This window comes from Citricoccus alkalitolerans (genome assembly GCF_039528175.1).
GTDB classification, from domain to species: domain Bacteria; phylum Actinomycetota; class Actinomycetes; order Actinomycetales; family Micrococcaceae; genus Citricoccus; species Citricoccus alkalitolerans.
Genome location: NZ_BAAALH010000001.1, coordinates 493,873 through 599,878, shown reverse-complemented (window position 1 = coordinate 599,878; position 106,006 = coordinate 493,873). Strand labels below are relative to the sequence as shown.

Below are 106,006 nucleotides of genomic sequence, written 5' to 3'. Positions count from 1 at the left end.
CCCCAGCGGGATTCGAACCCGCGTTACCGCCGTGAGAGGGCAGCGTACTAGGCCGCTATACGATGGGGCCGTCACCGTCGCTCAACCGTCCTGCCATGCGGCGTTTCCGATTGGGCAACCCCAGTAGTATTTCACACTCTGGGAGATTCCACCAAATCGATCGAAACCGAACCGATGGACTCCGCTGGGGTACCAGGACTCGAACCTAGAATGACGGTACCAGAAACCGTTGTGTTGCCGATTACACCATACCCCAATGGCTGTCAAGGAGAAGGTCCAGTGGCCCGAACCCCATCTTGCGCCATGCATGCCGGACTCACTCCGGCACGGGTGTTTACTATACCGACGTTCCGCCCCAATGACAAAACGGGCGCCACACAGACTCCTCCATGCCTACAGTGTGTCCATGACAGCATCCTCTGGTCAGCCTGTTTCCCTGCGCCGCACGGTCACCACCGCTGGGCTCTTCTTCTTCATCCTCGGTGATGTCCTCGGCGCGGGCGTCTACGTCCTGGCCGGCGAGATCGCCGCCACTGCGGGCGGAGCCGTCTGGGTCCCCCTCGTGGTGGCCTTGGTCCTGGCCCTGCTGACGGCCGGTTCCTACGCCGAGCTGGCCACCAAGTATCCGCGCGCCGGAGGCTCCGCCCACTACACCATGCGCGCCTTCGGCCCCTTCATCGGCTTCCTGGTGGGATTCTGCATGCTCGCGGCCGGCATCGTGTCCGTGGGCACCCTGGCGCTCGGCTTCGCCGGCGACTACCTCACCGAGTTCGTCACGCTGCCCACGGCCCTCGTCGTGGTGGTCTTCCTGGGGCTGCTGGCCGCCCTGAACGCACGGGGCATCTCCGAGTCGCTGGGTGCCAACCGCGTGGCCACCATCATCGAGGTCTCGGGGCTCATCCTGGTCGTCGTCCTCGGCATCATCGTCGTGGCCCGCGGCGACGGGGATCTCGGCCGGCTGACAGAGCTGGGCACGGAGGACCATGGTCCACTGCCCGCCGTCCTGGCCGGCACCGTCCTCGCCTTCTACTCCTACGTGGGCTTCGAGACGAGCGTGAACATCGCCGAGGAGACCAGGGACCCGGCCCGGTCCTACCCCCGGGCACTCTTCGGCGCCCTGGTCGTGGCGGGAGTCGTCTACGCACTTGTCGGAGCTGCTGCCGCGGCCGTCATCCCCACGGCGGAACTGGCCGAGAGTTCTGCTCCCCTGCTCCAGGTGGTCACGGCCGCCGGATTCATCCCGCCAGTCCTCTTCAGTGTGATCGCCCTCGTAGCGGTGGCCAACGGAGCCCTGCTGACCGGCATCATGTCCTCACGCCTGGCCTACGGCATGGCCCGGGATGGGCTCCTGCCGGCCGTGCTGACCCGTCTGCTGCCGCAACGGCGGACTCCCTGGGTGGCCATCATCGCCACCACCGGCCTCTCCCTGGCACTCGCGCTGACCGGCACGCTGGAGATCCTGGCGGGCACCATGGTGCTCTTGCTGCTCGTGGTGTTCACCGCGGTCAACGCCGCCGTGCTCGTGCTGCGGCGGGACCCGGTGGACCGGCGCCACTTCCGGGTCCCAGCGTTCCTACCCGTGGCCGGGATCGTCACCTGCATCGGCCTGACCACCCAGGTCGAGGGCGAGGTCTGGCGACTCGGTCTGCCGTTCCTCGCCCTGGCTGCGGTGCTCGCCGGCCTGGCCGCCTGGCGCCGACAGGCACACGGCGAGCACTCCACCGACAAGGACTCTGAGGAGGGCTCAGCAGATGGATCCCGCCGGGCGCCCTAGGTGTCCGGCGTGGCCGCCGCCCGCTGCTCAGCCTGTTCAGCCGCAAACCGGTCCAGGCGCGTCAGGGTCGAGTCCTTGCCCAGGATCTCCAGGGACTCGAACAGCGGCGGCGAGACCTTCTTGCCGGACACTGCGGTCCGCACGGGACCGAAGGCCTGCCGCGGCTTGAGTCCCAGGCCGCCGATCAATGTGGCACGCAGGGCGGCCTCGATGGCCTCAACGGTCCACGAGCCGGCGTCGATCCCGTCCAGGCCGGCCCGGGCCGCGGCCAGGGCCGCCGGGAGATCGGCGGGCATGCCCTTCAGGGCCCCGTCCACCGTCCTGATGTCCGTATCCGGCCGGAAGAGGAAGGCGAGCATGTCCACGGCCTCCCCCAGCAGGGCGATGCGTTCCTGGACGAGGGGGGCACCGGCGTCGAGGATCTCGTTCTCCCGGTCGGTCAGGGACTCTCCCACCAGCCCCGCAGCCTGCAGGTGCGGCACCAGCCGGCCACGGAAGTCGGCGGCGTCCAGCATCCGGATGTGGGTGCCGTTGATCGCCGTGGCCTTCTTCTCGTCGAAGCGGGCGGGATTGGCCAGCACCTGGTGGATGTCGAAGGCCTCGATGAACTGCTCGCGGGTGAAGATGTCCTCATCCGCGGAGAGGGACCAGCCCAGCAGGGCCAGGTAGTTGATGAGCCCCTCGGGGATGAAGCCGCGCTCACGGTGCAGGAAGAGGTTCGACTGCGGATCACGCTTGGACAATTTCTTGTTGCCCTCGCCCATGACGTAGGGCAGGTGCCCGAACTCCGGCATGTACCGGGCCACGCCCACCGCGTAGAGGGCACGGTAGAGGGCGATCTGGCGTGGCGTGGAGGAGAGCAGGTCCTCACCGCGCAGCACGTGCGTGATCTCCATCAGTGCGTCGTCCACGGGGTTCACCAGGGTGTACAGCGGGTTCCCGTCGGCACGGACCACCACGAAGTCCGGGACGGAGCCCGCCCGGAAGGTGATCTCACCGCGGACGGTGTCCGTGAAGGTGATGTCCGTGTCCGGCATGCGCAGGCGCAGCACCGGCTCCCGGCCCTCCGCCCGGAAAGCCTGCTTCTGCTCCTCCGACAGCTCGCGGTCGAAATTGTCGTAGCCCAGCTTCGGGTCCCGGCCGGCGGCCCGGTGCCGGGCCTCGACCTCGTCAGCCGTGGAGAAGGCCTCGTAGATGTACCCGGCGTCCCGGAGCTTGGTGATGACCTCCTGGTAGAGGTCGGCCCGCTGTGACTGCCGGTAGGGGCCGTGCGGTCCACCGACCTCCACGCCCTCGTCCCAGTCGATGCCGAGCCAGTCCATGGCCTCCAGCAACTGCTGGTAGCTCTCCTCCGAATCGCGCTTGGCGTCGGTGTCCTCGATGCGGAACACCATCTTGCCGCCGGTGTGGCGCGCCCAGCCCCAGTTGAACAGGGCCGTGCGGATCAACCCGACGTGTGGGGTTCCGGTGGGTGAGGGACAGAAGCGGACACGGACGGGCGTCTCGGCGGGGACAGCGGGAACATCGGCAGGGGCCGGTCGGGTTTCAGGGCTCATGATGGCCACCATTCTAGTGTGGCCCCCGCCGCCTTCTCGTCACGGGCGGTCCGGCTGCCACTGCGGGGCCCACCGCCGGTTCCCTCCCCGGGGCAGACCGAGGTGCTGGGACGGCGTCAGCGGCGGAACACCGTGGTGAGGGTACCGATGCCCTCCACGGTCGCCTCGGTCCGCTGCCCGCCTTCCACGAGACCGACGCCGGCCGGCGTCCCGGTGAGGATGACGTCACCGGGGAGCAGGGTGAAGGCCTGGGAGACGGCGGAGACGATCTCCTTCACGCCGAAGACCATGCCCGAGGTGCGGCCGTCCTGGACAACGGCGCCGTCCAGTTCCATCCGGATGCCCAGGTCCTCGGTGTCCGCACTGGACAGGCCGGTCTCGATCCATGGCCCGAGGGGGCAGGCACCGTCGAAGCCTTTGGCGCGGGCCCACTGCAGGTCGGACTTCTGCGCGTCCCGGGCGGTGAGATCGTTGCCGACCGTGTAGCCGAAGACCACATCGTCCACGCGTTCGGCGGGGACGTCCTTGCAGATGGTGCCGATGACCACGGCCAACTCGGCCTCATAGGAGATCTGATCGCTCCAGCTCGGCAGGGTGACTGGCTCTCCCGGTCCCACCACGGACGTGTTGGGCTTGAGGAAGAACTGTGGGCTGTCCGGGACGGCGTTGCCGAGTTCGGAGGCGTGGTCCGCCCAATTGCGCCCCACACCCACGATCTTGGACCGGGGGATGATGGGGGCCACGAGGCGCACGTCCGCCAGACGGTGGCGCGTGGCGGTGGGCTGGATGCCCTGGAAGAACGGGTCCCCGTGGAGGACCACGACCTCGAGGTCCTCCGAGTCGGCCTGGGGGTTATCCGCCTCCCCCTCGACGAGTCCGTACTGAGGTTCGGCGTCTACAACAAATCGGGCAATGCGCATGCCACCAGACTAGGGCAGCGGAACGGCCCGCCGGATCACGCCAGCCGGTACAGCCAGCCATGCCGGTCGTCACCACGGCCGGTCTGCAGGTCCAGCAGCTCCCGGCGGATGTCCAGCGCCACCGACGTGGCTGGATCGACCTCCGGCGATGTGAACGAGTCCTCGCCGTCCACGAGAGTGCCGATCGGCGTGATGACCGCAGCCGTGCCGCAGGCGAAGACCTCGGTGATCTCGCCGCTGGCCACACCCGCACGCCATTCCTCGACGGTGATGGTGCGCTCGGCCACGTCCATGCCACGATCACGGCCCAACTGGATCACCGAGGAGCGCGTCACGCCCTCGAGGATGGTGCCGGTCAGCTCGGGGGTGACCAGACTGCCGTCCGCGAAGACGAAGAAGACGTTCATGCCGCCGAGCTCCTCGACAGCGTTGTCCCGGACAGGATCCAGGAACAGGACCTGGTCGCAGCCGTGGGCCGAGGCCTCGAGCTGGGCCGCCAGCGAAGCGGCGTAGTTGCCCCCGAACTTGGCGGCACCCGTTCCGCCGTGGCCGGCACGGGCCAGCTCTCGCGACACCCAGATGGACACGGGCTTGAGCTCACCACCGAAGTAGTTGCCGGCCGGGGAGGCGATGACCTTGAAGCCCACCTCGTTGGCCGGCCGCACGCCGAGGAACTCCTCGGTGGCGATCATGAAGGGGCGCAGGTAGAGCGATTGGCCGTCACCGTCGGGGACCCAGGACTGGTCCGTGGAGACCAGCACGCGCAACGCCTCCAGGAAGACCTCCTCCGGCAGCTCCGGCAGCGCCAGGCGGCGGGCGGACCGGTTGAGCCGTGCGGCGTTGGCCTGCGGGCGGAAGGTCCACACGCTGCCGTCGTCATGCCGGTAGGCCTTGAGGCCCTCGAAGATCTCCTGCGCATAGTGGAATACGGCGGCTGCCGGAGAGAGTGACAGTGGGCCGAACGGTTCGAGGCGAGCGTCATGCCACTCTCCCCCGCTGTGGGGAGCAGCGGACACCGCTGCGGCCTCCCCGGACGCCCGGGTCCAGTCAATGGAGACCATGTGGTCGGTGAAGTGTTCCCCGAAGCCGGGGCTGACCAGGATCTCCCGGCGCCGCTCCTCGGCGATCGGCGAGGGATGGGGATGGCGGGCGAATTCCATGGTCACGGCAACTTCTTTCTCATCGGGTGCATCCATCATAGAACCCGCCGGCTCCCGGGGTGGTGACGGCCGGCGGTCGGGTGCCGGCAGCCGGCCGGGTGCTGACTGGCGCCGCCACCCCTCAGACGGAGCGGGCGATGTCGTCACCGATCTCGGCGGTGCTCCGAGCCGTCGCGCCATCCGCTCTGCCGCGCGAGGCGATGTCCGCGTACACGGCCTCGTTGATGCGGCGGGCGGCCTCGGGGTGGCCCGCGTGCTCGAGCAGCAGGGCGCCGGACAGGATGGCCGCCGTCGGATCGGCCTTCTGCTGGCCGGCGATGTCCGGGGCAGACCCGTGGACCGGCTCGAACATGGATGGCGCGGTGCCGGAGATGTTGACGTTGCCGGAGGCGGCCAGGCCGATGCCCCCCGTGACGGCCGCAGCGAGGTCCGTGAGGATGTCACCGAACAGGTTGTCCGTCACGATGACGTCGAAGCGGGCCGGATCCGTGGTCAGGAAGATCGTGGCGGCATCGACGTGCATGTAGTCGTGGGTGACATCCGGATGCTCGGCGGCCACGGCCTCCACGGTGCGGCGCCACAGGTGGCCGGCGTGGACCAGGACGTTGTGCTTGTGCACCAGGGTGACGTGGCGGCGATCCCGGGTGGCGGCCAGGGCGAAGGCATGGCGGACCACGCGCTCCACGCCGAAGGCGGTGTTGATGGAGACCTCCGTGGCGATCTCCTGGGGGGTGCCGGTCCGGATGGCACCGCCGTTGCCCACATAGGGGCCCTCGGTGCCCTCACGGACCACCACGAAGTCGATGTCCCCGGGATGGGCCAACGGGCTCGGGACGCCAGGGTAGAGGCGGGAGGGACGCAGGTTCACTCCGTGGTCGAGCGAGAACCGGAGCTTGAGCAGCAGCTCGCGTTCAATCAGCCCGGAGGGGATCCGGGTGTCGTTGGGGGCCGCACCGACGGCACCGAACAGGATGGCGTCATGGCCGCGCAACTGCTCCAGCGACTCATCGGTGAGGGTCTCCCCCGTCGTGAGCCAATGGGCGGCCCCGAGGGTGTACTCCGTGGCCGTGATCTCGGCATCGCCGGCGACAGCGGTGGCCGCGCGCATGACCTTGAGGGCCTCGGCGGTGACCTCCGGGCCGATCCCGTCGCCGCCGATGACGGCGAGGTCCAGCGCGGCGGCAGTTCCGGCTGGTGCGGCACCGGACGTGGTAGCGGACGGAGCGGAGGCGGAGGTGGTGTGGTCCATGGCGACAGGCTAGGCCGACACGCTCCCAAGCGTCCACCATGTGGTCTGGCCGTCCACATGGTGGACAACTGCCTTAGTCGGCGGCGGGCTCCTCATGCCGCGGGAAGACCGGCTGGGGCGCGGGCAGGGAGCTGCCCGGGACCAGGGCTTCGTCCCAGCCTGCGAAGGAGCGCGGGCCGGCGCCCGAGGCGCCGGTGCGGCCGGCGTCGCCGCTGGGCGCGATGCCCAGGAGATCCAGCAGCTTCGTGGCGGATCCCGGCATGACCGGCTGCACGAGCAGGGCCACGCGGCGCACGGTCTCCAGGGTCACGTAGAGCACCGTAGCCATCCGGGCGGGGTCGGTCTTGCGCAGCACCCAGGGCTGCTGCTCGGCGAAGTAGGCATTGGCGTCCCCCAGCAGCCCCCAGGTGACCTCGAGGGCGTGATGGTAGTCCTGAACGCCGTAGTCCGCGCGAGCCGTGTCCAACAGACCGGCGGCTGCGTCCAACAGCGCGCGGTCCGCCGATGTGTACTCCCCCGGCTGGGGCACCGCAGCGTCCAGGTTCTTGGCCACCATGGACAGGGACCGCTGGGCGAGGTTCCCCAGGTTGTTCGCCAGGTCCGCGTTCTTGCGACCGACGACGGTCTCGTGGCTGTACGAGCCATCGGCGCCGAAGGGGAACTCGCGCAGCAGGAAGAACCGCACGGCGTCCAGGCCGTAGTGTTCGACCCACTCCGCGGGACCGACGACGTTGCCCAGCGACTTGGACATCTTCTCGCCGTTGTTGTTGAGGAACCCGTGGATCATGACTCGCCGGGGCAGCTCGAGCCCGGCGCTCATCAGGAAGGCCGGCCAGAAGATGCAATGGAACCGAGAGATGTCCTTGCCGATCACGTGCAGGTCCGCGGGCCAGAAGCGGAACTGCTCCGAGTCCTCCGCCGGGAAGCCGGCACCGGTGAGGTAGTTCGTCAGGGCGTCCACCCACACGTACATGACGTGGTCCTGCGTGGGCCGATTGCCGGAGCCCTCAGCGGGTGCCGGGACTTCGATCCCCCAATCGAAGGAGGTCCGGGAGATGGACAGGTCCTCCAGGCCTGACTCGACGAAGCGGATGACCTCGTTGAACCGGGACTGCGGCGCGGCGAAGTCCGGGCTGGTGCGGTACAGCTCGAGCAGCCGGTCCTGGTACTGGGACAGCCGGAAGAAGTAGCTCTCCTCCTCCGTCCACGTCACCTCGGTGCCGGTCTCGGTGGCATAGCGCTTCCCGTCTGGGCGGACCTCGGTCTCGTCCTCCCCGAAGAAGCGCTCGTCCCGGACGGAGTACCAGCCGGCGTACTGGTCCAGATAGATGTCCCCGGAGGCCTCCATGCGGCGCCAGATCTCCTGGACAGCCACGGTGTGGTCAGCGTCCGTGGTGCGGATGAACCGGTCGTAGGAGATGTCCAGCACCTCGTCATCGACCGCCTTGAACGCCGCGGAGTTCCGGGTGGCGAGCTCCAGGGCCGTGATGCCCTCGGCCTGTGCCGTCTGCTGCATCTTCTGACCGTGCTCGTCTGTGCCGGTGAGGAAGTACACGTCCTTGCCGTCCAGCCGCTGGAACCGGGCCATCACGTCCGTGCCCACGAACTCGTAGGCGTGCCCGATGTGCGGCTCACCGTTCGGGTACGAGATGGCGGTCGTCAGATAGTACGGCTCCCGCTCGGGGGTCTGGTTCTGGGGCTCGGCATCCGGAGAAGTCACCTGTCGAATCTACCGCATCGCCGACGCCGGCCGGGTCGGTTCGCTACCCCGCCTCCGGCCGGCGTGCCACGTCAGTTCCAGCCCGCTGGAGGGTCCGCTGGTCTGCGCATCGGCCTTCGCGCCGGAGGCCAGCCGGAAGGACGCCAGTGGCGCGACGACCAACAGGGCAGAGCCGGTGAACTCGAGCAGTTCCTCCACGTGGTAGCTCGCCACGTAGGCCCAAGAGTCCAGCGGCACCCCGGCCGCCACCACCACGGCCTCGGCACCGAGCGCCCCGAGGAAGAACACCACGATGCCCAGCACATACAACGCCATGGACGGGGCCGGCAGCACGCGGGCACACAGCCACAGGAAGACGACGACGGCGCCGGCCACCGGTACGCCCAGCATCAGCCACTCGAAGGCCGGCAGCGGGTTGTCCCCCACGAGACGCCGCCACAGCCCGTCCAGCCGCTCGTGGATGCCGGTGAACTCGTCCAGGGACATCAGGGCCAGCAGGGCGCCCAACCCGGACCACGCGGCCCAACCACCGCGGCCGTCCAGGCGCGTGGGGCGGCGCAGCAGTCCGACACTGAGGCTGAGGGCGCCGGCCACCAACAGCAGGCCCGCGTTCCACCAGGTCGGCAGGTTGCGCTCCCCTGCCACGTCGAAGAACACCCGCACCGGGGAGGTGCGGTCCACAGCGCCAGCCCCCAGGACGAGGGGCATCACTGCGGAGAGGATGACCAGCACCAGCCCGGCGGCGAGCAGGCACCACAGGGCGGGCCGCCACCACGGTCTACTGTCCCCGCCCCGTGCGCCAGAGTGGGCCTCGGGCATCCCGTGGGCCTCCGGGGCCTCGGGATGTCCTGGGGCTCGAGTCTTCTGCATGGCAGAAGTCAAGCATCCGCGGATGAGAGCGTGATGAAGGACACGCTGGGAGGGTCAGTCCTCCAGGTCGATGCCGGCCACCTTCGAGGCACCGATGGCGTTGCCGAGCTCCTCGGCCACGCCGGACGGCAGAGTGGCGTCCAGGGTCAGCAGCGCCAAGGCCTCTCCACCCTCCTCCTGGCGGGACACATCCATGCCGGCGATGTTGACGCCGGCGTCGCCGAGGACCTGGCCGATGGTGCCGATGACGCCCGGACGGTCGGTGTAGCGGAACACGAGCAGGTGCTCCGCCATGGGGACCTCGAGCTCGTAGCCGTCGACGCCGACGACCTTCTGTACCTGCTTCGGCCCGGTCAGTGTGCCGGCCACGGAGATCTGCGTGCCGTTGGAGGTGGCACCCTTGACGGTGACGGTGTTCCGGTAGGCCGGGGACTCGGCGGTGGTGGTCAACCGGGACTCGACGCCGCGCTGCTCGGCCAGGACCGGGGCGTTGACGTAGGAGACCTGGTCGGAGACGACGTCCGTGAACACGCCCTTGAGGGCGGCCAGCTGCAGGGACTTCACGTCCTTGTCCGCGATCTCACCGGCGACCTCGAGCTCCACCACGGTGAGCGAGTCCCCCGTGGACAGGGCCGTGAGGATGCGGCCGAGCTTCTCCGCCAGCGGGATGCCGGGACGGACGTCCTCGTGGATGACCCCGCCGGCCACGTTGACGGCGTCCGGGACGAGCTCGCCGGCCAGCGCCAGGCGCACGGACTTGGCCACGGACACACCGGCCTTCTCCTGGGCCTCCTCGGTGGAGGCACCCAGGTGCGGGGTGACGACGGCGTTGTCATGGGCGAAGAACGGCAGGTCCACGGCGGGTTCGGAAGAGAAGACATCGATGGCCGCGCCGCCGATGATGTCCGCCTCGAGGGCGCGGTGCAGGGCGTCCTCGTCGATCAGGCCGCCGCGGGCGACGTTCACCACGAAGGAGGTGTCCTTCATGATGCGGAACTGCTCGTCCGAGATCATGCCGAGGGTCTCCGGGGTCCGCGGCATGTGGATGGTGATGAAGTCCGACTCGGCCAGCAACTCGTCGAGGGACAGCAGCCGGGCACCGATCTGCTGAGCGCGGGCGGAGGTGACGTACGGGTCGTAGGCCAGGATCTCCATGCCGAAGGAGCGCATGCGCTCGGCCACCAGTGAGCCGATCCGGCCCAGTCCGATGATGCCGAGCTTCTTCTCGTAGAGCTCGACTCCCGAGTACTTGGACCGCTTCCACTCGCCACCTTTGAGCGCACGGTTGGCCGGGGCGATGTTGCGGGCCACCCCGAGGATGTGGCCGCAGGTCAGTTCCGCGGCCGAGAGGATGTTGGAGGTCGGGGCGTTGACGACCATGACGCCGGCCTGGGTGGCGGACTTCGTGTCCACGTTGTCCAGCCCGACTCCGGCCCGGGCGATGACCTTCAGGTTCGGTGCGGCCGCGATGGCCTCAGCGTCCATCTTCGTGGCCGAGCGGACCAGAACCGCGTTGGCCTCCTGCAGGGCGGCCAGCAGTTGAGCGCGGTCCGCACCGTCCGTGGTCCTGACCTCGAAGTCCGGACCGAGCGCGTCCACCGTGGCCGGGGAGAGTTCTTCAGCAATGAGGACAACGGGCTTGGTCTCAGACACGGGTCGATCACCTTCGGGTAGTCAGGGATGCCGACCGCGCTGGCTCGGGTCGGCCGTTTCGATTCTAGGGGTAGGCAGGGGTGGTCGGCGGCAGACCGCATCGCGGCCCGCTGACCGGCCAGAGGGACGACGACGGCCCCTCACCAACGCTTTCAGTCGACTTCGCGTGGGTTCTGGGCTTGATGACCCACGCGAAGTCGACTGAGAGTGTTCAGTGGTGCGCGCTCGATCAGCGGGCCGCGGTGCCCTCGGTGTAGTCGTCGTCGGAGTCCTTCAGCCAGGAGAACATCTGGCGCAGATCGCGGCCGGTCTTCTCGATCGGGTGCGCCTCCCCGGCGGCACGCAGTTTCTTGAACTCGGGGCCACCGGCGGCCTGGTCGTCCATGAAGCGCTTCGCGAAGGTGCCGTCCTGGATGTCGGCCAGCACGGCCTTCATGTTCTCCTTGACGGACGGGTCGATCACGCGCGGGCCGGAGACGTAGTCGCCGTACTCAGCGGTGTCGGAGACGGACCAGCGCTGCTTGGCGATGCCGCCCTCGACCATGAGGTCCACGATGAGCTTGAGCTCGTGCAGGACCTCGAAGTAGGCGATCTCCGGCTGGTAGCCGGCCTCGGTCAGGGTCTCGAACCCGTACTGGACCAGCTGGGAGGCGCCACCGCAGAGCACGGCCTGCTCACCGAAGAGGTCGGACTCGGTCTCCTCGGTGAAGGTGGTCTCGATGACGCCGGCGCGGGTGCCGCCGATGCCCTTGGCGTAGGCCAGGGCCAGGTTCTTGGCGTTGCCGGTGGCATCCTGCTCCACGGCGACCAGCGCCGGCACGCCGCGGCCTGCCTCGAATTCGCGGCGGACCACGTGGCCCGGGCCCTTCGGGGCGACCAGAGCGACGTCCACTCCGGCCGGGGGCTGGATGTAGCCGAAGCGGATGTTGAAGCCGTGGGCGAAGAACAGGGCGTCGCCGTCCTGCAGGTTCGGGGCGATGTGCTCGCTGTAGACCGCGCCCTGGACCTGGTCCGGGGTCAGGATCATGATGAGGTCCGCTTCAGCAGCGGCCTCGGCCACGGAGACGACGCGCAGGCCCTCGGCCTCGGCCTTGGCACGGGACTTCGAGCCCTCGGCCAGGCCGATGCGGACGTCGACGCCGGAATCGCGCAGGCTCAGGGAGTGCGCATGACCCTGGGAGCCGTAGCCGATGACGGCGACGGTGCGGCCCTGGATGATCGACAGGTCGGCGTCGTCTTCGTAGTACTTGGTGGTCGTCACAGGAAATCTCCTCGTTGTGGATGTCTGTTGGATGAGATGGTTTGGGGTGGTTCTGGGTTCAGCTCTTGGGGAGGGCGCGGTCGGTCATCGACTTGCCCCCACGCCCGACGGCGATAGTGCCGGAGCGAACGAGCTCACGGATCCCGAAAGGCTCCAGGACCTCGAGCAGGGCGGACAGCTTGTCGGCCGCGCCCGTCGCCTCGATGGTCACCGAATCCGTGGAGACGTCCACCACGGAGGCGCGGAAGAGCTCGACGGCCTGGACCACCTGGGACCGGGACGCTGCATCGGAGCGGACCTTGACCAGCAGGTGGTCGCGCTGGACTGAGCCACCGGACGAGAGCTCGACGACCTTGATGACGTTGACAAGCTTGTTCAGCTGTTTGGTCACCTGCTCCAGCAGGTCGCCCTCGGCGTCCACCACCACGGTGATGCGGGACAGCCCCTCAAGTTCCGAGGTGCCCACGGCCAGGGAATGGATGTTGAAGGCCCGGCGGGCGAAGAGGCTGGCGACGCGCGTCAGCACGCCCGGCACATCCTCCACCAATACGGACAGCGTGTGTCGTGCCATGGGTCAGTCCTCCTCGTCCCAGTCCGGGGTCATGTCCTTGGCCACTTGGATCTCGCTGTTGCCCACGCCGGAGGGGACCATCGGCCACACCATGGAGTCACGGGAGACCACGAAGTCGACGATCACCGGGCGGTCGTTGATCGCCAGGGCCTGTTCGATCGTGGCGTCCAGGTCTGCCTCGTTCTCGCACCGCAGGCCGACGCAGCCGTACGCCTCGGCGAGCTTCACGAAGTCGGGCACCCGAATGGTGTCGTGCCCTGTGTTGAGATCCGTGTTCGAGTAGCGCGACTCGTAGAACAGGGTCTGCCACTGGCGCACCATGCCCAACGAGGAGTTGTTGATGATCGCCACCTTGATCGGGATCTTGTTGATCAGGCACGTGGCCAGCTCCTGGTTGGTCATCTGGAAGCAGCCGTCCCCGTCGATGGCCCAGACGACGCGGTCCGGGTTGCCGACCTGGGCTCCCATGGCTGCGGGCACCGCGAAGCCCATGGTCCCGAGGCCGGCGGAATTCAACCACTGGTGGGGGCGCTCGTACTGGACGAACTGACTGGCCCACATCTGGTGCTGGCCTACCCCGGCCACGTACACGGCCTCGGACCCGGAGTGCTCCGAGAGCCGCTCGATGACCTTCTGAGGGCTCATCAGGCCGTCCTCGGTGGGCGTGTAGCCCATCGGGTAGGTCTCGCGGAGTCGGTTCAGCACAGTCCACCACTCGGCCAGGTCCGGCTTCCCGGCCTCGGCATGGGTGTCCCGCACGGCATCGCTGAGTTCGGGGATGATCTCCTTGACGGAGCCCACGATCGGCACGTCCGCCGTGCGGTTCTTGGAGATCTCGGCCGGGTCGATGTCGGCGTGGATGACCTTGGCCTTCGGCGCGAAGGAGTCCAGCTGGCCCGTGACGCGGTCGTCGAAGCGGGCCCCGAGCGTGATCAGCAGGTCGGACATCTGCAGTGCCGAGACGGCGGCCACGGAACCGTGCATGCCCGGCATGCCCAGGTGCTGCTCATGGGAGTCCGGGAAGACGCCGCGCGCCGTCAGGGTGGTCACGACCGGCGCGCCCGTGAGTTCGGCGAGCTCGGCCAGCTCGACGCTGGCGTGGCCGCGGGAGACGCCGCCGCCCACATAGAGCACCGGACGCTCGGCCCGCTGGATGAGCCGGGCCGCCTCCCGCACCTGCTTGGAGTGACCGCGGACCACCGGCCGGTAGCCCGGCAGGTCGAGCTTCGGGGGCCAGGAGAACTCCATCATCGCCTGCTGGGCGTCCTTGGCCACGTCCACCAGGACGGGGCCGGGACGGCCGGTGGTGGCGATGTGGAAGGCCTCGGCCATGGCCTGGGGGATGTCGGCAGCCTTCGTGATCAGCCGGGAGTGCTTGGTGATCGGCATGGTGATGCCGACGATGTCCGCCTCCTGGAAAGCATCGGAGCCGATGGCCGTCGAGGCGACCTGACCCGTGATGAACACGCAGGCCTGGGAGTCCATGTGGGCATCCGCAATGGCCGTCACGAGGTTGGTGGCACCGGGACCCGAGGTCGCAATCGCCACGCCGGGCCGGCCCGACGCCAGGTAGTAGCCCTGTGCGGCGTGACCCGCGCCCTGCTCGTGGCGCACCAAGATGTGGCGGATGGTGGTGGAGTCCATCAACGGGTCGTAGGTCGGCAGGATGGCTCCGCCCGGAAGCCCGAAGACATCCGTCACGCCCAATTCCTCCAGCGCCCGCACGATCGCCTCTGATCCGGTCATCTGCACCGGCTCGACGACCCGGTTGGGGCCGGGGACCAGACTGTCGGCCGGCGACTCGTTCCTGTCCCGCTTGTCACGGGCCGTGTGGGACGGCATCACCGACGGGGTGATGCGAGATCCGTTGCTCATTGCTGTGCCTTCTTCGTCACTGCTAGTCCGATGGCTACTCAAAGCCCCTTGGGTGCCCGGCCCGGGTGTCCCCCGGGTCGTCCGCCTGCTGGCGGAGAAACCAGTGAAGCCGATGTGATGGCCGGCTTCGTTCCGCTTCCCCAACAAAAAAACCCCGACGGCGGCCGGTTGGCCTACTCGGGGTTTCGCGCCTGGCAGCGGGCGAACCCGCCGTACCGAACCGTGGTTCAGGCCAGGCGCTGGATAACGACGACTAGTCGTGTGTTGGACATGCGACCAGTATCCCCGAGTGGGTGCTTACGGTGTCAATCTACCGGACACCCATCTCACATCGTGAGACGGGTGTCCGGTCCTTGGACAGTCAGCCGAGATAGGCGCCCTCCGCGGCGGAGTGCACGAGCTTGGCGTACTTGCCGAGCACCCCGGTGGTGAACTTCGGCGGGATCGGCTCCCAGCCGTCCTTGCGAGCCTTCAGCTCCTCCTCTGAGACAAGGAGGTCCAGCGTTCGGGCGGCGATGTCCACGCGGATCCGATCACCGTCGCGCACGAACGCGATGGGGCCGGCGTCGGACGCCTCCGGGGCCACGTGGCCGATGCACAGGCCGGTGGTACCGCCGGAAAAGCGACCGTCCGTCAGCAACAGGACGTCCTTGCCGAGGCCGGCACCCTTGATGGCACCGGTGATGGCCAGCATCTCGCGCATGCCGGGGCCCCCCTTGGGGCCCTCGTAGCGGATGACGACGACGTCGCCCGCCTGCAGCTCGTTTGCCTCGAGTGCGTCCATGGCCTGGCGTTCGCGCTCGAAGACGCGGGCGTTGCCCTCAAAGACGTCGGCGTCGAAACCAGCAGATTTCACCACCGCGCCCTCGGGGGCCAGGGACCCCTTGAGGACGGCGAGGCCACCGTTGTGGTGCAGCGGGTTGTTCAGGGCGCGCAGGACCGTGCCGTCCAGGTCTGGAGGAGTGATGTCCGCCAGGTTCTCGGCCACAGTCCTGCCGGTGACGGTCAGGGCGTCGCCATGGATGAGTCCGGCGTCCAGCAGGGCCTTCATGACCACGGGAACACCGCCGACCTTGTCCACGTCCGTCATGACGTACTGACCGAACGGCTTCAGGTCGCCCAAGTGCGGGACCTTGTCACCGATGCGGTTGAAATCGTCGAGGGTGAGGTCGACGCCGGCCTCACGGGCGATCGCGAGCAGGTGCAGCACCGCATTGGAGGAACCGCCGAAGGCCATGGTCACGGCGATGGCGTTCTCGAAGGCCTTCATGGTCATGATGTCCCGCGAGGTGATGCCCAGGCGCAACAGGTTGACGACGGCCTCGCCGGACTTGCGGGAGAAGGCGTCGCGGCGCCGGTCGGCCGAGGGCGGGGCGGCGGAGCCGGGCAGGGACATGCCGAGTGCCTCCCCGATGCAAGCCATGGTGTTGGCCGTGTACATGCCACCACAGGCGCCCTCGCCCGGGCAGATGGCGCGCTCGATGGTGTCCAGGTCCTTCTCGCTCATCAATCCGCGGGCGCACGCACCCACAGCCTCGAAGGCGTCGATCAGGGTGACCTGCTTCTCCGTGCCATCCTCCAGGGTCGCGTACCCGGGCATGGTGGAACCGGCATAGATGAACACGCTGGAGACGTCCAGGCGGGCGGCGGCCATCAGCATGCCCGGCAGCGACTTGTCACAGCCGGCCAGCAGCACGGAGCCGTCCAGGGCTTCGGCCTGCATCACGGTCTCCACGGAGTCGGCGATGACCTCACGGGACACGAGCGAGTAGTGCATGCCGTCGTGGCCCATGGAGATGCCGTCGGACACCGAGATGGTGCCGAACTCGAGCGGGTAGCCGCCACCGGCGTGGACACCCTCCTTCGAGGCCCGTGCGAGGCGGTCCAGGGAGAGGTTGCACGGGGTGATCTCATTCCAGGAGCTGGCGATGCCGATCTGGGGCTTGGCGAAGTCCTCGTCGCCCATGCCGACCGCACGGAGCATTCCGCGTGCGGGGGCGCGCTCCATTCCGTCGGTGACCGCGCGGGAGCGGGGCTTGATGTCCGGGGTGGAGGCGCCGGAGTTGCCTCCGCCCTCCGAACCGCCGGGAAGGGTGGTGTCTGCGGTGGGGGTGGTCATGGGCAACATCCTAGGACCGCCCGCCACCGTCGGTCCCCACGTGACACCGCATACGGCACCCCACGCGCATGTTTGCTCCCCGATCCACGGCTGTCCGTAGACTGAGCCCATGGACGGCGAAGACCTGAAGCACCTGCTCCGCGGGGTCTTCGATACCCGTGTGTTCAACCACGGCGACTTCAATCTGGTCTACGCGCAACCCTCCGGCGCCGGCAATCCCTGGACGATCGGCTACCGCCGGCAGCCCCTCGAGTTGCTGCTGTGCCCCGTTGACCTGGACGCACTGCCGGAGGTGCCGGCCGAAACGTCCATCGCGACGGTGGCCCTGGGCAATGTGGCCACCCTGGCGGACACGGGCACCGGCTACCAGGTCGAGACCGTGACCGGCTTCCGGACCTGGTTCGATGTCTCCGGGGCGCCCCGGGTGCCGCTACCGGAGAACCTGCGGGCCCACCTCGCCGCGCTCAGGCCCGGTCCGGGGCAGGAGGACAACGACGACGGCACCCTGATCCTGGAGCAGGAGGAGGACGCCGAGGACTTCCACCAGTTCATGTCCCACTTCATGGACACCCTGGAGTCCTACTACGCCGAGACGGGTGAGACCGCCGGCAACGGGAAGGCCGGCGATGAGACCGGCGGAGCCCCTGAACCGACCGCGTCCGGAGACCACCGCCCGTAGTGGCGAAGGCCACGCCTCTGCCAATTTCGCGTCCACCACGGTTCTCTGCTAAAGTTTTTCCTCGTTGCACGGACCGTTTATCGGTCCAAAACAACTGGCACCTCTAGCTCAACTGGCAGAGCAATTGACTCTTAATCAATGGGTTCCGGGTTCGAGTCCCGGGGGGTGCACCCACAAGAAGGGCCCCGGTCACAGGACCGGGGCCCTTCTGCATTCCGGCTGGATCCCGGCCTCTCTGTCACCGGCACGAGCGCTCCCACCAAGGCGCCGCCGGCATCATTGTGAGAACCGACACGCCCGGAGCACTGTCCGTTCACCTTCAGGTCTACCTCCCGTGTCCAAAGCGTGCCACGCTATCGGCTATCGACAGTCGCTGCGATGAGGGAAGATCGAGGTACACCGGATCGTGAAGCATGGATGGGCACCTGCTGGTGCTGCAACAACGGCACTGGTTCTGCTGGCGGTCTCCGGAGGGGTGGGCACGTCAATGGCACTTCCGTCACTGGGGACGGAGCTTCCCTCCACCGCATCGGCGGCCGCGACGGACCCCACCCAAGGCCAGGATGCGCAACGAGCATCGACCTTCCTCCTTCCCAGTTCGCTCGCCCCCGCCACGGCAGGCCCTTCCGACGGCGGCTCCCCCGGGGGTCTCGCTCCAGCGGTGAACGGTTCCTTTGCCACCGCCCAGAGCGCCTACCCCGGATCCTTCGTCGTCCTCTCGGCCACACAGCAGCAGACGTTGCAGGAACGGACCGGGTCCGCTGACGCCACCTCCGGCCACGTCCCGGCTTCGGCTCATCGAGGCGCGGTCCCCGGTATCAAGGTGGTGATGGACCATCCCGTGTCCGGGCCCATCTCACTCAGCTCAGCCTTCGGCTGGCGCGTCAACCCGACCAACGTCGGTCCAGCCATGCAGTTCCACATCGGTCAGGACTACCCGGTGGCCTGTGGCACTCCGGTCCGCGCCTCCGCGGATGGCACCGTGCGCTTCGCCGCAGACCGGGGAACGTCCGGACTGCGGATCGACCTCGACCACGGAGACGGCCTGGCCAGCGCCTATCATCACAACTCGGTGCTCCTGGTCTCCGCCGGCGACCGAGTGACCCGAGGTGACGTGATCGCCCTGGCCGGGACGACCGGCAACTCCACCGGTTGCCATGTCCACTTCGGCATCACCCTGGACGGCCGGTATCTGGATCCGTCCCTCGTGCTGCCGGCCGTGGCGGGCCAGCCGGCCGCCCTCACCCCGGCGGATCTGAATCGCATCCGCAACGCGTCCCACGGCAATCCGACGACGGCCCCGCCGACCAGTATCGCGTCCGGCACGAGGGACTCCACCTCTGAGGCCGGCCGTTCCGACCAGCAGAAGCAGGAAGGGCAGAAGCAGAGCACTCAGGAGAGCGGCAGAAACGGGTCCAGGACGCCTCGGCCCGACGCCCCGCCGGCGAAGGCACCCGAACGGCCCGCGACTCCGCCTGCCGCTGCACAGCCCGAGCCGACCAAGCCGTCCAAGCCGTCCAAGCCGACGGCTCCGCAGCCGAGTATCACCGCCAAGCCCTCGACGCCTGCCCCCACTCGCACTCCCCCGACTACTCCAACACCCACACCAACAGCGGAACCCACGCCCACACCGTCTCCGACCGTGCCGGAGCCCACGCCGTCGCCGTCTACCCCGGCACCCGCTCCGACGCAGCCGCCGAAGCCATCGGCAACCCCGTCGCCCGAGCCGCCAGTGACGGCGCCCAGCGACCCAGCGCCCGCCCCTGAGGCTCCGGCCCTTCCGGAATCCCTGGACGAGTCTGAGGCGGCCCGTTGGTGCGTGGACCTGAATGAGGACGAATTCGACGGCGGCGTGGACATCACCATCGACACTGTGCTGACGGAGGTCATCGCCGTACTGAGCGCGGCTGGCGAGCCCGAGCACGTGGATGCACGCCGCCTGGCGGAGGTGGACCCCAGCACCGCCTGGCTGGAATCCCTCCCCGCATGTTCGGATGAGGACTTCCTCACAGCGGCTATGCCGGCCACCTCAGCGCCAGCGACTTCCTGAGCACCGACGTCGGGGTGGGAACCTGGACCGACGGCTTTCCGCCGGCTCGCCCGGAGACGGCGCACGTCGGCAGAAGCCCTACAGTGGTGCGCATGACTGATCAGCAGCGACTCGCCCCGGGCGACACGGCCCCCGCCTTCAGCCTCACCGACCAGGAAGGCAACACCGTCTCCCTCGCCGACTACGCCGGCCAGCGCGTCATCGTGTACTTCTACCCCGCCGCTGCCACGCCAGGCTGCACCACCCAGGCCTGCGATTTCCGCGACAACCTCGCGGCATTCACGGCAGAGGGCTTCGCAGTGGTGGGCATCTCGCCCGATGGGCCGGCCAAATTGACGAAATTCGCCGAGGCCGAGTCACTGGCCTTCCCGCTACTCTCCGATGAGGACCACGCCGTGGCTGCGGCCTACGGCGCCTGGGGAGAGAAGAAGAACTACGGGCGGACCTACGAAGGCCTGATCCGCTCCACTGTGGTGGTCGGAGCCGACGGCACCGTGGAACTGGCCCAGTACAACGTCCGGGCGACGGGACATGTGGCCAAGCTCCGCCGGGATCTCAACCTCACCTGAGTCCCACAGGACGCCCCCGGGGCGCGTCACGGAGGCGTCAGCGCTGCCGGCCCTTCCTGTCCGCGCCACCTCAGGCACACGACGGTTCCGCGTCCACCCCAGCGGGTATGATGGTCCGTTGTTCCCGTCAGCGGGAACCTGCGGGCGTGGCGGAATTGGCAGACGCGCTGGATTTAGGTTCCAGTGTCTTCGGACGTGGGGGTTCAAGTCCCCCCGCCCGCACCAGAAGTACCAGACCCTTTCACCTCAGTTTCAGGGAGGCCCGGACGCGTGGAGATCTCGCGCCGCACCGTCATCACGTCCCTGGCGGCGGCGTTCGTCTTGCCGATGACCGGGTGCGCGGCCCAGATCCGCAGCGAATCCGCACCGGCGAGCTCCAGTCTGCCGCCGTCAACGCCCCCCGCTCCGGCCACGGTGCCCGTGACCATCGGCGTTCCGGCCCGGCCCCAATCGCTGGACCCGTCCCTCACCGTGGACGCCGAGTCCCATCGCAGCACGCGCCAGGTCCTGGAGACGCTCCTCGGGGTCGACCACAACACAGGTGCCCCGATTCCCCACCTGGCCAGTGACTGGACCGTCACCGATGACGGTCTGCGCTACACCTTCTCCCTTACCCCGGATGTCGAATTCCATGACGGCACCGCGTTGACCGCCGAAGTTGTCGCAGCCAATTTCGAACGGTGGGCCCGGCTGCCCGGACTCCTGGGGCAGGACCGACTGGACCGGCTGCCCCGTCTGGCCTTCGCCTCCGTCTTCGGGGGCTATGCCGGAGACGAGCAGTGCCGCTACGTCGAGTGCCAGACCGTCGGTGAACGGACGGTGTCCCTCGTCCTGTCCGAACCGATCGTCTTCCTCGCCGCAGCGCTCACCTCCCCGCCGTTCGGCCTCAGCTCGCCCGGTTCATGGGTCGAGTTCGACCGTGCCCTGGCCGAGACTGAGCCCGGCGAGCTCCCGGAGGCCCGACCGGCAGGGACCGGCCCGTTCCGCTGGGGCGCTGCACCGGCAGACGGGGCCGGCCAGACCGATGGTGCCGACGAGCCCACCGGGGAGCACCTGCTGGTGCTGGAAGCCGACCCGGACTACCGTGACGGTCCCTCCGCCGTCGGGCCGGTGACCCTGTCGATGATCACCGGTGCCCAGCAACGGCTCCGGGAGTTGCGCCGCGGGCGCCTCGATGCCTTCGACTACGTCTCCCCGTCCACCCTGCGCCCCCTGGTGCAGGGCGGTGCGCAGGTGCTCCAACGGGATCCCTTCTCCGTCCTGTACCTGGGGATGAACACCCAGCATCCGATCCTGGGCCAGCTGTATGTCCGCCAGGCCGTGGCGCATGCCCTCGATCGAAGGGCTCTGGCTGAGAACTATTTCCTGGCGGGGTCTTCACGGGCCGACGAGTTCGTCCCGCCATCCCTGGGGGTGACCCACCCGGAATTGACGACCTACGGTTATGACGTCTCAAAGGCCCGGGAGCTGCTGGAATTGGCCGGGTACCGCGGTGAACCGTTGGAATTCCTGTACCCCGTGGAAACGTCACGGCCCTACCTACCCTCCCCGGAACCCGTGTATGCCCGGATCGCCGAGGACCTGGCGAACGTTGGTCTTGTCCTGGAACCGGTTCCCGTCCGGTGGGAGGACGGCTATCTTGACCGGCTCAACTCGGACACCGGCCGGGCCTTCCACCTGTCCGGCCGAACCGGCGAGTACCGCGATCCCCACCATTTCCTCGAGCCGCTCTTCGGCAGTCACTCCGCCGAATTCGGCTACTCGAACCCGTTCGTGGTCGAGACTCTGGCCGAGGCCGTGTCCAGCAGGAATGCCGAGACCCGCACAACCCTGTACCGGCGCAGTGCGGAATCGCTGGCACTGGACCTGCCCGCCCTGCCCCTGGTGTATCCGATCTCCGCGGTCGCCTCGGGACACACGCTGGTCTCCTACCCGACTTCTCCAGTCTTGGACGAGCGTTTCGACCGGATCGTCCCTGTGGATCGGAGCGGTCCGCGCCGGTAGTAAAGTCAAGGGCAGACCCCTATCTGACACCCATCCGTAACCCTGGGAGAGAATCGTGAGCCAGCAGTCTGCCGCAACCACCTACGACGTTGTCCTGGTGGGGGGTGGCATCATGAGCGCCACCCTGGGGACCTTCCTGCAGCAGTTGCAGCCGGACTGGTCGATCGGCCTGTTCGAGAATCTCAACCAGGCCGGGCTCGAGTCCTCCGATCCGTGGAACAACGCCGGCACCGGCCACGCTGCCCTGTGTGAGCTGAACTACTCCCCCCTGGGTGCCGACGGTACGGTCGATCCGACCAAAGCACTGGCCATCAATGAGCAGTTCCAGGTCAGCCGCCAGTTCTGGTCCTACCTGGTCAACGAGGGCAAGCTCGGCGAACCGAAGACCTTCATCAATCCCCTGCCGCACATGAGCTTTGTCTGGGGAAACGACCACGCCGACTACCTCAAGACTCGCCACGAGTCCCTCAGCGCCCATCCGCTGTTCGAGACCATGGAGTACACGGAGGACCCGGACACCATCCGGGACTGGGCCCCCCTGCTCATCGACGGCCGCAAAGATGGCCAGCGGCTGGCCGCCTCCCGCCAGAGCAATGGCACGGACGTTGACTTCGGCTCGCTGACCCGGCAGTTGACCACCAACCTGGCCAATTCAGGAGTGGACGTGCGCTTCGGCCACAAGGTCACCTCCGTAGACCGCGGCACCGACGGCCGATGGGAACTCAAGGTCAAGAACAAGGCTGCCGGCGAGTCCTTCACCGCCCGGGCCCGCTTCGTCTTCCTGGGGGCCGGAGGCGGCGCCCTGCACCTGCTGCAATCATCCGGCATCCCCGAGGGCAAGGGTTTCGGCGGCTTCCCCGTCTCCGGCAAGTTCCTCAAGTGCACCGACGAGTCGATCGTCAACCAGCATATGGCGAAGGTCTACGGCCAGGCCTCAGTCGGCGCTCCGCCGATGTCCGTTCCGCATCTGGACACCCGCTTCGTGGACGGACGCCGTTCACTGCTGTTCGGCCCCTACGGCGGATTCTCATCGAACTTCCTGAAGTCCGGCTCCTACCTTGACCTGCCGCTCTCGGTCCGGGCGCACAACCTGTTGCCAATGCTCAATGTCGCCAAGGACAACGTCGACCTGGTGAAGTATCTCGTCACCGAGGTCACCAAGAGCCAGGTCAAGAAGGTTGACGCCCTCCGGGACTTCTACCCGCTTGCCAACGGCGGCGACTGGGAGATGATCACCGCAGGCCAGCGTGTGCAGGTCATGAAGAAGGACCCGAAGAAGGGGGGCGTCCTGCAGTTCGGCACCGAGGTCGTCACGGCGGGCGACGGCTCCATCGGCGCCCTGTTGGGAGCCTCCCCGGGCGCTTCACAGGCGGCTCCGATCATGGTCGGACTGCTGGAGAAGTGCTTCCCCGCCATGATGGAGGCGTGGAAGCCCAAGTTGCGGGAGATGATCCCTTCCAGCGGTCACCGGCTCAACGAGAACAGGTCTCTGATGGAAGAGGTCGAGCAGGCCACCAACGCCGCGCTCAAGCTCGCCTGACCGGCCCCGCCCGGTCGGGTACACAGACCTGAAGGTGTGAACCCTGCTGGGTCTTCTGCACCTCGATCCGGTAGCCGATGTCCTGCTTCATCCGGTCGACATGGCTGACGATGCCGATAGTCCGGCCACCGGCCTGCAATCCGTCCAGCACGTCCATGACGTCGGCCAGGGTGGCGGTGTCCAGGGATCCGAAGCCCTCGTCCACGAACAGGGTGTCCATGTCCACACCCCCGGCCTCGGCCTGCACGGTGTCCGCCAGCCCCAAGGCCAGGGCCAGCGAGGCCATGAATGTCTCCCCGCCGGACAGGGTCGATGCGGCCCGCTCGTCCTCGGTGTACCGATCGAACACCGTGATATCGAGCCCTCGGATGCCACGGCCCCGGGCCGAGTCGTCGTGGCGTAGCTCGTACCGGCCCTGGGTCATGCCCAGGAGCCGTTCCGTGGCGGCTGCCACCACCTCCTCCAGGCGACCGGCCAGCACATAACTGCCGAGAGTCATCTTGTAGGAGTTCTCCCCGGCGCCACGGACGAGCCTGAGCAGCCCCTCCGTCTCTTCGAGATCCGCCACCTGTCCGGCGGAGCGCCCGGCGACCTCTGTCAGCACGCCGGCCTGCCGGACCGTCTGCCGGTGCAGTGACTCCAGCACACCGACCCGTTCACCCGCGGCATCGCGATGCTGCGTGGCGGCGTCAAGGGCAGCCTCGTGCTGCACCACCTCCTGCTCCGACGGCGGTTCGACGCCGGCCCGGAGAAGCTCACGTCCGCGCTGCACCGATTCACTGGCGGCTAGCTCCGCCAAGCGTGCCTCCTCATGGTCCCAGTCCCGGACGAAGGCCGCGAGCCGGGTCTCGTCCTCGGCCGGCAGCACGGCGGCGTGAACATCCTCGACTGTGGCGAACGGACTCGCCACGAGTTCAGCGGTGAGGTGTTCGGCGGCCTGGAGGGCCAGCGACCGGTGGGTGGTTTCGGCGGCCGCAGCCACGACCACGGCGTCCACGAGTTGCTTGGCGGCCTCCAGCTCCCGACGCACCTCAGCCAGGTCGGTCCGGCCGTCCAAGGCTTCTGCCACGACCCGACGGAGGCGGTCGATCTCCTCGTCCGCCGCCGTCAGCCGGGTCTGCGCCGCTGCGAGGTCTCCGCGGGCCGTCTCGGCCACCTTGGCCTGGACCAGCTGGTCTTCTTCGTTCTGCTGCACAGCGGTACGGGTCGACTCGAGGTCCCGGGCGGCTTGCTGTGCGGCTGACACGGCGTCCCGGGCCTGGCTCAGGGCCACCTCGGCGTCCTGCGGTGACAGGCCGGCCGAGGCCAGTCGGCTGGATTCCGCTGTGCGGCGCGCCTCGTCCACGGCAGCCTCAGCTCTCCGCCGAGCCGCTGTGAGTCCGTCCATGTCCTGACGCGCCCGGTCCTGGGCTTCGGCGGAGATCTCAGCGCCGCCCGGGGCTGCCGGGAACGGGTGATCCACCGACCCGCAGACCTGGCACGCCTCACCGTCCTGCAAGGCAGCCGCCAGCAGTGACGCGGCTCCGGCCAGCCGACGTTCGACGACGTCCTGCCAGGCGTCCACGGCCGCCTGGGCTCGGTCGGTGGCAGTACGCAGAGAGTCCTCGGCGGCCACCCTGGCGTGGTGGTCCCGCTCATGGGCCAGTGCTGCTTCCTTCCTGGCGGTGGCTTGTTCGAGCAGCGACTTGGCAGGGCCCAGGCCCGCAGCCGGACTGGCCAGGTCCTCGAGGCGTTGGTGCAGGCTTCGCTGCGCTGCCACCAGCACGTCCCGCTCGGCCTCGGCCGCGGTGGCCGTGCGGGTCGAGACCTCGATGGAGTCGACCAGCCGGGCACGTTCTGCCTCGGCCCGGGTCAGGGCTGCGGCGTCCCGCTCGCGATCGGCCAGTCGGTCGAGGTCCCGTTCGGCTCGTTGACGCAGGTCGTCGAAGCGGGGGGCCAGGCCGGTCGATGTCTCGTCCCCCTCCCTGTCACGGTCCCATGCCAAGCACCAGTCATCGGCCCACGCCCTGTCCAGGGCACGGTCCAGAGCCGCACGATGCTCCCGGTGAGCGTCCTCAGCCGCTCGGGCCTCCGCGGCCCTGCGGTTCACGGGCACTGCCGCCCGGTGCCGTTCGACGGCAGAACGGGCAGAAACCGTGGGGCCCCGTTGCCCCTCGTGGCGGCTGGTCCGGTCCGCCCAGGCCTGAGCGGCCTGCACGTCCTGCCGGGTCCGGCGCACCGCGTCCACGGCCCGTTGAGCGCGGGATGTCTCCTCAACGGCGTCGTGGCGTGCGACCCGGGAGGATTCGAGGGCGGCGGCCACGGCAGCGGTCGACTGGGACACCAGCTCGGTGTCCGGCCACCCCTCCGGCTCGCCTTCGGAGTCCCACCAGCCCTTCCCCAGTCCGTCCTGCAGCGAGAACAGGAGGTCCTGGCGAGCCGTGGCCACGAGATCCCGGTCCCGCCGCGCAGCGTGTTCCAGGGACTGCTGCCGTGCGGCCAGGGACGTCGCGACCCCGTCATACCGGCCCGTGCCGAAGAGTTTCCGGAGCAGCGTCTCCTTGTCCTGGGATCCGGCCCTCAGGAACGCGGCGAATTCCCCCTGGGGCAGCAGGACGACGCGCATGAACTGATCCGCGTCCAGGTACAACTCCTGGCGCAGCAGCTGGCCGATCTCATCCGCCCGCACGGAGACCTCGACCCACTCACCGTCCCGGAATTCACGGAGCACCGCGCCGGCCTTTTCCTCCGTCAGGCTGATGCCTGCCTCACCCTGGCGTTGCCGCTTTGCCGGACGCCGGTACTTCGGCCATCGCAGGACCTCGAAGTTCCGGGCTCCAATGGTGAAGTCCAGCAGGACCTCGGGACGCGTCCCGATCGGGGACTGGGTACTCGCCAGTCCCTCGGCGCTCCGGCCACCGGGGACCGTTCCGTAGAGCGCGAAGCAGATCCCGGCCAGCACGGTTGATTTTCCGGCCCCGGTGGGGCCGTCGAGCAGGAACAGTCCGGCCTCGTTGAGTTCGGTGAAGTCGATGTCCTCCCGACCGGCGAAGGGCCCGAAGGCCTGCAGCTCGAGTCGATGGATCCTCATGCGGCACTTCCCTCGTCCCCGAGTCCGGCCCGGCTCTCATCCAACGCGCTCGTCAACAGTGCTGTCTCGGACGCTGTCGCCGGGCGCCGCCGCACATGCTCCACGAATCCGGTACACACCTCGAGGTCCGAACTGGCGGCGGCCAGCCGGGCGGCGTAGGTCGACTTCGTGGCCGCGGCACCGACGTCGGGATCGAGGACGAAGTTCAACAAGCCGTCGAAGCGCTCCTTGAGCCGGCGGTACGCCTGCGGGGGTCTCACCGGGTCCGTGACGGTGATCTGGCACCAGCGGTCCTCCGCCCACGCGTAGTCCGGGCTGTCCATCAGGTCCTCGATCCGTCCACGAAGGACGGCCAGCTTCCTCCCGGCAGACCAGTCCACGGTCTCGATGCCCGTCACCGCGCCCCCAGTTGTTCTCACGAGCAGCCCGCCCTTGGTGTGGTTGGCCTCGGAGAAGGAATACGGTAGCGGCGATCCCGAGTACCGCACCGTCTCCGCCATCCGCTGCCGGCCATGCAGGTGGCCCAGCGCCACGTAGTCGATGCCCTCGAAGACCGAGACCGGTACCTGTCCGAGGGTGCCCACGAGCAGCTCCTCCGGCGGACAGTCCGCCCGTCCCTCCTGGTTCCCGGTCGCCGGCCCCTGAGGGACATCCGCGCCGATGTCCCGCTCACTGTCCGACCCGGCACCGCCGGCGGCGAAGAGATGCGCCATGGCGATCACGGCGGATTCCTGCTCCTGGCCGCCGAACCGCCGCTCGGCGTCCTCACGGATCCTTCGCACGGCCTCGGCCGTCACCGCCGTGTGGTTCGGATCCACGTCCCACACCTGGCCGGTGTGCCGGGGTTCGAGGTAGGGCACACCGTAGACGGCGACCAGGCCGCCGTCCGGATCGTCCAGCACCACCGGGGCGGTGACCTGGTCCGTCCGGGTCCGGAAGTGCACCCCGGAGGCCCCCATGAGGTGGCCCCCGAAGCCCAGCCGGATGGCGGAATCATGGTTCCCGCTGGTCAGCACCACGGCCGCCCCGGCGCTCACCAGCTCCGCAAGGGCCCGGTCGAGGACCTCCACCGCATCAGCGGCGGGAAGAGCACGGTCATACACGTCACCGGCCACGAGGACCAGGTCCACGCCCCGTTCCCGGACCGTGGCAGCCATCTGGTCGAGGACTTCTCGCTGCGCCCGGAGCAGGCCGGTTCCGTGGAACGACCGGCCCAGATGCCAGTCAGAGGTGTGCAGGATCAACATGGACACCACGCTATCCGCCACACGGGACGCGTTTGGCACTTCTCCACAGCCGTGGTCCTGCCGATGTGGTCCTGCGATGCCTTCGGCAGTCCCTACGATGGAGGTCATGAGCGAATCCGACGCCCCACCCTCCCCCGCCTATCCCTCACGGGTGCTGGGCCTGCTGGCCGGCGGTGCCGCCGGGGACGCCCTGGGCTACACCGTCGAGTTCTCCTCACTGACGCAGATCCGTGCCGAGCACGGTGACAGCGGGCTGACACACCCCCTTCAGGTCCCCGCCATCCGTGCCGGCGGGACGGTCCCGATCAGCGACGACACGCAGATGACGCTCTTCGTCCTCGACGGTCTGCTCGACTGGATCGAGTGGGCCAACGAAGGCTCCATGGCCGATCCCACCGCCTGCGTGTGGCTCTCCTGCCTTCGCTGGTACCGCACCCAGACCGGCACCCTCCCTGAGGGAGCCCCCGAGCCTCCCACGCGCTGGCTCGAGGAACACCCGGAGATGCACGTGCGCCGGGCCCCCGGCAACGCCTGCCTGTCCGGCCTATCCTCGCGTGACATGGGCCTCCCCCACCAGCCGCAGAACCCAGAGTCGAAGGGGTGTGGGACCGTCATGCGCTCGGCCCCCTACGGCATGGTCCCCGGCCTCGAGGACGCCATGGTCGTGTCCCTCGCCCGCCGGGGCGCCGTCCTGACCCACGGGCACCCGGCAGCCTGGACCGCGGCCGCCGCCTTCAGCCTGATGATCTCCCGGCTCATGGCCGGGCACGGGTTTGACGCGTCCGTCACCGCCGCGCTGGAGTGGCTGGACACCGTGCCCGACGACGGCGGCACGGCCGCGGCGGTCCGTGCGGCTGTCGCTCTGGCCGGGCCCGGCGGATCTGCCGCCGAGGCCGGTGCTGTCCCCGCCGCACTGGGCGAGGGCTGGGTGGCCGAGGAGGCCTTGGCCATCGCGGTCTACGCCGTGCTGGTGACCGGCGGTGCCGTGGATCCCGCACGGGCTGCGGCACCCGACGGTGGCCTCGCAGCGGCAGACCCGGACGTCGAGTCGCTGGCGCCCGTCGATTTCGGCGCAGCGCTGCATTTCCGCGTTGCCCTGCACCTGGCCGTCAACCACGACGGCGATTCCGATTCGACCGCCTCCCTGGCCGGTCAGCTCCTGGGCGCCCGCTACGGGATGAGCATCTTTCCCGAGGCAGCTGTCCCGGCATGGATCGGCGAGCGGGAGATCGTGGCCGAGGCCGCGGAGCGCTGGATCGCCGCGACCAGCTGAGCCCGGGCGCGATCTGGGGCCGATCCCTTCCAGACCGACCTCAGAGGCCGACGCTGATGTACTTCGTCTCCAGGAACTCGTCGATGCCGCTGAACCCGCCCTCGCGGCCCACACCGGACTCCTTGACACCGCCGAAGGGTGCAGCCGGGTTGGAGACGACCCCGCGGTTGATGCCGACCATGCCCGTCTCCAGTGCGTGGCTGACGCGGAAGCCCCGTGCCAGGTCGGTGGTGTAGAGGTACGAGACCAGACCGTAGGGGGTGTCGTTGGCGATCGCCACGGCCTCCTCCTCGGTGTCGAACTCGGAGAGCGCGGCCACGGGCCCGAAGATCTCGGCGCTGCACATCTCGGCGTCGGCCGGCACCCCGGTGAGCACCGTCGCCGGATAGTAGTGACCCGCCCGGTCCACAGCCTGCCCGCCCAGCCGCACCTCCGCCCCGCGTCCCACGGCGTCGCGCACGAGTTCGGTGACCTTGTCCACGGCTTCTGCATTGATGAGAGGCCCCACGACCACACCGTCCTCGACGCCGCGTCCCAACGGTAGCTCGGCCATGCGCCGAGTGAGCCGATCGGCGAAGTCCGCGGCCACCGAGCGCTGGACCAGGATGCGGTTGGCGGCGGTGCAGGCCTGACCGATGTTGCGCATCTTGGCCTGCATCGCCCCCTCCACGGCGGCGTCCAGGTCGGCGTCCTCGAAGACCAGGAACGGAGCGTTGCCGCCCAGTTCCATCGAGGTGCGCATGACGGTCTTCGCGGCGAGCTCGAGCAGTCCTTTGCCCACCTCAGTGGAGCCGGTGAAGGAAAGCTTGCGGGACCGCGGGTCGAGGATCAGGGGGGTCATCACGTCGTTGCTGCGCTTCGTGGTGACCACGTTGACCACCCCATCCGGCACCCCGGCGCGGACGAGGATCTCGGCCAGGGCCAGGATGGACAGCGGCGTGTGGGAGGCGGGCTTGATGACGCAGGTGCATCCGACGGCCAGAGCCGGGCCGATCTTGCGGGTCCCCATGGCCAGGGGGAAATTCCACGGTGTGATGAGGATGCAGGGCCCCACGGGCTCGCGGGCGACCAGGAAGCGGGAATCGCCGGCGGGGGCGGTCATGTAGCCGCCGTCAATCCGCACGGCCTCCTCGGCGAACCAGCGGAAGAACTCGGCCGCGTAGGCCACCTCACCGCGAGCCTCGGCCAGGGGCTTGCCCATCTCCAGGGTCATGATCAGCGCCAACCGGTCGGTCTCCTCGACCATGAGCCGGTGGGCCCGGCTCAGGATCTCGCTGCGCTGCCGTGGCGGGGTCGCCGCCCAGTCGGCTTGGGCCGTGGCAGCGGCGTCGAGGGCGGCTGCGGCCTCCTCCGGGCTGGCATCGGCCACCTCGGTCAGGACCGCTCCCGTGGACGGATCCTCCACGGACATGGTCCGGGCGGTGGTCCGCCACCGGCCGCCGGTGAAAAGGCCGGTCGGGACGGAGGCGATGGCCTCGGCCTCGGCCTCTGAAGAGGTGGCTGAAGAGGGGGTTGACTGGCGCATGGGCTGCCTCCGCGTCGTGGATCCTTGCCGGTCAGCCCATCGTAGAAGTACTGTCAACACCCAACCGTAGCCACCGACTCAGCACCCACTCCTCGACCGGAGGCTCATCTATGACGGCGTTGTCACCCCACCTCAAGCAGGCCAGTCCCGTGATCGTGGACCATGCCCGCGGAAGTTGCCTCTACGACCAGGACGGGCGACGCTTCCTCGACTTCACCGCCGGCATCGGAGTGGTCAGCACGGGCCACTGCCATCCGCGTGTGGTGGCGGCTGCCCAGGGGCAGGTGGCCTCGCTCATCCACGGCCAGTACACGACCGTCATGCACAGGCCCCTCATCGAGCTGACGGAGAAGCTGGCCGAGGTGCTGCCGGACCACCTGGACTCACTGTTCTTCGCGAACTCCGGCAGCGAGGCCGTGGAGGCGGCCCTGCGCCTGGTCCGGCAGGCGACCGCCCGGCCGAACGTCATCGTGTTCCACGGCGGGTTCCACGGCCGCACCGTGGCCGCCTCGACCATGACCACGTCCGGCACCCGGTTCTCGGCTGGATTCAGTCCACTGATGTCCGGCGTCCACATTGCCCCGTTCCCCGCCGCCTACCGCTACGGCTGGAGCGAGGAGGAGGCCACGGCTTTCGCCCTGCGGGAGCTGGACTACCTCTTCGCCACCGTGACGTCCCCGCAGGAGACGGCGGCGTTCATCGTGGAGCCAGTCCTCGGCGAGGGGGGCTACATCCCTGGGAACACCGCCTTCTTCGCCGGGCTGCGCGAGCGGGCGGACCGGCACGGCATCCTGTTGGTCATGGACGAGATCCAGACCGGGTTCGGCCGCACGGGACGGTACTTCGGGCACCAACACTTCGACGTCTCCCCGGATATCATCACCTTCGCCAAGGGCATCGCCTCCGGTTTCCCGCTGTCCGGGATCGCCGCCACCGAGGAGGTGATGGCCCGGGCCTGGCCGGGATCCCAGGGGGGCACCTATGGTGCCAACGCCGTGTCCTGTGCGGCCGCCGTCGCGACCCTGCAGGTGATCGAGGACGAGGGGCTCGTGGGTAACGCCGCCGAACGCGGCACCCAATTGCTCGACGGCGCCCGGTCGGCGGCCGCGGCCGGCTCCCCCGGCGCTGCCGGGATCGGAGATGTCCGCGGACTCGGGCTGATGGTGGGCAGCGAGTTCACCACCGCGGACGGCACCCCCGATCCGGACCGGGCCAAGGCCGCCCTGACCGCGGCGGCGGACAGGGGCCTGCTGATGCTGACCTGTGGCGCCTACATGAACGTGGTCCGGATGATCCCGCCGCTCGTGGTCACCGCCGAGGAGATCGACGAGGGGCTGGACCTGTGGTCTGAGGTCCTCGCGGAAATCTAGAGGGAACCACGGGGACCCGATGCCACGCCACCTCATCATCACGCTCGCCACCCGCCGGGTCTCCTGCCGCGTCCGCTTGCTCGACGACCTCGCCCCGGCCACGTGTGCGGCCGTCTGGGACGCCCTCCCGTTGGCCGGGGACGCCTATCACGCCAAGTTCGCCCGGAACGAGGTGTACACCCTGCTGCCCCGCATCACGGCGGCACCCAGGCGCGAGAACCCCACGGTCACGCCGATCCCCGGAGACGTGTGCCTGTTCGACTTCGAGCCCTGGGAGATCGGCAACCCGTCCTACGGCTATGCGCCCGGCACCACCGCCCATGAGGCCCAGGGTGCCACGGACCTGGCCCTGTTCTACGACCGGAACAACCTGCTCCTCAACGGCGACGTCGGATGGGTCCCGGGCAACGTGTTCGGCACGGTCGTGGCCGGACCAGATGGCCCGGACGGCTCAACGGCCTCCACCGGGCTCGAGGCCATGGCCGCGGCCTGCAATGATCTGTGGCGGAACGGATTCGCCGGCGAGCGGCTGGTGTTCGAGCGCGAATAGGGTCTACTGCTCCAGCAGCCACTCAACGAACCGCGCGACGGCCAGCACGAGGTCATCGGAGTGCCGCGGACCCACGATCTGCAGCCCGACGGGCAACCCGGCGGCGGTGGTGCCCACAGGGATGCTGATGGCCGGTTGCTGGGTGAGGTTGAACGGAAAGCTGAACGTGGCCCACTGCGGCCACCGTTCCAGCCCGCTGCCGGGCGGGACCTCGTACCCGGCCTCGAACGCCGGGATCCCCACGGCGGGGGTGAGCAGCACATTGTGCTCCTCGTGGAAGGAGCCCATCAAGATCCCGGCCTGCGCGGCGACGTCCCGGGCCCGGAGGTACTCGACCGCGCTGATCCGCTCCCCCCGGTCCCACACCCGGCCCAGGCCCGGGTCGACCTTCTCCCGCATGCCGGGCGAGGTCGCGGCCATCGTGTCCAGCAGGGTGGCCGCCCCGCTGGCCCACAACACCTCGAAGGCCTCGATCGGATCGGTGAAGCCAGGATCGGCCTCGGTGACGGGCAGCCCTGCCTCGTCGATCCGCCTCACCACCGTGTCCACGACGGCCGCGACCTCCCGGTCCACGTTCGCGTAGCCGAGGTCACGCGAGTAGGCCACATGGAGTCCGGCCACCTCACGGTTGAATTCGCCGCGGAAGGTCCGTTGCGGTGGCGCCAGGGAGGTCGGATCCCGGGGATCCGGCAGCGCAAGGATGTCCATCATCAGGGCCGCGTCCTCCACCGTGCGCGTCATCGGCCCGGCATGGGCCAGCGGACCGAACGGGCTGGCCGGATACAGCGGGATCCGCCCATGGGTGGGCTTGAAGCCCACGATTCCGCAGAAGGAGGCCGGGATGCGGACGCTGCCGCCGCCGTCGGTCCCCACGGAGCACGGCCCCAGGCCGGCCGCCACCGCGGCCGCAGAACCGCCGGAGGAGCCGCCGGCGGTCAACCGCGGGTCGGCGGGGTTGCGGGTGATGCCCGTCAGCGGACTGTCCGTGACCGCCTTCCAGGCGAGCTCCGGCGTCGTGGTCTTGCCGAGGAAGACCATGCCGTCCGCGCGGAGCCGGGCCGCTACGGGCGAGTCCACCGTCCACGGCTGGTCCGGGTCGATCGACCGGGAACCTCGCAGGGTGGGCCAGCCGTCCGTGAGGAAGATGTCCTTGATGGAGACGGGCACGCCGTCCAGAAGCCCCTGGGGATGGCCACTGAGCCACCGGGCCTCGGACGCGCGGGCCTGCTCCAGAGCGCGGTCACCGTCCACGAGGCAGTAGGCCCCGAGGTCGCCGTCCGCCGTCCCGATGCGGTCCAGGATCGCGGTGGTGGCCTCGACGGGTGAGAGTGCCCGGCTGCTGTAGGAGGCCACGAGCTCGACGGCGGTCATCTGGGTGGGGTCCATCTGCAGCTCCCGGTAGGCGACATGGTGTTCGGTGACATCGTGCGAACGGCTTCGCGGACGCTCCGGCCCGCGGCCCTCGTCCCCGCATTATGCGGGTTTGATCTGCGCGGATGGAAGGGCCCACACGTCGTGACCGGCCCATGGTCGCCACGACGGTGGCACCCCTATGATTCAGCCCATCACCAACTCGGCAGATCGACGTAGTAGAGGGCGAGGGGCGGCAGTGGACCTGTCAGACATCGATTTCGACGGTCCCGTGACGCAGCGTGGCATCGGCGTGATCGCGCCCTTTGACCTGGCCCTGGAGCGGGAGCTGTGGCGGTGGACGCCCTTGGACGTCAGCCTCCACCTCGCCCGGACGCCCTTCGAGCCGGTCCCCGTCAGCCTGAAGATGGCCGAACTCGTCTCCGAGAAGCGGCACGTGCAGTCAGCCACCCGGGACGTGCTCGGTGTGGATCCGGAGGTCGTGGCCTACCTGTGCACCTCCGGCAGCTTCATCCACGGGCTCGGGTACGAAAGCGAACTCCGCCGGTCCATCCTGGAGTCCGGAGCTCCCCACGCCGTCACCACCTCCGGCGCACTGGCGGAGGCCGTGCGGGCGCTGGGGCTACGGCGGGTCTCGGTGATCACCCCGTATGACGCCGACCTGACGGACCGGCTGGTCGCCTTCCTTTGCGAATTGGGGGTGAGCGTTCCGCAGTGCCACTACCTCGGTCTGGGCGGCGGGATCTGGCGGGTCAATTACCGTACCGTGGCCGAGCTCATTCTCGCGGCCGACACCCCCGATTCCGAGGCCGTCTTCGTCTCCTGCACCAACCTGCCCACCTACGACATCATCGAACCGCTGGAACGCCGGCTCGGCAAGCCCGTCCTGACCGCGAATCAGCTGACCGTCTGGGCCTGCCTCGGCCGCATGGGCCTGCCGATGGTCGGCCCGGGCCGCTGGTTGGCCGACGTCTTCCGAGAGGAGTCACCTTCATGACCACCATCGGCATCATCTACCCGGACCACGCGGCCGAGGACGAATACCCGACGGCGGCGAACCGGCTCGGCGTGCGCCTGCCGGTCGTGCACATCTACGGCACGGATCTCCACGCGGTCCCCGAACTCCTCGATCTGGGCAGCCCGGAGAAGCTCGCGAAGGGTGTTTCGCAGCTGCTCGCGGCCGTGGAGGCGGAGGCGGTGGGACCGGTGGACGCGGTGATGTGGGCCTGCACGTCCGGCAGCTTCGTCTACGGTCACGAGGGCGTCCTTCGGCAGGCCGACCAGCTGGCCGAGGTGGCCGGGGTGCCGGCCGCGAGCACGTCACAGTCGTTCGTGGCAGCCGTGACCGCGCTCGACCTGAAGCGAGTAGCCGTGGCAGCGAGCTATCCGGAGGCGGTAGCGGCGCTCTTCACCGACTTCCTGACGGCCTCGGGGATCGAGGTGGTGGCCCGGGGCAGCGCCGGGATCAACACGGCGGCGGAAGTGGGCTCCCTGGAGGGCGCCCAGGTCCTGGAACTGGCCCTGCGGAACGACCATCCGGCCGCCGAGGCCTTGCTCATCCCGGACACGGCCATGCACACGTTGGACGTGCTGACGGCGATCGAGGACCGGTTGGGCAAGCCCGTCCTCACGGCCAACCAGGTCACGATCTGGCACGGTCTCCGGCTGGTTGGCTCGTCAGTGACCTCTGAACGGCTGGGCGAGCTGTTCACCCGGGTGTAGTGGCGCCCGGCACGGCTAGGGAATAGTGATTTCGCGACCAGCGAGCGCCTCCACGTTGGCGCTGGCGAATCCCCAGGCACTGCGCCGAGGGCTCACCCTGGCGTCGCTCCATTCCGCGAGCATGTACGCCACCTTGCCCTGCATCTCCTGCCGCAGGCGGCGGAACGAGTCCTCGAAATCCGTGCCCACCTGCCCCTGCAGCAACCACCAGGCCCAAGCCGCCGCACCGGCGTTGGCCACGAAGTCCGGGATCACCGGGATCCCGCGCACGGCCAGGCGTTCCTCCGCGTCCGGCGTCGTGGGTGAGTTCGCCGCCTCGACCACGGCCCGGGCCGCGACGTCCGCCACGGACCCGACTCCCAGCGCGTAGGAGACAGCCGCCGGGACGAGGATGTCCGCGGGCGCCGCGAGCACGGCATCGCGCGGCAGGAGTTCGACGCCGGACGGTACCGTCGCCCGATCGATCTCACCGTAATGGTCGCGGGCGGCCAGCAGGGCCGGAATGTCCAGGCCGCGGGGGCAGAACAGGGTGCCGGCGGCGTCAGCGATCGCGGTCACGGGGACACCTGCCTCGTGCAGGTACCACGCGGCTCCGCCGCCCATGGTGCCGATGCCCTGGATGGCCACTGTGGTCCGCGTGGGTTCCCAGCCGAGGGCGGCCGCCGTCCCCAGGCAGGCCTGAGCCACCCCGTAGCCACCGATCACGTCCCCCAGCGGCAGGCCGTCCCGGTCCACGGTGTCGAGTCCTGCCCGAACACGGTCCAGGGTGGTGGCCGGGTCCGGCGAGCGCCGGATGGCGGCGTGGAAGGACTGGTCCAATCCCAGCCGGGTGAAGACGGCGTCGAGGTCCGACTGGGAGACGCCGAGGTCCTCGGCGGTGACCCAGGAGTTCTCGAGCCATGGCCGCATGTGCGCGAAAAACCGCTCCAGGACCCCTAGCGCGGCCGGATCCCGCGGATCGCAGTCGATTCCTGCCTTGGCCCCGCCGACGGGCAGACCGAATGCCGCGGTCTTGGTGGCCATGCAGCGTGCCAGGTCGGCGACTTCGTCCCGGGTGCAGCCGGCTCGCATGCGGGTGCCTCCTGTGGCCATGCCCCCGACCAAGGTGTGCACCATGAGCCATCCACGGGAGCCGGTGACCGGATCGGTCCATGCGATCTCCCGCTCCGGTGGACGGTCGAAGGGGTCTGGACGCGTGAACGGCTCCCCCGGCGGGTTCCCAGGCAGGGCCTCTGGCCTGATGCCGGGCAGGGTTCCCGGCCGGGTACTGCGTGCCGATCCACTCGTGCCGTAGTGCGTGCGGTTGCCATCAGGGTTCTGGATCAGGGTCATGCCCGCCACCTCCATCGAGTTCACGGTCGGTCCCGCAGCGGTTCGCCCCCGGCGTGTGCTCCGGTGCGTGCTTCGGTGAATATTCGGTTCCAGCCGGATCGGCTCCGGCTCGTACTCCCAGCGTGGAGGGGGTTGCCGTTGGCGTCTATCGCCGGTTCCTGCACGATGCCGTGTACTGGGACTACAAGGTATCCCCCGCGATAGAGGCCCACCCCTATGCTGACGCGCATGGAGTTGTCGTTGCGTCGGCTGAGGATGCTGCGGGAGTTGCATCTTCGCGGCACCGTGACCGCCGTGGCGGCCGCCCTGCACTACAGCCCTTCCGGCGTCTCCCAGCAGTTGGCCCAGCTGGAGCGCGACGTCGGCGCCCGGCTCGTGGAGCGGCACGGTCGCCGGCTGCTGCTCACCAATCTGGGGCTCGTCCTCGCCGAGCATGCCGAGCAGATCCTCGGCTCAGTGGACCGGGCGACAATGGCCCTGGAGCAGGCTCAGAACGGGGTGACGGCGCGCCTCACCGCGGGAGTCTGGGCGTCCGTGGCGTCCAGTCTCGTGCCGCAGGCCTTGTCCAGTCTGGCGGTGCGGTATCCCGGAATCGAGGTCCGCACCGTGGAGTTGGATCCCGAGCAGACGGCGGGAGCGGTCAAGGACGGCACCTTGGATTTCTCCTTCGTCATCGACTACTCGGTGACGCCGGTGGCCTGGGAACCCAACCTGACCCGGACGATCATCGCCGTGGAGCGGCTCCACGCCGCCGTGCCCGCCGGGATGATCCCCTCCGGGACGGTGCGGCTGGCGCAGCTGGCCGACTATCCGTGGATTCTGGCCCGGGAGAGCGACCACTTCGGCCTTGCGGTCCGCATCGCCTGCCGTCAGAAGGGCTTCGACCCGAGGATCGTCCACACGGTCGCCGAACAGCCGACAGCCCTGGCCATGGCCGCAGGCGGGCTCGGGGTGACACTGGTGTCCGATCTCGCGCTGGAGCTGATCCCAGACGGAGTGGACATCATCGCCTTGGAGGAACCGGTGATGAGGACGGTCTCCATCGCCTATCGGGCCTCCCCCACACGCCGTCCATCGCTTGAACTCGTCATCAACGCGATCCGCACGGCCGCGGCCGAGAAGGGACTGGCGATGGGTTCAGCCCCGGTCTCATCCGAGCCCGCTGCGGAGTCCTGAGCCGCTGCGGGGTCCTGAGTCCTGATTTCACTGTTCTCACTATCATCACCACCCACTGCGTCCGCTTCGTCTGCTTCGTCCGACGCAGTACTTCACACCATGGGTTTTTCCCTCAGCCGTCCACATTCCGGTGGAGAGTGCTTATCTCGTCCCTTGCCCGTGATCGAATATATGTACTAGCACGAAGGGTCGGAGGCTCGAAGGTGGCGTTCACATCGGACAGGCCAATAGGACCGCCAGGGTCCCCAGGGCCGCCAAGGCTGCGCTAGGGCGACGACAGACGGAAGGAGGGCGCAGTCATGACAGCTGAAGAGAAGGCGCCCGCGCATGGCCTGGACGAATTGGCCGAGTGGGCCACTCCGGAGGTCCTTGATGTCGCTCGCCACGCCTTGGAGCTACTGGCCGAGCGGCTCTCCGGCCCCACCACGGTCGATGCCTTCGACCGCGTGGTCCCTCCACCTCCTGACCAAGACTGGTCGGGGCTGATCTCGCTCACACCGATTGTCCCGGGAGAGTCCCCCCACGGACGCGACTTCGTGGCAGCACCAGAGACCTTCGCGTCCGGTTCGTTACCCGTCATCCACCGTAGGGTTGAAGATCTGGGCCGTCTTCTGACTGCTGTACATACGTCATTGGCCGGTCATGCCGCCCAGGCCATGGATGAGGGCTCCCTCCGGGAGCCGATGCTCGGCATTCCCGGTGGGGCCAAGCCGTTTCGGGATGCCCCGGACTGGATGGTGAAGACCTTGCGGATCTCCCGGCCGGAGGCACGCAAACGCATCCATCGTGCCCAGCGGGTCCAGCCGCCAGTACCTGAGATCAGCGGCCACCAGCGCAGTGCCGCCTACCCCGTCCTGGCAGAGGCCTTCCTGCGAGGGCATCTCGACCCGTGCACTCTCGACCTGATCTCCACGACCCTGGACCAGACGAGAAGGGATGCAGAGGCGGCCAGCGCGGACCCCTCCTTGGCAGCGGATTGGCTGTCCCGGGGCGAGGAGACCCTGACGGCCCAGGCCACCGTCCTGGACCCGGAGTTGATGCGCCACGCCTGCGCCCGCTGGCGTCAGTGGGCGCAACACGCGCTCAACCCGGATGGGGCAGAACCTTCCGACGCCGTCCCCTCCGTCCAGCAGGGGCTTTCCTACCGAGGCAGACGACGGGGCTTCCACCTGTGGAAGATCGCCGCGAACGACCTCCAGCACGAGGTCCTCAGCACCATCGCCGGAGCCGCGACCAATCCGCGCGCTCAGATAGAAGGTATGTACGACGAAAGAGTCCAGGCTGGCGCGCAGAACACTGGTGCTCAGGGCGGTGGCGAGGCCACCCACAGCTCGACGTCGCCCACGCAGGAACCTGTCCCGGATTTCTCGATTGGAACAGGGCTCTGGCCAGATGCTGGCGTCGTGTCCGTCGACCGCCGCTCCCGTCACCAGCGCCAATTGGACGGCCTGACTTCTGCCCTCATGGGCGCATTGGCATTGGTCGAAGACAACGGCCTGCCGTCGTCCGGCGGGAACCGTCCTCTGGTCATGGTGACCATCGACTACGAGACACTCATCGGTCAGGTCGTACGCGGCCAGGCTTCCCCGGACAGAACCTCGACGGCGTCCACGTCTACAGGACCTCCACGCCCACCGAGTTTCGAAACCGACAAGGCTGATGTCCTTCCCGTCACCGCTCTCGACGTGGGCACCTTCAGATCGGAGGCGGCGTTCACCGGCCCCATCAGTCCCAGCACCATCCGCACCCTCGCCTGTGACGCAGACATCTTGCCCGTAGTCATGGGCGGCGCTGGGCAGGTCCTGGACGTGGGGCGCACACAACGGCTCTTTCCCCATCGGCTCCGCCGGGCCATCACGGCCCGCGACGGCGGATGCGCGTCACCAGGCTGCACGATGCCCGCGCCGTGGTGCGAGGTTCACCACATTCAGTGGTGGACCCACGGCGGCGCGACGAGCGTGGACAACGGGGTGTTGCTCTGCAGCCGGCATCATCACGCGGTCCACAGCGGTTCTTGGAGCATCAGCATCGAAGACGACGGCGCCCCCTGGTTCGTCCCTGCACTCTATCTGGACCCGTTCAGGACGCCCCAGCGCAACCGGTACTGGCGGGCCTAGATGGATCGGTCCGAAGCGATGAGTCAGGGCGCGTGACCGGCGCTGAGCAGCCGCAGGACTCCGGGGCTGGTGACAACGGGGCTGGTGGCAACGGGGCTGGTGGCAACGGGGCTGCATGGCCGGCAGATTGCCTATACTGCGGCGTCGGGCCAGTTGCCGTCCAGCATCTGCAGGAACTCCGGTTCAGAGACGAGTTCCACCTGTTGGCCCTGCTGACGGCGGGCCAGTGCGTCCCGCGTCTTGCGGTGCCCGATCGCCCCGCCGCGCGTTGCCGTGCCGAGGTCCTCAACCCGGAAGCCATCTCCGACGACCAATATGGTGGTCTGCGCATTGACCCGACTGCCCGTCCGCGCGCCCCACGCGGCCGCCCTGGTCTTGGCCTCCTGCCGAGGCATGCCCAGATTGCCCGTGAACACCACGGTGTGTCCGTACAGCGGATGAGCAGGATCTGCGTCAGCGGCAGGCTCGGGGTTGATCCCCTCATCCGGCCAGTGCATCAAGTCAGGCATCCGTTCAGCGTGCGGCAGCACCACTGTGGAATCGAAGACGGGCCCGAGCCCGCGCGCCTGCCGGGTGGCACGTGACTCCGGCTTGGTTCCGGCCCTGCGGGCCTCCAGCTGTCGCAATCGCACTCCATCGAGGGCCAGGATCTCGGCCAGTCCCGCTTCGAGCAGCCCGGTGGACGCCCCGGTGGACGATTGGACAGCTCGATTCGTGCCAGTCGTACCCAGTGGACGGGACTCTCCACCGCCGGCGATTCGCTCGGCAACAACCGGATCCGGTGACGAGACGTGCCTCTCCACCAGCAGTCCGCCAACCCTCTGCTGTCCGGCCTGCTGTCCAGGCCGCTGCCGGTCTGCCGTCCGCCGCTCGAGCACGTCGATCATGATCCAGGCGCAGGCCTCAGCATCGGCGAGGGCATCGTGGTGGTTCGCGAGTGGATGCCCAGCCTCCACGGCGGCCACGGGTAGTGCGTAGGATGGCAGCTCATAGGTGCGCCGCGCCATCACCAGGGAGCAAGCATAGTCAAAACGCGGGATGTCACGGCCGGAGACCTCCAGAGCTGATTCGATGACTCCGAGGTCGAATCCCGCGTTGTGGGCCACAAGAGGATCGGACCCGATGAAGTCCGCCATGTCCCCGAACACCTCGGCGAATCGCGGGGCGCTGGCCACGTGCGCCGCCGTGATGCCATGGATCCCCACGTTCCGGGCATCGAACCGGTCGAAGCCTGCCGGCGGCCTCATCAACCAATACGCCCGTTCCACCGGCTGGCCGTTGCGGACCCGCACGAGTCCCACGGAACATGGCGAACCGCGGAAGCCGTTGGCCGTCTCGAAGTCCAGCGCCGTGAAGTCGAGCGCCATCAGCGCCCTCCGCCGGACACGTCATCATCTAGCCCTGCCAGCATCCGCACCAGTTCGGGGAGCAGCTGCCGGAAGGCCGTGCCACGGTGGCTGATGGAGTTCTTCACCTCAGGATCAAGTTCCGCCACGGAGACGTGCATGCCGTGCGGCTGCAGGATCGGGTCATATCCGAATCCACCAGCGCCCCGCGGCGCCGTCAGCAGGGTACCGGCCAGGAAGCCGAGTTCGACATGCTCCTCGCCGGCCGGCGCGGCCACTGCGGCAGCACAGACGAACGCAGCGTTACGGTGTTCGGGCTTCACGTCGGACATCTGGTCCAGGAGCAACTGCAGGTTGGCGGCATCATCCCCGTGGCGTCCGGCCCATCGGGCGGAGAAGATCCCGGGGGCGCCCCCGAGGACCTCCACGGACAGGCCGGAGTCGTCGGCCACAGCCACCAGCCCGGTGTGCCGGGCGACGGCATGGGCTTTCTTGAGGGAATTCTCCTCGAAAGTGACACCGTCCTCCACCACATCGGGGGCGCCCTGGGATGCAGCGTCGACGACCTGGGTGTCGACGTCCAGTCCGGGCACCTGTCCACGGAGCAGTTCACGCAGTTCGCGCAGTTTGCCATGGTTGCGCGTGGCCAGCACCAGCCGGGGCTCGGATGCGACGCTTGCCCGGCCGCTCACCGCTCGCCGGCCAGGGTCTCGCGCTGGATGATGGCCAGCTCGGCGGACCCGGCCACGGCCAGGTCGAGCAGGGAGTCGAGTTCGGAACGGTTGAACGGGGCTCCTTCGGCGGTGCCCTGAACCTCCACGAAATCACCCGATCCGGTGACCACCACATTCATGTCCGTCTCGGCGCGGACATCCTCGACGTACGGCAGATCCAACATGGGGACACCGTCGATGATGCCGACGGACACGGCGGCGACGGAGTCCTTCAGCGGCTGGACCGACGCCGGGATGACTCCCTGTCCCTTGGCCCAGGCGATCGCCTCGGCGAGCGCGACGTAGGCGCCGGTGACCGAGGCTGTGCGGGTGCCGCCGTCGGCCTCCAGGACGTCACAATCCAACACGATGGTGTTCTCGCCCAAGGCCTTGAGATCGATGATGGCACGCAGCGAGCGGCCGATGAGGCGAGAGATCTCATGGGTCCGGCCACCGATCTTGCCCTTGACGGATTCACGCTGGGAGCGGGTGTTCGTGGCGCGCGGCAGCATGGCGTACTCCGCAGTGACCCAGCCGGTTCCCTCGCCTTTGAGCCAGCGTGGGACGCCCTGGGTGAAAGAGGCGGTGCACAGCACGCGCGTGTTGCCGAATTCGATCAGTGCAGAGCCCTCGGCTTGGCGGGACCAGCCGCGGGTGATGCTGATGGGACGCAGTTCGTTGACGGCACGCCCGTCCTGGCGGACCGCCGTGGGTGAGGCGCCGGTGGTGCTGTTTTCGGGCAGGGCGGAAGCTCCGGAAGTCGATGAGGTCATGACCGCCATCCTACCGAGGGCCCGGACGAGTTAATCGGGGCTTCGGCACTTCGGAGGTTCCGGCCGCCGCGGACACTGCAGGTATGCCGGAGACGCCGACGCGGCCTAGACCCGGTAGGTGACCCCGGAGACCGCGACGGCGAGGTCGCCCGCATAGGTCTCCCTTGCCTCAATGGACGCGGCCAGCGGATCGGTCCACACCGGAAGGTGGGTCAGCAGCAGTCGGCGGGCGCCGGCGTCGGTGGCCATCTGCCCGGCACGCCGGCCGGTGAGGTGTACGCCGTCGATGCCGTCGTCGCGGCCCTCCTGGAAAGCGGCCTCGCAGAGGAACAGGTCGGCGTCGCGGGCAGCCTCGACCAGGCCGTCGCAGGTGTCCGTGTCCCCGGAGTAGGTCAGCACCCGGTGTACCGGCTCCCCGTCCGGGCCGGGTTCGGTGGTCTCCAGGCGCAGCGCGTACGCCTCGTCGATGGGGTGGCGCACCGGAACCGGCGTGATGGTGAAGGGCCCGACGGTCACAGGGACATTCGCCTGCCAGTGGTGGAAGTCGAAATCGGGGTGCATGCCCGGGTCCGGATCGAGTCCGTAGGCCGTCGCCATGCGATCCGCGGTGGCTTCAGGACCGTACACGGGAACGTGGATGCCCTTCCAGCCGTACGGATTCCAACGGATGGCCACGTGCAGTCCGCAGAGGTCCATGCAGTGGTCCGGGTGCAGGTGCGTGAGCAGCACCGCGTCGATGTCGTCCAAGGCCATGTAGCGCTGCAACGTGCCCAGGGCGCCGTTGCCGAGGTCCATCAGGATCCGCCAGGTCTTCCGACTGCCGGGGGCGCCATCCGGATCCGGACCGTCAGCCGTCACGAGGTAACACGAGGCCGGCGAGCCCGGACCGGGAAACGATCCTGAGGCCCCGATGATCGTGAGCTTCACCCTGCGTCCGGCCTTTCGTCCGTGGCGATCCCCCAGTGACCCGAGCTCAACAGGCTCGAGGCCGGCAAGGGGGATCCTGCGTTGGGACCACTGTACTGTCCGTCTACGCCATGGCCGTTCGCGCCCTGTCTGGTTGCGTCCTGGCCGTTCGCGCCCTGGGCCGCCGAGAGCATCTCCGGGGTGATCCGGGCCAGCACTCCGGTCGGATAGCGCTCGGAGATGTGGTCGACCTGCTGCACGACGCCGACCTCGGGCCCGAGGAAGCGACGGGCCAGCGTCTCGAAGTACTGCGGATCGCCGGTCGCCATGAACCGATGACCGGGTTGTTCCACTGCGCGGCCCACTGCACCGTCCGCCGGATCACCCGCTGGACTCTCCAGACCGTGCCGGACCAGCGCCCGGTACACGTCCTTGGCCGTCTCCTCCGCAGAGGAGACCAGCGTGACGGACTCCCCCATCACCAGCGAGATCACGCCCGTCAGCAGCGGATAATGGGTGCACCCCAGCACCAAGGTGTCCACGCCTGCCTCCTGGAGCGGGGCCAGGTACCGCTCCGCGGTGGCCAGCAGCTCCGGCCCGGTGGTGATGCCAGCCTCCACGAATTCGACGAACCGCGGGCAGGCCACCGAGGTGATCTCCAGCTGCGGCGCGGCGGCGAAGGTGTCCTCGTAGGCCCGCGAGCTCACCGTGGCCTCGGTCCCGATGACCCCGATCCGCCCGCTGCGCGTAGCGGCGACCGCACGGCGCACGGCTGGCTGGATGACCTCCACCACGGGAATCCCGTACCGGGCGGTGTACCGTTCCCGGGCATCGCGCAGCACGGCGGCCGAAGCGGAATTACAGGCGATGACCAGGACTTTCACGCCGGCGTCGACCAACTCATCCATGATGCCGAGCGCGAAGGCGCGCACCTGGGCGATGGCCCTCGGCCCGTAGGGGCCCTTGGCGGTATCCCCCACGTAAGCGATCTGTTCGCCGGGCAGCTGATCGATGATGGCGCGGGCGACCGTCAACCCGCCGACCCCGGAGTCGAAGACGCCGATGGGGGCCGTCGGCACGGGCATGTTGGTCATGGTCGAGTCGGTCCTTCGGTCAGCAGGTGTCGTGCCAGCAGATGTAGATCCACCAGGTGTAGATCCTCCAGTCTGCAGTCAAGCACGATTCAGTCGGGAAGCCGGGTGGACAGGGCCAGCATCAAGGTCTCGAGCAGCCACGTGGTGAAGTTGTACAACAACGCCATGTAGGACTCGACGTCTCTGGCGGCGGACCAGTCGTCCACTGCGTGCACCCGTTCGGCGTCCTCGTCCGAGTCGATGCCCAGCCGGGCCGAGAGCACCAGCCGCACGTCATTGAGGGCGCGGCTGAAGGAGATGGCGTGCTCTTCGTCCAGGACCACGGGATTGACTTGCAGGGCCGCCACCGCCCGTTGGAGATCGGCCGTCTTGGACCGGCGGACGCCATCCTCGGTCAGGGCCCGGAACTCGTCGGCGGCGGCCTGCTCTGCAGGGGTGTCTCCGTGCACCCCGGGCGGCAGCAGCCGCGCGAGCGCCTCGTCCCGGGGTGCCTCCCGCACCGGAGTGCTCTCGCCAGCACCCACCGGATTCCCGACGCCGGCTGACTCGCCGCCCCCGGCATCGTCCGCTCCCAGAGGCCCCAATTCCGAGACGATGTCCCAGAACGGGTCGGAGGAGGATGTGGAAGTGGAAGCGGTCTCGGTTGGCGCTGAGGCGGAAGTGGCCGCGGAACCGGGGGGCGCCGAGTGCAAGGAGTCCCGCTCCACGTCCAGCAGTTGGATCACGTCCTTGAACAGGGTCCGCAGCAGGCGCCGCTCGGCCTTCTCCAGGTCGGCGACGAACCCCTTCGGCGTGCTCTTGAAGGCACGGGCCATCAGGCTCCCTCGCCCGGCTCGTGCTGGAGGGTGGCCCACAACCCATAACCGTGCATGGCCTGGACATGGCGCTCGGATTCCTCCCGGCCGCCGGCGGAGACGATCGCCCTGCCCTCCTGATGGACCTGGAGCATGAGGGTGTCAGCCTTGGCGCGGCTGAAGCCGAAATAGGTACGGAACACGTACGAGACGTAGCTCATGAGGTTGACGGGGTCATTCCACACGACCACCTGCCAGGGCCGGTCAGCGGCGGTGCGCTCAACGGTCCCGGCCGAGGTCTCCTCCCGCTCCAAGACGTCTGTTCCGGTCCCGGGCCGTCCGCCCGGGAGATCACGGGGACGGTCCTGGTGAGAACCGCGGGGAGAGCCATCCCGGGTGCCTGGGGAACTGCCAGGAGAACTGAGGGTCAAGAACATGGCAGCCATTCTACGGCGGACGGCACCCGGCGTCCGGCGTCCCACATCCGGCGTCCAAGCAGAGTCAAGAGTTGTAGGGTGTCAGTCGTGACCGACCAGATTTCCACCGGCCCTGCCGGTTGGCTGCTCCCGACGTCCCTGTTCACGGACCATTATGAACTCACCATGCTGGAGGCTGCCCTCCAGTCAGGGGCAGCTCACCGCCGCAGCCTGTTCGAGGTCTTCTCCCGCCGTCTGGCCGAGGGTCGCCGCTACGGCGTGGTGGCGGGGACCGGGCGCCTACTCGAGGGACTGGCCACCTTTCGCTTCGGCGCCGAGGAACTCGATTTCCTCTCCGACCACCGGGTGGTCAATGACACCACCCTGCAGTGGCTGGCCGATTTCCGGTTCTCCGGCAGCATCTACGGCTACGCCGAAGGCGAGGCGTACTTCCCCTATTCACCGCTCCTCCAGGTCGAGTCGACCTTCGCCGAGGCCTGCATCCTCGAGACCTACCTGCTCTCCGTGCTCAACTACGACTCCGCGGTGGCGTCGGCTGCCTCGCGCATGACCTCCGCCGCCTACGGTCGCCCCTGCATCGAGATGGGCTCGCGGCGGATCAATGAGGAGTCCGCCGTCGCCGCGGCCCGGGCCGCCGTCATCGCCGGCTTCGCCTCCACCTCCAACCTCGCCGCCGGTATCCGCTACGGCCTGGAGACGGTCGGCACCGCTGCCCACTCCTTCACCCTGTTGCACGATTCCGAACGCGAGGCGTTCGAGGCCCAAGTGGCCTCGCTGGGCAAGGACACCACCCTGCTCGTGGACACCTTCGACGTGGAGTCCGGCGTCCGCACGGCCGTCGAGGTGGCCGGGCGGGAATTGCGCAATGTGAGGCTGGATTCAGGCGATCTGGTGGAGCAGGCGCATTGGGTGCGCTCCCTGCTCAATGACCTCGGCAACCACGAGACCGGCATCATGGTGACCTCGGACCTGGACGAGTACGCCATCGCCCACCTGCAGTCGGCGCCGGTGGACTCCTACGGCGTAGGCACTCGGCTGGTCACCGGCTCGGGCGCCCCCACGGCGTCCATGGTCTACAAGTTGGTCAGCCGTCAGGACGGCGACGGCGAATGGATCGATGTGGCCAAGGCCTCCTCCGGCAAGGGCTCGCTGGGCGGCCGCAAGCACGCGGTCCGCCGGCTCGACGAGTCGGGGCGTGCCACCGCCGAACTGCTCGGGGTCAACCAGCGGGCCGAGGCGCAGGCCGACGACCGCCCGCTACAGCATGCCTTCGTCCGCGATGGCGAACTCCAACCCGGCTGGACCGGACCGGCCGCCGTCACGCGGGCCGCAGACCGGCACCGGGCCTCCCGTGCGGAATTGCCCGCCGCTGTGCGTAGACTGCAGCCCGGCGAACCGGTCATCCCGACCGTGTTCAACGAGGCCTGAGGGCCTCTCCCACCACCGCTTCACCCCCGCGTCAGAACAGGAAAGAACTTCACCATGCGCGCCTTGGTCATCGTGGATGTGCAAAACGACTTCTGTGAGGGCGGCAGCCTCGGCGTCGACGGCGGCGCCCAGGTGGCCGGCCGGATCACGGCCTTCCTGGACGAGCACGCCCAAGATTACGCCGCGGTGGTCGCCACCCGCGACTGGCACGTGGATCCGGGTCCCCACTTCGCCGACGAGGGCACAGAGCCGGACTACACCGAGACCTGGCCCGTGCACTGCGTCGCCGGAACCGGCGGCGCTGAACTGCATCCCGAGCTGGACACCGAGTTCATCGACGCCCAGTTCCTCAAGGGCCGCTTCGATGCCTCGTACTCCGGCTTCGACGGGCAGCTCGGCGTTCCGGATATGGTGCGCTCCGGTGCCCCCGAGGGCACGTCCGGTCCCTTCGGCGCCACCGCGGCAGCTGCCACGGCCGTCGAGGAGGACGCCCCGGGTCTGGACGACTGGCTGCGGGCCGAGGGCATCAACTCCGTCACCGTGGTCGGCATCGCCACCGACCACTGCGTCCGCGCCACCGTGCTGGACGCCATCGACGCCGGCTATGACACCTCCGTGTTCACCGACCTCGTGACGGGCGTAGACCCGGAACGGTCCGAGGAGGCCCTGGAACTCATGGAGGAGAACGGCGCAGTGCTGCAGACGTGGGGCGGCACGGCAGACTAGCCCTGCGTCCTCGCTCCGGGGTCACTTCCGTCCGACGAACCAGCCCTGGAGGGTCTTCAGCCGGGTCTCCAGCTGGTCGGCCGTTGCCTGGGGCACAGCCGGCCCACCGCTGATCTCGCGGAGACGGTTGTGGATCATCCCGTGCGGGGTCCCGGACCGTGCGGACCAGGCCGAGACGCTCTTGGACAGCTCCGACCTCATCTGCTTGAGACGGCGGTGGTCCACCACCTGATCGGCCCCCGGACCAGCGCCGTGGTGAGCCTGGCCCGATCCCGCGTTCCCGCTGGTCTGGGGCCGGCGCTTGAGTTGATCGGCCTGGCGCTGGCGCAACAGCTCTCCCACCTGTTCGGCGTCCAGGAGTCCCGGGATGCCGAGGAAGTCCAGCTCGTCCTCGGAACCGACCGCCCCTCCGGTGCCGAACTCGGAGCCGTCGAACAGGACCTTGTCGAAGGACGCCTGGGATTCCAAGGCCTTGAATTCGGACTTCGTCAGGGAGTCCGAGGCCCGCTCCTGCCGGTTGGCCGCCGCCAGAAGGTCCTCTTCCGGAGACAGGGACAGATCCTCAAGCCCGTCCACCCCGGCCGCGGACTCGGGCCGGTCCAGGGCGTGGTCCCGCTCGGCCTCCATCTCGTTGGCCAGCAGCATCAGCTGCGGCACCGAAGGCAGGAAGACACTGGCGGTCTCCCCGCGCTTGCGGGAACGCACGAAGCGGCCGACGGCCTGGGCGAAGAACAGCGGAGTGGACGTGGACGTGGCATATACGCCCACGCAGAGCCGCGGCACGTCGACGCCTTCGGACACCATGCGCACGGCGACCATCCACCGCTGGGTCCCAGCCGAGAACTCCTCGATCTTGTCCGAGGCCCCCTTGTCGTCCGAGAGCACCACGGTGATCTCCTCACCGGTGATCCGCCGGAGTTGCTCGGCGTACGCCCGCGCATCCTCGTGGTCGGTCGCGATGACGAGCGCGCCGGCGTCGGGCACATTGCGCCGCACCTCCGTGAGGCGGCGATCCGCGGCCGCCAGGACCGAGGGAATCCACTCCCCCTCCGGGTTGAGCGCCGTCCGCCAGGCCTGGGCCGTGATGTCCTTGGTGGCGGCCTCGCCGAGCTGAGCCTCCATGATGTCGCCCGTGCTGGTCTTCCAGCGCATCTGGCCGGAGTACGCCATGAAGATCACCGGGCGCACCACGTGGTCGCGCAGGGCCGGACCATAGCCGTAGGTGTAGTCGGACTTCGAGCGGCGGATGCCGTCGTCGTATTCCACGTACTCGACGAACGGGATGGTCGCCGTGTCGGAACGGAACGGGGTACCGGTCAGGGACAGGCGCCGCGTGGCGGGCTCGAAGGCCTCACGGATGCCGTCACCCCAGCTCAGAGCGTCGCCACCATGGTGGATCTCGTCCAGGATCACCAGGGTTCGGGCGTTCTCCGTACGGTTGCGGTGCAGGATGGGTTTCGATGCGACCTGGGCGTACGTCAGCGCTACGCCGATGTACTCGTCTCCGTGCCGTCCGTCCGAATTCTTGAAATGGGGATCGATCGCGACGCCGATGCGGGCCGCCGAATCCGCCCACTGGCGCTTGAGGTGCTCCGTCGGCGCGACGACGGCGATGCGCGTGACGGTCCCGGCCTCCAGCAGCATCTTGGCCACGCGCAGGGCGAACGTGGTCTTGCCGGCGCCGGGGGTGGCGACCGCCATGAAGTCCTGCGGCTGCTTGGAGAAGTACAGTTCCAGGGCCTCCTGCTGCCATTGGCGGAGCTTCTGGGCGGTACCCCAGGCAGCCCGCTCCGGCAGGGCCGGCGGGAGGTCGTCGCCGATGTGGAACAGGGCGCCGGGCGCGGCATCAGTCACAGGATCAGACACGGATCTTCGGAGGCCTCCTTGCGGGCGTGGGCGTGCACATCGTCATGCGTGGAACGATCCGGGACCGCGTGATCAGGGAACCATCGGCACGACGCCGGCCGGCCGGGTCTGGCGCGGTCCGTCACGTGAGCGCGGTCAGGAAAGTCGGGTGTCAAAAGGTGTCAAACGGCTTCAAAGGTTGCGGAAGGCAACGGAGGTCACGGCGGAACAGTCAAGCGGTCAGGCCAGGAGAGACCGCGGCTCAGCCGCGGCCACCGAACCAGCCGCGCCGTCCCCCACCGGATCCTCCCATGCCGGATTCCCCGCCGGAGTTGCCGTCCTTGGGGGCCTTCAGGCCGTCGTAGATCTCTTTGCACTCCGGGCAGACGGGGAACCGCTCCGGGTCCCGGCCCGGGGTCCACACCTTGCCACACAGGGCTACCACGGGATCGCCGGTGACGGCGGACTCCATGATCTTCTCCTTGCGGACATAGTGGGCGAAGCGCTCGTGATCGCCCGGCTCGGCCTCCTGCAGCTGCTCCTGGCGGTCGAGGACCGCGGCTCCGCCGCTGCTGGGACCGCCGGGAGCCCCCGGGGCGCCAGGCTGATGGGGGTCAGGATCGGCAGGCAAACTCATGTCCACCAGTCTACCGCCCCGGCACCCGGGTGGAGGCAAGTCCGCGGGCAGGGGACTCAGCCGGTGGCGGCCAGCACTGACTGGTAGGTCTCTGCCTGTGAGCGGTCGAACCACTTCGCGCCGAGCCGGATGCCCAGCCACAACAGGAACACACCCAACCCGAGGCCCACCACGAGGGTGATCCACATCAGCAGCATGGTGCCGGTCGCCAGGGCTACAACGTAGAGGATCAGGCCGGGCAGGCAGAGCCCACCGACCACGACCATGGCGCCGAGGGAGATGAGCATCATGCGCATGCCACCGCCTTCAGGCGTGGCGAACGGACTGGCGCCTGGTGGCGGCACCGGGTAGATGAACCGGGCTGAGACCAGGGCGGAGACGCCGGCCCCGGTCAACAGGGCGCCGATCCCGACGCCGATCAGCCCGGGCAACAGCCACCATTGGCCGGCCATCCACACGGTGGCGACGGTGAACAGCAGCGTCACGGGAATCCCCCACGCCAGCAGGGAGCCGATCCGGCCGACGCGATCGTCCCGGCCGGAGACACCGGCGGTCACGTGCTGGGCGAAGGCCGAACCGTCGTAGCTGATGTCCGCGGAGATGGAGTAGCCGAGCATGAAGCCGGTGATGGGGCCCATCAACAGGATCATGACGTACTCACCGGACTGGTAGCCGAGGAACCAGAAGAGCACCAGCAGCAGCGGCAGCACCACGAGGGAGGCCGAGTAGCGGGGGTCCTTGAGCCAATAGATCAGCGAGCGGGCGGCGATGGCTCCGGCCGGCGTCCCCGGGAACACACCCAGCAGGCCCAGTCCGGTCTTGGTCTTCGAGCTCGCGGGACCAGACCCGCGCACTTGCGCATAACTGCGGTTCACGGCCAGTTGCCAGAGCCACAGGGCACCGGCCACCCACATCAGGCACAGCATGGCCTGGGCCAGGGCCTCGAGTGGGCGTCCTTCGGCCAGCGCCCAGGGGGCGCCGGTGAAGGAGCCGAGTGGGGTCCAGGCGATGATGGCTGCCAGGCCGGGCAGCTGCTCCAGGGCAGCCTCGACGGACTCGACGATGCCGGTGAGGATCACACCGGCCAGCATCAGGGGGATGAACGCGACGATGGACATGATCTCGCGGATACGCCGCTGTCCGGTGATCCCGGCCAGCAGCCCGGTCACCGCGTAGGAGATGCAGATGCAGAAGATGGCACCGAGGATGGTGGTCGGCACCGCCAACAGCATCGCGCCGGCCTGATCCCGCCACGCGAGCGTTGACAGCAGGAAGCCGATGAGGGTGGCCGCGCCGGGGATCGTGGCGAGTCCGGCCATGGCCAGCCCCAGGACCAGCTGACGGGACGGGATCCCGAAGGTCGCGAAGTTCGCCGGGTCCAGGGTCAGGTCGACACCGGTGAAGAACACGGGGATGATGATCCAGCCAACCACGGCGACGGCTCCCACCAGCGTGAGGATGGCGCCCCGGGCATCCGTCTCGAGTTCGGGCATGAACGAGGCCCCGACGCCCAACATCACCAGGACGAAGGCGAGGTACGCCATCAGCAGGATGGCCAGCACCAGCTGTCCGGTGCTCTTCTTCCACCCGTTGACCGTGATGGCCAACTTCATGCGGATCAGGTGCGCAACCATGACAACCCCTCACCGGTCGAGCGGCCGCCCACGAGATCAACGAATCGATCTTCGAGGCTCTGTCCGTCCCGGACCTCGTCCACGGTCCCGGCCGCCAGCAGATTGCCCTGGGCGATGATGGCCACGTGGTCACACATTCGCTGGACGAGGTCCATGACGTGACTGGAGACGATCACCGTTCCGCCCGACTGTACGAACTGCGCCAGGATGTCACGGATGTTGGCGGCGGAGACCGGGTCCACCGCCTCGAAGGGCTCGTCCAGGACCAGGACCTTCGGGGCATGGATCATGGCCGAGGCCAGCGCGACCTTCTTGGTCATGCCGGCCGAGTAGTCCACCACGAGCTTGCCGGCGTCCCCCGTAAGGTCCATGACCCTCAGGAGATCGGCGGTGCGCTCGGCCACCGTGTCCCGGTCCAGCCCGCGCAGGAGACCCGAGTAGGTGACGAGCTGTTCGCCGGTGAGCCGGTCGAAGAGGCGCACACCGTCAGCGAGCACGCCCATGCGCCGTTTGGCGGTCAGGGGATCGGCCCAGACATCCGTGCCGTGGATCCAGACCTGTCCGTGGTCCGGACGCAGCAGTCCGGTGGCCATGGACATGGCGGTGGTCTTGCCGGCGCCGTTCGGTCCGACCAGTCCGTAGAACGAGCCCGCGGGGACATCCAGGGAAATGCCGTTGACGGCGATCTTCTCCCCGAAGCGCTTGGCCAGGCCACGGATGGCCAGCGCCGTGTCCGGATCCGGCACGGCACCGGGCTGTTGTGGCGGGAACGGCGCGGACAGGGAGCTCTCAGGATTGCTCATACCCCTGACGCTAGCAAGGGCAGGGCGCTGACCACGACAGCGCCATGGCCTGGACGGCCATGACTTAAGTCAGGAGAGAGGCCCCGTGCGGCCGGTGTCTTGAAAGGAGTGCCTAGAACAGCGCCATGGCCAGCGCCTTGCGGGACGCGGACGTGCGCGGGTCCTGATCACCGACCACGGTGTAGAGGTCCACGAGGTGCTCGCGGACGGTGTTCCGTTCCTGTCCAGGGTGTCCGGCGATGAAGCGGACCAGCCGGTTGAAGGCGTCCTCCACGTGACCGCCGAGCACGTCGAGGTCGGCCACGTCGATCTGGGCCTGGGCCTCGTCCGGCTCGGTGGCACCGCGTTCCCGCACGGCGTTCGCGTCCATGGCCGCCGTCCGCGCGAACAGGCCCGCGCGGGACAGCCCTACCTTGGCCTCGGTATCGGCAGGATTCTCGGCCAGGGCCCTGCGGTAGGCCTCCTCGGCAGCCTCGTACCGACCGGCTTCGAGCGCGTCCTGAGCTTCCTGATGTAGCGGCGGCAGCGGCGGAGCGGCCGGAGCATCGTTGCCGGCGGTCCCACCGGCACCCTGGCCGTACTCGCGAGCCGGGGCCAGCGGAGGCACGGTGCCGGAGACACCGTTCTGGGCCGCGGCGGCGAGCAGCTCGTCCAGGAGCTGCTCGAGCTGGTCGGCGGGAACCGCCTGGTTCAAGACGGGGATCGGCTGACCGGCCAGGACGGCGACGACGGCTGGCCCGGCGGCCAGCCCGAAGACCTGTAGGACCTGCGGATCGGCCTCGGCATCCACTCTGGCCAGGATCAGCTGACCACCCCGTGCGTCCACGGCCGGGGCCACGAGATCATCGATCTGCTGGCTCGCGGCGTTCGAGGGCGCTGCCAGGTGGACGAGGACCGGCACGCGGGAGGAGAGCTGGATCAACTGCTGCAGGTCACCCTGGGTGGCGTTGTCCAGGACCCAGCTTCCTGCCGGCGCTCCCTCGGGTGCTGGCTGGCCAGCTTGTCCGGGTCGCACTGGCTGTACGGGTTGCCCGGGTTGGCCCGCCGGCCGCTTGAGCGCGGACAGATCGAGGGCCCCGCGCAGGTGGGTCGGCATGGCTGGGGGCTGCTGGGACATTCCGGGCACTCCTTGAATGGATCGAGAGCTAGATCAGGAACTTGAGCGTGTGCCGGGTCGACGACGATCCGGCCCACACTGTGCGGTCCGGCCGTCCGTCACTCGTAAGTGACGGACTGCAACTCGTCCGTCAGAGCCGCCATGGAGACCTTGGCCTCGTCTCCGGTGGCACCCTCGGCCGGGATGCGCAGGGCCACCACCTCACGGTACGTCATCTCCACCGGCGAGTCGCTTTCAGTGCTGTCCTCGCCCGCCAGGGCGGCAGCCACCTCGTCCACCATCACCGTGGCTCCCTCCTCACGCGGGGCAATGGTCATCCGGGCATCCAGGAGGCCGATCACCAGGGCGGAGCCATCAGTCAAACGCATCGTGGTCGTCGTCCCCGGAATGGATTCACGGAGGAGGGACAGGCGGGCATCGGGGGCCTCCTCCTCGATGCTGGCCTGGTAGTTGTGGATGCCGTCCACCATGCTGTTGTGCGCGAACTGGTCGCCGAAGGAGTGGTCCGGCACATTCAGGTACCGGGCCAGCCCGTCCACGGCAGTGGCGGGCGACATGACCAGGCCACTGCCGTCGTCCTCCGCGACCATCTCGACCTCGGTGTTGGACAGGTCGCTGGCCGGCAGCCTGGCCGCCGGGATCATGGACGCTGCGGTCACCAGCCGGTACTGCGTCCTCGCGGAATCCTGCCGCAGCATCAGCAGCTGCGGGGTGGCGTTGGCCTCGCCCTGGGTCACCGCGGTGACAGTACGAGGGAACGCGGGGTCGGCCGGTGCCAGCACGGACCGAAGGGGTGCAGCCGCCACCGGCTCCGCCGCCCGTACATCGTCCGAGACCTGGACATTGGCGTAATTGGCGCGCCGCATGGACAGCTGGGGGTCGGCCACGCGGGACTTGAGGACCTCGGAATCCTGCCCCTCATCACCCTCGGCCACAACCGACTCGATTTCGCCGAGGATGCGCTCCAACTGGCTGTCGGTCAGGATCGGGTACTCGTCGCCCTCGTCAGCCGACGTCTGGTCCGGGGCCTGCGGCGCGTCGCTGGCCGGAGCACTCTGAGTGCCCTGCGCGCTCGCCGGGCCCGCTCCCAGGACCCCCGCCAGCGCCAGAGATCCGGCCAGGAGGCCGGCGAACCGCGCCCGGGGAGTCTGGATTCGGGCAGTCTGGGTTCGGGCAGTCTGGGTTCGGGCAGTCTGGTTTCGAGGCGCCTGCGTGCGGGAGACCTGGCCCCTGCCGTCGGTGTGCGGCGTGGTCGAGGAAGACTCCTCTCGCACGTTCGGGGAGCCAGCACTGGCGCCACCGGCGCCGCCGTCGTGATTGTTTCCAGTGTTGTCCGGAGCCGAGCGGCGACGGATCACGAACGCCCACACCAGCAGAGCCAGTCCGGCGAGGACCAGCAGGCCGCCGATGATGGCCAGCGGGATGATCCACGGGCTGTCACCGAGGGTGTTGGTCCAGCTCACCGTCATCTCGGCCGGTGCGGGTTCGGTGCCGTCGGCGGCGACCAACAGGGACCAGTCCCCCTCGGACGGCACGGACCACCGCTGGTCGATCGTGCCGCTGGCCTCCTGGGTGTCCACCCACAGATCGGAACCGGCGGGGTCGGGAACCGTGGCCTCGCCCTCGGTGTGCTCCACCACCACGCGCGGGTCCTGGCCGTTCGGGACCTCGGTCTCGACCCCGGTGACGGTGTTGTGGGCGGCATCGCCGATCCACGCCTCGATGTCCCGGGTCTGGCCGAGCATGACCGTGTAGTCACCGTCACCGGTGAGCGTGTAGTCCACCGGGTCCTCCGCGACCTCATTGATTCCACCGGTGATGACCGTCAGGGGAGCCTCCGGCGCGGCATCGACGGAGGACTGGTCCGTCGTGGCCGTGAGCGTCGCCGGAGGGGCCCAGATCGTCTGCAGGCCGGCGGCGCCGAAGATGGCGGCAAGGCCCAATATCAGGGCTACTATTCCGGAAACAACTCGCACGCGGTCAACCTGTCTGTGATTCGGGGGGTGTGTGTGGCGGTGCCATTGGTGCTCATGGTGTGGGGCAGGACCCTGCCGCACCTCGGCACCCTAGTATACCGAGAAGGTCACCAAATGATAACGACGCAGGTCGTCCCGCGACTCCTGCCGGTGACGTAACCTGTGGCTTGTGCAGGACCACGACTCCCCCCAAGCGGCTTCCGATTCCGTCCCCGAGGCCGCCTCCGGCAGCCCGGCCGGGACCGTCTCCGGTACCCCCGCAGCCGCCGACGCCTCGGCTGCGACGCCGCACTCCGGCCTCCTCCGACGGTGGTGGGCCAGGCGCCGGCTTCCCGGTGCACGGCCCCGTCCCCGATTCGAGCTCCGTCCGGTAGCCACCTCACCTCCTGCCGCGGAGAGCGAGGCGGATACGGGGCCCGCTGTTCGTGCCGCCGACGCCGCCGGCCCGTCCCACGGCGTCCGACTGGTCCAATGGGCCCATCCGGTCCAGACCGGCTTCCTGTTCACGTTCGGCGTGGGCCTCGCCTTCCTGCTGTATGGGATCATCTCCGCCAACACCCAGTTGCTCGTGTGGATCGGCGCGGCTCTGTTCATCTCCCTCGGGCTGGACCCCGTGGTGCGGCGCATCGAGTCGTGGGGTGCTCCCCGAGGGGTGGGCGTGGCTGCGGCCGTGCTGCTGCTGGCCGCGATCCTGACGCTCTTCTTCTCCCTGCTCATCCCCACGGTGGTCGAGCAGACCACGGGTTTCGTCAACGGCCTGCCGGCCACGGTCTCCGACTTCCTGGAATCACAGTTCTTCCACGACCTGGACAACGAGTTCGGCATCCGGGACATCGCCGTGACGGAACTGGAGAAGTTCATCGGCGACTCGTCCAACGTCACAGCCGTCTTCGGCGGACTCTTCGGGGTGGGCACTGCCATCGTCAACACCGGGTTCTCCGTGCTGATCGTGCTGGTGCTGACCCTGTACTTCCTCGCCACCCTGCCGGCCATGAAGTTCTGGGCCTACCGGTTGGCCCCGAGCACCCGGCGCCCCCGGGTGGAGTACCTCGGCGAGGAGATCACCTCCTCCGTGGGCCACTACGTCATCGGCCAGTCGGTCGTGGCGGGGCTCAACGGTCTGGTCGCCTTCATCGCCATCTCCATCGCGGGGATCCCGTTCGGGGCGCTCCTGGCCTTCTTCGCCGGACTGATGGCCTTCGTTCCCCTCGTGGGCGCCATGACGGGCGGCATCATCCTGACCCTCGTGGCCCTGACCGGCGGGTGGCAGCAGGCGCTGATCTTCGCCGCGATCTACTTCATCTACCTCCAGGTCGAGGCCTACTTCGTCTCCCCACGCGTGATGAGCAAGGCCGTGGCTGTACCGGGTTCCGTCGCCGTGATCGCCGTGATAGCCGGGGCCGCCCTCCTCGGAGTGCTGGGCGCCCTCATGGCCATCCCGCTCGCGGCGGCCGTCATGCTGGTGGTCAAGGAAGTGCTGATCCCCCGGCAGGACCGGATCTAGCCAGCCTGTCAGTACGGCATCCGTCGGTAGACAGCCCGTCAGTAGAGTCCGTCCTGCCGGCGATTAGACCAGCAGGGCTGGTGCCAATGACGACGGTCCGCGCCGGCCGCCTCGTCACCGAAGATCGAGTCGCTACGCCAGGCCACCAGGTGCGCCAACCCAGGCGGGATGGTCCGGCCACAACCGGGGCAGGTGTAGTCCTTCACCGCCCGCCAGGCGGCGATCTGACGGACGTGCCAGCCGCCGTCGTGCCCCTGTTCCTGCCGGTACCCGGGATCCAGGCCCAGGAGGGCATCCAAGCGGTCCTGACGGCCAGGGGCCGGCGCCTGGCCCCGGGAGGGCCGGGAGCGGCGGGGGCGGTTCGAACGTGGCACGTCACCATCCTTCCACAGCCCCTCCTTCAGAGCCCGGCCTTTCACGGCCCCGTCCCCCGGACCGCTAGACTCCCCTATGTGCGTTTGGTAATAGCCCGGTGTTCCGTCAACTACGAGGGGCGTTTGCGCGCCCACCTGCCCCAGGCGACCCGCCTCCTCCTGGTCAAGGCCGACGGCTCCGTGCTGGTGCATTCGGACGGCGGCTCCTACAAGCCGCTGAACTGGATGAGCCCGCCGGCGACCCTGCGCACTGCCGAACCCACCGAGGAGCTGGCCGCCGAGGGTGTGGTCCAGGTCTGGACGGTGCAGGCCATGAAGTCGGACGACCGTCTGATCGTGCACCTCTTCGAGATCATGCATGACTCGTCCCACGAGCTCGGTGTGGATCCAGGACTGGTCAAGGACGGCGTCGAGTCCGACCTGCAACGGCTGTTGGCCGAGCAGATCGAGTTGCTCGGCGACGGTCACACGCTGGTACGCCGCGAGTACATGACCGCCATCGGGCCCGTGGACATCCTCGCCCGGGATGCCACCGGCGGATCGGTGGCCGTGGAGCTCAAGCGCCGCGGGGACATCGACGGCGTGGAGCAGCTCACCCGCTACCTCGAGCTGATGAACCGCGATCCGCTGCTGGCTCCGGTCCAGGGCGTCTACGCGGCACAACAGATCAAGCCGCAGGCCCGCACCCTCGCCGAGGACCGGGGCATCCGCTGCCTCACCCTGGACTATGACGCCATGCGTGGCGTGGACGATGCCGAGTCCCGGCTCTTCTGACCCGGCGCCTGACCCGGCTGTCCAACACAGCCCGGCCTCCGGACGGCGTACCGGCCGACTCATCACGCCCGGGCTCGTCGACCAGCACTGCCATGGACTGGCCGGCGCGGACTTCGCCACGGCGCCCGTGCGCGACGTCCGAGACGCACTCCGAGAGCTGTCCCGGCGGGGCGTAACCCGCGTTGTGGCCTCACTCCCCACCCTGCCCGCCCTGGATCTGCTGGCCGCCGTCCGCCGACTCGCCCCGCTGGTCTGCGAGGGCACCCTGGCGGGCCTCCACCTGGAGGGGCCGTTCCTCTCCCCCCACCGCTGCGGGGCCCAATCCGCCGAGGACGTCCTGGAGCCGGGCTCGGACCGGTCACGCCGACTGTTGGAATCCCTGGTGCAGGCCGGACGACGCAACCACGCCGGCCCGGACGCCCAAGCGATCGTGGCCATGACCTATGCACCCGAACTCGATGGCGCGGAGTGGGTGGAGCGCACCCTGTTCGCCGCAGGCATCCTGCCATCCCCCGGCCACACCGACGCCACGGAGGCCGAGTTCACGACCGCATTGCAGCGGTGGGCCGAGATGCCGACGCCGGGTTTCGGCGGCACAGGCCAGCGCGGGCACCCGGCCGTCACCCACCTGTTCAACGCCATGCCCGGATTCCATCACCGCGCCCCGGGGCCGGTGCCGGCGGCCCTACGTGCCGCGGCCCGCGGAGACCTCCGGCTCGAGCTGGTGGCTGACGGCCTGCATGTGGACCCCGGCGTCGTCCTGGACGTTTTGCGGCTCGCTCCGGGTGCGGTCTGCGTGGTCTCGGACGCCTCCGCGGCCACCGAGGCACCCGCGGGTGCCCACACGCTGGGCGCGGTCGCCATCCAGACCACCGGGAACGGGAGCGCCACCGCACCCCGAGTGGTGGGTCAGACGACCATGGCCTCGGGTGCCGTGGCGCTGGACGGTGCGCTGCGGCACCTGCTGGCGTGGGGCGTTCCGCCGGAGCTCGCGGTCCCGGCCGTGAGCACGACGCCGGCCCTCACCCTGCCGCCCGCACGCCGCGCCTCGGGATGGGTGGAGTGGGAATGGGACGCCGAGACCGGCACGATCGCCCCCGGCCCGCCGGCCGTCGTCGTCCCTCCGGGCACGCCAGGCCCTTGAGCCGCACTGACGGCACTCTTTAAAGCAGCAGGCACCCCGGGACGTGCCGGGGTGCCTGCTGAGATGCTGTTGTCATCTGATGGATGGCGTGACGTGTCCTAATGGGCCCGGCCCCGGTAGCCCCGCGGCGGGAGCTCCCGCCAGGTGCCGAAGCCCACCGCCGGACCGGACTCGATCCAGGCCGAGAGGCCAGCGCAGGCGTCGGCCTGGATGAGCAGGTCGACCGGGGCCGGTCCGCCATCCACGCGCACCACCACGGAGCCGTCCTGGCGGACCGTCCCCTCGCGGTGCAGGCGCAACACGTGCCGGGCCGCTGACCAACGGGGCCGCGGATCCACCGACGCCACCGTCATGAGGTCGAGACCCGATTCATCGTACCGTCCGATGACGCGGACGCCCCCGGTGCCCTCACCTGCCGCGCGGATGCGAGCGGTGAAGGTCCCGGGGGTGCGAACCAGGGTGCGCCAACGCCAGTAGACCATGAAGGCGATGACCAGGACGGCCGCCACCAGGGCAGCCAGCACCGCTGCGATCAGTGCGGACCACCCAGGCGTCACCTCAGGCTGCGCCCTGCTCGGCGGAGTCGCCGTCGAGGGACGCTGCCCCGGCCACGATCACGACGCGGTCGTTGTCCACAGAGAAGAACCCGCCCTCGGCATGTGCTGTGAGGGTCTGACCGTTGGTCTGCTGGACCACGACGTCGCCGTCGCCCAGCACGGCCAGCAGCGGGGTGTGACCCGGCAGGATGCCGATCTCGCCCTCTGCGGTCCGGGCGCTGACCGCCTGCGCCGGCCCGGACCACACGAAGCGGTCCTCGGCGACGATCTCAACTTCGAGTTCGTACTCAGCCATGCGGATCAGTTCTCCGACTGGATCTTGGCCCAGTTGCGCTCGACGTCATCCAGCCCGCCGACGTTGTAGAACGCCTGCTCGGAGATGTGGTCAAGGTCGCCGTTGGCGATGGCGGTGAAGCCCTCGACGGTGTCCTTGATCGGCACGGTCGAACCCTCGACACCGGTGAACTGCTTGGCGGTGTAGGTGTTCTGGGACAGGAACTGCTCGATGCGGCGGGCGCGCGAGACGACGATCTTGTCCTCTTCGGAGAGCTCGTCCACGCCGAGGATCGCGATGATGTCCTGCAGTTCCTTGTTCTTCTGCAGGATCTGCTTGACGCGGGTGGCGGCATCGTAGTGATCCTGGCCCACGTACTGCGGGTCGAGGATGCGGGAGGTCGATGCCAGCGGATCCACGGCCGGGTACAGGCCACGGGAGGCCAGGGTACGAGTCAGGTTCGTGGTGGCGTCCAGGTGCGCGAACACGTTGGCCGGCGCCGGGTCGGTGTAGTCGTCCGCGGGCACGTAGACGGCCTGCATCGAGGTGATGGAGTGACCGCGGGTGGAGGTGATCCGCTCCTGCAGCACGCCCATCTCGTCAGCGAGGTTCGGCTGGTAGCCCACCGCCGAGGGCATGCGGCCCAGCAGCGTGGAGACCTCTGAACCTGCCTGGGAGAACCGGAAGATGTTGTCGATGAACAACAGCACGTCCTGGTTCATCTCGTCACGGAAGTACTCCGCCATCGTCAGGGCCGAGAGGGCGACGCGCAGACGCGTTCCCGGCGGCTCGTCCATCTGGCCGAACACCAGGGCGGTGTCCTTGAGGACGTTGGCCTCTTCCATCTCAACCCAGAGGTCGTTGCCCTCACGGGTGCGCTCACCGACGCCGGCGAACACCGAGGTGCCGCCGAAGTTGCGGGCCACACGCGTGATCATCTCCTGGATGAGCACGGTCTTGCCCACGCCGGCGCCGCCGAACAGGCCGATCTTGCCGCCCTTGATGTACGGGGTCAGCAGGTCGATGACCTTGATGCCGGTCTCGAGCATCTCCGTGGAGCCCTCGAGGGAGGCGAAGTTCGGCGCCGGACGGTGGATGGGCCAGCGCTCGGTGACCTCGAGCTGCGAGGTCGGCACGTCGAGGGACTCGCCGAGGACGTTGAAGATGTGTCCCTTGACGACCTCACCGACGGGCACGGAGATCGGGGCACCCGAGTCGACCACGGACGCGCCGCGGACCAGGCCGTCCGTGGCCTGCAGGGAGATGGCGCGGACCAGGTTGTCACCCAGGTGCTGCGCGGTCTCGAAGGTGATGGTGTGGGTCTCGCCGTTGACGGTGAGCTCGGCGGTCAGGGCGTTGTACAGCGCCGGCATGGCATCGGCGGGGAACTCAGCGTCGATCACCGGCCCGATCACACGGGCGATGCGGCCAGTGGCGCCACCGGTGGCGGTACCGGTGCCCTGTTCGTTCGTGGTGGCAGTCATCTCTCTCACTTCTTTGGTGTGGCTGGAGGTTGACAGTCAGTTGACGGTCAGTTGGCAGTCAGATGGCTCGTCAGGAGAAGAGCCGGTGCCCGGTCAGGATGCGCTGAGCGCGTCCGCACCGGCGATCAACTCGGTCAGTTCCTGGGTGATCTCGGCCTGGCGGGCGTTGTTCATCTTCAGGGTGTACTCGGTGACCAGGTCCTTGGCGTTGTCCCCGGCCGACTTCATCGCGCGCTGGCGGTTGGCCAGTTCGGATGCGGAGGCCTGGAGCATCGCCGAGAAGATCCGTGACTCGATGTACTTCGGCAGCAGGGCGTCCAGGACGTCCTCCGGGGCCGGCTCGTACTCGTAGAGCGGGTACAGGTCCGTGGAGTCCGTGACCTCTTCCTCCACCACCTCGAGGGGCAGCAGACGGACGACGGTCGGGACCTGGGTGACCAGTGAGTGGAAGGCGGTGTAGACGACATGGATCTCGTCCACGCCACCGGCCTCCGTCTCCTCCAGGAACGAGTCGACGAGGCGCTCTCCTATCTCACGGGCCCGCAGGAACTCCGGAGCATCGGTGTTGCCCGTCCAGACCTCCTGGTACTCGCGGTTGCGGAAATCGAAGTACCCCTGCGCCTTGCGGCCCACGAGGTAGATGTCCGTCTCCTTGCCCTCGGCGTGCAGCGACTCGAGCAGTTCCTCCGCATGGCGCAGGATGTTCGCCGAGTAGGCGCCGGCCATGCCACGGTCCGAGGAGAGGACCAGCACGGCGGCGCGCTTCGGGTTCTCGACCTCGGACGTCAGCACGTGCTCGATGTCCTGCTGCGATGACACGGCGGACACGGCGCGGGTGATCGCGTTGGCGTACGGCAGCGACGCGGACACGCGTTCACGTGCCTTGCCGATGCGGGACGTGGCGATCAGCTCCATCGCCTTGAAGATCTTCTGCATCGACTGGGTCGAGGCGATCTTCTGGCGGTAGACCCGGATCTGGGCTCCCATGGTGGTCCTTTCCTTACGTGTCCGCCTCCGGCGCCCGTCCGGTCATTCCTCATGGAACGATCGGACGGGACTGCCGTCGGCACAACGGGTCAGCGCTTCTGCTTGACGATCTTTTCCTGGGTGACCTGATCGGCCGCCAGCGGCTCGTGCTCCTCGTGGCCGGCGGCGACGAGCTTGCTGTCGCCCTCCCCGAAGAAGCCCTTCTTGAACGCCTCGACCTCGGTCTTGAGCGCCTCGAGGGTGGAGTCCTCCAGCTTGCCGGACTCGCGGATCGGGCCGAGCACGACCTCCTTGCGACGCAAGTGGTCCAGGAAGTCACGCTCGAAGCGCAACACATCCTCGACCGGAACCTCGTCCAGGTGGCCGTTGGAGCCGGTCCAGATGGACACGACCTGCTCCTCGACCGGGTACGGGGAGTACTGCGGCTGCTTCAGCAGCTCGGTCAGACGCTCACCACGGGCCAGCTGACGGCGCGTTGCCGGATCCAGGTCCGAGGCGAACATGGCGAAGGCCTGCTGGTCGCGGTACTGGGCCAGGTCCAGCTTCAAGGTGCCGGAGACCTTCTTCATGGCCTTGACCTGAGCCGCACCACCCACGCGGGACACCGAGATGCCCACGTCGACGGCCGGACGCTGGTTGGCATTGAAGAGGTCCGACTGCAGGAAGATCTGTCCGTCGGTGATGGAGATGACGTTGGTCGGGATGTAGGCCGAGACGTCGTTGGCCTTGGTCTCCACGATCGGCAGGCCGGTCATGGAACCGCCGCCCAGCTCGTCGGACAGCTTGGCACACCTCTCCAGCAGGCGGGAGTGCAGGTAGAACACATCGCCGGGGTAGGCCTCACGGCCCGGCGGGCGGCGCAGCAGCAGCGAGACCGCACGGTAGGCCTCGGCCTGCTTGGAGAGGTCATCGAAGATGATGAGGACATGCTTGCCGCCATACATCCAGTGCTGGCCGATGGCCGAACCGGCGTAGGGTGCCAGGTACTTGAAGCCGGCCGGGTCGGAGGCCGGGGACGCCACGATGGTGGTGTACTCCAAGGCACCGTGCTCCTCGAGCGTCTGGCGCACGGAGGCGATCGTCGAGGCCTTCTGGCCGACGGCGACGTAGATGCAGCGCACCTGCTTCGTCGGATCGCCTGACTCCCAGTTGTCCTTCTGGTTCAGGATGGTGTCGATGCCGATCGCGGTCTTGCCGGTCTGGCGGTCACCGATGATCAACTGGCGCTGTCCGCGGCCGATCGGGATCATGGCGTCGATGGACTTCATGCCGGTCTGCAGCGGTTCCTCAACGGACTTGCGCTGCGTGACGCCCGGAGCCTGGAGCTCCATGGCGCGGCGGGCCTCGGCCTCGATCGGACCCATGTCGTCCAGGGGTGCACCCAACGGGTCCACCACGCGGCCGAGGAAGGCGTCGCCCACGGGCACGGAGAGGACCTCACCGGTGCGCTGGACTTCCTGGCCCTCTTCGACGCCCTGGAAGTCGCCGAGAACGACGACGCCAATCTCACGGGTGTCGAGGTTCTGGGCCAGGCCCAGGGTCCCGTCCTCAAAGCGCAGCAGCTCGTTGGCCATGACGGAGGGCAGACCCTCCACACGGGCAATGCCGTCTGCGGCGGAGACGACGTGGCCGACCTCCACACGTTCGGTGCCGGCCGGTTCGTAGGATGCCGCGAACTCATTCAGGGCATTGCGAACATCGTCAGCGTTGATGGTCAAGTCGGCCATCTGCGTTCCCTGCTCTCTGGGGTTGGTGATCATCGACATGCCGATGACCGAAGGTGTCTTGTGGGTTCGTCAGACCGGCCTCAGCCGGCCATCTTCCGCTGGAGGTCATGCAGTCGGGACTGCAGGGAGGAGTCGACGACGTCGTCTCCCACCTGGACCCGGATGCCACCCACCAGCTCGGGGTCGACGGCCACGTCCAACTTCAGGTCGCGGCCAAAGAGGCGCTTCAATGCGGCGGCGAGCCGCTCCTGCTGAGCCGGGGCCAGCGCGCGAGCCACGGTGACTTCGGCGATCCACAGACGCTGACGCTCTGCCACGGTGTCCACGAAGCCGCGGATGAGGTCCACGGGCTTGTGGCCCCTCGGTGCTTCCACGGCCTGGCGGACCAGGAGCTTGGCCTCGGCGGAACCGTTGCCCAGGATCCGCTCAGCCAGGTTGCCCTTGGCCGAAGCGGGAGCCTGCGGATCCGTCAGTGCACGCTGGAGTTCGTGGGACTCCTGGACCGCACGGTTGAAGGACAACAGCTCATCGGACAGTCGACTGAGTCCGTCCAGCCCGTCGCGCTCGGCGGAGGCCGCCACGGAGGTGGTGGCCAATTGCTCGAGTGCGTCCCCGAAGTCCCGGGTGCGGGACCACTTGAGGCCGGCCAGGGTGGTGAGGACCCGCAGGGCATCCTCGGACACCTTGGACCCGAACAGCGAACCGACGACTCCGGTTCGACGCTCCACCGACCACGAGGGGTCGGTCAGGGCACGGCGCAGCGGGGCGCTCGAGTCCACCGCCGCCAGGGCGGTGAACAGCTCGGAAGCCAGCTGGGTGCCGCCGGAGACCAGGACGGGGTCCAGTTCCTGCCGGGCGGTGGCCAGCGAATCGCTCGATGCACCTGCCATTACTCAGCCACGCCTGCCGTGCCGGTCGCAGTGCCGGCGGTCGAGTTCCGCTCGAGGTCCTCGAGGAACCGGTCCACCACGCGCTGCGAGCGGGCGTCGTCCTCGAGGGATTCTCCGACGATGCGGCTCGCCAGGGTGGTGGCCAGGGCGCCGACGTCGGTGCGGAGCGAGGTCTCGGCCTGCAGACGCTCAGCGGCGATCTGGACCTGGGCCTGCTCGACCAGTCGGGCAGCCTCGGCGGCAGCCTTCTCCCTGGCCTCGGCCAGGATCTGGGCGCCTTCGGTACGGGCCTCCTCGCGGACGCGGTTGGCCTCGGCGTAGCCCTCCTGCTGCTGCTGCTCGTAGTCAGCCTTGAGGGCGTTGGCCTCGGCCTGGGCCTTCTCGGCCTTCTCGAGTCCACCCTCGATGGCGTCGACGCGGTTCTGGTAGGAGTTCTCCAGAGCCGGGGCGATGTACTTCACCACGAGGAACATCAACACGGCAAAGCCAACGGCGGTAACGAGCACCTCCCACCAGTTGGGAACGAGCGGGTTGGCGCCCTCGGCTGCAGCGAGAATCGCTTCAGACCTGATCATGTTTCAACCATCCTTTGGTGAAGTTTCCTGCTCTGTGGATGGCCGGCGAACCGGCCGGGAAGGGCAGGAATCAGAGGACGAAGGCGAAGACCAGGCCCAGGATGGCCAGGGCCTCGGCGAGGGCGAAGCCCAGCAGGGCGATGGGCTGCAGGATGCGCTGGGCTTCCGGCTGACGAGCGACGCCGTTGATGTAGGCGGCGAAGATCAGGCCCACGCCGATGGCGGAGCCGATGGAGGCCAGGCCGTAGCCGATCAGATTCAGGTTGCCTTCGATATCCATGGTGTTCCTTTCAAGATGCCTGACGGCAGGTTGTGCGGGGATTCCCGGCGGTGTCCGACGGTTGCCGGTACCGGGAGGTGCTGCGGTGGCGGATGACTCCGCCGAACCGTGCCCACCTTCAGCCAATGACGGCGGGCCCGGAAAGTCAGTGGTCGTTGGCGGCCAGCGCCCCTTGGATGTAGATCGCGGTGAGCAGGGTGAAGACGAAGGCCTGCAGGTACATGATCAGCAGTTCCAGGAAGTACATGGCCACGGAACCGAGGACCACGAGCACACCGGTGGCCTGGAGGGCGACGTTGCCCGTCTCCATGATCAGGAACTGGGCACCCGCGCCGGCCAGCATGATGATCATGTGCCCGGAGAGCATCGTGGCCATCAGACGCAGGGAGTGGGTCAGCGGCCGGACGAGGAAAGTGGAGATGATCTCCAGCGGCACGAGCAGCGGGAGGATCCAGCCGGGGACGCCACTGGGGACCACTGCCAGCTTGAAGTACTTGAGGCCGTTGCGCTTGATGCCCAGGCCGATCCAGATGATGTAGACGATCAGTGCCAGTGCATAGGCCGAGCCGGCGTGCGAGAAGCTCGGCAGCTGCAGGAAGGGAACGGCGCCGAACAGGTTGTTCACGATCACGAAGAAGAACAGGCCGAACAGCAACGGGACGAAGGGCTTGAACTCCTTCTCGCCGATGATGTCCCGGCCCATGCCGTTGCGCACGAAGGCGTAGCCTGACTCAGCGAGCCACTGCACCTTGCCCGGGACGAGCCCTGGCTTGCGCATGGCGAGCATGAAGAAGGCGGAGATGAGGATCACCGAGAGGATGATCATCAGCATCTGCTTGCCGAAACCGGTGCCATACTCGGCCACCCAGGGCAGGATGTCCGGCAGGTGGGTCTGGTCGATCGTGGGAGGAGCGAATCCACCCTCATCGGTGGAGCTGGCGAGCACGATCGGTAGCACGCTGATCCTCTCTGCAGTGTCGGTCAACGGAACGCGTACGGCGCGTCCCCACCCCGCGGTCAAGCGGGCGGCACAACGCAGCCCCGACCGTCGTTATTGATCGTTGATGAGCCTATCAAACCGGGCGTGGTGCTGATGACCAAAAAGCCCACTTCGACGCGGTTTTCGCGCCATCGGACGATTTATTTCTACGTTGCGTCGAAGTCACACCGTCATCGGCCCGACATCCGCCCGTGACCAGACCGTGACCCAAGGCCGTCAGGCGCCCCGTGTGGTCCGTTGAGACCCCCAGACGTCAGTCGTCGTAGATCTGCTGCCGCGTCCGGGCGAAGACGAAGACCTCGGTCACCTGCCAGGCCACGATCGCCACGAGCGCGCCGAGCCCGGCTGCCATGGTGTCCAACCAGACCGGCGGTGGAACCACGGTCAGCAGCACCGCCATCAGGATGATTTTCAGGACGAAGCCGAACAGGGCGATGAACACCGCCTGCTCCCGCCAGCGGTCCCAGGACCAGGCCGTCACCAGCAGGGTGAGTCCGGAGAGGACCACGACGGCGGCGCCGGCCAGTCCCAACGACGCGGCGGCGGTTCCGCCGGCCGTTCTCCCGACCACCAGCCAGGCGATGACCACGGCCACGGCCAGTGCGGCGACGGAGCCGATGAGGCAGGCGACGAGGATCCCCCACCAGCCGCGGGTGTTGACGCGCTTCGCGGATGTCTTCATGGGCGGGACTCCCTCAGTGATTCCCTCGAACGACGCACCCAGGGGTGCAGGGTCAAGTATCCGGCGCCCAGCAGCAGGATGCCGACGACCGGCAGGACGATCAGCCAGTCGAAGAAGTTCAGAGAGACCACCCCGTAAGCGATCAGGAAAGTCCACAGGTAGAGCAGCAGCACGGCCTGGCGATGCGTCCACCCGCCGTCCACGAGTTTGTGGTGCAGGTGTCCGCGGTCGGCCGAGAAGGGGCTGGACCCGCGGACCGTCCTGCGCACCACGGCCAGGGCCAGGTCCAGCAGCGGCAGGGCCATGACGGCGATCGGCAGCAGGATCGGCATGTAGGCCGGGACGTTGCGGAAGCGGAAACCCTCCATCGCCGCCACGTCGGCGGTCACGGCCACGGCGGCGGTGGCCAGGAGCAGACCGATGAGCATCGCGCCCACCTCGCCCATGAAGATCTTCGCCGGGTTGAAGTTGTGTGGAAGGAAGCCGAGGCAGGACCCGACGAGGACGGCCATGAGCAAGGTGGCCAGGTTCGAGTAGTCGAACTGGTTGATGGTCCGGGTCAGCAGGTAGGTGTAGATGAAGAAGGCGGAGCCTCCGATGACGGCCATCCCGGCGGCCAGCCCGTCGAGGCCGTCCACGAAGTTGATGGCATTCATGGTCAGCACGAGGATGAAGATCGTCAGACCGATCTGGATCGATTCGTTGCCCACCGGGATCCACCCCACCGGCATGGCCTCGACTCGGATTCCGTGGAAGGCCACCAGTGCGGCCGCCGTCATCTGGGCGGCGAGTTTGAGCGTCCAGTGCAGGTCCCACAGATCGTCCGCCACACCCATCGCCAGGACCACGGCGAGGGCGAACAGCAGCCCACGGATCGGATCGGGGTCGGAGAAGATGCCGTCCAGGAACGGGATCATGGCGCCGATTCCCAGCGCCACCAGCACGCCGGCTATCATGGCCACCCCACCGAGCTTGGGCACCGGCTCGCGGTGCACGTCCCGTTGGCGTTGTGGGGTGTAGACGCCCCCGGCCAGGGCGAGCCTGCGCACTGCCGGTGTCAACACGAAGCTGATGACGGCGGAGAGCCCCAGCAGCAGCAGGTAGACCTTCATTCCACCAGGTCCGGAACCACCGCGGCCAGCTCGCCGTAGGACAGGGCGCCGTGACGTACCACGCGGAAGGGCGAGACGGTGCAGTCGATGATGGTGGAAGGCTCGGAGACGGTGCGTTCGCCGTCGTCGAGGTAGACGGACACCGTGTCGCCGAGCATCTCGCGCGCGGCCCCGGCCGTCGTCGCCGCCGGAAGGGACGTGCGGTTGGCGCTGGAGACAGCCAGCGGGCCGAACTCCTGGAGCAGCTCACGCGCCACCTGGTCGTCGGGCACGCGCAGGGCGACGGTCCCCCGGGTCTCCCCCAGGTCCCACGTCAGCGAGGGCTGCGCCTGGAGGATCAGGGTGAGGGCACCGGGCCAGAACTGCTCGGCCAGGTCCCGGGCGCCTTGCGGGACATCGACGGCCAGGCCGTCCATCACCCGGGCGCTGCCGATCAGCACCGGCGGCGGCATGGCCCGTCCCCTGCCCTTGGCGGCCAGGAGCACCGCCACGGCCTGCGGGGAGAAGGCGTCGGCGCCGATCCCGTAGACCGTGTCCGTCGGCAGGACCACGCATTCGCGGTTGGCCAGTGCCGTCCGGGCGGCCTCGATGGCCTCGTCCAGTCCGGATTCCGTGGTGCAGTCAATCAGCAGGCTCACCGTGCCATTGTCCCATCCGTGCGCGCGGCGATCGTATAACGCGGCCGCCCGTTGAGGTCCTCCTGCGTCCGAATTCCCCTGAACAGCCCGTCGCGCCGCAGCAGGGCGGCCACCAGCTCACCCTGGGTGTCGTCGTGTTCCATCACGAGGGTTCCGCCCGGACGCAGCAGCCGGGCAGCCGTGGCGGCCACCACGGTCGGCACGCGCATGCCGTCCGCTCCCCCGCCGTAGAGGGCCAGGCCCGGATCGCGCCGCGCCTCGGCCTGGGCCGGGATGCGGCCGTCCGGCACGTACGGAGGATTGGACACCACGACGTCGGCGCGGCCGTCCAGGTCCGGTAATGCCGTCGCGGCGTCCGCGACGTGCAACGCGACACCGCGCGGGGCCAGGTTGGCGGCCGCCCACCAGGCGGCTTCGGGGTCCGCCTCCACCGCGTGGACGGTGGCACCGGGGACCTCGGTGGCCACCGCCGCGGCGATGGCCCCGGAGCCGGTGCACAGGTCGACCACCAGCGGGTTCGCAGTGGTTCTGTCCCCGGCGGCCCGTGCGGCGTCGATGGCCGCTCCGGCGACGAGCTCGGTCTCGGGGCGGGGCAGGAAAACGCCGTGGCCGACCTTCAGCTCGACGGATCGGAACGTCGTGGTGCCGGTCAGGTACTGCAACGGCGTGCGGGTGGCACGGGAGATGGACAGCCGTCGCAGGTCGACTGACTGGAGCGGATCCAGCCGCCGTCCGGCGATGGCCCAGGCTGCCACCTCGCCACGGCTGGCCCCGAGGACATGGGCGGCCAGCAACTCGGCGTCCGCGCGGGGCGAGTCTACGCCGGCCGCGGCCAGCAGCTCCGTCGAGGACCGCAGCAGGGACTCGAGCTCCACGGTGTCAGCCTGCCGGTCAGTCACAGGGTCAGTCTGAAGGTCGGTCACAGTGTCAGCCATGCTGTCCCAACGCCTCCAATCGGTGCGCCTCATCCATCTCGATGCAGGACTGCAGAACGGGTTCGAGGTCACCGTCCAGGACGGCGTCGAGATTATAGGCCTTGTATCCAGTGCGGTGGTCCGCTACCCGGTTCTCCGGGTAGTTGTAGGTCCGGATACGCTCAGAGCGGTCCATCGTCCGGACCTGCGAATGCCGGGTGGCGGCATTCTCGGCGTCGAGCTTCTCCTGCCGATGCGCCAACAGCCGGGAGCGGAGCACGCGCATACCGGCCTCGCGATTCTGGATCTGCGACTTCTCGTTCTGCATGGACACCACGATCCCGGTGGGCAGGTGGGTGATGCGCACGGCGGAGTCGGTGGTGTTCACGGACTGGCCACCGGGTCCGGAGGACCGGAACACGTCGATCTTCAGGTCATTGCCGGAGATGGCGACCTCCTCCGGCGCGTCCACCTCGGGGAACACCAGCACGCCGGCTGCGGAGGTGTGGATGCGACCCTGGGATTCGGTGACGGGGACGCGCTGCACGCGGTGCACGCCGCCCTCGAACTTCAGGTGCGCGAAGACGCCCTGGGACGGGTCGGTCGAGTTGCCCTTGATGGCCACCTGTACATCCTTGTAGCCACCGAGGTCAGACTCCGTGGTGGAGAGGATCTCGGTCTTCCAGCCTTTGGTCTCGGCGAAGCGCACGTACATCCGCAGCAGATCCGCGGCGAAGAGGGCCGCCTCCTCGCCGCCCTCGCCGCCCTTGATCTCCAGGATGGCGTCCCGCGCATCGGCCGGGTCCCGGGGAATGAGCAACCGTCGCAGTTTCTCCGTCGCCTGCTCCGCCGTGGTCTCGAGCTCTGGCACCTCGGCGGCGAACTCCTCGTCGTCCTCGGCGAGTTCGCGGGCATCCGCCAGGTCGGCCTCGGCCTGGGTCCATGCCCGGTGCGCCGCGACGATGGCACCGAGTTCGGCGAAGCGACGGCCCAGCTTCCGGGACAGGGCCTGGTCTTGGTGCACGGCCGGGTCCGCGAGTCTCTCGGTGAGCTCGTGGTGCTCGTCCAGCAGGTCCTGCACGGATTCGAACATGGGTGTCTTCCTTCAGTCAGGGGCGGTTCCCGCGGTGGGGCGAACGACTCAGCCCCCGCCCTCCCGCCGTCCAGCGCCCGATGGATACCGGGAGTCTGAGGACGACGGAGGGACGGGGGCCAGGGTGTGTCGCTACTTCTCGCCCTTGGAACCCAACGTGGTCTTGGAGACCAGCATGAGGAACTCGGCGTTCGACTGGGTCTCCTTGATCTTGTTCGTCAGGATCTCCAGTGCCTGCTGCGTGTCCAGACCGGACAGGACCCGGCGCAGCTTCCACATGATCTTGATCTCGTCGGAGGTCAACAGGTTCTCCTCACGGCGGGTGCCGGAGGCATTGACATCGACGGCCGGGAAGATGCGCTTGTCTGCCAGCTGACGGGACAGCCGCAGTTCCATGTTGCCGGTGCCCTTGAACTCCTCGAAGATGACCTCGTCCATCTTGGAACCGGTCTCCACCAGGGCGGTGGCGAGGATCGTCAGGGAGCCACCGTTCTCGATGTTGCGCGCGGCACCGAAGAACCGCTTCGGCGGATACAGCGCCGAGGAGTCCACGCCACCGGACAGGATGCGTCCGGAGGCCGGTGCGGCCAGGTTGTAAGCACGGCCCAGACGGGTCATGGAGTCGAGCAGGACCACCACGTCGCGCCCCATCTCCACGAGGCGCTTGGCACGTTCGATGGCGAGTTCGGCCACGGTCGTGTGGTCGTCGGCCGGACGGTCGAAGGTCGAGGCGATGACCTCACCCTTGACCGAGCGCTGCATGTCGGTGACCTCTTCCGGACGCTCGTCCACCAGCACCATCATGAGGTGCACCTCGGGGTTGTTGGTGGTGACGGCGTTCGCGATGGACTGCAGGATCATCGTCTTGCCGGCCTTCGGCGGGGAGACGATGAGTCCGCGCTGCCCCTTGCCGATCGGAGAGACCAGGTCGATCACGCGCGGGCCGACCAGCTTGGAGTCGGTCTCGAGGCGCAGCCGCTCCTGGGGGTACAGCGGCACCAGGTCGTTGAACTTGGTGCGCTTGGGGCTGTCCTCAGCCTGCTGGCCGTTGACAGAGGTCAGACGTACCAGGGCGTTGAACTTCTGCCGGTTGCCTCCGCTGTTGCTGTTGCTGTTCTGGCTCTCACCGTCACGCGGGGCGCGGATGGCGCCCACGACGGCGTCGCCCTTGCGCAGCCCGTACTTCTTGACCATGGACAAGGAGACGTACACGTCGTTCGGGCCGGGCAGGTAGCCGGAGGTCCGCACGAAGGCGTAGTTGTCCAGGACATCCAGGATGCCGGCGACGGGCAGCAGCACGTCGTCCTCGGTCATCTCGGTGTCGTCGACCTCGGGGCCGCTGCGACCGCGGCGATTGCGGTTGCGGTCGTTGCGGTTTCGGTTGCGGCGGTTGCGGCGGCTGTCCTCGTCGCGGTCGTTGTTCCGCTCGTTCCGGTCATTGTTCCGGTTGGCGCCCCGGCTGCCGGACTGCTGGTCGTTGTCCGACTTGTTGTCCTGCTGGCGATCGGTGTTCCGCTCGTTGCGATCGTTGTTCCGGTCGCTGCGGTCGTTGCGGCTGTTCCGATCATTCCGGTCGCCACGGCCGGAGCGGTTGTTGCGATCACCGCGGGCGTTCCGGTCGTTGGAACGCTCCTGCTGGCCGTCGGACCCGGAGCCGTCGCCGGCACCGTTCCGGGACTCGGAGACAGCCTCGGACGAGTTGTCCGCGGAGGCGGCCTGGTCCTCGCTGGTGGTGACGGCTGCCGACTCGGCGCGGCGCGAACGGGTCCGGCGGGCCGGGCGCTCGGGAGCGCCGCCCTCGGTGCCCGCTGCCGGCGTCGAGGCCTGCTTCTGGTCGATCGACTGGTCGGCCGACGAGTCCGCCTGCTTCTGGTCAGCTGACTGCTCGACCTGCTTCCGCTCGGCCTGGGTGCCAGTGGTCTTGCTGCCGCGGGACCGGCGCTTCGGTGCGGCCGCGCCGCCGTCGGCCTTGCTGTCGGCACCGGCCTTGCTGTCGGCACCGGCCTTGCCGTCTGATCCGGCCGGGGCGCTGGACGTGTCCTCAGTCTTCTTGCGGTCCGCGACGGAGCCGCCGCGCTGGTGACTGGAGATGGCGGCCACCAGGTCAGACTTGCGCATCCGGGATCCCCCGGTGATGCCGAGCTGGGAGGCAAGGGCCTGCAGCTGTGCCAGCTTCAGGCCGGCCAGGCCACCACCCGCCTGGGCGGCGGTGGTGGCTGCCGCGGCTGGTGCCTCGGTGGAATTGCCCGCGGAGGCCGTGGGCAGTTCAGTGGTTTCGGTCACGAAGGTTCCTTCTCCCTCGTCAGGCAGGATCCGACTGGAGGGATCCCGCGAAGTGTGTACCGGCTGCCACCTGAACAGGTGGCGGAAAACCGGGATTCAGTACCGGATCGGACTCGATCCGGGAAAGTCGAATCCAGGGAGCCAAGACAGGCCGAAGCCCGCTGGGACCGAACTGGTCCGCGTGGAGCCTGGATTCCCACCGACCACGGGATCCGCACTCTCAGCAGAACCCGGTCGACATCAGCCCGAGATGGGCTGGCCTGAGCGGTGTGTCTCCACCTTAGCACCCGTGGCGTCCACGGGCAGAATGCTGACACGCCATGGCTGCGCGGACCCCTCGAGGGCTGCCTGCAGGGCCGTCCGGGCACGGTCCGCCTGCTCCATGCCGTCGGCGAGCACCATGACGGTCGGACCGGCCCCGGAGACCACGGCGGCCAGGCCCTGCCGGCGCAGGTCTCGTACCAGTCCGACGGACTCCGGCATGGCAGGCTCCCGCTGGTCCTGGTGCAGCCAGTCGCGCGTGCCGGCCAGCAGCAGTGACGGCTCCTGGGTCAGTGCGTGCACCAGCAGTCCCACGCGGCCGGCGTTCGCGGCGGCCACGTGATGCGGGACCTGTGCGGGCAATAGTCCGCGGGCGGTCTCGGTGCTCAGCGGCCGCGCGGGGATCGCCACCACCGGCACCACCGCGGGATGCGGCCGCATGGCCGAGGAACGGTAGCGGCCATCCTCCTCCCAGGAGACGGTGAGCCCCCCGGTCAGGGCCGGCGCCACGTTGTCCGGATGGCCCTCCAGGTGCGAGGCCGCGTTGAGCAGGTCCGCCTCGGAAGCGCGTTCGTCCTCCGGCAGCAGGACGTCGGCGAGCAGGATGGCGCTGGCGTGGGCAGCGGCGGAGGAGCCGAGCCCACGGCCATGCGGGATCCGGTTGGTGGCCACCAGCTCCAGCCCGGTCACGTCCCAGCCCCGCTCGTGGAGGTATCCGCGCAGCGTGTCGATCACCAGGTGCGAGGAGTCGGTGGGGACCACGCCGGCCCCCTCCCCCTGCACCACAGCCGAGAAACCCTCGCCCACGGTGGTCACCGCCACGTCGTCCCGCAGGTCGAGGGCGAGTCCCATGGAGTCGAATCCGGGGCCGAGATTCGCCGAGGTCGCCGGGACGGAGACGCGCACGGTGACGCCGGCGGGCACGCTCCTCAGGCCCTGTTCCAGGCTCGGTCCCAAACCCTGCTCCGGGCGATTCGGCATCAGGCGAGCCCCAAGGCCTCGGCCACGGCCACGACGTCGAACGGCACCCTCTGCGGTTCGACGTCCGAGCCGTCCGCATTCCTGAGGGCCCACTGCGGGTCCTTGAGTCCGTGACCGGTCACGGTGATGACCCAGCGCTTGCCGGCCGGGACGTTGCCGAGGGCGTGGTGCTTGATGAGTCCCGCGACGCCGGCGGCGGAGGCGGGCTCCACGAACACGCCCTCCCGGGCGGACAGCCAGCGGTGGGCGGCCAGGATCTCCTCATCGGTGACAGAGTCGATCATGCCCCCGGACTCGTCGCGGGCCGCCTCGGCCTGCTCCCAGGAGGCCGGGTTGCCGATGCGGATGGCGGTGGCGATGGTGTCCGGCTCAGTCACGGGATGACCGAGGACGATCGGCGCCGCCCCAGCTGCCTGGAAGCCCCACATCGTGGGCGTCCGGGTGGCCACGGCCGGCAGCTCGACCGGCTCGGATCCAGCCGGGACGGCACCGGGGTGGGGGTTCGTATAGGGCTGGGAGTACTCCTGGTAGCCCTTCCAGTAGGCGGTGATGTTGCCGGCGTTGCCGACGGGCAGCAGGTGATAGTCCGGCGCGTCACCGAGCGCGTCCACCACCTCGAACGCGCCGGTCTTCTGCCCCTCGATGCGGTTCGGGTTCACGGAGTTCACGAGGAAGACCGGGTAGTTCTCGGAGAGCTTGCGCGCCACGTCGAGACAGTTGTCGAAATTGCCGTCCACCTGCAGCAGCGTGGCCCCGTGGGCGATGGCCTGGGAGAGCTTGCCCATGGCGATCTTGCCGTCCGGGACCAGCACGGCGCAGGTCAGCCCGGCCTGGGTGGCGTAAGCGGCGGCGGAGGCCGAGGTGTTGCCGGTGGAGGCGCAGACCACTGCCTTGGCACCCTGCTCCACGGCGGCGGTGATGGCCATGGTCATGCCGCGGTCCTTGAAGGAGCCGGTGGGGTTCATGCCCTCGAACTTCACCCACACCTCACCGTCCACGAGTTGGGACAGGGCCGGGGCCTCGATCAGCGGCGTGCCGCCCTCGCCGAGGGTGACCACCCGGGTGCTCTTGCTGACGGGCAGGCGGTCGGAGTATTCGCGGATGACCCCGCGCCATTGGTGTGCCACTGTCTTCAGTTCCCTTCGACTCGCAGGACCGAAACCACTTCGGTCACCACGTCCAGTTCCTTGATGGTGGCCACGGTGGCCGCCAAGTTCTGCTCCTTGGCCTCGTGCGTGATGATGCGCAAGAGTGACTCGGGAGCCTCATCGGTGTAGGCCTCGTCGGACTCCTCGACCACGAGGTCGTCCTCAGCCAGGGGGACCTGGCGCATGGACACGATCGAGACACCGTGTTCGGCGACGGCCGAGGCGATGGCGGCCAGCACGCCGGGGCGGTCCGCCACCCGGATGACGATCATGTAGCTCGTGCGCGCCTCCCCCACGGGCAGGGCCGGCACCACTGACCGCGGGGTGTGCGTGCGGCCGGCTCCGCCGCGGACCAGCCGGCGGGCGATGGAGACGGTGTCCCCCATGACGGCGCTGGCCGTGGGTGCCCCGCCGGCACCGGGGCCGTAGAACATCAGCTCGCCGGCGTTCTGCGCCTCGACGAACACGGCGTTGAACGCGCCGCGGACGGCGGCCAGCGGGTGCTCGCGCGGCAGCAGGGTCGGGTGCACGCGCAGGACGGCGCCGGCGGTACCGTCAACAGCCGTGATCCGCTCGGCGATCGCCAGCAGTTTGATGACGTAGCCGGCCTCGGAGGCGGCCTCGTTGTCCGCGGCGGTGATCCTGGTGATGCCCTCGCAGTAGACCTCGTCGATCCGGAACGGTGCGTGGAAGGCGAGGTTGGCGAGGATCGCGGCCTTGGCGGCCGCGTCATGGCCCTCGATGTCGGCAGTCGGGTCGGCCTCGGCGTAGCCGAGCTCCTGGGCATCCGCGAGAGCATCATCAAAGGCTGCCCCGGTGGAGTCCATCTGGTCCAGGATGTAGTTCGTCGTGCCGTTGGCGATGCCCATCACGCGGGTGACGGTGTCCCCGGCCAGGGAGTCCCGCAACGGACGCAGGATCGGGATGGCCCCGGCCACGGACGCCTCGAAGGAGAGCTGGGTGCCTGCCTCGGCGGCGGCCGCGAACAACTCCGAGCCGGACTGGGCCAGCAAGGCCTTGTTGCCTGTGACCACGGCTGAGCCGTTGCCGATGGCCCGTTCGATGAGCGACTTGGCGGGCTCGATGCCACCCATCAGCTCCAGCACGATGTCGGCGGAATCCACCAGCGCCTCGGCATCCGTGGTGTACAGCTCGCGGGGCAACTGGTAGTCGCGACGTCCGTCCGGGTTGCGGACGAAGACGCCGGCCAGTTCCAGGCGCGTGCCCACGCGGGCGGCCAGCATCTCGGCGTCCTCCGTGAGGATCCGGGCCACTTGGGAGCCGACGGTGCCGGCGCCCAGCAGCGCGATCTTCAGGGCCGGCTGCGGGGCGTGGGGCGCGGACGGGGTCGTGGCGGTCATGGTCCTCCGTTGGTTCTGGGGGATGGAACAGTGGGGGTCGAAAAGTGGGGGGCTCCGCTACAGACCGGTCTCGCGGGCGAAGAGGTCCTCTTCGGTCTCGCGGCGAATGATCACGCGGGCCTGACCGCCCCGGACCGCGACGACGGCCGGCCGGGTGAGCATGTTGTAGTTGCTGGACAGTGAATGGCAGTACGCACCGGTGGCGGGCACAGCCAGCAGGTCGCCGCGGGCCACGTCATCCGGCAGGTAGGCATCCTTGACAACGATATCCCCGGACTCGCAGTGCTTGCCCACCACCCGGGAGAGGACAGCCGGCGCGCCGGAGACGCGGGAGGCCAGTGCCACGGAATAGTCGGCCTCATAGAGGACGGGGCGGGCGTTGTCCGACATGCCGCCGTCCACGGAGACGTAGCGGCGGGGGTGGGTGGCGCCATGGTCACCGTCCACGGTCACGGTCTTGCGGACCCCCGCCTCATACAGGGTGAAGGCGGCCGGGCCGGAGATGGCACGGCCCGGTTCGATCGAGATCCGCGGGCAGTCCATCTCCAGTGCCTCGCACGCTGCGCCGACCACGCCGGCCAGCGTGGTGGCAATGTCCTGCGGCGTCCGCGGGGCGTCCGCGGCGGTGTAGGCGATGCCGTGCCCGCCGCCGAGGTCCAGCTCCTCCAGCTCGACACCGTGCTCCGCCTTGATATCGGCGAGGAAGCCCAGCAGCTTCTCGGCGGCGACGCCGAAGCCCTCGGGCTCGAAGATCTGCGAGCCGATGTGGCAGTGCAGTCCGCGCAGGTCGACGGACCCGGCCGCCAGGGCCCGAGCGACGGCCTCGGCGGGCCGCGGCCCGGCCGTCGCCNCCGCGCGACCCGGCCGTTCCAGCAGACCCGGCCGCACCAACAGAGCCGTCAGTTCCGACAGAGCCGCCAGTCCCCGCCATCGAGAGCCCGAATTTCTGGTCCTCGTGGGCAGTGGCGATGAAATCATGGGTGTGAGCGTGCACGCCGGGCGTCAGCCGCAGCATCACGGGTGCGACAGCACCGACCTCGGCAGCCAGCTCGGCGAGCCGGTCCAGCTCGTCCAGAGAGTCCACGACGATCCGCCCCACCCCGGCGGTCAGGGCCCGGCGCATCTCGTCATCGGACTTGTTGTTGCCGTGCAATCCGATGTGCGCGGGCTCGACGCCGGCGCGCAGCGCGGTGGCCATCTCGCCCCCGGAGGCGGTGTCCAGACGTAGGCCCTCTTCAGTCACCCAGCGGGCCGCCGGGGTGCACAGGAACGACTTGCCCGCGTAATAGACGTCCACGCCCCCGCACAGGTCGGCGAAGGCGTCATTGAAGGCGTCACGGAAGGCGCGGGCCCGGGCGCGGAAGTCGTCCTCGTCGAGGACGAGGAGCGGTGTCCCGTAGTCCCGGGCCAGCTGGGAGGCGGGCAGGCCCTGGACGGCGATCTCGCCGTCGTCATTCCGTTCCACTCCGGCGGCCCAGAGCTTGGTGACCAGGGCGTTCGGGTCTTCGGGGTAGTCGAGCCAATCGGGTGCCAGGGGCGAGGCCTTGCCAGTCGGACCAATCACGGTCACATCCGTTCCGGGGCGCTCACGCCCAGCAGGTCGAGTCCATTGGCGAGCACCTGCGCGGTGGCCTCGTTGAGCCACAGACGGGTGCGGTTGAGGTCGGTGACGTCCCCCGGCTGCACGTCGCCGGTCCTGCCCTCGGCCACGGGCACGATCCGGCACGCGGCATACCAGGAATGGTATGCGCCGGCGACGACCTCGAGGTGGCGAGCCACGCGGTGCGGTTCGCGGAATTCGGCCGCCTGGGCCACGATCGACGGAAATTCGCCGAGCCGGGCCAGCAGATCCGATTCGGTCGCATGCGTCAGCAGTGCGGCGTCGAAGACGGAACGGTCGACGCCGGCCGACTCGGCCGTGCGTGCCGCGCCGCGGGACCGGGCATGGGCGTATTGCACGTAGAACACCGGGTTGTCATTGGTCTTGGACGTGAGGATCTCCGGGTCGATGGTGATCGGGGAGTCCGCCGGATACCGGGCCAGCGAGTAGCGCAGCGCATCCGCCCCGAGCCAGTCGATGAGGTCCTTGAGCTCGATGATGTTGCCGGCCCGCTTGGACAGCTTGGCTCCGTTGACGGAGATCAGCTGTCCGATGAGCACCTCGATGTTGCGTGCCGGGTCGTCACCTGCGCAGGCGGCGATGGCCTTGAGGCGGCCGACGTAGCCGTGGTGGTCCGCGCCGAGCAGATAGATCTTCTCGATGAAGCCGCGGTCCTTCTTGGACAGGTAGTACGCGGCGTCCGCCGCGAAGTAGGTGGGCTCCCCGTTGGCGCGGATGAGCACGCGATCCTTGTCATCCCCGAAGTCGGTGGTGCGCAGCCAGACAGCATCCTCACGGTCGTCGATGTGGCCCTGCTCGCGCAACCGCTGCACGGCGTGTCCGATGGCACCGGACTCGTGCAAGTCCTTCTCGGAGAACCAGACATCGAAGTGCACGCCGAATTGGCCCAGCGTGTCCCGGATGTCCTGCATCTGGTGGCGGTAGGCCGCCTCCCGGATGACCGGGAGGGCCGCCTCCTCGGTGAGGGCGGTGACGTCCGGGTGCTCGGTGCGCACCTGGGTGGCCAGGTCCTGGATGTACTCCCCCGGGTAACCGCCCTCCGGCACGGGCAGGCCGTGCAGGCGGTTGTAGACCGACTGGGCGAACACGTTCATCTGGTGGCCGGCGTCGTTGATGTAGTACTCGGCCGTGACCTCGGCTCCCGAGGCGCGCAGCACCCGGGAGATCGCGTCGCCGAGCGCGGCCCACCGGGTATGGCCGATGTGCAGGGGGCCCGTGGGGTTCGCGGAGACGAACTCCATATTGACCACGCTGCCCGCCAGGGCGGTGTTCCGGCCATAGGCTGCTCCGGCCTCCACGACGGTGCGGGCCAACTCGCCCGCGGCCGCGGCGTCGAGCGTGACGTTCAGGAAGCCGGGGCCGGCGATGTCCACACGGGCCACACCGGGGACCTGCGCCAGCTTCTCGGCGAGCAGCGCCGCGAGATCGCGCGGGGCCAGGCCGGCCTTCTTGCCCAATTGCATGGCCACGTTGGTGGCCCAGTCGCCATGCTCTCGGTTCTTCGGGCGCTCCACCTTGATCGTGGTGGGCACCTCCACTGAGATCTCGCCGGAATCAACGGCATCCTGCAGGCAAACGGCCAGGGCTGTGGAAAGGTCTTCGGGGGTCACCCGCGACAGTCTAATGTTCTGGCGGTCCCCGTCCGTAACCGGAGCGGGACCCACCGGGGACCGCCAGCCGGTTTCCCGCACCGGCCCAGCATGGGGTAGGGTTATCAAGTCCTGATCGGCCCGCCGATTGAGTGACCCCCGCCTCCGTAGCTCAGGGGATAGAGCGTCTGCCTCCGGAGCAGAAGGCCGCAGGTTCGATTCCTGCCGGGGGCACCATCATCTCCTCGTTGATCGCTTCCCACCGGGCAGTCGGGCCAGGCGACGGTACACCGTCAGCGTGGAGTTCGTGGGTGTCAGGCGCTGGTCCCGGATTCCGGGCCGGTCCGCGTCCGCGGCAGGACGCCGATGACCTGGCCGGCCGCATCGAGGACATCGAGCCGGTCTCCGGAAGCGTCCGGGATGAGCCGGGCGGACACGGCCCCGTTGAGCCAGGTGTCCACGCCCTCGCAGAACATCATCGTCGAGACCAGACGTCCGAAATCCACCCGCTCCGCCGTCAGGGTCCACTCCCCCATCAGGCGGTTGCAGCCGTCGGAACCGTGCAGCCGGCCATCGGCCTCGAAGCCCAGCCACGGTTGGCCCGGGGCGTCGGAGCCCCAACGGCGATCGATGAGTTCGGCAGCGAGCTCTTCCATCACGCCATCGTAGGGCAGACGATGCCGTCATGGTCGACAGAAATCCGGGGGCAGGAGACACGGTGGAGGGCAGCGCTGCGGGAGAAGCGGTGGACAGAAGCACCGCCCTCGCTTTCATCATCGCCTGCCAACAGGACCCCGCCACCGGCACCGCCTTCCTTGGGGAGGACGCAGCCGGGATCGAGGCCGAACTCGAGGGCCTGGACCAGCCCTGGCTGCGGGGCCTGAGCATCGCGGAACAGGACGGCACGGTCATCGCCGCGTGCACCGTCGACTGGGATCCGGAGCCGTCGATGGCCTGGGTCCACGGCCCGTGGGGTACTCCCGAGCAGGTGGCCCGCCACGGCGCCGCCCTGGTGGCTGCGGTGTGCGACGCCGTCCCGGCAGGCATCGAACGCTTCGAGATGTGCGGCCACGTGGCGAACGTGTCCATGGCCGCCCTGGCCACCGACCTGGGCTGGATCGCCACGGAGGTGAACTACGCCATGGTGGTCCCGGCGTCCACGGCGGCGCGGTGGACGGCGCCCCCGGTGCGTCTCCGTGAACCGGTGCGCATCCGCCCAGCGGAGCCAGCCGACGTCGGGCACCTGGAACCGCTGCACACGGCCGAGTTCGGTGAGGCCTACGCGACGGCCACCCAATTGCTCTCCCGCCACCACACGGTGGTGGCGGTGGATCCTACCGGGGCGGTGCTCGGCTACGCCGCGGGCTCTCTCCAGGATGACGGCCAGGCCTACGTGGACTTCACGGCCGTGGTTCCCGGGGCTCGGCGCCTCGGGCTGGGCCGCCGGCTCGTCATCGGACTCGCCGAACGGCTCCTGGCCGCGGGAGACCCCGAGATGCTTCACCTGACCGTGCGGGAGTCCCGGGCGGCGGCTCATTCCCTGTACCTGTCCCTGGGGATGCGCCAGGACGCGGCACTTCAAGGCTACCGGGGGCCGCGGGTGACGGCCCAGCACGCCGGGTGAACCGCCCATCCCACCCCCTCAGGGCTGGGAGGCGACGAACTTCTTGCCCTTGGACACGGCGACAGCCTCGTCGAACTCGGCGCTGATCTCGGCCGTCTTCGCGGCTTCCGGGCGGTGGGTCGCCAGGGAGACGATGATGCCCACGATGGCAGCCAGCACGAAGCCGGGCACGATCTCGTACATCTCGAAGATCCCTCCCCAGGCCTCGTCCGGCATGTTGCCCCACCAGAAGACGATGACGGCGCCGACCACCAGCGAGGACAGGGAGCCCCAGGCGTTGAACTTCTTCCAGAAGAGGGCCAGGATCACCACCGGCCCGAAGGAGGCGCCGAAGCCGGCCCAGGCGAAGCTGACGAGGTCGAGGACACTGGCCTCGGGATCGAGGGCGATGAGGATAGCGATGATGGCCACCAGGACGACACTGCCGCGGCCCAGCCACAGCTCGCTCCGGACACTGGCCTTGCGCCCGAAGAGCTTGTAGAGGTCCTCCACCAGGGCGGAGGAGCACACGATCAGCTGGGAGGAGATCGTGGACATCACGGCGGCCAGCACGGCCGCGAGGACCAGTCCGGCCACGAGGGGGTGGAACAGGATCTGCGCCAACACCAGGAACACCGTCTCCGGATCGTCCAGCGTGATGCCGGGGCTCGCCTGGACGTAGGCGATGCCCACCAGCGCGGTCATGATGGCGCCGAAGGCACAGATGGCCATCCAGGCCACACCGATGCGCCGTCCGGCCACGGCGTCCTTCGACGAACGCAGTGCCATGAAGCGGACGATGATGTGGGGCTGCCCGAAGTAGCCCAGTCCCCAGGCCAGCGCGGAGATCACCCCGACCCACGTGGCGTTGGCGAGGAAGGACAGCCGGTTGGTGTCCTCGTCCATCCCGGCGTCTGCGGACCCGATCAGATCGACCATCTCGCCCCAGCCACCCAGGCTGATGATGGCGACCACCGGGACGGCGAGGAGTGCGGCCAGCATGAGCAGGCCCTGGACCACATCGGTCAACGAGGCACCGAGGAAGCCGCCGAACAGGGTGTAGACGATGGTCACGCCGGCCACGAGCAGCATGCCGACGAGGTAGGTCGAGTCGAACGAGGACTCGAAGAACTTGCCGCCGGCCACCATGCCGGAGGACACGTAGAAGGTGAAGTAGACCAGCACGATCCCGCCGGCCACGATCCGCAGCACATGCGTGCGGTCACGGAAGCGGTTCTCCAGGAACGAGGGGATGGTAATGGAGTTCCGGGCCACCTCGGTGTAGGACCGCAGCCGCGGCGCGATGAACTTCCAGTTCAACCAAGCGCCGATCGTGAGGCCGACGGCGATCCAGGCCTCGACCAGACCAGAGGCGAAGACCGCGCCGGGCAGCCCGAGGAGCAGCCAGCCGGACATGTCTGACGCACCGGCGGAGAGCGCCGCCACGAACGGCGGTAGCTTGCGACCGGCCAGCATGTAGTCGTCGAGGTCGTTGTTCTTCCGGGATGCGTAGAAGCCGATGGCCAGCATCGCGGCGAAGTACAACAGGATCGCTATGAGTTTGAAGGTGGTGTCCATCATCTCCTCGTCCCCAAGGCGCCTCATGGCCCGGGACATCGACATCAGGGTGCGGTGGGGTCACCCTTTCACGTGAAGGGGGTCACCGCCAGCCGGTCACCACCATCCGCCGTACCGGGCCGACGCGGATCGGCCCCGGCGCCTACTGGAGCAGGGTCTTGTCGTCCAGCGTGGCACCCTTGATCTTCTCGAACTCGCCGAGCAGGTCCCGCACGGTCTTGCCGCGCTTCTGCTCCGCATCGAGGTCGAGGATGATCTGGCCGTCGTGCATCATGACCAGTCGGTTGCCCACCCGCAGTGCCTGTTCCATGTTGTGCGTGACCATCAGCGTGGTGAGCCCCTGATCCGTGACGATCTGCTCGGTCAGCCGGGTGACCAGCTCGGCACGCTGCGGATCGAGGGCGGCGGTGTGCTCGTCCAGCAGCAGGATCCGCGGGTCCGAGAATGTGGCCATGAGCAGGCTCAGGGCCTGACGCTGGCCACCGGAGAGCAGCCCGACCTTGGCCTTGAGCCGGTCCTCAAGGCCCAGTTCCAGGACGGAGAGCTCCTCCGCGAAACGGCGGCGCTTGGCATTGGTGACACCTCGACCCAGCACCCGGGTGGCACCGCGCTTGTCCGCGATCGCCATGTTCTCCTCGATGCTCAGGTGCGGCGCGGTTCCCGCCATCGGGTCCTGGAACACCCGACCGACCAGCGCGGCGCGGCGGTGGTCCTTGAGCCGCGTGACATTGCGTCCATCGATCGTCACGGTCCCGGAGTCCGGGGTCAGTCCGCCCGAGATCACGTTCAGCACCGTGGACTTGCCGGCCCCGTTGGAACCGATCACCGTGACGAAGTCGCCCTCGCGCAGGTGCAGCTCGATCCCCCGCAGGGCGCGCCGCTCGTTGACGGTGCCCGGGAAGAACGTCTTGTTCACGCCAGTCAGTGTCAGCATCAGCGGGTACCTCCTGCGGTGGGGGTGTCCGGTGCGCCCGCGGATGCACCGGCGGTCGCACTGGCCGGCGACGGCGGCGCCTCGGCTCCCGCGGCGGCGGCACCGCCCGGATCCGCCCGGTTCAGCAATGCCTTGCGGCGCCGGAAGAACGGCATCTGCGGCACCACCAGGGCGATCACCACCAGCACGGCCGAGACGAGCTTCATGTCGTTCGGGTCCAGACCCACCGTGAGGGCCAGCTGGATGGCCACCCGGTAGAGGACAGATCCGGCGATGACGGCCAGGACGGCCACGAGGATCGAGCGCGTGCCGAAGATGGCCTGGCCCAGGATCACGGACGCCAGGCCGGCGATGATGAGGCCGATGCCCATGCCGATGTCCGCGAAGCCCTGGAACTGGGCCACCACGGCGCCGCTGAGTCCGACGAGGGCGTTGGACAGCGCCAGGCCCAGGATCTTCTGGTTGTCCGTGTTGACCCCGTACGAGCGGATCATCTTCTCGTTGTCACCGGTGGCCTGCATCGCCAGGCCGAGGTCCGTGTGCAGGAACCAGGCCAGGACGAACGCCAGCAGGATGGCCACGGCCGCGAAGATGCCGATAGAACCCCAGCCGCCGATCAGCCCGGCCTCCTTGAGCGGACTGATGGCCGTCTCCTCGCCCAGCAGTGGGACATTGGCCTTGGCCATGATCCGCAGGTTGATCGAGTACAGCGCGATCTGGGTGAGGATCCCGGCCAGCAGACCGTTGATGCGTCCCTTGGTGTGCAGCAGGCCCGTGATCACGCCCGCCAGGAATCCCGCCACGAAGGCCAGCAGGAAGGTCAGGTACGGGTTCACCCCGTTGACGATCGAGATGGCGGCGACGGCCGCGCCCGTGGTGAACGAGCCGTCCACCGTCAGGTCTGGGAAGTCGAGGATGCGGAAGGTCACGTAGACCCCGAGGGCCATGATCGCGTAAATCAGGCCCAGCTCGATGGCGGTGTTCATGAAGGGACGCCTACTCCTGGCCCACCACGTGGTCGGCCTCGTCGATCATTGACTGGGGGATCTCCACGCCCATGGCCTCGGCAGCAGCCGGGTTCACGTACAACTCCGGTTCGGTGAGGGTCTCCACCGGCATGGTGGCAGGGTCTGCACCCTCGGTCAGGATGCGGAGGGCCATGTCCGCCGTCTGCGCTCCGAGCTTGTCATAGCTCAGGCCGTAGGTGGCCACCCCGCCGCGCTCCACCGAATCGCCCTCGGCGGGGATCAGAGGGATCTGGCGGTCCTGGGCCACACCGATCAGGGTCTCCAGGGCGGACACCACCGCATTGTCGGTGGGCACGTAGAGGGCGTCGACATCGGAGAGCGAGTTCGCGGCCTGCTGCACCTCGGAGGAGTTGGAGACGGTGGCCTCGACGATCTCCAGGCCCAGTTCCTCTGCGGCCTCCTTGGCCCATTCGACCTGGACCTCCGAGTTGACCTCACCGGAGGAGTAGACGATGCCCACCGTCGTGGCCTCCGGATCCAGCTCGGTCAGCAGGGTCAACTGCTCCAGCACGGGGTTGGCGTCGGAGGTGCCCGTGACATTGCCGCCGGGGGCCTCGTTCGACTCCACCAGGTTGGCCGAGACCGGATCGGTCACGGCGGTGAAGAGCACCGGGACGTCGGTGATGGCCTGGGCGGCGGTCTGAGCCGACGGGGTGGCGATCGCGAGCACGAGATCGTGGTCGGCGGAGGCGAAGGAACCGGCGATGGTGTTGGCGGTCGCCTGGTCACCCTGGGCGTTCTGGACGTCCAAGGTGATGTCCAGGCCGGACTCCTCGATCCGTGCCTCGAACCCGGCGCGGGCCGCGTCCAGGGAGGCGTGGGCGAGGAACTGCGACACACCGATGGAGTAGGACTCGGCGCCGTCGCCGCCCTCGGTTCCGGAGCCGCCGTCGCCTCCGTCATTGCCGCAGGCAGTCAGGGCGAGTGCGGAGACGGCGAGCAGCGCTCCTGCACGGAGTCCGGTGCGATTCTTCTGGCTACCGAGCATCATGGGGGTCCTTTCACCACGCCGTACGCCGGGTGGACGCTGGTGCGCCGGTGCGAGGGATCCGGGGTACGACGGTTACCCACACTAGTCGTGTTTGACGTAACGCGGATCACTTATCGGACCGTCTGTCCTCCTCGAACCATCAGCGCTCCGGTTTCGTCCACCGTCGCGGCACTGGCGGCCTCTCATGTCCAGACGCGGCGGTCGGCTAGTACGTTTGTTCGATGCCGGAGAGTATGCCCACCGGCCCGCGCGCCCCCCGTAGACTGGCCGGTGCCATGTCCGAAGCCACAACGCACCCCTCCGTGCACGCCTCCACCATTCGCCTGGAATACCCACCGAACCTGCCCGTCTCCGCCGAACGGGACCGGATCATGGGTGCCATCCGTGACCACCAGGTCGTCATCGTGGCCGGTGAGACCGGGTCGGGCAAGACCACCCAGCTGCCCAAGATGCTCCTCGAACTGGCCGACGAGGGAGTGCTGGATGCCGAGCGGATGATCGGTCACACCCAGCCCCGGCGCCTGGCCGCCCGCTCCGTGGCCGAACGCATCGCCCACGAGCTCGGCACGGAGATCGGCTCCGACGTCGGCTACCAGGTCCGCTTCACGGCCCAGACGTCGGCAAGGACACGGGTCAAAGTCATGACGGACGGCATCCTGCTCGCCGAGATCCAGCATGACCCATTGTTGTCCAGGTACTCCGCGATCATCATCGATGAGGCCCACGAACGCAGCCTCAACATCGACTTCCTGCTCGGATACCTCAAGCGCCTGCTGCCGCAGCGCCACGACCTGCGCGTCATCATCACCTCCGCGACCATCGATCCTGAGTCCTTCGCCGCCCACTTCGCACTGCCCGATGCCGCTGGTCAGGACGAGCCGGCCCCGATCATCGAGGTCTCCGGCCGCACTTATCCCGTGGAGATCCGCTACCGCCCCCTGGACGCCCCGCGCCGAGGCGGCACACAAGGAGGGACGGAGGGCCCCGGCGACGCGGACCGTGATTCCTCTGCCCCCTCCGGATCCTCGGAGTTCGACGCTGACACCGAGGAGGAGTCCCGCGACCCCGTGGACGCGGTGTGCGATGCCGTGGACGAGCTGTCCCGCGAGCCGGACGGGGACATCCTCGTGTTCTTCTCCGGCGAGCGGGAGATCCGTGATGCCGCGGAGGCCTTGGCCCCTCGCGTCGCCGCCAACCGCCGCCTCGGGGACGCGGAGATCCTGCCGCTCTACGGGCGGCTGTCCATGGCCGAACAGCACCGCGTATTCTCCACTGGTCCCAAGCGGCGCATCGTCCTGGCGACCAACGTGGCGGAGACCTCGTTGACCGTTCCCGGGATCAAGTACGTCATCGACACCGGTACGGCCCGTATCTCCCGGTACTCCCACCGCACCAAGGTCCAGCGACTGCCGATCGAGCGCATCAGCCAGGCCAGCGCCAACCAGCGGTCCGGGCGTTCGGGCCGTACCTCGGACGGCATCGCGATCCGCCTCTACTCGCAGGAGGACTTCGAGTCCCGCCCCGAGTTCACCGACCCGGAGATTCTGCGCACCAACCTCGCGGCCGTCATCCTGCAGATGTGCTCCATGGGTGTGGCGACCACCCCGGCCGACGTCGGCGACTTCCCCTTCCTGCAGCCGCCGGACTCCCGCCAGGTCACCGACGGTGCCGCCCTGCTGACCGAGCTGGGGGCCCTGAACAGCGGCCAGCCGGATGAGCGCGGCAGGTCCTACCCCAAGGGCACCATCACGCCGGTCGGCCGGAAACTGGCCCGGCTCCCCGTGGACCCGCGCCTGGGCCGGATGATCGTCGAGGCCGGCGAGCGCGGCTGCGTACGGGAGGTCATGGTCCTCGCCGCGGCCCTGACCATCCAGGATCCTCGCGAGCGCCCCACCGAACAGCGTGCTCAGGCCGACGAGCAGCACTCCCGCTTCAAGGACGAGAACTCCGACTTCTCGGCACTGTTGAACCTGTGGGCCTACCTGCGCGAGCAGCAGAAGGAACTGTCCGGCAACCAGTTCCGCCGGATATGCCGCACCGAGTACATCAACTACCTGCGTGTCCGTGAGTGGCAGGACCTGGTCCAACAGCTGCGCCAACTGGCCAAGCCGCTGGGCATCTCCGTCTCCGCCGGGCCTGTTGACCCGGTGGGACAGCACGAGCCCGTGCACCGGTCACTGCTGACCGGCCTGCTGTCTCACATCGGAGCCTGGGACGAACGCAAGCGCGACTACCAGGGTGCCCGCAACACGAGGTTCGCGGTGTTCCCGGGCTCGGCGCTGTTCAAGAAGAGGCATGCCTTCGTCATGGCTGCCGAGCTCGTGGAGACCTCTCGGCTCTGGGCCCGGATGGTCGCCAAGATCGATCCGGTCTGGGCCGTGGAGGCCGCCGGCGCCCTGGCGAAGAGGACCTACAACGAGCCCCACTGGTCTCGGCGCTCCGGCTCGGTGGTCGCGCGGGAGAAGGTCACCCTGTTCGGTGTCACCCTGATCCCGGACCGGCAGGTCCAGTTCTGGCGGATCGACCCGGCCGGCTCCCGTGAGCTGTTCATCCGCCATGCCCTGGTGGAAGGCGATTGGAAGACCCGGCACCACTTCTTCGCCCGCAATCGGGCGGCCTTGGCCGAGGTCGAGGACCTTGAGACGCGCCTGCGCCGCCGCGACCTCCGCGTCTCGGACCAGGAGCTCTTCGACTTCTACGACGCCCGTATCCCGGCCACCGTCGTCTCCGAGCGCCACTTCGACTCCTGGTGGAAGAAGACGCGGCAGACGTCCCCGGACCTGCTGGATCTCGATCAGCAGTCGCTCCTGGCTGTGGACACCGAGGAGCTGGACACGGACCGGTTCCCCACGGTGTTCCACCACCCCACGGACGGGGGCGGCATCGACCTCGAGCTGTCCTACGATTTCAACCCGGCGGCGGGGGCGGGCGAGCCGGACGGCATCACCGTCCTCATCCCGGTCCTGATGCTCAACCAGATGGACCCGGAACGGTTCCGCTGGCTCGTCCCGGGGCTGCGTGTCGACCTGGTGACCTCTCTGATCCGCTCCCTGCCCAAGGCCGTGCGCAAGAATTTCGTGCCGGCGCCGGACGTGGCTCGGGCCGCCGTCGAGCAATTGGACCGGGACGCGGACCCCGCTGCGGACGATCTGCTGCCCGCCCTGGAACTGGCCCTGCGCCGGTTGAAGGGGGTGGTCATCCCCCCGGATTCCTGGGACCTGGCCGCCGTCCCGCCGCACCTGGTGCCCGACTACCGCGTGGTGGACGCCCGCGGTGCCGTGATGGGCACCGGTCAGGACCTCACCGCGCTCCAGGATCGGCTGGCCGGGGCGAACCGCACGGCCATCGCGGAGTCGCTCGCGCGCTCCGGTGGCGGCGGCGCGGGCGGCGACGCCGACTCGGCACCGTCCCCGCAGAACGTCCGGCCCGGCGCCGCTGGCCATCACGCCGGCCGTTCGGCCGACGGGCCGACCAATGCGGCCTTCGCCGAGCGGCACGGTCTGACCGACTGGGTGGTCGGGGACATTCCCCGGAGGGTGGACACCGAGATCTCGGCAGGCTCGACCGGCTCGGGCAGGCAGAGGATCACGGGTTACCCGGGACTCACTGCCGAGACCGCCCGGGACGGGTCGCCCGCCGCGGGTCTGACGGTGTTCCGCACCGAGGAGGATCAGCAGGCTGCGCACCGGGCCGGCGTCGTGAACCTGTTGTTGGCCCTGGTGCCCAGCCCTCAGCGCTACGTCCTGGACCACCTGGACAACCGGGAGAAGCTGACGTTCACGCAGAACCCCCACGGTTCGGTGGAGCAGCTGATCAACGACTGCACCCGCGCCGCCGTGGACCGTCTGGTACCGGAGTCCCTGCCGTTCACCGAGGCCGAGTTCCGCCGGCTGTTCACCACCGTGCGGGCCGAGCTGATCGACACCGTCTTCGCGGTGACGGCCATCGTGGAGCAGGTGTTGTCCCGGGCCACCCAGGTGCGCAAGGAGCTCAAGGGATCGGTGTCCCTGGCCATGGCCCCGGCCCTGAACGACATCAAGGCCCACTTGGAGCAGTTGGTGTTCCCGGGGTTCGTCGCCGCCACCGGGTGGACCCACCTGCAGCACCTGCCCCGGTACCTGCAGGGCATGCTCCGGCGGATCGAGAAGCTCAAGGCGGGCGGCCAGGTGCAGCGCGATGCCCGGGACATGGCCGTGGTGCAGGACCTCGAGGACGCCTTCGATGCCGAGGTGCGGAAGCTGCCAGCCGGCCAGTCCGCCCCGCCCGCTCTGGACGCCGTCCGCTGGCTCATCGAGGAGCTCCGCATCAGCTACTTCGCGCAGGACCTGGGGACGGCCGTCTCCGTCTCGGAGAAGCGGGTGCGCCAGGCTCTGAAGCAGGCTACCGCCTAGACCGGCGACTCCGGGGCAGGGCCAGCTGCTCCGGACTTGGCTCGGCTGGTCCGGGATCGAGTCAGTCCTCGGGTACGTGCTCCGTGTGGCCGGCCACCCGCAGCCCGGCCCGGATCCGTTCGGCAGCCTCGTCGAGGTGCTCGGGCTCGGGGTTGTTGTCCACCTGGTCCAGGTCGAAGTCATCGAGGGAGTTCGACGGCCAGACGTGCACGTGCAGGTGCGGGATCTCGTAGCCGGCCACCATGAGTCCGGCCCGGTGGGCGTTGAAGGCCTGGACCTGGACCTGTCCGATGGCCTGCGCGACGGTCATCAGGTGGGAGACCAGCTCCGGTTCGGCGTCGGTCCAGAGGTCGATCTCAGCACGCGGCACCACAAGGGTGTGGCCCTGGGTCAGGGGTCCGATCGAGAGGAACGCCACGCATGTCTCGTCCTTCCAGACGAACCGGCCGGGCAGTTCTCCGTTGATGATGCGGGTGAAGACGGTGCTCATGGTGTGGCCTCCTGGTACGGGACTGGTGCTCACTACTGCTTCGATCTTCCCCCGGGGGACCGGCATCGGTCCACGCGGGGCCGGCGTCATGGCCTGTCCCCGGTGGCCACGGGCCGTCCCGGGGTATTGGACCAGGCCGACCAGGATCCTGGGTACAGGGCGGCGGGGACCCCGGCGATATGCAGTGCCGCGATCTGGTGGGCCGCGCTCACGCCGGACCCGCAGTAGGCGCCCACGATGCCGGCGTCGTCCACGCCCAGCGCCCGGAACCGTTCGGCGAGCTCGCAGGCAGGCCGGAAGTGCCCGGTCTCGTCCACGTTGTCAGCGGTCGGGGCGCTGAGCGCCCCGGGGATATGGCCGGCCTGGGGGTCCAACGGCTCGGCCTCGCCGCGGTAGCGCTCCACAGCACGGGCGTCCAACAACACCCCGTCCTCGGGTAGCACGGCGACATCGTCCATGGTCAGCACCGGCATCTGGCCCCATGTGGTCCGGACGCGCCCGGGCCGGGGGATGACGTCTCCGGCCTGCAGCGGCAGGTTCGCCGTTCGCCAGGCCGCCAGCCCGCCGTCGAGGAGGTAGGCCTTCTCCACCCCTGCGTGCCGCAACAGCCACCAGGCGCGGGCCGCAGAGGTGCCGTGGGTGTCGTCGTAGACCACCACGGTGTCGCCGTCGTTGAGGCCGAGCATGCGGACGGTGTCCCCGAAGCGGGACGGATCGGGCAGCGGATGGCGGCCCTCCTGCGGTCCGTAGTGGCCGGCCAACTGGCTGCCCATGCTGACGTAGACCGCCCCGGGGATGTGGCCTCGGAGGTACTCCTCATGACCGTTGCCGGAGCCCAGCGGCGTCCACCGCACATCCAGGATCTTGAGGGTCTCCTCCGTCGGAGCGGGCTCCCGCCCCACGAAGCCGGGCGGCCGATCGGCAGGCAGGTCGGCAGGCGCCAGGCTGTCACGGCCCTGCCAGGAGGCCAGGACCCGCACGTCGACGAGGACGGGGGGCTGGGACGCTAGATCCACGTGCTCTCCCCCTCCTCCAGGACCGTCAGTTCCGTGCCATAGCGGTCGGCGAAGGTGGTGGCCTGCCTGCGGTACATCGGCAGCCCTCGCTCGTTGAGCAGCCCGTCGTGCACCGGGATGGCCTGGCGGGGACGGACGGCGGTGATGAAGTCCACCATCTCGGACAGCTTGCTCCACGGGGCGCTCAGCGGTACCAACAGGGTGTCCGGGGCAGGACCCGGAGGCACGATGTAGCTGTCCCCCGGGTGGTAGACGAGGCCGTCGATCAGATAACCCGTATTGGCCACCACGGGGATCTGCGGATGGATCACAGCGTGCTGGCCTCCGACGGTCTGCACCGCGAACCCGGCCGTCTCGAATTCCTCCCCAGGCCCCGTGGGGATGATCCGGTTCGGGTCCACGCCGGCGGACGGCGCCGCCGCGGTCAGTCGTGCCACCGCAGCGACGGGTGCCCGCACCGTCACGTCCGAATGTGCGGCCAGGTACTCAAGGACCGGGCCGTCGTCGAGGTGGTCGGCGTGCTCGTGCGTGACGAGGATGTGTTCGGCGCCGTCGAGGGCCACCGGGACATCGGTGAAATTCCCGGGATCCAGGACGAGGCGACGCCCGTCCCTCTCGAGCCGGATGCACGCATGGCCGTACTTGGTGAGGACTATCTGGCTAGGCACTGCTCCACCCTAACGGAGGAAGGTGCTCCACGTCAGGCACGAATTCCCTGCCGGCCTCCCCTGGTCCGGCTCCCTCGCCACGCGAGACCTGCACGCTGGTAGCCTTACCTGGATGAATGCCGGACCTGTGAAAAGCCGCTCCACCCGGCAGAAGACCGCCGTGAACCGGGCCCTGGACGAGCTCACCGACTTCGTCAGCGCCCAGGACCTCTTCGCCGTTCTCAAGGAGCGCGGCGAGCAGGTCTCCCTGGCCACCGTGTACCGCGTCCTGCAGCAACAACAGCAGGACGGGTTGGTTGACGTGTTGAACCCGGACGACGGCGAATCGCTGTTCCGCCGTTGCGTGGCCCAGACCCACCACCACCACCTGGTCTGCCGCCGCTGCGGCCGCGCGGTGGAGATCGAGGCCCCCGCCGTGGAGCAGTGGGCCGCCCGGATAGCGTCCGAGCACGAGTTCACCGAGGTGGAGCACACGGTGGAGATCTACGGGATCTGCCCCGACTGCTCCCGTTCCTGAACCTCTTCCGGCGTGCAGTCCGGGTCCACGAGAACCGGGGCGTCGCCGTCCGCGGAGCCGTGCAGGGAGCCCAGACCGTAGACGGCTTCCAGATTCGATCGCGTCATGACCTCCTCAGGGCGGCCGGAGGCCACCACCCGGCCATGCACGAGGATGACGTGGTCTGCGGCGCGTGCCTCGTCCAGGTCATGCGTGGTGAGGACCACCGAGTGTCCGTGAGTGGTCTCGGCGTGGATGATCCGGTCGATCGTCCGGGCCGAGGTGATGTCGAGTCCGGTCATCGGCTCGTCCAGCATGAGCACCTCGTGCCCCTGGGCCAGGCCTTGGGCCACATACACGCGCTGCCGTTGACCGCCGGACAGCTCGTCCAGGTGGCGGCCTGCCAGATCCTCGACCTTCATCTGCTCCAGGGCGTCCCGCACCGCCGCACGGTCGGCCTTCGTGAACGGCCGCAGCCACCCCGCGGCCGGATAGCGACCCATCCGGACCACATCCCGCACGGTCATCGGCGTGCCCACCGGGTAGACCACGGACTGCATGACATAGGAGATGCGCTGCCTGTTGTCCCGGACCGAGCCGCCCAGCACCGTCAAGGTGCCCGACGCCGGCTCCAGCACCCCCGCGATCGCCTGCAGGAGAGTCGATTTTCCGGAGCCGTTGGGTCCGATGACAGCGGTGACCCCGCCCAGCGGGATCCGGAACGAAGAGGAGTGCAGGGCGACCTGATGACCATGGGAGAGGACGAGGTCACGTGCCTCGACGAGGGCGCAGCTCATGCGCTCACCGCGTCGTTGATCCCGTGGTTCATCGGATGCGCCGGGCGTCCCCGCCGTCGCACCCGTCGGACCGCCTCCCGGACGGCCAGGACGAGGAAGAACAGCACGATCGGCACCAGCGCCATGGTCGCCGAGCCGGCTGTGCCCCAGTAGTAGCTCAGGGTCAGCCCGCACCAGACCGACACCACCGCGATGGCCACGGACCAGGTGATCATCACCGGCACTGTACGGGAGACGAGGGCCGCGGTGGCCGGTGGCCCGACGAGCAGGCCGAACACCAGCAGCGTCCCCACGGCCTGGAAGCTGCCGATGACGGCCGTGGCGATGAGGACGAGCAACAGCCCGTGCGTGAGCTTCGGGTGCATCCCCAGCGACTGGGCCTTGGCCGGGGAGAACGAGAGGGACATCAGGGGCCGGTACAGCAGCACGGCGAAGACGATGACCACCACGGCCATCACCGTCTGCGTGCGGATGTCCTCCCAACTGACACCGAGGGCGTCGCCGAAGAGGATGGCCGTCAACGAGCCCGTGTAGGACTCGGACTTCGAGATCAGGACCACGCCGAGGGCCATCATGCCCACGAACAGCAGGCCGATGGAGGTGTCCTCCTTGAGTGTGGTGGTGCGGTAGATCAGCTGCATCCCTCCCACCATGGCGGCCGCGGCGATGGCGGCGCCCAGGTAGGGCGAGAACCCGAAGAGCACGGCGGCGGCAATGCCGGGGATCACTCCGTGGACGAACGCGTCACCGAAAAAACTCATACCGCGCAACACCAGCCACACGCCTACCACGGAGCACATCACCGCAGCCACGAGGCCGCCGACCAGGGCGCGCTGCTGGAAACCCAGGGCGAAGGGCTCGATCAGCCAATCCACGGAGAACATGGAGAACGAGGACAGCACATCACTCACTGTAGGGCCTCGGCGAGGGTGCGGGCGTTGAGCACCATCGCGTCAGCATAGGTCTCGGCGCCGGAACCCTCCGGGCCGATTCCTCCCTCGTAGAGTTCCACGACCGGGACCTCTCCCCCGGTCTCGGCGGAGAGTGCGCCCATGAGCTTGTTGCCGGACCCAGCACTGGTGACGAGGGCATCCGCACCCTCCTGGTTCATCTGGGTCACCAGTCCGGCCAGTTCGCCGGAGGACGGTTCGACGTCCGTGGAACCCCCGGGGATGACCACGCCGGCGATGTCGAGCGCGTAGGCCTCGGCGAAGTAGTTGTAGGCGGCGTGGTCGGTCACCAGGGTGCGGCGGTCCTCGGGGATGGTCTCCAGGATCTGGCGCACCTCGGCGTCCACCGCGGCCAGTTCCTCGGCCGTCTGGGTACCGCAGTCCGCGTACTGTCCGTCTCCGGTCACCTCGGCGAGCTCGGTTCCGATCAGCTCGGCCGCTTCGCCCATGCGGGAGACATCCATCCAGAAGTGCGGGTCCTCGCCCTCATGGGAGTGGCCCTCATGGGAACCGCCCTCATGGGAACCGCCCTCATGGGAGTGGCCCTCATGGGAACCGCCCTCATGCCCATCGTGCTCCGCGAACGGCAGCGGGTCCACTGCGGGGGCCACCGCGACCAGGTGGGCTCCGTCCGCCGCGGCATTGTCCAGCGCCGTCTGCATCCCGGCCTCGAGGCCGAGGCCGTTGGTGACGACCAGGTCCACGCCTGTCATCTCGGCGATCTGCCGTGACGAGGGCGAGAAGTCGTGGGGATCGTCACCGGGGCCCATCACCGTGGACGAGGTGGCTCCGGCGCAGGAGGTGATGTCGTCCAGGACACTGCCGAGCTGAGTGGTGGTGGCAACGGCCACGGGCGCGGACTCTCCCGCCGTACCCTCTGCCCCGGAGTCCCCACCCGCACATCCGGCCAGGACGGTGCCGGCCAGGGCGAGTCCGGTCAGGGACAGGACTCCCCGCCGCGCCATGTCCGGCCGTCTTCTGCCCGACCGCTCCGGGGCGGATCGGGTGGCGGGCGACGGGGTCTCGTGCATGGGTTGCCTTCCGGGCGATGAGATCTATTGAGAACGGTTGTCAATTTAGCATGCTGCGAACCGTTGCCAATAATCCGTGCTGCGGTCGTACCGCTGGCCGCGCTCCGCCCTGGCTTGCCCAGCCCCGCTACCGCCCCGGTGCCTGCAGCCTCAGGGGGTTGTTGGACTGGGTCGCATCATGGATCTCCCCCACCAGCACTTCGAGCACGTCCTCGAGGAACAGCACCCCGACGGTCTCCCCCTCGGCCGAGATGACCCGGGCCACGTGGGATCCGGTGCGCTGCATGAGGCTCAGGGCGTCCTCGATCTCGTCCGTGACGGACACATTGGCCATGGAACGGACCTTGGTCACCGGCACGGGCTCCCGGTACCGCTCCCCTGGAACGGTCATGACGTCCTTGAGATGCAGGTACCCGGTATAGGAGCCATCGCCGTCTACCAGCACGAAGCGGGAGAACCCGGTGCGCCCCACCGCCGTCTCGAAGGCCTTGGGTGCGACGTCGGCCGGCAGGGAGACCACGTCAGCGACCGGTACCATGACGGCCTCCGCCGTGTAGTCGGAGAATTCCAGGGCACCGGAGATCAGTCCGGAGCCGTCGTCCACGAGGCCGGTCCTGGTGGACTCGGCCACGATCGACTGGACCTCCTCGAGGGTGTAGGTCGAGTTCACCTCGTCCTGCGGCTCGACCTTCAGGGCCCGCAGCACGATGTTGGCAGTCCAGTTCAGGGCCACGATCACCGGGTGCAGGACCTTGTTGAGCCAGACCAGCGGGGTGGCCAGGAGCATGACCGCCTTGTCGGCCATGGAGACAGCGGCGTTCTTCGGGACCATCTCGCCGAAGGTGACGTGGAGGAAGGTGACCACCAGCAGGGCGATGACGAAGGCCGTGACGCCCGCGGCCGCCGTCGGGATGCCCATGCCCTCCAGTGGGATCACGAGCAGGTGGTGGATTGCCGGTTCGGACACGTTGAGGATCAGCAGCGAGCAGACCGTGATGCCGAGCTGGCATACGGCGAGCATCTGGCTGACGTGCTCCATGGCGAACAGGGCTGTCCGGGCCCGGCCCGAGCCGGCATCGGCCTTGGGTTCGATCTGGCTCCGGCGGGCACCCATGACGGCGAACTCGCCGGCCACGAAGAAGGCATTGGCGATCAGCAGGACGACCAACCACACGATGCCCATGATGTCGTTGCTGAGCGCGTTCATCGATGGACCGCCTTCCGCTGACCGACTGATCCGGCCGAACCGGCGGCCGCGAGGTTCGGGGTGCTCGGAACGAACTTGACCCGGTCCACCCGGCGCCCGTCCATCCGCTCCACCACCAGGGTGCCGCCGTCGGCCGCCACGGTGTCCCCGGCTTCGGCCACCCGGCCGAGCACGGCCATGATGTAGCCGCCGACCGTGTCATAGGAACCGTCTTCGGGGACCTTCAGGGCCGGGATCTGCGCACCGACCTCGTCTGGGCGCATCAAGGCCGGAAAGTACCACTTGCCGGAGGCGGTCTGGAGCACGCCCGGTGTGACCCGGTCGTGCTCGTCGGAGACCTCCCCGACGATCTCCTCCACGAGGTCCTCGAGGGTGACCATGCCGGCGGTGCCGCCGTACTCGTCCACGACCATGGCGACCTGGAGGCTGGAGGAGCGCAACTCGGTCAACAGCTGGTCCAGGTGGACGGTCTCCGGCACGCGGCCGACGTCGGTCATGATGGTCGCGGCCACCAATTCCTGGCGCTTGGCGCGGGGCACCGCCACGGCCTTTTTGACGTGGAGCACCCCACGGACGTCGTCCGGGGAGTCACCGATGACCGGGAACCGGGAGTAGCCCGTGCGGCGGGCGGTCTCGATGACGGCGTCAAGCGGCTCGTCGACCTCTACCGACTCCATCCTGATGCGCGGGGTCATCACGTCGGCCGCGGTTCGATCGGAGAATCGCAGGGTGCGGTCCACGAACACGGCGGTCTTCTCGTCCAGGGTGCCCATCTCGGCGGACCGGCGGATCAGGGAGGAGAGCTCCTCCGGGGTGCGCGAACCGGAGATCTCCTCCTTGGCCTCCATGCCGAAAAGGTGCAGCACCCGGTTGGAGAAGCCGTTCAGGATGAAGATCACCGGCCGGAAGACCAGCGAGAACGCCAGCATGGGCCGTGCCAGGGCGCGGCCGACCTGCATGGACCGGGCGATCGAGAGATTCTTCGGGATCAGCTCGCCGATGAGCATCGAGGCGAGTGTGGCGGCTCCCATGGCCACCACGATCGAGACGGTCGAGGCGGTGGCCTCGTTCAGCCCGAGGGACGCCATCGGCCCCGCCAGCAGGGCACCGAGAGACGGTTCCATCAGGTAGCCCGTCAGCAGGGTCGTCAGCGTGATGCCGAGCTGGCACGCCGAGAGCTGGGTCGAGAGCGACTTCAGGCACTTCAGCAGCGGAACTGCGCCGCGGTCGCCCTCGTCCGCCAGTCGCTGGACCGTGGGGACGTCCAGCGCGATCATCGAGAACTCCACGGCCACGAAGAAGCCGGTACCGAAGACCAGCAGAAGGCCCAAGGCGAGCAGGAGCCATTCCACGTCAGCACCCACCCCCCGCGGGACCGTCAGCGGCCGGGGCGTTCAGGGGGCACGAACTAGAGGGCTCCGTTCCGGCCACGGACGAATCCTGAAGGGATCCTCGGCGGCGGGCGGTGGCACCAGATCGGTGTCTGTCCATAGTGCTCCCAGTATACGGAACACTTCCCGCCGGGTCTCACCAGGACTGCCGGACCGGCCGCCCCTCCTCATAGCCGGCCGCGGACTGCACCCCGACGACGGCCCGTTCACGGAACTGGGCCAGGTCGACCGCGCCGGCGTAGCTCATGGAGGAGCGCACCCCGGCCGTGATCATGTCCAGCAGGTCCTCCACGGAGGGCCGCTCCGGGTCCAGGTACATCCGCGAGGTGGAGATGCCCTCTTCAAACATCGCTTTGCGGGCCCGCGAATAGGCGTCCTCCGCCTTGGTGCGGTTCTGTACGGCGCGCGCCGAGGCCATGCCGAAGCTCTCCTTGTAGTGCCGACCGTCGGCGTCGGTCACCAGGTCCCCCGGGGACTCGACGGTACCCGCGAACCAGGAGCCGATCATCACTTGACTGGCCCCCGCGGCCAGTGCCAGGGCGACGTCACGCGGGTAGCGGACGCCGCCGTCGGCCCAGACGTGCTTGCCCAGGTCCCGGGCGGCCGCGGCAGAGTCCAGGACCGCGGAGAACTGGGGCCGCCCCACGGCGGTCATCATCCGGGTGGTGCACATGGCACCCGGCCCCACGCCGACCTTGATGATGTCCGCGCCAGCGGCCACGAGTTCACGCACGCCACCGGCCGAGACCACGTTGCCGGCCACCACGGGCACCGGCAGGTCCAGAGATCTCACCGCTGCCAGGGCGTCCAGCATCTTCTGCTGGTGACCGTGCGCGGTGTCCAGCACGAGCACGTCCACGCCGTACTCCACCAGAGCGGAGGCCCGTCCCGCTACGTCTCCGTTGATCCCGACGGCGGCGCCGAGACCCAGCGACCCGTTCCGGTCCAGTGCGGGGGCGAACATCCCCGAGCGCAGGGCACCCGAGGGTGTCATCACGCCCACCAGCGCCGTGCCGTCCAGGACCGGGGCGTACGCCACGCCGGCCGCGTCCAACTGGCCGAAGGCCTCCTGCAGGGAAGGGAAGGTGCCGGCTTCGAAGGTCAGCGCCGGCGGACGGAGCACCGAGGCCACCGAGGAGAAGCGGTCCACGCCCTCGCAGTCCTCACGGCGGACGATGCCCGCGAAGACCTCCTCCTCGCCTGTCCCGTCCTCGCCCGTCCCGCCCCCGACCACGCAGACCGCGGAGTGGTTGCGTTTGCCCAGCAGGTGCAGCACGTCCAGCACGGTGTCGGTGGGCCGGACCCGCAGCGGCGTCTCGAAGACGGGGTGACGGCGCTTCACCCAGCCCGCCACCTGCTCGATGACGTCCAGGGGCACATCCTGCGGCAGGATGCCCAATCCACCGCGCCGGGCCATCGTCTCCACCATGCGGCGGCCGGTCACGGCGGTCATGTTGGCGGACACCAGCGGGATGGTCGCCCCGGTGGTGTCGTCCGCGGAGATGTCCACGTCCATCCGGCTCGTGACCTCGGATTTCGAGGGAACCAGGAACACATCCGCATAGGTGAGATCGGTGGTCGGCGTCGTGAGGAATTCCATGGCTCCATGCTCCCACGAACCGATTCGCGGATGGCCTGTGGTTGGTTCGCCTTTGGCTGGCAGAAAAACCCGGCGTGCGTTGGAACCTGACGCCGAACTATCACTATGCTTGGGGAGGCGCGCCAACACAGCGGACCGGAGCGGGGCGCGCAGCAGGGATGCACCCGCCGGTGAACCAGACAGAAACTTACGGAAGAGGCGTTACCACCGTGCCAGAACTCACGTCCGACCGGCTTTCCGCGGAATTTCCCGGAAACGAATGGCTCGTCGCGGAAATCTACGACAAGTACAAGGCGGACAAATCCTCCGTGGATGCCAAGTGGGTCCAGATCTTCGAACGGCTGGAAGCGGACACTCCGGCGTCCGCAGCCGCCCCATCCGCCGCACCGGCCAGGTCGTCCTCACAGGCCGTGAAGGACACCGTCGTCGATGTCGGAAACCGTGCCGATTCGAACGGTTCGGGTCAGAAGGCCTCGGGCGAGAAGGCTGCGACGACTACGAATGCCACACCGGCCAAGAAGGGCGAGGACCCGAAGAAGTCCGCCGCCCCGTCCGCTGCCTCCGCATCCCCCGCCGTGAAGAAGTCCGGCGCCCCGGCCACCGCCCCGGTCCCGTCCGAGCCGGAGAAGACCAAGAAGAAGGGGGCCGAGGAGTCCACCGAGGACAAGGTCTCCCCCCTGCGCGGGATGTCACGGGCCGTGGCGAAGAACATGGACGCCTCGCTGTCCATGCCGACTGCGACCACGGTGCGCGATGTCCCCGCCAAGCTGCTCATCGACAACCGCGTGGTCATCAACAACCACCTCAAGCGCAGCCGCGGCGGCAAGGTCTCCTTCACGCACCTGGTCGGCTACGCCCTGATCCGCGCGCTGGCCCAGTATCCGGCCATGAACGTCCTGTACCGCGAAGTGGACGGCAAGCCCTCCATCGTGGAACCGGCTCACATCAACTTCGGCCTGGCCATCGACCTCCCGCAGAAGGACGGCTCGCGCACCCTCGTGGTCCCGAACGTCAAGGGCGCCGAGTCCATGAACTTCATCGACTTCTGGCGCGCCTACGAGGACCTGGTCAAGCGCGCCCGGGACAACAAGCTGGGCCTGGACGACTACGCCGGCACCACCGTCTCACTGACCAACCCCGGCGGCATCGGCACCGTGCATTCCGTGCCGCGCCTGTCCGAGGGCCAGGCCGCCATCATCGGCGTCGGCGCCCTGAACTACCCGGCCGAGTTCCAGGGGGCCTCCGAGAAGACACTGAACCGCCTGGCCGTCTCCAAGACCATCACGCTGACCTCGACCTATGACCACCGCGTGATCCAGGGCGCGGCCTCCGGAGAGTTCCTGAAGATCATCCACGGCCTGCTGCTCGGTGAGCAGGGCTTCTACGAGGAGATCTTCGAGTCACTGCGGATCCCCTACGAGCCGGTGCAGTGGAAGCCGGACGTGCAGGTCAACCCGGAAGACCAGATCAACAAGGTCGCCCGGATCCAGCAGATGATCCACTCCTACCGCGTGCGTGGCCACCTCATCGCGGACGTGGACCCCCTCGAGTACACGATGCGCAAGCACCCGGACCTGGACATCCTGGAGCACGGGCTGACCCTGTGGGACCTGGACCGCGAGTGGCCCACCGGCGGCTTCGGCGGCCAGCCCATGCTGCCGCTGCGCAGCATCCTCGGTGTGCTGCGGGATGCCTACTGCCGCAACACCGGCGTGGAGTACATGCACATCCAGGACCCTGCCGAGCGCAAGTGGTTCCAGGACGAGCTGGAGCATCCCTATGCCAAGCCCACGCGTGAGGAGCAGCTGCGCATCCTCGGCCGCCTCAACGCCGCCGAGGCCTTCGAGACGTTCCTGCAGACCAAGTTCGTCGGCCAGAAGCGCTTCTCCCTGGAAGGCGGTGAATCGCTGATCGCCCTGCTGGACGGGGTGATGTCCGGCGCTGCCGATGAAGGCCTCGACGAGGTCGCGATCGGCATGGCGCACCGCGGCCGCCTCAACGTCCTGACCAACATCGCGGGCAAGACCTACGCCCAGGTCTTCCGCGAGTTCGAGGGCACCGCCGTCCCGGGTTCCGTGGAGGGCTCCGGTGACGTGAAGTACCACCTCGGCACCGAGGGCACGTTCATCTCGGACCGCGGCAACCGCACCAAGGTCTACTTGGCCGCCAACCCCTCCCACCTCGAGGCCGTGAACCCGGTCCTGGAGGGTGTGGTGCGCGCCAAGCAGGACCGCCTGGACCGCGGGGGCGACTCCGTGAACTCCTATTCCGTGCTGCCGATCCTGGTGCACGGGGACGCGGCGTTCGCGGGCCAGGGCGTGGTGGCGGAGACGCTGAACCTCTCCCAGCTGCGCGGCTACCGCACTGGCGGCACCATCCATGTGGTGGTCAACAACCAGGTCGGCTTCACCACCCCGCCGTCTTCCGCCCGGTCCTCGGTCTACGCCACGGACGTGGCCAAGACCATCCAGGCGCCGATCTTCCACGTCAACGGCGACGACCCGGAGTCCGTGGTCCGCGTGGCCCAGCTGGCCTACCAGTACCGGCAGCGGTTCAACAAGGATGTCGTCATCGACATGATCTGCTACCGCCGCCGCGGCCACAACGAGGGTGACGATCCCTCGATGACCCAGCCGCGCATGTACAACCTCATCGAGCAGAAGCGCTCGGTGCGCAAGCTGTACGTGGAGAACCTGGTCGGCCGCGGTGACATCACCCAGGACGAGGCGGACTCGGCCCTGAAGGACTACCAGCAGCGCCTGGAGCGCGTGTTCGCGGAGACCCATGAGGCTCAGACCTCGCCCATCCCGGTCATCGGCACCGGCCTGGAGAAGACCACGGACGATGAGGATCGCACCCCCGAGGCGCCGGACGGCACCAAGATCACCGAGGAGACCCTGCAGCGGATCGGTCAGGCGCACCTGGAGATCCCCGAGGACTTCACCATCCACCCGAAGCTCAAGTCCTTGCTCGAGAAGCGTGCCAAGATGGCCGTCAACGGGGACATCGACTGGGGCTTCGCCGAGCTCGCGGCCTTCGGCTCGCTGCTCATGGAGGGCGTGCCGGTGCGACTGGCGGGCCAGGACTCTCGCCGCGGCACCTTCGTGCAGCGTCACGCGGTCTTCCACGATCGCGTGACGGATGACGAGTGGACGCCGATCAGGAACCTGTCCAGCGACCAGGCCAAGTTCTGGGCGTACGACTCCCTCCTGAGCGAGTACGCCGCGATGGGCTTCGACTACGGGTACTCCGTAGAGCGTTCCGACGCCCTCGTGCTGTGGGAGGCCCAGTTCGGCGACTTCGTCAACGGCGCCCAGACCGTGATCGACGAGTTCCTCTCCTCCTCGGAGCAGAAGTGGGGCCAGAACTCCTCGCTCGTGCTGCTGCTCCCGCACGGCTATGAGGGCCAGGGGCCGGATCACTCGTCCGCGCGGATCGAGCGCTTCCTGCAGATGTGCGCCCAGGACAACATGCGCGTGGCCAACCCGTCCAACGGTGCGAACCACTTCCACCTACTCCGCGAGCAGGCCTATGCGCGTCCCCGCCGTCCGCTGATCGTGTTCACGCCCAAGCAGCTGCTGCGCCTGAAGGCCGCCACCTCCACGGTGGAGGACTTCACCCAGGGCCGCTTCCAAGCGGTGATCCCGGACCACGAGGTCGGCAACTCGGTGGAGAAGGTGCTGTTGGTCTCCGGCCGCCTGTACTACGACCTGCTGGCCCGGCGCCAGAAGGACGGGGACACCAAGACGGCGATCGTCCGCGTGGAACAGCTCTACCCGCTGCCGGCTGAGGAGATTCAGGCCGAGCTGGCCAAGTACCCCAATGCCACGGTGGCCTGGGTCCAGGACGAGCCCGCCAACCAGGGTCCATGGCCGTTCATGGCCCTGAACCTGCTGCCGGAGCTGGACCGGAAGGTCACCCTGGTGTCCCGACCGGCCTCGGCCTCCACATCTGCCGGCTCCAAGGTCCGCCACGACCACGAGGCCTCCATCCTCCTGGACCAGGCCTTCGGCCGCTGAGCGTAGCCGCC

85 protein-coding genes, 5 tRNA genes and 1 pseudogene are annotated in these 106,006 nt (G+C 68.6%); 25 read left to right on the top strand and 66 right to left on the bottom strand.

What is annotated here, in order from left to right; translation table 11 throughout:
* Together ABD134_RS02670 and ABD134_RS02665 are read right to left on the bottom strand one after the other, a co-directional pair.
* Positions 1 to 70: transfer RNA gene (locus tag ABD134_RS02670), tRNA-Glu, on the bottom strand.
* A 114-nt stretch (positions 71 to 184) separates the two neighbouring features.
* Positions 185 to 256 (bottom strand) — tRNA-Gln (locus tag ABD134_RS02665).
* 150 nt (positions 257 to 406) lie between these two features.
* Here ABD134_RS02665 and ABD134_RS02660 point away from each other — a divergent pair.
* On the top strand, positions 407 to 1,774 hold the full coding sequence (locus ABD134_RS02660; protein ID WP_344226473.1) for an APC family permease: 1,368 nt from the start codon (positions 407 to 409) through the stop codon (positions 1,772 to 1,774).
* Here the strand turns inward: ABD134_RS02660 and gltX are convergent.
* From gltX to ilvD, 11 genes are all read right to left on the bottom strand, one after another.
* Positions 1,771 to 3,330, bottom strand: a complete 1,560-nt coding sequence (gene gltX / locus ABD134_RS02655) for a glutamate--tRNA ligase (RefSeq protein WP_344226471.1) — start codon at positions 3,328 to 3,330, stop codon at positions 1,771 to 1,773. The genes ABD134_RS02660 and gltX overlap by 4 nt on opposite strands.
* Before the next feature lie 116 nt (positions 3,331 to 3,446).
* Positions 3,447 to 4,250 carry a fumarylacetoacetate hydrolase family protein gene (locus tag ABD134_RS02650; protein WP_344226469.1) on the bottom strand — a complete coding sequence of 268 codons (804 nt, stop codon included), beginning with the start codon at positions 4,248 to 4,250 and terminating at the stop codon, positions 3,447 to 3,449.
* Between the two features lie 35 nt (positions 4,251 to 4,285).
* Positions 4,286 to 5,410: a branched-chain amino acid aminotransferase gene (locus ABD134_RS02645; RefSeq protein ID WP_344227623.1), complete on the bottom strand. Its 1,125-nt coding sequence runs from the start codon at positions 5,408 to 5,410 to the stop codon at positions 4,286 to 4,288.
* A 121-nt stretch (positions 5,411 to 5,531) separates the two neighbouring features.
* Complete coding sequence (locus ABD134_RS02640) at positions 5,532 to 6,659, bottom strand: 3-isopropylmalate dehydrogenase (RefSeq protein ID WP_344226467.1); 1,128 nt, start codon at positions 6,657 to 6,659, stop codon at positions 5,532 to 5,534.
* Positions 6,660 to 6,732: 73 nt separating this feature from the next.
* Complete coding sequence (gene metG, locus ABD134_RS02635) at positions 6,733 to 8,379, bottom strand: methionine--tRNA ligase (protein WP_344226465.1); 1,647 nt, start codon at positions 8,377 to 8,379, stop codon at positions 6,733 to 6,735.
* A gap of 9 nt (positions 8,380 to 8,388) precedes the next feature.
* Entirely contained in the window at positions 8,389 to 9,249 is an 861-nt protein-coding gene (locus tag ABD134_RS02630) for a hypothetical protein (protein ID WP_344226463.1), read from the bottom strand.
* A gap of 54 nt (positions 9,250 to 9,303) precedes the next feature.
* Positions 9,304 to 10,902 (bottom strand): phosphoglycerate dehydrogenase, encoded by a 1,599-nt coding sequence (gene serA / locus ABD134_RS02625; RefSeq protein WP_344226461.1) that lies wholly within the window; start codon positions 10,900 to 10,902, stop codon positions 9,304 to 9,306.
* Positions 10,903 to 11,131: 229 nt separating this feature from the next.
* Positions 11,132 to 12,163 carry a ketol-acid reductoisomerase gene (ilvC, locus tag ABD134_RS02620; protein WP_344226459.1) on the bottom strand — a complete coding sequence of 344 codons (1,032 nt, stop codon included), beginning with the start codon at positions 12,161 to 12,163 and terminating at the stop codon, positions 11,132 to 11,134.
* 58 nt (positions 12,164 to 12,221) lie between these two features.
* Positions 12,222 to 12,734: an acetolactate synthase small subunit gene (gene ilvN, locus ABD134_RS02615; protein WP_344226457.1), complete on the bottom strand. Its 513-nt coding sequence runs from the start codon at positions 12,732 to 12,734 to the stop codon at positions 12,222 to 12,224.
* Between the two features lie 3 nt (positions 12,735 to 12,737).
* Positions 12,738 to 14,609 carry an acetolactate synthase large subunit gene (locus tag ABD134_RS02610; protein WP_344226455.1) on the bottom strand — a complete coding sequence of 624 codons (1,872 nt, stop codon included), beginning with the start codon at positions 14,607 to 14,609 and terminating at the stop codon, positions 12,738 to 12,740.
* Positions 14,610 to 14,970: 361 nt separating this feature from the next.
* Positions 14,971 to 16,728 (bottom strand): dihydroxy-acid dehydratase, encoded by a 1,758-nt coding sequence (gene ilvD, locus ABD134_RS02605; RefSeq protein ID WP_344226453.1) that lies wholly within the window; start codon positions 16,726 to 16,728, stop codon positions 14,971 to 14,973.
* Positions 16,729 to 16,837: 109 nt separating this feature from the next.
* Here ilvD and ABD134_RS02600 point away from each other — a divergent pair, with 109 nt between their 5' ends.
* The 7 genes from ABD134_RS02600 to ABD134_RS02570 all read left to right on the top strand — a co-directional run bounded on the left by ABD134_RS02600 (position 16,838) and on the right by ABD134_RS02570 (position 23,570).
* Complete coding sequence (locus ABD134_RS02600; RefSeq protein WP_344226452.1) at positions 16,838 to 17,407, top strand: hypothetical protein; 570 nt, start codon at positions 16,838 to 16,840, stop codon at positions 17,405 to 17,407.
* Between the two features lie 97 nt (positions 17,408 to 17,504).
* Positions 17,505 to 17,577: transfer RNA gene (locus ABD134_RS02595), tRNA-Lys, on the top strand.
* Positions 17,578 to 17,894: 317 nt separating this feature from the next.
* Positions 17,895 to 19,457, top strand: coding sequence for a M23 family metallopeptidase (locus ABD134_RS02590; RefSeq protein ID WP_344226451.1), 1,563 nt, complete (start codon positions 17,895 to 17,897; stop codon positions 19,455 to 19,457).
* A gap of 92 nt (positions 19,458 to 19,549) precedes the next feature.
* Positions 19,550 to 20,026: a thioredoxin-dependent thiol peroxidase gene (gene bcp / locus ABD134_RS02585; RefSeq protein ID WP_344226449.1), complete on the top strand. Its 477-nt coding sequence runs from the start codon at positions 19,550 to 19,552 to the stop codon at positions 20,024 to 20,026.
* A 140-nt stretch (positions 20,027 to 20,166) separates the two neighbouring features.
* Positions 20,167 to 20,251, top strand: a tRNA-Leu gene (locus ABD134_RS02580).
* Between the two features lie 45 nt (positions 20,252 to 20,296).
* Positions 20,297 to 22,030, top strand: coding sequence for an ABC transporter substrate-binding protein (locus ABD134_RS02575; RefSeq protein WP_344226447.1), 1,734 nt, complete (start codon positions 20,297 to 20,299; stop codon positions 22,028 to 22,030).
* Positions 22,031 to 22,085: 55 nt separating this feature from the next.
* Positions 22,086 to 23,570, top strand: coding sequence for a malate:quinone oxidoreductase (locus ABD134_RS02570; protein WP_344226445.1), 1,485 nt, complete (start codon positions 22,086 to 22,088; stop codon positions 23,568 to 23,570).
* Here ABD134_RS02570 and ABD134_RS02565 read toward each other — a convergent pair.
* Both ABD134_RS02565 and ABD134_RS02560 read right to left on the bottom strand, forming a co-directional pair.
* Entirely contained in the window at positions 23,557 to 26,640 is a 3,084-nt protein-coding gene (locus tag ABD134_RS02565) for an AAA family ATPase (RefSeq protein WP_344226443.1), read from the bottom strand. The two genes, ABD134_RS02570 and ABD134_RS02565, sit on opposite strands and share 14 nt — an antisense overlap.
* A complete protein-coding gene (locus ABD134_RS02560; protein ID WP_344226441.1) occupies positions 26,637 to 27,887 on the bottom strand; it encodes an exonuclease SbcCD subunit D in 1,251 nt (416 codons plus the stop codon). Before ABD134_RS02560 ends, ABD134_RS02565 begins: the two co-directional genes overlap by 4 nt.
* 106 nt (positions 27,888 to 27,993) lie before the next feature.
* On the opposite strand from ABD134_RS02560, the gene ABD134_RS02555 reads away from it, so the two are divergent.
* Positions 27,994 to 29,160, top strand: coding sequence for an ADP-ribosylglycohydrolase family protein (locus ABD134_RS02555; RefSeq protein WP_344226439.1), 1,167 nt, complete (start codon positions 27,994 to 27,996; stop codon positions 29,158 to 29,160).
* 40 nt (positions 29,161 to 29,200) lie between these two features.
* Here ABD134_RS02555 and ABD134_RS02550 read toward each other — a convergent pair whose 3' ends face one another.
* A complete protein-coding gene (locus tag ABD134_RS02550; protein WP_344226437.1) occupies positions 29,201 to 30,685 on the bottom strand; it encodes an NAD-dependent succinate-semialdehyde dehydrogenase in 1,485 nt (494 codons plus the stop codon).
* 110 nt (positions 30,686 to 30,795) lie between these two features.
* Here ABD134_RS02550 and ABD134_RS02545 point away from each other — a divergent pair, with 110 nt between their 5' ends.
* Positions 30,796 to 32,055 carry an aspartate aminotransferase family protein gene (locus ABD134_RS02545; RefSeq protein ID WP_344226435.1) on the top strand — a complete coding sequence of 420 codons (1,260 nt, stop codon included), beginning with the start codon at positions 30,796 to 30,798 and terminating at the stop codon, positions 32,053 to 32,055.
* A 19-nt stretch (positions 32,056 to 32,074) separates the two neighbouring features.
* Complete coding sequence (locus ABD134_RS02540) at positions 32,075 to 32,605, top strand: DUF3830 family protein (protein ID WP_344226433.1); 531 nt, start codon at positions 32,075 to 32,077, stop codon at positions 32,603 to 32,605.
* A gap of 3 nt (positions 32,606 to 32,608) precedes the next feature.
* On the opposite strand, the gene ABD134_RS02535 is transcribed toward ABD134_RS02540, so the two are convergent.
* Positions 32,609 to 33,991, bottom strand: a complete 1,383-nt coding sequence (locus ABD134_RS02535) for an amidase (RefSeq protein ID WP_344226431.1) — start codon at positions 33,989 to 33,991, stop codon at positions 32,609 to 32,611.
* 223 nt (positions 33,992 to 34,214) lie between these two features.
* On the opposite strand from ABD134_RS02535, the gene ABD134_RS02530 reads away from it, so the two are divergent.
* Both ABD134_RS02530 and ABD134_RS02525 read left to right on the top strand, forming a co-directional pair.
* Positions 34,215 to 34,973 (top strand): maleate cis-trans isomerase family protein, encoded by a 759-nt coding sequence (locus ABD134_RS02530; protein WP_344226429.1) that lies wholly within the window; start codon positions 34,215 to 34,217, stop codon positions 34,971 to 34,973.
* On the top strand, positions 34,970 to 35,698 hold the full coding sequence (locus ABD134_RS02525) for a maleate cis-trans isomerase family protein (protein ID WP_344226426.1): 729 nt from the start codon (positions 34,970 to 34,972) through the stop codon (positions 35,696 to 35,698). Before ABD134_RS02530 ends, ABD134_RS02525 begins: the two co-directional genes overlap by 4 nt.
* A 15-nt stretch (positions 35,699 to 35,713) precedes the next feature.
* Here ABD134_RS02525 and ABD134_RS02520 read toward each other — a convergent pair whose 3' ends face one another.
* On the bottom strand, positions 35,714 to 37,030 hold the full coding sequence (locus ABD134_RS02520) for a Glu/Leu/Phe/Val dehydrogenase dimerization domain-containing protein (protein WP_344226424.1): 1,317 nt from the start codon (positions 37,028 to 37,030) through the stop codon (positions 35,714 to 35,716).
* A gap of 228 nt (positions 37,031 to 37,258) precedes the next feature.
* On the opposite strand from ABD134_RS02520, the gene ABD134_RS02515 reads away from it, so the two are divergent.
* A complete protein-coding gene (locus ABD134_RS02515) occupies positions 37,259 to 38,206 on the top strand; it encodes a LysR family transcriptional regulator (protein ID WP_344226422.1) in 948 nt (315 codons plus the stop codon).
* Positions 38,207 to 38,505: 299 nt separating this feature from the next.
* Positions 38,506 to 40,323: an HNH endonuclease signature motif containing protein gene (locus ABD134_RS02510; protein WP_344226420.1), complete on the top strand. Its 1,818-nt coding sequence runs from the start codon at positions 38,506 to 38,508 to the stop codon at positions 40,321 to 40,323.
* A gap of 131 nt (positions 40,324 to 40,454) precedes the next feature.
* On the opposite strand, the gene ABD134_RS02505 is transcribed toward ABD134_RS02510, so the two are convergent.
* The 7 genes from ABD134_RS02505 to clpS all read right to left on the bottom strand — a co-directional run bounded on the left by ABD134_RS02505 (position 40,455) and on the right by clpS (position 46,263).
* Positions 40,455 to 41,690 (bottom strand): 3'-5' exonuclease, encoded by a 1,236-nt coding sequence (locus ABD134_RS02505; RefSeq protein ID WP_344226418.1) that lies wholly within the window; start codon positions 41,688 to 41,690, stop codon positions 40,455 to 40,457.
* On the bottom strand, positions 41,690 to 42,361 hold the full coding sequence (gene rdgB / locus ABD134_RS02500) for an RdgB/HAM1 family non-canonical purine NTP pyrophosphatase (protein WP_344226416.1): 672 nt from the start codon (positions 42,359 to 42,361) through the stop codon (positions 41,690 to 41,692). The genes ABD134_RS02505 and rdgB overlap by 1 nt, the downstream gene beginning before the upstream one ends.
* Positions 42,358 to 43,155 carry a ribonuclease PH gene (gene rph / locus ABD134_RS02495; RefSeq protein ID WP_344226414.1) on the bottom strand — a complete coding sequence of 266 codons (798 nt, stop codon included), beginning with the start codon at positions 43,153 to 43,155 and terminating at the stop codon, positions 42,358 to 42,360. Before rph ends, rdgB begins: the two co-directional genes overlap by 4 nt.
* A 105-nt stretch (positions 43,156 to 43,260) precedes the next feature.
* Positions 43,261 to 44,082, bottom strand: a complete 822-nt coding sequence (locus ABD134_RS02490) for an MBL fold metallo-hydrolase (RefSeq protein WP_344226412.1) — start codon at positions 44,080 to 44,082, stop codon at positions 43,261 to 43,263.
* The gene (gene murI / locus ABD134_RS02485) at positions 44,079 to 45,155 is read right to left on the bottom strand and encodes a glutamate racemase (RefSeq protein ID WP_344226410.1); all 1,077 of its coding nucleotides are present in this window, start codon (positions 45,153 to 45,155) and stop codon (positions 44,079 to 44,081) included. Before murI ends, ABD134_RS02490 begins: the two co-directional genes overlap by 4 nt.
* An 89-nt stretch (positions 45,156 to 45,244) precedes the next feature.
* A complete protein-coding gene (locus ABD134_RS02480; RefSeq protein ID WP_344226408.1) occupies positions 45,245 to 45,970 on the bottom strand; it encodes a DUF2017 family protein in 726 nt (241 codons plus the stop codon).
* Positions 45,970 to 46,263: an ATP-dependent Clp protease adapter ClpS gene (clpS, locus tag ABD134_RS02475; RefSeq protein WP_378108481.1), complete on the bottom strand. Its 294-nt coding sequence runs from the start codon at positions 46,261 to 46,263 to the stop codon at positions 45,970 to 45,972. The genes ABD134_RS02480 and clpS overlap by 1 nt, the downstream gene beginning before the upstream one ends.
* Before the next feature lie 222 nt (positions 46,264 to 46,485).
* Between clpS and ABD134_RS02470 the strand changes: the two genes are divergently transcribed.
* Both ABD134_RS02470 and ABD134_RS02465 read left to right on the top strand, forming a co-directional pair.
* Positions 46,486 to 47,814, top strand: a complete 1,329-nt coding sequence (locus ABD134_RS02470) for a nicotinate phosphoribosyltransferase (RefSeq protein WP_344227621.1) — start codon at positions 46,486 to 46,488, stop codon at positions 47,812 to 47,814.
* Positions 47,815 to 47,868: 54 nt separating this feature from the next.
* The gene (locus tag ABD134_RS02465; RefSeq protein ID WP_344226404.1) at positions 47,869 to 48,540 is read left to right on the top strand and encodes an isochorismatase family protein; all 672 of its coding nucleotides are present in this window, start codon (positions 47,869 to 47,871) and stop codon (positions 48,538 to 48,540) included.
* 21 nt (positions 48,541 to 48,561) lie between these two features.
* Here the strand turns inward: ABD134_RS02465 and ABD134_RS02460 are convergent, their stop codons facing one another.
* The 6 genes from ABD134_RS02460 to ABD134_RS02435 all read right to left on the bottom strand — a co-directional run bounded on the left by ABD134_RS02460 (position 48,562) and on the right by ABD134_RS02435 (position 56,519).
* Complete coding sequence (locus ABD134_RS02460; RefSeq protein ID WP_344226402.1) at positions 48,562 to 50,406, bottom strand: DEAD/DEAH box helicase; 1,845 nt, start codon at positions 50,404 to 50,406, stop codon at positions 48,562 to 48,564.
* Positions 50,407 to 50,647: 241 nt separating this feature from the next.
* Entirely contained in the window at positions 50,648 to 51,022 is a 375-nt protein-coding gene (locus tag ABD134_RS02455; protein WP_344226400.1) for a DUF3039 domain-containing protein, read from the bottom strand.
* Between the two features lie 56 nt (positions 51,023 to 51,078).
* Positions 51,079 to 52,656: a hypothetical protein gene (locus ABD134_RS02450; protein WP_344226398.1), complete on the bottom strand. Its 1,578-nt coding sequence runs from the start codon at positions 52,654 to 52,656 to the stop codon at positions 51,079 to 51,081.
* Positions 52,641 to 53,459 (bottom strand): ABC transporter ATP-binding protein, encoded by an 819-nt coding sequence (locus tag ABD134_RS02445; protein WP_344226396.1) that lies wholly within the window; start codon positions 53,457 to 53,459, stop codon positions 52,641 to 52,643. The genes ABD134_RS02450 and ABD134_RS02445 overlap by 16 nt, the downstream gene beginning before the upstream one ends.
* Before the next feature lie 112 nt (positions 53,460 to 53,571).
* A complete protein-coding gene (locus ABD134_RS02440; RefSeq protein WP_344226394.1) occupies positions 53,572 to 54,576 on the bottom strand; it encodes a co-chaperone YbbN in 1,005 nt (334 codons plus the stop codon).
* 98 nt (positions 54,577 to 54,674) lie between these two features.
* Entirely contained in the window at positions 54,675 to 56,519 is a 1,845-nt protein-coding gene (locus ABD134_RS02435; RefSeq protein ID WP_344226392.1) for a DUF8094 domain-containing protein, read from the bottom strand.
* A 202-nt stretch (positions 56,520 to 56,721) separates the two neighbouring features.
* Here ABD134_RS02435 and ABD134_RS02430 point away from each other — a divergent pair, with 202 nt between their 5' ends.
* Entirely contained in the window at positions 56,722 to 58,056 is a 1,335-nt protein-coding gene (locus tag ABD134_RS02430) for an AI-2E family transporter (RefSeq protein WP_344226390.1), read from the top strand.
* Positions 58,057 to 58,094: 38 nt separating this feature from the next.
* Here ABD134_RS02430 and ABD134_RS02425 read toward each other — a convergent pair whose 3' ends face one another.
* Complete coding sequence (locus tag ABD134_RS02425; protein WP_344226388.1) at positions 58,095 to 58,430, bottom strand: hypothetical protein; 336 nt, start codon at positions 58,428 to 58,430, stop codon at positions 58,095 to 58,097.
* 78 nt (positions 58,431 to 58,508) lie between these two features.
* Here ABD134_RS02425 and nucS point away from each other — a divergent pair, with 78 nt between their 5' ends.
* Together nucS and ABD134_RS02415 are read left to right on the top strand one after the other, a co-directional pair.
* A complete protein-coding gene (nucS, locus tag ABD134_RS02420; RefSeq protein WP_344226386.1) occupies positions 58,509 to 59,204 on the top strand; it encodes an endonuclease NucS in 696 nt (231 codons plus the stop codon).
* Between the two features lie 184 nt (positions 59,205 to 59,388).
* Positions 59,389 to 60,348, top strand: a complete 960-nt coding sequence (locus tag ABD134_RS02415; RefSeq protein WP_344226384.1) for an N-acetylglucosamine-6-phosphate deacetylase — start codon at positions 59,389 to 59,391, stop codon at positions 60,346 to 60,348.
* Positions 60,349 to 60,446: 98 nt separating this feature from the next.
* Here ABD134_RS02415 and ABD134_RS02410 read toward each other — a convergent pair whose 3' ends face one another.
* The 20 genes and pseudogenes from ABD134_RS02410 to ABD134_RS02315 all read right to left on the bottom strand — a co-directional run bounded on the left by ABD134_RS02410 (position 60,447) and on the right by ABD134_RS02315 (position 81,826).
* Positions 60,447 to 60,905, bottom strand: a complete 459-nt coding sequence (locus tag ABD134_RS02410; protein WP_344226382.1) for a DUF2550 family protein — start codon at positions 60,903 to 60,905, stop codon at positions 60,447 to 60,449.
* Position 60,906: 1 nt separating this feature from the next.
* Positions 60,907 to 61,200 carry a F0F1 ATP synthase subunit epsilon gene (locus ABD134_RS02405; protein WP_344226380.1) on the bottom strand — a complete coding sequence of 98 codons (294 nt, stop codon included), beginning with the start codon at positions 61,198 to 61,200 and terminating at the stop codon, positions 60,907 to 60,909.
* A 5-nt stretch (positions 61,201 to 61,205) separates the two neighbouring features.
* The gene (atpD, locus tag ABD134_RS02400) at positions 61,206 to 62,663 is read right to left on the bottom strand and encodes a F0F1 ATP synthase subunit beta (protein ID WP_344226378.1); all 1,458 of its coding nucleotides are present in this window, start codon (positions 62,661 to 62,663) and stop codon (positions 61,206 to 61,208) included.
* 93 nt (positions 62,664 to 62,756) lie between these two features.
* Positions 62,757 to 63,650 (bottom strand): F0F1 ATP synthase subunit gamma, encoded by an 894-nt coding sequence (locus tag ABD134_RS02395; RefSeq protein WP_344226376.1) that lies wholly within the window; start codon positions 63,648 to 63,650, stop codon positions 62,757 to 62,759.
* 89 nt (positions 63,651 to 63,739) lie between these two features.
* On the bottom strand, positions 63,740 to 65,377 hold the full coding sequence (atpA, locus tag ABD134_RS02390) for a F0F1 ATP synthase subunit alpha (protein WP_344226374.1): 1,638 nt from the start codon (positions 65,375 to 65,377) through the stop codon (positions 63,740 to 63,742).
* Between the two features lie 80 nt (positions 65,378 to 65,457).
* The gene (locus ABD134_RS02385) at positions 65,458 to 66,267 is read right to left on the bottom strand and encodes a F0F1 ATP synthase subunit delta (RefSeq protein WP_344226372.1); all 810 of its coding nucleotides are present in this window, start codon (positions 66,265 to 66,267) and stop codon (positions 65,458 to 65,460) included.
* The gene (locus tag ABD134_RS02380) at positions 66,267 to 66,842 is read right to left on the bottom strand and encodes a F0F1 ATP synthase subunit B (protein WP_344226370.1); all 576 of its coding nucleotides are present in this window, start codon (positions 66,840 to 66,842) and stop codon (positions 66,267 to 66,269) included. The genes ABD134_RS02385 and ABD134_RS02380 overlap by 1 nt, the downstream gene beginning before the upstream one ends.
* A 70-nt stretch (positions 66,843 to 66,912) precedes the next feature.
* Positions 66,913 to 67,122: an ATP synthase F0 subunit C gene (locus ABD134_RS02375; protein WP_344226368.1), complete on the bottom strand. Its 210-nt coding sequence runs from the start codon at positions 67,120 to 67,122 to the stop codon at positions 66,913 to 66,915.
* 145 nt (positions 67,123 to 67,267) lie between these two features.
* Positions 67,268 to 68,080 carry a F0F1 ATP synthase subunit A gene (gene atpB / locus ABD134_RS02370; RefSeq protein WP_344226366.1) on the bottom strand — a complete coding sequence of 271 codons (813 nt, stop codon included), beginning with the start codon at positions 68,078 to 68,080 and terminating at the stop codon, positions 67,268 to 67,270.
* A 295-nt stretch (positions 68,081 to 68,375) separates the two neighbouring features.
* Complete coding sequence (locus tag ABD134_RS02365; protein WP_344226364.1) at positions 68,376 to 68,804, bottom strand: hypothetical protein; 429 nt, start codon at positions 68,802 to 68,804, stop codon at positions 68,376 to 68,378.
* Positions 68,801 to 69,916 (bottom strand): MraY family glycosyltransferase, encoded by a 1,116-nt coding sequence (locus ABD134_RS02360; protein ID WP_344226363.1) that lies wholly within the window; start codon positions 69,914 to 69,916, stop codon positions 68,801 to 68,803. Before ABD134_RS02360 ends, ABD134_RS02365 begins: the two co-directional genes overlap by 4 nt.
* Positions 69,913 to 70,554, bottom strand: a complete 642-nt coding sequence (locus ABD134_RS02355) for an L-threonylcarbamoyladenylate synthase (protein WP_344226361.1) — start codon at positions 70,552 to 70,554, stop codon at positions 69,913 to 69,915. The genes ABD134_RS02360 and ABD134_RS02355 overlap by 4 nt, the downstream gene beginning before the upstream one ends.
* Positions 70,551 to 71,453 carry a peptide chain release factor N(5)-glutamine methyltransferase gene (gene prmC / locus ABD134_RS02350; RefSeq protein ID WP_344226359.1) on the bottom strand — a complete coding sequence of 301 codons (903 nt, stop codon included), beginning with the start codon at positions 71,451 to 71,453 and terminating at the stop codon, positions 70,551 to 70,553. Before prmC ends, ABD134_RS02355 begins: the two co-directional genes overlap by 4 nt.
* 28 nt (positions 71,454 to 71,481) lie before the next feature.
* Complete coding sequence (prfA, locus tag ABD134_RS02345) at positions 71,482 to 72,561, bottom strand: peptide chain release factor 1 (RefSeq protein ID WP_344226357.1); 1,080 nt, start codon at positions 72,559 to 72,561, stop codon at positions 71,482 to 71,484.
* 132 nt (positions 72,562 to 72,693) lie between these two features.
* Entirely contained in the window at positions 72,694 to 74,844 is a 2,151-nt protein-coding gene (gene rho / locus ABD134_RS02340) for a transcription termination factor Rho (RefSeq protein WP_344226356.1), read from the bottom strand.
* Positions 74,845 to 75,084: 240 nt separating this feature from the next.
* A complete protein-coding gene (gene thrB, locus ABD134_RS02335; protein ID WP_344226355.1) occupies positions 75,085 to 76,086 on the bottom strand; it encodes a homoserine kinase in 1,002 nt (333 codons plus the stop codon).
* On the bottom strand, positions 76,086 to 77,213 hold the full coding sequence (gene thrC / locus ABD134_RS02330) for a threonine synthase (RefSeq protein WP_344226353.1): 1,128 nt from the start codon (positions 77,211 to 77,213) through the stop codon (positions 76,086 to 76,088). Before thrC ends, thrB begins: the two co-directional genes overlap by 1 nt.
* Before the next feature lie 5 nt (positions 77,214 to 77,218).
* Positions 77,219 to 78,595 carry a homoserine dehydrogenase gene (locus ABD134_RS02325; protein ID WP_344226351.1) on the bottom strand — a complete coding sequence of 459 codons (1,377 nt, stop codon included), beginning with the start codon at positions 78,593 to 78,595 and terminating at the stop codon, positions 77,219 to 77,221.
* Positions 78,596 to 78,652: 57 nt separating this feature from the next.
* Positions 78,653 to 80,165, bottom strand: a pseudogene (locus ABD134_RS02320) (diaminopimelate decarboxylase family protein).
* A complete protein-coding gene (locus ABD134_RS02315) occupies positions 80,162 to 81,826 on the bottom strand; it encodes an arginine--tRNA ligase (RefSeq protein WP_344226350.1) in 1,665 nt (554 codons plus the stop codon). Before ABD134_RS02315 ends, ABD134_RS02320 begins: the two are co-directional and overlap by 4 nt.
* A 140-nt stretch (positions 81,827 to 81,966) precedes the next feature.
* Between ABD134_RS02315 and ABD134_RS02310 the strand changes: the two genes are divergently transcribed.
* Positions 81,967 to 82,042, top strand: a tRNA-Arg gene (locus ABD134_RS02310).
* A 77-nt stretch (positions 82,043 to 82,119) separates the two neighbouring features.
* Here ABD134_RS02310 and ABD134_RS02305 read toward each other — a convergent pair.
* Positions 82,120 to 82,461, bottom strand: a complete 342-nt coding sequence (locus tag ABD134_RS02305; RefSeq protein ID WP_344226349.1) for an META domain-containing protein — start codon at positions 82,459 to 82,461, stop codon at positions 82,120 to 82,122.
* A 29-nt stretch (positions 82,462 to 82,490) separates the two neighbouring features.
* Here ABD134_RS02305 and ABD134_RS02300 point away from each other — a divergent pair, with 29 nt between their 5' ends.
* Positions 82,491 to 83,429 carry a GNAT family N-acetyltransferase gene (locus tag ABD134_RS02300; protein WP_344226348.1) on the top strand — a complete coding sequence of 313 codons (939 nt, stop codon included), beginning with the start codon at positions 82,491 to 82,493 and terminating at the stop codon, positions 83,427 to 83,429.
* Positions 83,430 to 83,447: 18 nt separating this feature from the next.
* Here ABD134_RS02300 and putP read toward each other — a convergent pair whose 3' ends face one another.
* From putP to ABD134_RS02280, 4 genes are all read right to left on the bottom strand, one after another.
* Positions 83,448 to 84,989, bottom strand: coding sequence for a sodium/proline symporter PutP (putP, locus tag ABD134_RS02295; protein WP_344227619.1), 1,542 nt, complete (start codon positions 84,987 to 84,989; stop codon positions 83,448 to 83,450).
* A gap of 139 nt (positions 84,990 to 85,128) precedes the next feature.
* Positions 85,129 to 85,920: an ABC transporter ATP-binding protein gene (locus ABD134_RS02290; RefSeq protein ID WP_344226347.1), complete on the bottom strand. Its 792-nt coding sequence runs from the start codon at positions 85,918 to 85,920 to the stop codon at positions 85,129 to 85,131.
* Complete coding sequence (locus tag ABD134_RS02285; protein WP_344226345.1) at positions 85,920 to 86,906, bottom strand: ABC transporter permease; 987 nt, start codon at positions 86,904 to 86,906, stop codon at positions 85,920 to 85,922. Before ABD134_RS02285 ends, ABD134_RS02290 begins: the two co-directional genes overlap by 1 nt.
* 10 nt (positions 86,907 to 86,916) lie before the next feature.
* Positions 86,917 to 87,939 (bottom strand): ABC transporter substrate-binding protein, encoded by a 1,023-nt coding sequence (locus ABD134_RS02280; protein WP_378108383.1) that lies wholly within the window; start codon positions 87,937 to 87,939, stop codon positions 86,917 to 86,919.
* Positions 87,940 to 88,214: 275 nt separating this feature from the next.
* Here ABD134_RS02280 and hrpA point away from each other — a divergent pair, with 275 nt between their 5' ends.
* A complete protein-coding gene (gene hrpA / locus ABD134_RS02275; protein ID WP_344226343.1) occupies positions 88,215 to 92,330 on the top strand; it encodes an ATP-dependent RNA helicase HrpA in 4,116 nt (1,371 codons plus the stop codon).
* 61 nt (positions 92,331 to 92,391) lie between these two features.
* Here the strand turns inward: hrpA and ABD134_RS02270 are convergent, their stop codons facing one another.
* The 3 genes from ABD134_RS02270 to ABD134_RS02260 form a co-directional block, all read right to left on the bottom strand.
* Positions 92,392 to 92,820, bottom strand: a complete 429-nt coding sequence (locus ABD134_RS02270; protein ID WP_344226341.1) for an HIT family protein — start codon at positions 92,818 to 92,820, stop codon at positions 92,392 to 92,394.
* 86 nt (positions 92,821 to 92,906) lie between these two features.
* Positions 92,907 to 93,836, bottom strand: a complete 930-nt coding sequence (locus ABD134_RS02265; RefSeq protein ID WP_344226339.1) for a sulfurtransferase — start codon at positions 93,834 to 93,836, stop codon at positions 92,907 to 92,909.
* The gene (locus ABD134_RS02260) at positions 93,827 to 94,504 is read right to left on the bottom strand and encodes an MBL fold metallo-hydrolase (RefSeq protein WP_344226337.1); all 678 of its coding nucleotides are present in this window, start codon (positions 94,502 to 94,504) and stop codon (positions 93,827 to 93,829) included. The genes ABD134_RS02265 and ABD134_RS02260 overlap by 10 nt, the downstream gene beginning before the upstream one ends.
* 112 nt (positions 94,505 to 94,616) lie before the next feature.
* Between ABD134_RS02260 and ABD134_RS02255 the strand changes: the two genes are divergently transcribed.
* Positions 94,617 to 95,021, top strand: a complete 405-nt coding sequence (locus tag ABD134_RS02255; RefSeq protein WP_344226335.1) for a Fur family transcriptional regulator — start codon at positions 94,617 to 94,619, stop codon at positions 95,019 to 95,021.
* Here the strand turns inward: ABD134_RS02255 and ABD134_RS02250 are convergent.
* From ABD134_RS02250 to guaB1, 6 genes are all read right to left on the bottom strand, one after another.
* Entirely contained in the window at positions 94,988 to 95,797 is an 810-nt protein-coding gene (locus tag ABD134_RS02250) for a metal ABC transporter ATP-binding protein (protein ID WP_344226333.1), read from the bottom strand. The two genes, ABD134_RS02255 and ABD134_RS02250, sit on opposite strands and share 34 nt — an antisense overlap.
* A complete protein-coding gene (locus ABD134_RS02245; RefSeq protein WP_344226330.1) occupies positions 95,794 to 96,699 on the bottom strand; it encodes a metal ABC transporter permease in 906 nt (301 codons plus the stop codon). Before ABD134_RS02245 ends, ABD134_RS02250 begins: the two co-directional genes overlap by 4 nt.
* Positions 96,700 to 96,704: 5 nt before the next feature.
* Positions 96,705 to 97,778, bottom strand: coding sequence for a metal ABC transporter substrate-binding protein (locus tag ABD134_RS02240; RefSeq protein ID WP_344226328.1), 1,074 nt, complete (start codon positions 97,776 to 97,778; stop codon positions 96,705 to 96,707).
* A 127-nt stretch (positions 97,779 to 97,905) separates the two neighbouring features.
* A complete protein-coding gene (locus ABD134_RS02235) occupies positions 97,906 to 98,985 on the bottom strand; it encodes a hemolysin family protein (protein WP_344226326.1) in 1,080 nt (359 codons plus the stop codon).
* Complete coding sequence (locus ABD134_RS02230; RefSeq protein ID WP_344226324.1) at positions 98,982 to 100,337, bottom strand: hemolysin family protein; 1,356 nt, start codon at positions 100,335 to 100,337, stop codon at positions 98,982 to 98,984. The genes ABD134_RS02235 and ABD134_RS02230 overlap by 4 nt, the downstream gene beginning before the upstream one ends.
* 175 nt (positions 100,338 to 100,512) lie before the next feature.
* Positions 100,513 to 101,976: a GMP reductase gene (gene guaB1, locus ABD134_RS02225; protein ID WP_344226322.1), complete on the bottom strand. Its 1,464-nt coding sequence runs from the start codon at positions 101,974 to 101,976 to the stop codon at positions 100,513 to 100,515.
* Between the two features lie 209 nt (positions 101,977 to 102,185).
* Here guaB1 and ABD134_RS02220 point away from each other — a divergent pair, with 209 nt between their 5' ends.
* Positions 102,186 to 105,995, top strand: a complete 3,810-nt coding sequence (locus ABD134_RS02220; protein WP_344226320.1) for a multifunctional oxoglutarate decarboxylase/oxoglutarate dehydrogenase thiamine pyrophosphate-binding subunit/dihydrolipoyllysine-residue succinyltransferase subunit — start codon at positions 102,186 to 102,188, stop codon at positions 105,993 to 105,995.
* Positions 105,996 to 106,006: the final 11 nt, after the last annotated feature.

Coding starts and splice junctions, on each gene's coding strand:
- ABD134_RS02660 (WP_344226473.1), top strand. CDS start 407: ATGACAGCATCCTCTGGTCAGCCTGTTTCCCTGCGCCGCACGGTCACC.
- gltX (WP_344226471.1), bottom strand. CDS start 3,330: ATGAGCCCTGAAACCCGACCGGCCCCTGCCGATGTTCCCGCTGTCCCC.
- ABD134_RS02650 (WP_344226469.1), bottom strand. CDS start 4,250: ATGCGCATTGCCCGATTTGTTGTAGACGCCGAACCTCAGTACGGACTC.
- ABD134_RS02645 (WP_344227623.1), bottom strand. CDS start 5,410: ATGGAATTCGCCCGCCATCCCCATCCCTCGCCGATCGCCGAGGAGCGG.
- ABD134_RS02640 (WP_344226467.1), bottom strand. CDS start 6,659: ATGGACCACACCACCTCCGCCTCCGCTCCGTCCGCTACCACGTCCGGT.
- ABD134_RS02630 (WP_344226463.1), bottom strand. CDS start 9,249: ATGCAGAAGACTCGAGCCCCAGGACATCCCGAGGCCCCGGAGGCCCAC.
- ilvN (WP_344226457.1), bottom strand. CDS start 12,734: ATGGCACGACACACGCTGTCCGTATTGGTGGAGGATGTGCCGGGCGTG.
- ABD134_RS02610 (WP_344226455.1), bottom strand. CDS start 14,609: ATGAGCAACGGATCTCGCATCACCCCGTCGGTGATGCCGTCCCACACG.
- ilvD (WP_344226453.1), bottom strand. CDS start 16,728: ATGACCACCCCCACCGCAGACACCACCCTTCCCGGCGGTTCGGAGGGC.
- ABD134_RS02600 (WP_344226452.1), top strand. CDS start 16,838: ATGGACGGCGAAGACCTGAAGCACCTGCTCCGCGGGGTCTTCGATACC.
- ABD134_RS02590 (WP_344226451.1), top strand. CDS start 17,895: ATGGCACTTCCGTCACTGGGGACGGAGCTTCCCTCCACCGCATCGGCG.
- bcp (WP_344226449.1), top strand. CDS start 19,550: ATGACTGATCAGCAGCGACTCGCCCCGGGCGACACGGCCCCCGCCTTC.
- ABD134_RS02565 (WP_344226443.1), bottom strand. CDS start 26,640: ATGAGGATCCATCGACTCGAGCTGCAGGCCTTCGGGCCCTTCGCCGGT.
- ABD134_RS02560 (WP_344226441.1), bottom strand. CDS start 27,887: ATGTTGATCCTGCACACCTCTGACTGGCATCTGGGCCGGTCGTTCCAC.
- ABD134_RS02555 (WP_344226439.1), top strand. CDS start 27,994: ATGAGCGAATCCGACGCCCCACCCTCCCCCGCCTATCCCTCACGGGTG.
- ABD134_RS02550 (WP_344226437.1), bottom strand. CDS start 30,685: ATGCGCCAGTCAACCCCCTCTTCAGCCACCTCTTCAGAGGCCGAGGCC.
- ABD134_RS02545 (WP_344226435.1), top strand. CDS start 30,796: ATGACGGCGTTGTCACCCCACCTCAAGCAGGCCAGTCCCGTGATCGTG.
- ABD134_RS02540 (WP_344226433.1), top strand. CDS start 32,075: ATGCCACGCCACCTCATCATCACGCTCGCCACCCGCCGGGTCTCCTGC.
- ABD134_RS02535 (WP_344226431.1), bottom strand. CDS start 33,991: ATGGACCCCACCCAGATGACCGCCGTCGAGCTCGTGGCCTCCTACAGC.
- ABD134_RS02525 (WP_344226426.1), top strand. CDS start 34,970: ATGACCACCATCGGCATCATCTACCCGGACCACGCGGCCGAGGACGAA.
- ABD134_RS02520 (WP_344226424.1), bottom strand. CDS start 37,030: ATGACCCTGATCCAGAACCCTGATGGCAACCGCACGCACTACGGCACG.
- ABD134_RS02515 (WP_344226422.1), top strand. CDS start 37,259: ATGGAGTTGTCGTTGCGTCGGCTGAGGATGCTGCGGGAGTTGCATCTT.
- ABD134_RS02510 (WP_344226420.1), top strand. CDS start 38,506: ATGACAGCTGAAGAGAAGGCGCCCGCGCATGGCCTGGACGAATTGGCC.
- ABD134_RS02505 (WP_344226418.1), bottom strand. CDS start 41,690: ATGGCGCTCGACTTCACGGCGCTGGACTTCGAGACGGCCAACGGCTTC.
- rph (WP_344226414.1), bottom strand. CDS start 43,155: ATGACCTCATCGACTTCCGGAGCTTCCGCCCTGCCCGAAAACAGCACC.
- murI (WP_344226410.1), bottom strand. CDS start 45,155: ATGACCAACATGCCCGTGCCGACGGCCCCCATCGGCGTCTTCGACTCC.
- ABD134_RS02480 (WP_344226408.1), bottom strand. CDS start 45,970: ATGGCCCGTGCCTTCAAGAGCACGCCGAAGGGGTTCGTCGCCGACCTG.
- ABD134_RS02465 (WP_344226404.1), top strand. CDS start 47,869: ATGCGCGCCTTGGTCATCGTGGATGTGCAAAACGACTTCTGTGAGGGC.
- ABD134_RS02455 (WP_344226400.1), bottom strand. CDS start 51,022: ATGAGTTTGCCTGCCGATCCTGACCCCCATCAGCCTGGCGCCCCGGGG.
- ABD134_RS02450 (WP_344226398.1), bottom strand. CDS start 52,656: ATGGTTGCGCACCTGATCCGCATGAAGTTGGCCATCACGGTCAACGGG.
- ABD134_RS02445 (WP_344226396.1), bottom strand. CDS start 53,459: ATGAGCAATCCTGAGAGCTCCCTGTCCGCGCCGTTCCCGCCACAACAG.
- ABD134_RS02440 (WP_344226394.1), bottom strand. CDS start 54,576: ATGTCCCAGCAGCCCCCAGCCATGCCGACCCACCTGCGCGGGGCCCTC.
- ABD134_RS02405 (WP_344226380.1), bottom strand. CDS start 61,200: ATGGCTGAGTACGAACTCGAAGTTGAGATCGTCGCCGAGGACCGCTTC.
- atpD (WP_344226378.1), bottom strand. CDS start 62,663: ATGACTGCCACCACGAACGAACAGGGCACCGGTACCGCCACCGGTGGC.
- ABD134_RS02395 (WP_344226376.1), bottom strand. CDS start 63,650: ATGGGAGCCCAGATCCGGGTCTACCGCCAGAAGATCGCCTCGACCCAG.
- atpA (WP_344226374.1), bottom strand. CDS start 65,377: ATGGCCGACTTGACCATCAACGCTGACGATGTTCGCAATGCCCTGAAT.
- ABD134_RS02385 (WP_344226372.1), bottom strand. CDS start 66,267: ATGGCAGGTGCATCGAGCGATTCGCTGGCCACCGCCCGGCAGGAACTG.
- ABD134_RS02380 (WP_344226370.1), bottom strand. CDS start 66,842: ATGATCAGGTCTGAAGCGATTCTCGCTGCAGCCGAGGGCGCCAACCCG.
- ABD134_RS02375 (WP_344226368.1), bottom strand. CDS start 67,122: ATGGATATCGAAGGCAACCTGAATCTGATCGGCTACGGCCTGGCCTCC.
- ABD134_RS02365 (WP_344226364.1), bottom strand. CDS start 68,804: ATGAAGACATCCGCGAAGCGCGTCAACACCCGCGGCTGGTGGGGGATC.
- ABD134_RS02360 (WP_344226363.1), bottom strand. CDS start 69,916: ATGAAGGTCTACCTGCTGCTGCTGGGGCTCTCCGCCGTCATCAGCTTC.
- prfA (WP_344226357.1), bottom strand. CDS start 72,561: ATGTTCGAATCCGTGCAGGACCTGCTGGACGAGCACCACGAGCTCACC.
- thrB (WP_344226355.1), bottom strand. CDS start 76,086: ATGCCGAATCGCCCGGAGCAGGGTTTGGGACCGAGCCTGGAACAGGGC.
- ABD134_RS02325 (WP_344226351.1), bottom strand. CDS start 78,595: ATGACCGCCACGACCCCGTCCGCGCCCCACGCCCCGCAGCCGGCCCTG.
- ABD134_RS02305 (WP_344226349.1), bottom strand. CDS start 82,461: ATGGAAGAGCTCGCTGCCGAACTCATCGATCGCCGTTGGGGCTCCGAC.
- ABD134_RS02300 (WP_344226348.1), top strand. CDS start 82,491: ATGGTCGACAGAAATCCGGGGGCAGGAGACACGGTGGAGGGCAGCGCT.
- putP (WP_344227619.1), bottom strand. CDS start 84,989: ATGATGGACACCACCTTCAAACTCATAGCGATCCTGTTGTACTTCGCC.
- ABD134_RS02290 (WP_344226347.1), bottom strand. CDS start 85,920: ATGCTGACACTGACTGGCGTGAACAAGACGTTCTTCCCGGGCACCGTC.
- ABD134_RS02285 (WP_344226345.1), bottom strand. CDS start 86,906: ATGAACACCGCCATCGAGCTGGGCCTGATTTACGCGATCATGGCCCTC.
- ABD134_RS02280 (WP_378108383.1), bottom strand. CDS start 87,939: ATGATGCTCGGTAGCCAGAAGAATCGCACCGGACTCCGTGCAGGAGCG.
- hrpA (WP_344226343.1), top strand. CDS start 88,215: ATGTCCGAAGCCACAACGCACCCCTCCGTGCACGCCTCCACCATTCGC.
- ABD134_RS02270 (WP_344226341.1), bottom strand. CDS start 92,820: ATGAGCACCGTCTTCACCCGCATCATCAACGGAGAACTGCCCGGCCGG.
- ABD134_RS02255 (WP_344226335.1), top strand. CDS start 94,617: ATGAATGCCGGACCTGTGAAAAGCCGCTCCACCCGGCAGAAGACCGCC.
- ABD134_RS02250 (WP_344226333.1), bottom strand. CDS start 95,797: ATGAGCTGCGCCCTCGTCGAGGCACGTGACCTCGTCCTCTCCCATGGT.
- ABD134_RS02240 (WP_344226328.1), bottom strand. CDS start 97,778: ATGCACGAGACCCCGTCGCCCGCCACCCGATCCGCCCCGGAGCGGTCG.
- ABD134_RS02235 (WP_344226326.1), bottom strand. CDS start 98,985: ATGAACGCGCTCAGCAACGACATCATGGGCATCGTGTGGTTGGTCGTC.
- guaB1 (WP_344226322.1), bottom strand. CDS start 101,976: ATGGAATTCCTCACGACGCCGACCACCGATCTCACCTATGCGGATGTG.